The organism is Terrabacter sp. Soil810 (genome assembly GCF_001429645.1).
In the GTDB taxonomy this organism is placed as follows: Bacteria; Actinomycetota; Actinomycetes; order Actinomycetales; family Dermatophilaceae; genus Terrabacter.
The window spans coordinates 1-115,343 of the sequence record NZ_LMSW01000001.1; the positions used below are offsets into that span (position 1 = coordinate 1).

Below are 115,343 nucleotides of genomic sequence, written 5' to 3' on the forward strand. Positions count from 1 at the left end.
GGGCCGCGCGCATCGCGAAGTTCGTCGAGATGTGCCACAACCACGAGACCGTCCACTGACTGCCGGCCGGATTCGACGCTGCGGTCGCGGCCGTGGGACGCACCCTGACACCGGCGACTGAAGCGGATCTGGCGGCGCCGCGGGGCATCGATGCTTGGCAGAGGTGTCATGTGATCGTGTGGCACTATCGCCGGATGCTGCGACTCACCGACTTCATCATCGACTGCCCGGACACGATGGAGCTGGCAGCCTTCTACTCGGAGGTGACGGGTCGCCCGGTCAAGGAGGGCAGCCACGGCCACTGGGCCGGTATCCGGTTTGGTGAGATCGAACTGGCCTTCGTCCCGGTGAAGGACTACCGCCCGCCGCAGTGGCCCGACAACGAGCACCCCAAGCAGTTCCATCTCGACTTCGAGGTCGACGACATCGAGGCCGAACAGAGCCGCGTCCTGGCCCTGGGCGCGACCCTGCAGCAGGACTCCATCGGCCCCGACGGCTACGGCTGGCGCGTCTACACCGACCCCGTCGGCCACCCGTTCTGCCTCTGCCACAACAAGGGAGTCACCTGGACCGACCAGGGCCCCATCTGGCCTGAGGGCGAGTAGGGCGGGTCGGACGCAGGTCACAGCCATACGCTTGATTGCGGTGAAGAGACAGACCCGCCCGCGCCCCTCGAAGCGCTCTGGATCGACGTCGACCATGAAGCAAGCGTCCAACCCGCAGCCCAACGCCGCGGTGGCGCCCGAGTCGATCTCGTTACAGTCAAGTGTGCTGACCTTCGTTCTCATTCCGGGGGCCGGTGGCTCGGCGTGGGTCTGGAGTCGAGTCACCGGATTCCTGCGCGAGGCCGGACACGAAGTGATCGCGGTCGATCTGCCGGGTGACGACGAAACCGCCGGATTGCCCTGCTACACAGAGGTGGTGGTCGACGCGATCGGTTCACGCTCGACGGACGTGCTCGTGGCAGGGTCGCTCGGAGGCTTCACCGCGCCGCTCGTCTGCGAGCGGGTGCCCGTCCGGGAGCTGGTGCTGGTCAACGCGATGATCCCCGATCCTGGCGAGACCGCACGCGACTGGTGGTCCCACACCGGCGCCCTCGAGGCCCAGGAAGAGGCAGCCCGCGTCGGTGGCTACGGACCCTTCGACGTGGACCGCTATTTCCTGCACGATGTCGACGCCGAGATCGCGGCCGAGGGCGAGTCCTACCGGCGCGTCGAGGCCGACGTTGCTTTCCAGTCGCCGTGTGACTTCAAGGCGTGGCCAGCAGTCAAGACCCGTGTCCTGGCCGGCGCTGACGACCGCTTCTTCCCGATCGGCTTGCAGCGTCGGGTGGCTCGTGACCGGCTCGGCGTGGAGGTCGACGTGCTTCCGGGTGGGCACCTGCTGCCACTGGTGCAGCCACGGCTGGTGGCCGACTACCTGCTGCAGACGGCTGGCCCCGTCGAGGCCTGCTGAGGCCTCCCGCGCCTTGGTGGAATCTCTGCGCGTAGCGTGACGGGCATGAGCGAGTGGAACGACAAGGTCGTCGCCGAGTTCCGTGACAACGGCGGCAGGGTCGGCGGCCACTTCGAGGGTGCGCCCCTGCTTCTCCTGCACACCACCGGCGCCAAGTCGGGGGAGCCACGGACCAACCCGATGATGTACCAGGCGGTCGACGGCGGCTGGGCCGTCTTCGCGTCCTATGCCGGCCTCGACGTCAACCCGGCGTGGTTCCACAACCTCAAGGCCCACCCCGACGCGGCGATCGAGGTGGGCAGCGACGGTCATGTCGAGACGATCGACGTGCACGCCCGGGTCATGACACCCGAGGAGCGCGAGCCGGTCTGGCAGGAGCAGAAGCGCCGCTACCCCGGCTTCGCCGACTACGAGAAGAAGACCGACCGGGTCATCCCGGTCGTCCTCCTCGCGCGTCGCTGAGCCACAGCCCCGAGAGGGGTCGCCGGGATCAGGCCGCGACCGCTGCCAGCTCGGCGAGGTCCTCGTCGGCGAGCTCGAGGTCGGCGACCGCCATGTTCTCCTCGAGGTGTGCGACCGACGACGTGCCCGGGATGAGCAGTACGTTGTCGGCGCGGGCGAGCAGCCACGCCAGGCCGACCCGAGCGGCAGGCACCCCGCGACGAGAGGCAACGGCCTGCACGGCCGGCTGGTCGACGACCTTGGGCAGGTGCGGGAAGGCCGAGCCCAGCGGGAAGTAGGGCACGTACGCGATCCCAGCGGCCCCGCACGCCGACAGCACGTCAGCGTCAGTCTGGTCGACGAGGCTGAACGGGTTCTGCACGCACACGATCTCCGTGATCGCTTGCGCCGCAGTCAGATCCGAGGCAGACACCGTCGACAGCCCGACGCCCGCGATCTTGCCCTCGTCACGCAAGGCAGCGAGCTCGGCCACCTGGTCCTCGAGCGCCACGTCGCCGGCACCCGGTGCATCGGCATCCATCCGGCGCAGGTTCACCGCCGTCAGGTGGTCGACCCCGAGCGCACGGAGGTTCTCCTCGACGTCGGCCCGCAGCTCCGCAGGCTTCTGTGCCGGCAGCCACGCACCGTCGGCGTCACGACGCGCGCCCACCTTGGACACGATGGCCAGGTCGGCGGCATACGGGTGGAGGGCCTCGCGGATCAGCTCGTTGCTGACGTCGGGGCCGTAGTACTGAGCCGTGTCGATGTGGTTGACGCCGAGCTCGACGGCGCGGCGCAGCACGCGCAGCGCCTCGTCGCGGTCACGCGGCGGGCCCATGACGCCGGGGCCGGGGAGCTGCATGGCTCCGAAGCCCACGCGTCGGACGGTGCGGTCTGCCAGGGGGAAGGTGTCGGTCATCTGATCGACGCTAGGCGTTCGAGCGCACTCCAACGCAAGTCTGCCTCCCGGCCCCTCCCAACCTCGGACACCGATCTCCGGATCCAGGCAGCATCAGCCGACACTTCCGACGAAAACTCCCCCTACGACGACGGATTCCGTTGATTCTGAGCAGATTCGGCCGAAGTTCATCATTTGCCTGACGCGTCGTCCAGCCGACCCATAACGTGAGTTCCCGTACCGCCCGAACGCCGAACGCCGATCTCGGCCGACGCCGGACGACCCCTCACTCCAGGCCGCCCCTCGCCGACCCTCCCACGTCCGTTTCGAGGACGTACATCTCGCTCCGGCTCCTCCACGTGCCGCGCGCGCTCTCGGACCCACCCACCGATGGGTCCGTGTGAATCGGGAGAAGCACAGGGAGTTCCACCATGGCCTCACGCAGCCTGCCCATGCCCAGCGACCGTGACGAGCAGTCGGTCCAGCCCTCCCAGTCGGTCCGCCGCCCCAGGCGACGTGGCTTCTGGGCAGTGGTGCTCGCGGCCCTGTTGGCGATGACGACGGCGATCCCGATGGCGGTGGCCGGATCACCCGGCGGCGGCATCATCGCGTCGACGCTGCCCGGCATCGCGCCGACGACGCCGCAGGAGATCGGTAACGGCTCGACGGCCGACCTGCTCTACGCCAACGTCACCGAGGGCCTCTCGCAGGTCACTCCGCCGGAGGCCAACCCGAGCGGCACGGCTGAGCTGACCTACCCCCTCAGGCTGCCCAAGGGCCGCGGCATGACGCCGGACGTCACCCTCACGTACAGCTCCGAGGGCGGCCCGTCCTGGGCTGGGCTCGGCTGGGACCTGGCCGCTCCCGAGGTCGCGGTCGACACCTCCTTCGGCGCCCCGCGCTTCTGCGACGGCACGGCCAAGAGCCCGCCGTGCGGCAACGTCGAGAGCGAGTCCTACACGCTCGACGGTGACGCCCTCGTGCCCAACGCCGTCAAGGCCGTCCTCGACCCGCGCGTGGCCGAGCGACAGGACTTCACCCGCAAGGTCGAGACCTCCTTCGAGCAGGTCATCCGCCACGGCGACAAGCCGAGCAACTACTGGTGGGAGGTGCGCGACAAGCAGGGCAACATCCGCTACTACGGCGGCACCCCCGACAGCGGCGGCCCGCTCGGTGAGGCCGGCACGCAGGTCGGCATCGACGACCGGTCCCGTGACCCGAAGGGCATCCTCACCGACGCGAACGGCAACGGCGTCCGCTGGTTCATGACTGCCAAGCGCGACATCGGCGTCAACATGTTCCGCTACGAGTACGAGACCGTCACCTACAAGCAGGACGACACCAAGCCCACCGGCTGGGTCGCCCTCGCCGCGGGCGCGAGCTGCCCGGCCGGACAGGTCTGCCCGAAGCACGTCTACCTCAGCAAGATCCTCTACACGGCCGCCAGCACGGTGAGCGGCGAGCCCGAGGACCCCGCCTACGAGGTGCGCTTCATCCGCACTCCGGGCGGACGCACCGACGCCGTCCTCGACGGCCGCGGCGGCGTGCTCGACCTCGACCAGGACGTCCTGGACCACGTCGACGTCGTCTACCGCAAGACCGGTGAGCTCGTCACCCGTTACGACCTCGGCTACGACGCCGACCCGCACTTCGGCAAGACCCGCCTGCGGTCCGTCACCCAGATCGGCTGCAACGGCCTGCCCGCCTGTCCCACAACGGGACTCAAGCACACGTTCGCCTACTTCGACGACGTCGCCACCGCAGGCAGCGGCTTCGACACCGCCGCCAAGTGGGACACCGGCGCCAACCCGAGCAGCGGTGGCACGGCTGCCTACATCAACCAGAAGCTGAGCGGTCTGGGCTCGTCGATGACCGACGCCGGCGACGGCAAGATCTACGTCGGCTTCAACATCGCCGACCCGGAGAAGACCGGCTCGGTCGGTGGCTCGTTCGCGATGAACGGCACGACCAACCGCTCGGTCATCGAGTTCATGGACCTCAACGGCGACGCCCTGCCCGACAAGGTCTACCGCGAGGCGATCTCGGGCACCGGCCCGTCCGGCGAGATCCGCTACCAGCTCAACACGAGCCGGCCCACGACGTCGCGCACCGCCGACCTCACCTTCGGGCCCATGCACAAGCTCTCCGGCTTCTCCGACCTGCCCGTCCAGCGCACCATCGGCATCCAGGGCGGCATCGAGGCCTACTTCGGCGTCTACGGCGTCTTCAACGTCGGCGGCCAGTGGAGCTGGGTCGACAGCTACTTCACCGACGCGAACGGCGACGGCCTCGTCGACCTCGTGAGCGGCACCCAGGTCCTCTTCAACCACCTCGTCTGCGCGCCGGGCGCGACGGGCGTCGAGGCGTGCCAGCCCACCTTCGGCTCCTCCGACACCCAGACCCGCGTCCCGCTGACGCCGCAGACCGTGCCCGTCAGCGACCCCGCCTTCGAGGCCATGGTCGACCGCCTGCGCGAAGCCGTGCCGCCCATCGACACCGTCCGCCGGTGGATCGCGCCCTTCGAGGGCACCGTCACCGTGACCGCCAAGGCCACCCTCGGCACCCCGGTGCCTGACTCCGCCGGGGGCGCCGTCCGCGTCGCCATCCAGAAGGCCGGCGGCGAGCTCACCAATGCCACCATCACCGCCGGGTCGCCCACGTTCGCGGCGACACTCCCCGTGCACGTCGACAAGGGCCAGGCCCTCTACTTCCGCGCCGGGTCACGCCCCAAGGGCAACGGTGACGCCGTCACGTGGGAGGCCACGATCACGTATGCCGGTGGGTCGGTTCCCGATGCCAACGGCCTCAACCAGCGCAGCTACTCCCTCGCCGACGACTTCACCCTCGCTGGCCGACCGGGCCAGTTCACCTCCGTGAGCAACGGCGGCACGGCGCACTTCAGCGCCGCGCTGGACAAGACCGCCGTGACGACCGACAACCTGCGGCCCGAGGTCGCCGTCCGCAACGGCACGACCAAGGCCGTGACCACGACCCCTGTCACCGTCACGCCGATCACCTCGACCGGCGCGATCGACACCCCGCGCGTCAAGACCGTGAGCGGGTCCGGTTCCAACTGGTGCGTCGACGACGCGACACCCACGTCGTTCGGCTGCTTCACGACGCAGGCTGCCGCCAACGCACGCCTCGCGATCATCGGCCAGTCCGAGATCGGCCGCTTCCGCCTCACCGCGGACCCGACCGTCGACGCGCCCGTCACCGACGCGGACGGCGTCGTGACGGCATACGACGCCGTGCGCACCCGGATCGCCGTCGACAGCCCCATCGACCTGTCGACGATCACCTGGGTCGAGGCCGCGAACCTCTGCTTCCTCAGCGGCGGCACGTGCGACGCGGCGAAGACGAAGGTCTCGCCGCACATGGACATCGACACCTACCCGCTGACCACGCTGGCCGCCCCGGCGACCGCGTGGACCTCGACCCTCGGCCGCACCGTCACCCCGACGCTGACCGGCACGCGCGACGGCGACAACCCCGGCGGAGAGGTCATCGTCACGGCGAAGACGTCGGCCGGCCTCGTCTACAAGGAGGCCTTCACGGTGCCGTCCGGTGGTGGAGCCATCGACCGCGCGCTGCCTGACCTCGCCCTGACGAACGGCACTCCGTACTGGTTCGACGTCACCATGCGCAGCGCCGGCCTCTCGTCGCACGTCAGCGGCCTCAACCTCACGATGAAGTGGACCGAGAGCTCGGTCGCGAAGTCCGAGGACGTCCCGGACACCGTCAACTGGGCGGGCCCGCAGGGCTACTTCCCGATCGCTTACCGCGGGTGGGCCGCTGCCGGCTACACCGCCACGGCCGGTCGGGCCACGACGGCCATCACCGAGGACGACTTCAGGACGACGACCGCCTCCGGCGACCCGTTCGACAACAAGGACGACGCCTGCCAGTCGATGTTCGGCGGCTCGTGCCCGACCGACACCTCGGTCAACGACACCGGCTTCGGCAACTACCCGCCCGGCTCGGGCGCTCCGCCGGAGTTCGACTCGAGCAAGGCCACCGCGAACATCCCCAAGGCCTTCGCCTTCAGCGCGGCCGTCGACGCCGACACGCTCGCGCAGCGCTGGCAGGGCCCCAAGGCCAAGATCTACGCCGGCGAGGACGGCCTGACCGGCTCGGCCCGCTTCGGCGAGGACCTGCCGATCACCGGATCCGGCGCCGGTGCCGGCGGCGGAACGAGCGCCCCGAACCTGCTCGGCGAGACCGGACCGATCTTCATGCTCATGGCGGGCGTCGGACCGTTCGGCGGCAGCTTCGCTGCCGGCTGGAGCCGCAGCCTCGTCGACTTCCTCGACATGAACGGTGACGGCTACCCCGACACCGTGCGACCCGACGCGGTCACCTACACGAACCCCCGTGGCTCGCAGGAGTGCGGCCCGGCCGCAGCCCGCGTGGCCTGCACCGGCGGTGGCGTCGGTGTCGTCGACTCCTCGACGACGCTCGCCGTCTCCGGCGGCTTCGGCGGCGCCCCGATCGGCATCTCCGGCAACAACAAGGGCACGACGAACTCGACGAAGGGCAGCTCCTCGACCAAGGGCAGCAGCGCCTCCGACAGCTCCTACGGCGCCAACATCGGTGGTTCCATCGGTGCGGGTGCGAGCTTCACCAACCCGACGTCGCAGAACACCCACCAGGACGACAAGGCCCTCAAGAAGGTGCCGCGCGATGCGACGATCCCGGTGCAGGAGACCCTCGCCGACCTCAACGGCGACGGTCTGCCCGACCGGGTCACCGTCGACGACGACGAGATCCGGGTGCAGCTCAACCTGGGACACTCCTTCACGCCCCAGTTCCGTTGGACCGTCAGCTCGTTCAGCTCGACGAACTCCTACAGCGGCTCCGTCGGTGCGAGCTTCGGCTTCAACATCGACAACGGCGGCTTCGCCGGCGGCATCGCCGCGAACTCCAACGTCGACCTGCCCAACGTCTCGTGGGACGACGTCAACGGTGACGGCCTGCTCGACGCCGTCTACAGCGACAACGGGAACGTCAAGGTCGCCTTCAGCAACGGCACCGGCCTCGTCGACCAGGCCGTCTACGGCACGCACCAGAAGTCGGACTTCAACGTGCTGCCCGGGATCAACGTCGACGGCAAGCCGCAGATCCGGCAGGACAGCTCGGAGAGCCTCGGCGGCGGCGCCGACGTCACCATCGGCATCCCGCTCTGCCTCGTCGCCTGCTACCTCATCCTCAACCCCGGCGGGCACTACGAGAACAGCATGACCTCCACCGACGTCGACCTCACCGACGTCAACGGTGACGGCTACGCCGATTCCGTCTCGCGGGCCAAGGGCTCGTCGGACATCAAGGTCGCCCTCAACACCCAGGGCCGCACCAACCTGCTCAAGACCGTGACGACGCCGCTCGGCGGCACCATCGGCCTCGACTACCACCGCGACGGCAACACCACGAGCCACCCCGACAGCCAGTGGGTGCTCGACGACGTCGACGTGAAGTCGACCCGCGGCGCCGACGGCATCGCCGAGCGCGACAGCACGATCTCCTACGGCAACACCGCCCAGGACTTCGTCAACCGCACCGACCTCGGCTACGACTCGGTGACGGTCAGCGAGCACTACACGAGCTACAACCACAGCGGCGACGTCAACACCCCGACGACGACCGACAAGGTGCGCACGACCGAGCACAAGTACCGGAACGGCTCCGTCTTCGAGTCGGGGCTCGAGTACGAGACGACCGTCTTCGACGGCACGACGAGCGGGCCGATCATGCAGCGCACCCGGACCACGTGGGCGCTCGGTGATCTCGACCGCACGACAGCTGGCACCGGCGCGTACGCACCGCTCGACCTCGCCGGGACCACCGTCGAGCAGCTCCTCGCCCTCCGTGCCACACCAAAGGTGTCGAAGGTGGAGCAGGACTGGTACTCAGGCGGATCGCTCCAGCAGACGACGACGATGTCGTACGCCTACGACCGCCTCGGCAACCCCGTCCAGATCCTCGACGGCGGACTTCCCGGCACGACGAGCGACGACACGATCGTCAACATCGCCTACGGCAACTGCCTGACGAGCACGTCCGAGGACATGAACACGTTCTTCGGCTGCGGTCCGACGATCAAGTACACGCCGACAGCGAAGGCGCCGTTCTGGTCGGCGACCAACTGCCAGACGTGGGACAGCCAGCCCGTCGGTGTCACCGTGACGGCGCCCGACGGCACCGTCCTGCGGGCGCGCACCGGCAACCCCGCCTACTGCGACAACAACTCGGTCACCGTCCAGCGCGAGATCCTGACGCCGACCAGCGGCGCCACCCCCGCGACCTATGCCGAGACCCGGCTGACCTACGACCAGTGGGGCAGCTACAACCGGATCGTCATGCCGCCCGACGCCAAGGGCAAGCGGTATGCCGTCCGCTACGTCTACGACGCCGACGCGAACCACGCGAACGTCGGCACCGTCACCGACTTCGCCCTCTCGGGCTCCGGTGACCCCGCCGGCACGGACCCGGCCGACACGACGCGCCGCTTCATCGAGGACGACGAGGACCCGACCGGCGACGCCGTCGGCCTGGCCTCCACCGCCGACTTCGACGGGCCGTCCGGTCGGGTGAGATCCCGCACCGACGCGAACGGCAACGTCACGTCCTACACCTACGACGCCTACAGCAGGGTCAGGACCATCACCTCGCCCGACGGCGGCGTCGCGACCTTCGGCTACCACCCGGACAGCTCGGCCTACCCGTACGCGACGGTGACCCACACCGACGAGTTCAACCCGGGCACGACCATCGACACGGCGACGTACGCCGACGGCTCGGGACGCGTCACCGGGCGCAAGCGGGACGCCCAGGTCTACGACCCCGTCACCGGGGAGACCGGCACCGGCTTCGCCGCCGAGGGCGGCTCGGACGTCGACGGCCTCGGCCGCACCGTCCACCAGTGGAAGCCGTTCCTCCAGACCGGCGCCACGCTCGCCGACTACACGGTCGACACGAGCAACCCGACCTACGCCATGGCGACGATCACGGCGTACGACGCCCTCGACCGCCCCACGTCGGAACGGATCTCCAACGGCGCGACGACGCGGACGGCATACGCCCACGAGGTGCTCACCGACTTCGGCACCGTCGCGACGGTCGACGTCACCGACCCGCTGGGACGGCACACGAAGACGTGGATGGACGCGCACGCCAACGTCCTCCGCAACGAGGACCGCACGGCCGCAGGATCCTCGCTCTTCACGGGCTACACCTACGACCGGATGGGGCAGCTGCTCCGCATCGACTCACCCGGTGGGCTCGCGACGACCCACACCTACGACCTGCTCGGGCGCAGGACCTCGACGACGACACCCGACGGTGGGCTCGTCAAGTGGACCCACGACCTCGCCGGCAACAAGACCTCCGAACAGAGCCCGGTGCTCCGCGAGGAGGGCGACGTCAAGACCGTCTTCGGCTTCGACTTCGGCCTGCTGACCTCCATCACCTACCCCCATGAGAAGCCCGTGACGATGGACTACGGCGGCTACCTCGGTCACCCGACCACGGGCAACGCGGCCGGCAAGATGGTCCACGTCGACGACAAGGCGCGACTGCAGGACTTCGCCTACGACGTCAACGGGCGCCTCGCCCAGGACGTCACGAAGATGACCGGGCCGCACCCCAACACGGGACCGTTCACGACGAGCTACGACAACGACTGGCTCGGCCGCCTCGCGACCGTGTCGCTGCCCGACGGCGAGACCGTGCGCAACGACTACGACACCGGCGGACGGCTCAAGCGCGTCGTCGGCACGAACGACTGCACCGAGCTGGGACTGCTGACGACGTCGGTCGATGCCACCGCGACGACCATCACCGTCACCGAGTACCAGCACGGCGAACCGGCCTCGAGCTGGAACCCGACCCTGCCGTTCACGATCCGGCTCGAGGGTGAGCAGCTCAACGTCACCGCGCGCACGCCGGGCGTCGTCCCGGGCACGTTCGACTACACCGTCGAGCGCGGCGTCAACGGCACCGTCCTGCTCCCGACCGCGGCACCGCACACCTCGGGTGCCACCGTCCGCGTCGACGTCGCCGTTCCCTGCGTGCACACCTACCTGGGCAACCAGCGCTACGACGTCTACGGCACGACCTCGCAGCGCCAGACCGGCGACGGCGTCGTCGACACCACCTACCGCGACGTCGACACGAGGCGGCTCACCGGTCGTTCGGCGATGTCGCCGGACGGGACGCGGCTGCTCATGAACCTGCGTTACACGTACGACCTCGTGGGCAACGTGACGCAGTTCAAGAACGTCCTGCCGGCGGACGTGCCGTCGCTCTTCGGCGGCCCGACGACGCAGAACTACACCTACGACGGGCGGTACCGACTGCGGACGGCCACCGGCACGTGGGACTACGCGCCGAAGACGACGCGCAACTTCACGTGGGCCGCGACGCTCGACGACGCGACGAGCAAGGTGACGCGGATGACCCAGCGCGACTGGACCGTCGACACCGGGTGCACGAAGAAGTGCACCGAGGCCACCGTCATCGCCAACACGTTCGACAAGAGCGCGTACACCTACGACCCGACCAAGCCGAACCAGGCCACGAAGGTCGTCGACTCTCTCAACAAGCGCACCGAGACGTACGCGTACGACTCGGACGGCGAGCAGACGACCGTCACGAACCCGGACATGATCCGCAACGTCACGTGGGACTGGGCGGGCAAGCTGACCGAGATCGTCGACCACAACCCGAACAACTCCGGGCGCAAGCAGACCGACTACGTCTACGACTACGCCGGCCAGCTCGCCATCGAGATCAAGGAGCAGGGCGTCACGTACTACGTGAACCCGTGGGTGACGGTGCGCAACGGCACGATGCTCAAGAACATCTGGGCCGGCAACGACCGCCTCGCCGTCAACATGACGACGACCGGTGACACGTTCGCGCAGAAGGTCTACTTCATGCACAAGGACCTCCAGGGCAGCACGAACATCGTCACCGACCGCGTCGGGAAGGTCTTCCAGCACCAGGAGTACTTCCCGACGGGACAGGTCTGGATCAAGGAGGACAGCACGATCTTCCGCACCCCGTGGCAGTACGCCGGTGGCTACGTGGACGAGGACCACAACATCATCAACTTCGGTGACCGCTGGTACTCGACGACGCAGGCACGCTTCCTCACGGTCGACCCGGCCCTGACGGACGACGCCACGGCCCTGGTGGAGAACCCGACGCTGACGACCGCCTACACCTACGGGCAGTCCAACGCGATCGGCTACATCGACACCGACGGTCGGCTGCCCAAGGCCGCCAACCTCAGCGTCAGCGACATCACCAACACCATCGCCTCGCTCGAGCCCGGCGGAGAGCCGATCAAGAGCGCGCAGGTGGCCAAGCTGGCGGGCTTCTTCGCCAAGAACACCGACACGTTCCGCGGACGGGCGACGCTGAGCCTGCTCAAGGGCTTCAACACGGCCCAGGAGCGCAAGGCGAAGTACTTCAGCCGGCTCGACTCGCGGCCGGTGCTCGAGTTCGAGATCGAGGACGGCAAGCTCAAGGCGGTCAAGCTCGGCTTCGGCGTGGGCAAGCGGCTGAAGTTCGACGTGCCCGACAAGGGCGCCGGGGCGACACCGCAGCCGGCCACGTCCGTGGCGTCCAACCAGACCGGCGGCTCCGCGGTGGCGAGCGGCGGCGACGCCAACGGTCCCGGTGGCAGCGGCAAGTCGACGTCGGCCGCCACGACGGCCACGACGGCCACGGCGACCTCGGCTGCCGACACGGGTTCCGCGTCGGGCTCGACCCAGGCGGCGACCAAGCCGACGACGTCGGCCGGCGGACAGCCAGTGACCTCGGAGGGCGCCACCAAGTAGCCGTGGATCCCGGTTGAGGTATTCGGCGCGCAGGATCTGCGAGCCGAATACCTCAACCGACGGGGGCTGAGGCGCGCTCAGCGCAGGTTGTAGAACTCACGGTGGACGTCGGCCGTCCTGACGCCTTCGCGGACGAGGTCTCGCTGGAGGGCGGTCACCATCTGCTCCGGCCCGCAGAGGAAGACGGAGAGCTGGTGGGGCTCGGCGGCGACGGTCTCGAGCACGTGCTCGGCCGTCAGCCGTGGGTCGGTCGCGGTGTCGACGAGATGGAGGTGCAGCTCCTCGTGGTGCCCCGCGAGGTGGGCGACCTCGTCGGTGAGGGGAGCGGGGCCACGCGCCGTGTAGAAGAGGTCGACGCGGTGGGGCAGCTCACCGGGCCTCGCCGACCGGAGCCAGCTGAGCATCGGCGCGACGCCGATGCCCCCGGCCACCCACACCTGGTGCTCGGTGCCCCGCGTGTAGTCGAAGTGACCTTGGGGACTGCTGATGACGGCCGGCATGCCGGGCTCGACGAGGTCGCCGATGCTGGACGTGAAGTCGCCGAGAGCCCGCACGGTGATGCGGATCTCCTTCTCCTGCGGGCCGCTCGCGATGGTGAAGGGGTGGCGGTGCCAGCGGTCACGGGCCTCGAGGTTGACCAGGGCGAACTGGCCGGGCCGGAAGGCGAAGCGGTCCCCGAGCGGACGCAGCCAGATCTCGAAGGACGCGTCGTCGATGGGCTCGACGGACGACACCTCGTAGTCGTGGGTGCGCGCCAGGCGCCGGGCCAGCAGCTCGCGGTAGAGGTAGAAGGCCAGCCCGACAGTGCCGACCGTGACGTAGGACCAGCGCAGCAGCTGTGAGCCGAAGACCGTTGCGTCCATGAGTCCGTGGACGACCCCGAACCCGAGGAAGACGCCGGTGAGGCGGTGGAAGCCGCGCCAGAGCCCGTAGCGACCGATCCATCGTCCGGCGAAGCGCGCAGGTGGTGTCCCGGTGAACCGCTCCACCGGCCGGCGCAGCGGACGAGGGGTGATGGAGCGCCACCGCGGAGCGATGGCCCACACGGTGAGGGTCGCCAGGCCGACGACGCCGATCGTGCCGAGGGTCGGGCCGAGCTGGGTGGGGTTCGGGTTGCCCGTCGTCGCGATGTGGATGCCGATGAGGACCGTGCCCGCCATCGCGACACGCCGGTGCCACACCGCGGCCTTGTCGACGCCGTCGAAGAACTGCTCCACCCAGCGCAGCGTGCTGATGAGGACGAGGCCGACCGACAGGAGCAGGACACCCTCCGCACCGATGAGCTGACCGACGAGCTGGCCCACGTCCCCAGGCGGTCGGGCGAGCAGCCAGAGCAGGGCGAAGGCGAGGACGAGGGCGGCGATCGTCGCCGGCCCGACCAGGCGGGTGACGATGTGCGCGCCGCGGTAGGGCCGCCGGTGGCGCACCTGCGTCTCGAGGGCCATCGTGGGTCTCGCCTTTCGGTCGGGGCACTCGGCGCGGTGCGCGGGAACACGGGTGTCGGCCCTGGTCGTGCTCCCCGAGGGGCCATCCCCAGACACGTACCCCGTCGCTGGTGCCTCGGCACGTCCTCCGGCCTACCGAGGCGTTCGAGCTCAGTGGTGGCCGTGCCGCCGGTTTCCCGGCGGCAGGCTGCCGACAGCGCTAGCGTGATCTGGCGTACCGCCGAACACATCTGGCCGGATCCGACCCCCTCCCGGAGGCCGCCAGCCGAGCCACGCACGTCCCCCACCGAGGACGCGCCGTCGGCGTGCGGCTCGTCCGTGGGCCGTGCGCATCGCGGGTCCGTGACCTGAGGTCCCGCCCAATGTCTCGGGGACCAGCAAGGAGTGACGGCTGAGCCGCCCCACACGCGACCCCGCCGGCACCCGGACGAGGAGCTGTCGTGAGAGCACACCGTTCCAGCCGCCGACTCCGCACCGCCGTCGCGTGCCTCACCGGATCGGCCCTGCTGGCCGCCTCGGTGACCGCCGTCGCGGTCGCGGCCGAGGCCCCCTCCGTCGCACCACATCGGGAGGCGTCGAGGCCGATCTTCTCGGCGCCGGTGGCGCCGGACGTCTCCCCGCCGATGTCCGCCCTCACCGCCGCGGGCGGCCAGCGGACCGTCTCGACCGCTCGAATCCTCAACGAGCGCGGCGCGCCCGGCGCAGGCGGGGCGGCGACGTCGCCATCGGCCGACGCCGCGCTCCAGACGTCCGCCCCCGCGCTCGCCGTGGGTCCGACCATCGCCAACTTCGAGGGGGTCAGCAACCAGGACAACTTCACCCTCTTCGGTGGCCGCGTCAACCCGCCGGACCCGATCGGGGACGTGGGCCCGAACCACTACGTCGAGATGACGAACCTGGCGTACCAGGTCTTCGACAAGTCCGGCACGCCGCTGATCCCGGCGACACCGATCGGGGCCCTGTGGGCCGGCTTCGCCGTCAACGACTGCACCGAAGGCTCCGGCGACCCGGTCGTCCTCTACGACCAGCTCACCGGCCGGTGGCTCCTGTCGCAGTTCACGACGAGCGGGCTCGACGACCCCACCAAGCCGTTCTGGAACTGCGTCGCCATCTCGACGACCGGAGACCCGACCGGCACCTACTTCCGCTACGCGTTCAAGACCGAGAACTTCCAGTACTTCCCGGACTACCCGAAGTACGGCGTCTGGACCGACTCCTACGTGCTCACCACGCGTGAGTTCGGCCCGACCGTCGAGTACGGCATCGGCGTCTACGCGCTCGAGAAGAACAAGATGGTCAACGGCCAGCCCGCCCGGGTCGTCAGCTACTTCCTCGACGGCAACGCACCGGACATGCTGCCCCTCGTCGGCGACGGGTTGCTCCCGGCCGACATCGACGGCATGACCAAGCCCCGCGAGGACAGTGCGATCCCCATCGTCGGGACGCAGGACGACGGCGGTGGCTACGGCGCCACCTCGGACGCGCTCAACGTCTGGGACCTCCGGGTCAAGTGGCGCTCCACACCCACCTCGTCGTTGACGCTGGCGACCCAGCTGCCCGTCGCGGCCTTCGACTCGCAGTTCCCGTGCGCCCCGACGGCGCGAGACTGCCTGCCGCAGCCCGGCATCACGGACCCCAACCAGTACCTCGACGTGCTCAGCTACCGACAGCGCCCGACCTGGCGACTGGCGTACCGCAGCTTCAAGGGGGTCGAGTCGCTCGTCACCGCACAGTCGGTGGAGGCGTCGCCCGGCCAAGCCGGGATGCGCTGGTACGAGGTGCGTCGCGGATCCGCGGGGACGTATGCCGTCGCGCAGCAGAGCACGTACGCCCCCGCCGACGGCGTGCACCGCTGGATGGGCAGCATCGCCCAGGACAAGAAGGGCAACATGGCGCTCGGCTACAGCGTGGTCAACGGTGTGGACGTCTATCCCGGGATCCGCTACACGGGAAGGTCGGCGGCCGCGCCGCTGGGGACGATGAATCTCGCTGAGGGCACGATCATCAACGGCTCGGGCGTCCAGACGACGACGAACTCGCGCTGGGGCGACTACACCTCGATGAACGTCGACCCGTCGGACGACTGCACCTTCTGGTACGTCAACGAGTACTACACGGCGGCGGGGCAGGCGTCGAGCCCCGCGGGTTGGCAGACCCGGATCGCGAGCTTCCGGCTCCCCGGCTGCTGACGCCACGGGGGCATCGAGCCCCCCTCCCGCCAGCAAGGGAGAGCGCGTTCACCCGGCGTCGTCACGACGCCGGGTGAACACGTCCTGGCGGCGGGTGGGGCGGTTCGGTCCACGGCGTCGCCGGGAGGGGGGCGGTCATGGTGCCTTGCCCGGGGCGCACGCGCGTCGGTGGAGGTCAGCCCCCGCAGGGAGTCAGAGGGTGATGGCGAAACCGCCTCCCGTCACCCTCACCGTCGGGGAGTGCGCGGCGCCACGGCGTGCGCCGTCAGCGCTCCACGTCCAGCCACGGCCCGGGGCCACGGCCGGCGTCGTCGACGGCGTCGTGCCGGCGTCGACGTAGAGGACGGCCGGATGCCCGTCGCCCCTCGAGTAGCGCACCGTCGAGACCGCGGGCTGGATGAGGAGGCAGTCGAGCTGCAGGTCTCCGTCGGACTCGACGACGACGGCCACGGTCCCTGAGGGCAGTGGGCGGCTCAGCGGAAAGGGCCGCAGTAGCCCCTCGGCCTCCACGACGCCGGTCTCACGCAGCCCGCCGTTGTCCAGGGTGCCGAGCAGCGTGCGATGGCCGTGCTTCGAGACCGCGGTGTAGCGGCTGGTCCCCAGCCGGCCCGTCCGACGGTTGACGACGGGATGGACGAACGCGCCGTCGTCGCCCACGACGTCGAGCCGCACCGAGCCGCCGCGAGGCACCGACACGTACGCCCCGCCCGACCAGTTGGCTGCCCCCGTCCAGGTCGACGGCGGCGTCACGACGGCCGCGCCGCCCTGCAGGGCACCCGACTCGGCCTCGACGTGGTGCAGGCCCACCCAGTGGTAGCCGGTGACGGACGCCGCCAGCGCGGCTGCCTGCGGGTGCGCGTCCAGCGCGATCATCGCCAGCAGACCGTGGATCGTCGACTCCGCGCCGGAGTTGCGGTTGACCCGCCCGTCGAACTCCACTCCGTCGAAGGTCGCTCCCGTGGCGGGGTCATACGTCGGCGCACCGCTCGGGTTCGCACCGAAGAACCATCCGCCGGCCAGCCCGGCGAGCTGCAGGAAGCCCTCGGACCCGGTCAGGTCGGCTGCCGCCAGGAGCCCGGAGACGCGGCCCTCCGCCCCATAGGCGATCTGGGCCTCTCCGGGCAGGGGCGACCACGCGTTGTAGGGCCCGCCGGAGGCGAGGAGCGTCGGGGTGAACGACCCCGCATCCGCGAGGGCCGCCGAGCGCAGTGACGCGGCTCCCAGCGCTGCAGACGCGCGACACAGCGCTTGAGCGGCCTCCCCACCCCAGGCGTGCCACAGGCTCTGCGAGCCGACCCACGGCATGACGGCGCCGAACGGCCAGACCCCGGTCCCTCCGCTGCGCATCGCCGCGACGCCCTCGGCGTAGCGCGACAACGCCGTCCGCGCTCGCGTGTCGGTCCGAGCGACGCCGACGTATGCCGCGAGCCCGAGGCACGCCTCGGCCGTTGCGTCGGCGCCGCCCGTGATCAACCACCCGGGCACCCGGACGTCGTCCGCCACCAGCCAGGTGCCGTAGCGCCCCAGCGACGCCCGCTCGAGCGCGTCGACGGCCAGCTGGAGCCGCTCGCCCAGGAAGTCGGCGAACCGAGGGTCGACGGCGGCGAACGCGGCATACCCCTCGCCGAGTGCCCAGACGGTACGCGCCAGCCAGTAGGACTCGTCGCTGTCCGAAGGGTCGGGCAGCTCGCGCGGCTCGGCGCTCGGGTTGAGCGTGCCGTCCGCCTGCATCCACAGCACGACGTTGCCGGCATAGGGGCCCGTGGCGTCCTGGAGGAAGGTCAGCGTCCGGAGCAGCTCGGCCGCGTGGTCCCGGCTCGGCTCGCTTCCGGTGGACACCCAGTGCCGGGTGAAGACCACGGCCGCCCGGGCGATGTCGTCCGCGTTGTAGGCCCCTTGGGACCAGTACCCGGTGGTCGGGTCGAGGGAGCCGCCGCCGACGCGTCGCCAGCCGCCGGCGGCTTGGGCGTCCGCGTAGGTCCAGGGCGCCAGGGCCGTGGGTCGCGCCGCGATCTCGTAGGTCGTGTGGGTCGGGCTCGCCTGCAGGGGAACGGAGTCCAAGAGCCACTGCAGGTGCGCGAGGTTCGTCAGTGGGCCAGTCGGTGCCGGGTCCTGCGCCCCCGCGACTCCGGTGGCGCGTGCACCATTCGAGCCCACGACGAGCCCCGCCGCTGCGGTGGATCCGGAGATGAAGGTACGACGAGTGATCATGACTGCTCCTTCTCCCTGGTGATCATGACGGCGCCAACAGATCGGAGTGCCGCGCCCCGGGCACGAACGTCGCCACCCCGAGGGTCGAGTCGGACTGGCCGTAGTAGGCCAGCCAGCGGTCCCTGAGCCAGACCAGGCCCTCGACGAACGTCACGTTCGACACGAGGCCCTGGCGCTCCTCGCGGGTCACGGGCTCGAGCCACGGACGGGTCAGCTCGGCCAGGATCTCGTCGGGCCGGTCGGGGTGGATCAGCAGCTGCCCAGCCGTGTAGCGGACGGAGCCGTCGGCGTTCTTCACGGCAGCGTTGTGCAGCAGGAGGATCAGGCCGTCGTCCGTGATGAGCGGCTGCGGCCCGACCTCGACGAGGAAGTCGCTGAACGTCCCCGGCCGCGGCGCCATGACCGGCGGCTCGGTGTCCGAGACGGTCGGCGTCCACGTGAGCAGGTCGTCCGACGTCGCCGTCCAGATGGACCCCTCACCGAAGTACATGAGCCACCGGCCGTTGACCTTGGCCGGCACGATTCCGCCTGCCTTCGACCAGGGGCCCGTCTCGCCACGACCCTGCGGCTGGAAGGTGTCGAAGTCGGGGAAGAGCGGACCGTGCTTGGTCCAGGTGCGCAGGTCGGTCGAGGTGGCCAGGCAGAGCAGCGACTGCGTGCGGTCCCACCCGCTGTAGGTGAGGTAGTACGTCCCGTCGATCGCGATCACCCGGGGGTCCTCGCACCCGAACCGGTCGTAGTCCTCGCTGGGCGAGAGCACCGGCTCCGGCTCCCGCTCGAACCGGTAGCCGTCGTCGCTCCAGGCCAGGCCGACGTGCGAGACGATGTCGTCCGCGTGTGCCCGGTAGAGCAGGGCCACCCGGTCGTCCACGACGACCGCGGCCGGGTTGTAGACGCTCCCGGACTCCCAGGAGTCGCCTTGGGGAGCCAGGATCGGGTTGTCCTCGTGCGGGGTGAACGGACCGAGCGGGAAGTGGACGGGGCCGTGGGACATCACAGGGTTTCCTTCGCAGATAGGTGGTCGACGAGTGGCCTGGGCCGCGGCGCGGTGGGAACGGCGACGGCCCGCCGGAGGGCAGCTGCCCGCGTCGCGCAGTCGGCCACGACCACGGCCGCCTCGGCCGTTCGCGGCCCGGACAGAGGCTGCCGGCCGGGTTCGGTGCGGCAGCCGTGCAGGTCACGCAGGGCGGCGGCGACGCAGGCGGCATACACCGTCTGCTTGGCGGCTTCGCCCCCGAGGGAGAGGGTGACGGTGAGGCGGCGCGAGGCGCCGAAGTGCCTCCCGCGTCCCATCGCCTCGGCGTCACCGGCGACGTCGTCGGCCTGCACGCCGACGTGCCATCCGTCCAGGCCACGGCCGAGGCCGGCGAGCTCAGGGCTGGCCACGAGGGCGCGCACCGCGCTCTCGCCGGCGGGGTCGACGTGCAGGTCGAGCACGGCCTCGACGGGGATCCACCCAGCGATCCGCGCCTCCGCGCTGCCGTAGTCGATGCGCATCAGCTGGCGCTCGCAGCGATGGGCGTGGGTGAAGGAGTGCGTATGCGTGGCCAGGCAGTCGCCGTGCGTCACCGTCGCGGTGACGAGGTCGGGCGACGGCCAGCCCTGTCGCGAGGTGGACACGGCGGTCACCGAGGTGGCCGGTTCGGTCACGAACATGGTCGCGGCGTCGAAGAAGTGCACGCCGTGCTCGACGAAGATGCCACCCGAGCTCGCCTCGTCCCAGAACCAGTGGTCGCGGGGCAGGCTCTCGTCCGCGGCGTCGTTCTCGAAGAGGAAACGAACCGGCTCGAGGCCGAGGTGGTGCTGCACGGTCTGGATCGCGCGGAGCAGGGGGTTGTAGCGCATGACGTGGTCGACGACCACGACGCGGTCGAGCGACTCCGCGAGCGCGCGGGTCTGCGCGGCCTCGCCCGGCGTGGCGGCCAGGGGCTTCTCACAGAAGACGTCCTTGCCGGCGCGGAGGGCCGCCTGCGCCAGCTCCGCGTGCGTGTGGGGTGGGGTGGCGATGACCACCGCGTCGACGTCGGCGGCCACGAGCGCCTCCTCGACGGTGGTGGCGCGGCAGCCGGCGTCGGCGGCCAGGCGGGCGCCCTGCTCGCTGGCGATGTCGGCGACGACGACGGGTGCGACCTGAGGCACGTTCCTCGTGACGTCGAGGATGAACCGACCGAACCGGCCCGCCCCGACCAGGGCGAGTCGTGTCGGGGCTCCCGGCCGGTCACCTCTCCGGGGCGGGCCCGAACCTGGGGTCGACCTGTCGCTCATCGACGGGTCACCCCTTCACCGCGCCGCCGACGACGCTGGCGACGAGGTAGCGCTGCAGGAAGACGTAGGTCGCGACGAGCGGCGCGGCCACGATCATGGTCGCGGCCGACAGGAGGCTCCACTGGCTGACGTAGGTGCCCTTGAACGCGAACAGCCCCAGCGTCACCGGCGACTTCGACGCGTCGGGCAGCAGGATCGTGGCGAGGATGATGTCGTTCCAGACGCCGATGGCCTGGAGGATGAAGACCGTCGCGAGGACCGGCTTGATAAGGGTGGGCAGGAACCCGAAGACGTAGCGCACGTAGCCGACCCCGTCGAGAGCCGCGGCCTCGTCGATCTCCCTGGGTACCGACTTGAGGTAGCCGGTCACGAGCAGCGGGCCGACGCCCACACCCGACGCCATGATGAGGATGTAGCCCAGCCGGGTGTCGTAGAGGTTGAGGCGCAACGCGAGCTGGAAGACCGTGATCAGCGTGTTGGGCAGGAAGAGCATCGCCGCGAAGGTCGCGTTCCACAGTCGCGTGTGCTTGACGTAGCCACGAGCCACCGGGAACCCGACGAGCAGCGACACCACGGTGCCGAGGCTGGCCGCGACGAAGGTGTAGAGGACGCTGTTGAGCAGGTACGACGCGAAGTTGCCCTTGTCGACAGCCGTCGCGAAGTTCGAGAACTGGGGCGCGGTGACGAGGCCGGTGGGATCGGAGATGAACTCTGCGTCGGACTTCAGCGCCGTGTTGACGAGGAACAGCAACGGGTAGAGGTACATGACCACGACCAGGACCAGGAGCGCATAGAGGACGACCTTGCCCCGCTGGGGCGCCGACCCGCCGCGGATCGGCGGGTTGTCCTCGACGCTCACGACGCCGCCACCGACCGCCGTCGGCGCATTGATGGCGCTCACAGCGCGGTCTCCTTCCGGCGCAGGTACACCAAGGTGGCCAGCGAGACGATCATCACGATGACGAACTGGACCATCGAGATGGCTGCCGCGTAGCCCTGGGACTGGGCCGTGCCGCCCTGGGCCCCGCCGAAGCCCTGGGTGAAGATCGCCAGCGAGAGCACCTGGGTCGCGGGGTTGATGGGGCCGGTCAGCACGTAGATGAGCTGGTAGCTCTGCAGTGCGCCGATGAGTGACAGCAGCGTGTTGGCGGTGATCGAGGGCGCCAGCAGGGGTGTGGTCACGTAGCGAAGCCGCTGCCAGCTCGACGCGCCGTCGATCGAGGCGACCTCGTGCAGCTCCGGTGGGATGGCCTGAAGGCCCGCGAGGTAGATGACGACCGCCACCCCGAGCCCCGACCAGACCGAGACCGCGATGACCAGCGGCATGGCCAGAGACGGGTCACCGAAGAATGCGGAGGACGAGCCGAACCAGCCCCACACGCTCGCCGCAGGGCCACCCGAGGGGTTGAAGATCAGGCCGAAGACGAGTCCGATGATGGTCACGCCCAGGATCGTGGGCATGAAGACGACGGCTCGCGCGAAGTTCCTGCCGCGCAGCCGCATGTTGAGCAGCACGGCGATGAACAGGGCGAGGACGTTCTGCAGCAGGGTCACCGCGATCGCGAAGACGAGCGTGTTCTTCAGCGCGTTGAGGTTGTAGCCGAGCTGCGCCGAGGAGAAGAACGTCCTGTAGTTGTCGAGGCCGACGAAGCTCACCGGCAGGAAGGGCAGCGAGCGGATGTCCGTGAACGAGACCGCGAGGATGCCGACCGCCGGCACGAGGGAGAAGACGACGATGAGGCTCATGCCCAGCGCGAAGAGCAGCTGGGCGGTCGATCGTCGCCCGAAGATGATGGTGCCTGACGTGCTCACCGAGCTACCTCCTGGTGCGAGTCCGAACTGGTGGTCTGAGGCCGCCGGCGCCCACAGCGCAGGCGAGCGTGCGCCCGGGGCGCAGCGAGCGGGCGTCCGCCGCGCCCGACCCGGGTCGCGGACGGCCTCGAAGACCGTCCGTGACCCGAGGGCCGGTTACTTGTTGAGCCCCGCGTCCCAGTCCTTCTGTGCTGCCGCCGCGGCACCAGCCGCGTCCGTGGTGCCCATCGGCTTCACGCCGGCCCAGTTGAACGGCACGGAGGCGGCGGGGCCGGCCTTGGTGTTGGCGATCCAGATCGTGTCCCAGGCAGGCTGGAACGTGCTCGTGGCATCGGAGATGGTGTCGTAGAAGGCGTTGCCCTTGACGCCGGTGACGGCAGGGGCGAAGCCGGCCTGCTCGTTGAACAGCTGGTAGTTCTTGGCGAACGTGTCCAGCCAGGCGATCGCTGCTGAGGGGTTCTTCGCGTTGGCCGGGATCGCCAGCGACAGCTCGACCTTGCCGCCGAGGAACTTGTTGTCCGCCGCGTTGTCACTCGACGGCAGGGGGAAGTAGCCGAAGTCGAGCTTGGAGCCGCCGGCCTTCTGGATCGTGCTCGTGTTCCAGGTGCCGTCACCCATCATCGCGAACTTCCCGTTGACGAAGTCCGCCGTCATGGTCTGGTAGTTGATGCCGGCGAAGTTCGGCTGCGCGTAGCCGTAGAGGGTCTGCAGTCGCTGCAGGACCTCGAGCTGCTTGCCCTGGTCGAGCTTGACCGAACCCCCGTACAGTCCCTTGGCGAGGTCGTTCATGGCCGGGGCGCCGGGGAAGAGGCCCTGGACGATGCCGAGCGTGGTGACGCCCGCGGAGTCCTTGCCGGCGATGCCCACCGGCACGACGCCCTTGCCCTTGAGCTTGTCGCAGGCCGCCACCAGCTCCTGCCAGGTGGTCGGAACCGTGATGCCGTTGTCGGCGAAGATCTTCTTGTTGTAGAACATGCCGGTGTAGTAGCTCAGGCCGGTCGGGACCGTGTAGTTCTTGCCCTTGTACTTCGTCCCGTCGAGCACCGACTGGTTGAACGCCTTGAGGAAGGGCTGACCCGTGAGGTCGAGGAAGCCGCCGGAGTCCGCGAGTCGTGCGTCATCCCCCGCGTTCGCGGCGGGGACATAGCTCGGCACCTCACGAGGGAAGGCCACGACGAGATCGACGCTTCCGGCGGTCAGGCGTGACGAGCGGGTCTGGTTGTAGTTCTCGTTGGGAACCGCCGAGAAGTTCACCTTCACGTTCGGGTACTTCGTGTTGAACGCCTTCGTCACTGCCTGGAATCCGGCGTCAGACCCTGCTGAGCTGGAGACGAGGATGTTCAGGTCACCGCTGACCTCGCCGCCGACGGTCGGCGCGGCCCCTCCCGAGGTGCCGCCGCCGCCGCCGCACGCGCTCAGCGCGAGCCCGGCGGCGGCCACCGCGGCGATCGTCATGTGGCGCATCCCACGGAACTTCATTGTTGCCATGATGCCTCCGGATCAACCGAAACGTTTTGGTTGGCGCAACGTAACACTGCGGGACAAGCGAGTGGGGGTTAGCGACGAAGCGTTTCGGTAACGTGAGCGACGGCATGCGCCCGCGCGAGGCGAGGGCGACGACGGTCAGGCGCGCGGCACGTCCACGAGCGAGTCGCGACGCAAGAGCCTGGTCGCGGGCACCGTGACGTCGGAGGGAGTCTCGCCCTGGATGACGGCCAGCAACATCGAGGCTGCTGCGTCACCGAGCAGCCGCGGAGCGGTGGCCACGGACGTCAGGGCGGGTCTCACGAAGGCGCCGAGCGGGATGCCGTCGAACCCGGTCACGGACATCTCCAGTGGCACGTCGATGCCCAGGGCACTCACTCGCGCGATGAACCCGATCGCCATGAGGTCGTTCGCACACACGACGGCCGTGGGGGTGTCGCCGGCGGCCGCGCGCAGGTCGTCGGCGGCGCGGCTGCCGCTCTCCACCGTGAAGTCGCCGTAGACGAGCGGGCCTGGCTCCAGACCGGCCTTCTGCAACGCCGACCTCCAGACCTCGACGCGTTGACGCGTGTGGAGCAGGCCACGGCGGCCGGCCACGTGCGCGATCCGGCGGTGCCCCAACGCGATGACTTCGTCCATGAGCTCGACCAGGCCGGGCCGGTGGTCCTGGCGGACCGCGGCGACGGCGCATCTCTGGGCGGCGTTCACGGCAACGGCCGGTAGGCCCAGCTCGTTCACCAGCCGCACGCGCGCGTCGTGCTGCGACAGGTCGGTGAGCAAGACCCCGTCGACGCGGTGGTCGAGGGCGAGCTGCCGGTAGCGCTGGACGGCTGCCTCCCGGTTCGAGGCCACCTGGAGCACGAGCGCGAAACCCTGCCGCTCGAGGACCGACTCCACACCCGCGATGAACCCGGCGAAGAAGGGATCCGACTCGATGACCTCCGACGAGCGCTCCAGCACCAGCCCGACGGCATACGCCTTCTGGCCGGACAGGCTCCGGCCCCGGAGCGAGGGCACCCAGCCCAGCTGCTCGGCGACGTCGACGATGCGTCGTCGGGTGTCCTCGGACACGCCAGGGCGCCCGTTGAGGGCGGCCGAGACCGATGAGATGGACACGCCTGCCCGGGCAGCAACATCAAGGATGGTGACCCTCGGATTCACTGCACCTCCCCCGATGACAGGTCGTGGACCGAAACTATCGCACCCCGTGGCGACCGGTGGCCCTGTCCGGCAACCCCGGCCGCCGCGAGGGCTGGGCACCTCGTCGAGGTGCCCGATGACGACGCGACGCGGACGCCACCATCCGGTCAACCTGCGGCCGAACGCCCCGGTCGACGAGACTTCACCGACGCGTCGGCGCGATCTTCCACGCCGTTCACGGGATCCGAAGGGTTCTCCCAGACTTCGCGGAAAGTGTTGAGGCGTCTCAGTTCCTCATCCCCGGGCACTCACACCGGGCGCACGAGAGGCTTCTCCGTGAACACTCCCACCATCGTCAAGGCAGGGCTCGTCGGCACCCTCGCCGCGGCCGCCGCCTTCGCCCTCGGCGGCTCCTCGGCCGACGCGCACGGCGGCCTGCCCGTCGTCAACGTGCCGCACGCCAACCCCAGGTTCGGCGTCCAGAACGACGTCCTGACCCCGTCGGCGACCCAGACGTCCGTCGCGTGGGGCAACCTGCCGATGACCAACCCCGACACCGCCAACGGGGTCACGCACTACGGCTACAACACGCTCGACGGCGCGCCGTTGACGCAGACGAAGAACGAGGCCCACAAGACGGAGCCCGACAAGAACGTCTACCTCGTCCTCGGCGGCAAGCACTACCTCTACCAGGGCCACGAGATCGGCCCGCGCGGCTACGTCACGCGCATCAACCTCGACGAGACCGACCCCCTCAAGCGGGTGACGCTCATCTCCGACACCGACACCGTGGGCAACGCCTACCCCACCATCGACGGCATCACGTGGAACCCGTTCACGCAGCAGCTGCTCCTCACGGCCGAGTCGAGCTCGCCCAAGGGCGGCGTCTTCGGCGTCGGCCTCGACGCGAACGGTGACCCGGTCGACGGTGGCAGGGCCATGCGGCTCGACGCACTCGGTTCGGGCGGCTTCGAGGGCATCCAGAACGACGCCGACGGCAACGTCTGGATGCTCGAGGACATCGGCGGCACCGGCGCGAGCGGCGGCAAGGTGCCCAACAGCTTCGCCTACCGCTTCGTGCCGACCGACAGGACGGACCTCACGAAGGGCGGCACGCTCCAGGCCCTCCAGATCGAGCGCGCCGACGGGACGCCGGCGACGACGTCCCAGCTCCAGTCGAACCCGTCGGACCCGTTCATCTCGCAGCTGCACACGTACGGCTCGTCGTTCGCGACCCGGTGGGTCACGATCCACACCGGCACGACCGGCGCCTTCGACGCGACGGCCGCCGCCAAAGCCGCGAACGCGACGCCGCTCAAGCGCCCGGAGAACGGCGTCTTCCGCCCCGGCACCGGGTTCAGGGAGTTCTACTTCACCGAGACGGGCGACACGAGCACCTCGAGCACCCTGCCCGGTGCGTACGGCGGTGTCTTCCGCGTCTCGCAGACGAGCTCGAGCGCCGACAGCGGACGCATCTCCATCGCCGCGGTCGGCGACGAGGAGCACACCGGCTTCGACAACATCGCCTTCGCGACGGCTGACGACCTCCTCGTCGTCGAGGACGCCGGCGACGGCCTCCACACCCAGCGCAACGCGCTCGACTCGGGCTACGTCTTCCACCTCGCCGACCGGGCGTCCGGTGAGGAGTACGCCGCCGGGCGCGGTCGCGCACCCCAGCCGGTGCGCTTCCTCGCCGAGGGTCGCGACGCATCCGCGACGTTCGACTCGATGAGCGGCCCGTCCTACAACGACGGCGACAACGAGATCACCGGCATCCACGTGTCCGACGGTGACCCCACGGTGGATGGCGTCCTCGGCGCCAAGCTGCCGCAGCCCACGACGTCGCCCGCCTGGCGGACGTTCTGGACCCAGCAGCACGGCGACAACGCGACGTGGGAGATCAGCTGGAACGACTGAATGACACTCGGTTGAGGTATCCGCGCCGCAAAACGTGCGGCGCGGATACCTCAACCGGGTGCGGGCGGGAGCACCGTGACGCTCAGATGCCCTTCTCGGCCTCGATGAGGGTGTTGGCGGCGAAGCGCAGGCCCTCGAGCTGGTCGAGCTCCTGGTCCTCGTGCTCGATGTTGACCGGCATGTCGGGGTCGACCTTGTGCAGGGCGCGGAGGAACTCGGTCCAGTACGCCGTGTCGTGGCCGCGGCCCACGGCGACGAAGTCCCACGACGGGCTCTTGGGCCAGCCACTGAGCGTGGACCCACCACCGAGAGGCAGGTACCCGGGCTGGCCCTCGGCGACGCGGTAGAAGGAGTCGTCGATGACGCCGTTGACCTTGGCCGCCTCGTTGATCTGGGTGTCCTTGGCGGCGGCGATGAAGACGAGCTCACCGAGGTCGGCGACGGCGAGGACCGGGTCGATGCCCTGCCAGAAGAGGTGGCTCGGGTCCATCTCGGCGCCGACGTGCGTCGCGCCGGTCTCCTCGACGAGGCGGTGCAGGGTGCGCGGGTTGAAGACGATGTTGCCGGGGTGCATCTCGATGGCGACTCGGACGTCTGCGGCGGCGGCCCTGGCCTGGACGTCCTTCCAGTAGGGCACGGCGACGCTCCACTGGTGGTCCTGCACGTCGAGGAACGGGCTCCACCAGGGGAGCGGGTTCCACACGGGGACAGACGTACCCGCCTCGCCACCAGGTGCGCCGGACATCGTGATCACACGCGGGACGCCGAGGAGCGAGGCGAGCTCGATCGAGTCGAGAAGGTCCTGCGAGTGCGGGAAGCCGGCCGCCGGGTGCAGCGGGTTGCCGTTGCAGTTGAGGGCGGTCAGGGTGAGGCCGCGGGAGCTGAACTCGCCGAGGTAGTCCTGCCGGGCCTGCTCGCTCGCGCGCAGGTCGTCGACGGGCAGGTGGATGGGCGGCAGGAAGCCGCCCGAGTTGATCTCGACGCTCGTGAGCCCGAGGCTCTTGATCATGTCGAGGGCCTCACCGAGGGGCTTGTCGCCGAGGCAGGCGTTGTAGGCGCCGAGCTGCATGGTCGTACCTTCCGGAAGTGCTTGGGGTGGTGGGCGACTCGAGCGGTTCAGGCGAGGGAGACGGACGCGCCGTCGGCGGCTGCCGACCTCGTGACCGCGTCGATGATGGTGAGGTCGCGCAGGCCGTCCTCGAAGGTCGCGACGGGAGGAAGGCCGTCGATGCCGGCGACCTGCTCGAGGAAGGCCCGGCACTGGTAGCCGAAGAGGTCGCCGACGCCGTAGGACACCCCGGGGAAGTCCATCGGCAGGCCGCCCTTGACGTAGGGGTGGGCGGGACCGGCGAGCACCTGGTTGTAGCCGTCCAGGCCGTCGTCACGCAGCTTGCGGATGACGGAGAACTCGGCCGGCCGGTCCATGTCCCACTTCGCGGCGCCGTGCTCGGCCATGAGGTCGAAGGCGAGCGAGTTCGCGTGGCCCGGGGCGATGCGCGAGATCGAGAAGGTGCCGACGGCGCCGGACTCGAAGTGTGCGGTGAAGGTGGCGACGTCGTCGTTCTCGACCGGCTCGCGGACGTCGGACAGCTCGGCCTTCGCGTGGCCGTAGGTCGTGCCCAGCGGCACGGCGCGATCAGTCACCTTCGTCGTGAACGTCGCGCCGCTCACGGATGCCATCGGCCCGCAGAGGAACTCGGCGAGGTCGATGAGGTGGCTGCCGATGTCGGCGAGGGCTCCGGTGCCGGGGCCGCCCTTGTAGCGCCACGCCATCGGCGTCTCGGCGCTGCGGGCGTAGTCGCACCAGTAGCGCCCGTTGAAGTGGCTCACCTCGCCGAGCTCGTCGTGCAGCAGGTCGCGGATCGCGGCGACGGCGGGCTGGCGGCGGTAGACGAACGCCGTGCCGGTCGTGAGGTCCGGGTGCTTCTCGGCGGCGGCGATCATGGCGCGGGCGTCGTCGATGCTCGCCGCGAGCGGCTTCTCGCACAGCACGTGCTTGCCGGCGTCGAGGAGCGCCTCGACGATCTCGCGGTGCAGGTGGTTGGCGACGACGACGCTGACGACCTGGACGTCGTCGGCGGTCAGCAGCTCGCGCCAGTCGGTGCCGTGGCGCTCGTAGCCGTAGCGGCCGGCGGCGTCCTTGGCGACGCCCTCGTTCGCGTCGACGACGGCGGCGTACCGGATGGGCGGCAGCGGCGGGTCGAAGAGCGTGGGGGCGGTGCGGTAGCCGGCGCAGTGCGCCCGGCCCGCCATGCCGGCGCCGATGACGGCGACGCCGATGGGTGACTGCGTCATGGGATGTACCTCTCTGGACATTCCTGTTCGGTGGTGCGCAACCAGCGCTTAAAGCGCTTTAAGGCTACGATGGCTCCAGTGTGCGGAGCACCGTCCGCGCCTGTCAACCCTTTGTTCTGACAATCTGTCCCGAGCCCGTCCCGGCGCAGCCACCGAAGGAGTCGTATGCCGTCCCGCCCCTCGCGTCCCCGCCTCGAGGACGTCGCCTCCCGGGCCGGCGTCAGCACCGCCTCTGCATCGCTCGTCCTGCGGGGCCGGCCCGGACCCGGCGCCGCCACGAGGGAGGCCGTGCTCGATGCGGCCCGAGAGCTCGGCTACCGCGCCGACCGCACCGCGAGCCTCCTCGCGCGCCGCCGCACACAGCTGCTCGGCGTGACGATGGACGTCAGCAGCACCTTCCACGCCGAGCTGCTCGAGGACCTCCAGGCCGCGGCCGACGAGCGCGGCTACGACATCGTCGTCAGCCCCCTGACGCGCACGCGGGACGAGCGTCGAGCCGTGGAGACGCTGCTCGACTTCCGGTGCGAGGCGCTGCTGCTGCTCGGTCCACGGCTGCCCGACGCCGAGCTCGCCGCCCTCGCCGAGGAGCACCACGTCGTGGCCATCGGCCGGCGAGCGCAGGCCGCCGGCGTCGACGTCGTGCGCGCTGCCGACGACGTCGGTGTCGCCCTCGCCGTCGAGCACCTGGTCGGCCTGGGACACCACGACATCGCCTTCGTCGACGGTCCTCGGGGCCCGATCGCCACGCTGCGCCGGCAGGGCTACCGCCGCGCCATGAAACGCCTCGGTCTCGCCGACGCGAGCCTCGTCGTCGAGGGTGGAGGGGACGAGGAGGCTGGCGCTGCCGCCGCCCTCCACCTCCTCCACCACCCCCAACCGTCGAGAGGCCACGTCGCGCCGCCCGTCGGCGGTCGAGAGGCCACCTCTGGCCGATCCCGTATGCCGTCCGCCGTCGTCGCGTTCAACGACCGGGCCGCGCTCGGCCTCCTCGACCGCCTGCGGCGGGAGGGCGTCGACGTGCCGGGTGACGTCTCGGTCGTCGGCTACGACGACAGCCTCATCGCCCGCCTCGCCACCGTCGACCTCACGAGCGTCAGCCAGATCCCCGAGGCGATGGCGACGGCTGCGGTCGAGGCAGCGACGCAACGCCTCGACGACGGGCGCACCGAGCCCGTCGAGCTCGTCCTCGAGCCGAAGCTCGTGGTCCGCGGCACGACGGCGGCGCGCGGTGACACGACGACCCGACGGGACGGCATACGCGCGGACTGACAGGGCGCGCGCCGTCGGTGGATCGGGCTACGGTCGGATCATGGCCGACAAGCTCACGCGTCAGGCAGCGTCCGACGCCCTCCCCACGTGGCGGTTCCTGCTCCAGCGGATGCACCTCACGGTGCAGGCGCCCGACGTCGCGACGGCCTTCGACTTCGTCGCACGGGTCGGCGCCGTGGCCGCGCCCCTGGGCCGGCAACCCGACCTCGACGTCCGCGGCACCGTCGTGCACCTGGCCGTGTCGACCGAGCCGGCGGGTGGCGTCAGCGACGCCGACATCGCGGTCGGTCGGGCCGTTGACTCCGTCGTCGCCGAGATGGGGCTGACGTCGCAGCCCGGGACCCTCACGGTCGTCGAGATCGCCATCGACGCCATGGACATCGACGCCGTCCGGCCCTTCTGGGACGCCGTCCTCGGCTGGGACGTCATCGCCCGCGACGACGTGCAGGACCCGCTCCGCCTGGGCCCGGCCTTGTGGTTCCAGCAGATGGACGAGCCTCGGCCGCAACGCAACCGGATCCACCTCGACGTCACGGTCGCCCATGACGAGGCGCCCGGACGCATCGAGCGGGCCCTCGCCGCCGGCGGGCACCTCGTGTCCGACTCGAGGGCTCCGGCCTTCTGGATCCTCGCCGACCCCGAGGGCAACGAGGCCTGCGTGTGCACGTGGCAGGGGCGCGACCCCGTCCCGGGCTGACCGGGGCCCTCAGTCCTCCAGGGCGGCGGACACCAGGCGTGCGAAGCGCGCCGGGTCGTCGACCCAGGGGAAGTGGGCGGCACCCGGCTGCACGACACAGCGGCCGTCGTCGAAGATCGCGGCCAGCTCGGCTCCCAGGTCGGGTCCCGGCATGAGGTCGAGCTCGCCCACGACGACGCGCACCGGTGCCCTGAGCGACGTGAGCGCCGCCCGGGTGGCCGCCGCGTCGACCGGCGCGGCGCGGAACGCCCGGGTGCCCTCGCGGTTGCGCTGGGCGTCGTCCGTGGCGGCGTGCTGCTGCGCGGTCCCGGTCCACCGGCCGTAGAGGAAGGGTGACATCGCCTGCCTCGTGGCCGGTGAGTCGTCCTCGGAGTCGAGGGCACGCCTCGCCGACGCGAACCACGGCTCGTGGGAACGCAGCGCCACGCGCGCCTCCCACTCGTCGTCGCTGATGTCGAGGCCCACGGCCGACGTGCCCGGGGTGATGAGGACGAGGCGCCCGATCCGCCCGGGGTGGCGGGCGGCATACAGCAGGGCCACCGATGCTCCGGCGGAGTGGCAGAGGAGGTCGGGGCGCTCGAGCCCGAGATGGGCGCGGAGCGCCTCGAGGTCGTCGGCGAGCCCCGAGGGGCCGTATGCCGTGGGGTCGGCCGGGAGCGGCGAGGCGCCCGTGCCGCGCGGGTCGGGGATCACGAGCGAGCGTCCGGCGACCGTCGCGAGGCCTCCGAGGTCGCCGAGGTAGGCAGGGTCCCGCGCCGGGCCGCCGGGCCAGACGACGACCGGGTCACCCGTGCCCTCGATGCGGTAGGCGAGCTCGGTGCCGTCGTGGGACGTGTAGGTCGGCATGGGTCCAACCTGCCAGTCGGGATGGCCGCCGCGCCTGCTCATCGTCGTCGGGTCACCGTGACGCTCATGGCGGCGCCAGCATCACGAGGGCGTGTTGCGACGGGTGACCGGCGCCGTGCTGGCCCGCACGACGAGCTCGGGCTCGATGACGACGGGCGGGGGCGGTGTACCCGGCGGACTCTCGCCGTCGAGCCGCTCCGCGAGGGTGCGCACCGCCTCGGCCCCGAGGCGCTCGGCGTCCTGGCGCACGGTCGTCAGCGCCACGTGCGGGTAGGCCGCCTCCGTGATGTCGTCGAAGCCGACGACGGACACGTCGCCGGGGACCCGGAGGCCCGCCTGCCGCACGACGTCGACGAAGCCGATGGCGCACCGGTCGTTGAACGCCGCGACCGCGGTGGGGCGCCCGCGGGCGGTCTGGGCGAGGAACGCCCGGGCCGCCACGGCCCCCTCGAGCTCGCTGGGTCCGCCGGGCAGGATGCTCTCGACGAGCCCCGGTGCCCGGCGCACCGCCGCACGGTAGCCACGACGCCGTTCCGCCGCTCCCGCCGTGCGACCGCCGTCGAGCAGGGCGATCCGCGTGTGGCCGAGGGCGTGGAGGTGCTCGACCGCGAGGCGCAGCCCCGTGGCGTCGTCGGTGCGCACGACCCCGACCTCTCCGCCGGGCACCGGTCGCAGCACGCTGACGACCGGCAGGCGCCTCGCGAGGCGCGCCAGCTGAGCCGTCGACTGGCTGCTGCCGAGCAGGACGATGCCCTCGCAGCGCTCCGCGAGCAGGGTCTCGACCGCGGCCGCCTCGGAGCGGGAGGGTGTGACGCCACTCAGGACGAGCTCGTAGGCCGCCGCGTCGGCGTGCGTGTAGAGGCTCTCCATGAGGTCGCCGTGGAAGGTGTGCCCGACGCTGAAGGTCACGCCGAGCGTGCGGGTGCGGCTGCTGCCGAGGCGGCTGGCGCGCGTGTCGGGGCGGTAGTCGAGGTCGCGGGCCGCGGCGAGCACCCGTTCACGGGTTGCCTCGGATGCGCCGGCGACGCCGCGGAAGACGATCGACACGAGGGCGCGCGAGACGCCGGCACGTGCGGCGACGTGCTCCATCGTGACCCTCTCGCTGTCCACGTCCGCGACTCTAGAGCGCTCCATGGATCCGGGCCACCCCTTGACCGGTGTGGCGGTGGGACGCTTCAATGGGAGCCGCACTAGAGCGCTCTAGTTCACATCTGCGAAGGAGCAGCCATGACGCGCATCGACCCGGTCCGCTTCGGTCTCGTGGGAGCCGGCCGCATCGGCACCCACCACGCCACGACCCTGGCCCGTCGCCTCGGCGAGGCCGAGCTGGTCGCCGTCGCCGACCCGCGGGCCGCAGCCGCCGAACGGCTCGGAGCGCACCTCGGGGTCGAGTGGCTCACCGACGCCCAGGCACTCATCGACGACCCGCGGGTCGAGGCCGTCGCCATCACGTGCGCGAGCACGGCGCACGCCGACCTCGTCGTCGCCGCGGCCGAGGCCGGCAAGGCGGTCTTCGTCGAGAAGCCGATGGCCCTGACCCTCGCCGACGCCGACCGCGCCATCGCCGCGTCGCGAGCCGCCGGCATACCCCTGCAGGTGGGCTTCAACCGGCGCTTCGCCCGCGACTTCGGGGCCGCCCACGAGACCGTCGCCGCCGGCGGTATCGGGACGCCCCAGCTGCTGCGCTCGCTGACGCGCGACCCGGGGCTCGCCGACCCGGCCGGGGTGCCGCCGTGGACGATCTTCACGCAGACGCTCATCCACGACTTCGACGCCCTCAACTGGTTCAACGCGGGCGCGACGGCAGTCCAGGTCTCCGTCATGGCCGACGCCCTCGTCGCCCCCGAGTTCAGGGACGCCGGGCTGCTCGACACCGCCGTCGTCACCATCCGCTACGACAACGGCGCCATCGCCGTCGCCGAGGCGAGCTTCTCGGCTGCCTACGGCTACGACGTGCGCGGCGAGGTCTTCGGATCGGCCGGCATGGTCACCGCGGGCAGCCCTGCGCACCTCGGCACCGCCCACTGGGGCGCGGCTGGGGTCACGAGCCCGACGGCCCGCGCCGACACCGACCTCTTCACCGACGCGTATGCCGCCGAGCTCGCGGCCTTCTGCACCGCGGTCCGCGAGGGCGAGCCCACGCAGGTCGGCGGCGAGGACGCCCGAGCCGCGCTGCGGATCGCGCTCGCGTGCATCGAGGCCGTCGAGACCGGGGGCACGGTCACCGTGCGCGACTCCGACCGCGACCTCGCCGCCGCTCGGGCCGGTGCCTGATGGCGACCCCGTTCACGCTCGCGGTGAGCGCCGAGATGGTCTTCCTCGACCTGCCCTTCGCCGAGCGGGTGCGTCGCATCCACGGGCTCGGCTTCCAGGTCGAGATCTGGGACTGGACCCGTCATGACATCGACGAGCTCGTCGCCCTGCGTGACGAGGGCGTCGTCTACTCGTCGATGACCGGCTACGTCCGCGGTCGGCTCAGCGACGACGAGGGAGCCGACGAGCTGCTCGCGACAGCTGCCGAGTCGGTGCCGGTGGCCCAGCGGCTCGGCATCCCGCGCCTCAACCTCCACGGCACGGGCCTCGACGACCGCGGCCTGCCCGTACGGCCCGAGCCGGTCGCGACCGGCCCGATGTGGCTCACGGCGCAGCGCACGCTCGGGCGCATCGCCGAGCTGGGGGAGCGGGAGGGCGTGATGTTCGTGCTCGAGAACCTCAACACCGCCGTCGACCACCCCGGCGTGCCGTTCGCGACGGCCGCCGACTGCCTGGCCCTCGTCGAGGCCGTCGACAGCCCGCACCTGAAGCTGATGCTCGACCTCTACCACGCCCAGATCGGCGAGGGGAACCTCATCGAGCTCTGCCGGCGGGCGCTGCCGCACATCGGCGAGATCCAGGTGGCCGACGTGCCCGGCCGTCGCGAGCCCGGCACCGGCGAGATCGCCTACCCGGCCGTCGCCCGAGCCCTCGTCGAGATGGGCTACACCGGACCGGTGGGGCTCGAGGGATTCGCCTCGGGCGACGACGAGCTCGCGCTCAAGCGCTTCCGCGACGCCTTCACTCCCTGACCTTCCGCTCGGCCAGGCCCCCCGTTCGAGGCGATCCCGGCACCGACGCGGGTGCCGCCATCACCTCGAACCCGCGGCGGAAGGGCTGGTTCGAGGTGATCCCGGCACCGACGTGCGTCGCAGGATCACCTCGAACCGCCGCGGGGGCAGTCAGCCGCGGGAGCTGACCCAGTCGGGGAGGATGCCGCTGCCCAGGGCTGCGGCTCGCAGGGGCGCCGCCAGCTCGGCGACCCGTCGCGTGCCCTCGAGCCCGAGGTACGCCCAGCCCTCGAGGGCCATCCGGTCCGTCTCGCGCTCGAGGTCCTTGCGGAAGGCGAGCCCCTCCTCGGTGAGGGCGTCGCCGTCGACGAGGCCCCGCTCGGTGAGCCGCTCGACCGCAGCCGTCCACTCGTCGTCGGACCAGCCGCGGCTCGACCGCATGAAGCCGGTGTTGCCCGCGAAGAGGCCGCCGATGACGATCGACTCCACCGGGTCGAGCCCGGCGCGCAGCAGGGCCGCCACGTGACCGTCGCCGCGGTGCTCGCGGATCAGTGTCGCGGCGTGCCAGAGCGCGAGGCGCGGCTCGTCGGGCCACGCGAGCCCGGCGTGGGCGGCATACAACGGGCGGCCGGGGGCCGTGAGGCCGGCGCAGACGGTGCGGGCGAGGTCGAGCAGCTCGGTGACGTCGGTGTCGCCGACGACACGGTCGAGCACGACCGCCATGCCGTCGCGGCGGGCCTGCTGCACCTGCTCCGGGCTCGCGACCGACCATGACGCCGGCAGGGCCTTGGCGTGCAACCACGGAGCGAAGACGTAGAACGTCGCCGTCGGCACCTCGGGCCCGACGGCTCCGAAGGCGGCCGAGCGTCCGGCGAAGTAGCTGAGGCGCGGGTGCAGGCCGAGGGCGACGTACGCGTCGCGCACCTCGTCGGCGAAGTAGCCGAGCACGTGGAGCGTCTCGAGGCCTCCCCACGCCTGGCGGGAGGCTCGGACCAGGTCGACGTCGTCGGCGGTGCGGCTCATGACCAGCACCCTAGGCGCCGTGCCTCACCGGACGACGAGGGCCAGGGCCGAGACGACGGTCGCGGCGAGCACGGCCTGGTCGAAGCGGGTCTGGCTCAGTCGCCGCGCCGTGTGCAGGCCGATCCACGTGCCGACGAGGACGAGAGGAGCGAGCAGCACGGTGCGCCAGAGGGTCTCGACGCTGAAGAGGCCGAGCCCGACGCTGAAAGGCACCTTGCAGAGGTTGACGCCGAAGAAGAAGAGCGCGCCGGTGCCGAGGAAGCGGCGCTTCTCGACGCCCTGCGCGACGAGGTAGAGCGTCATGACGGGGCCGGCGGCGTTCGCCGTCATGGTCGCGAAACCCGCGGCCGCGCCGGTGCCGAGTGCGGCGGCCCGGGACGACCCGACGCGGGTGGTGTCGGGAGAGCGCCACGTGAGGACGAGCTGGAGCGCCGCGAGGACGAGGAGCAGGCCACCGATGGCGCGGCGGAGGGTCGTGTCGTCGACCCAGGAGAGGAAGAGGGCGCCGAGGACGAGGCCGGGCAGCACCGCGGGGAGGAGCCGCTTGAGCAGGCCGATGTCGGCGTCGCGGCGGTAGTGCCAGACCGCGACGACGTCGCCGATGAGCAGCAGCAGCAGGATCGCGGCCGTCGACTCCTTGGTGGGCAGGACGAACGCGAAGATCGCGATGGCGATGCTCGCGACCCCGCCGATGGCCGTCTTGGCGAAGCCGATGAGCAGCGCGGCGACGCCGAGCAGCACCAGCGACGTGACCGTCATGGAAGCGCAGCGTAGGCCGACGACGCCGCGAGCGCCGGGCCGTCCATCGCGTCGCCTCGCGTGCCCTGTGCGGTCAGACCCCGAGGGGTGCGCCGAGCTTGGCCAGCAGGCGGGCGAGCGTCGCTCGTTCGCTGGTCGTCAGGGGCTCGAGCAGGCGTGCCTCGTTGGCGAAGTGCTCGGGTGCTGCGCGGTCGATGAGCTCGCGCCCCGTGCCGGTGAGGACCACGATGCGGCTGCGCCGGTCGCCGTCGGAGACCCGCCGTTGGACGAGACCGGCACCCTCGAGCCGGTCGAGCCGCTTCGTCACGGCTCCGGAGGTCACCATCGTCTGGTCCATGAGCTCCGTGGGGGTCAGCTCGTAGGGCTCACCGGTGCGTCGCAGGGTCGCGAGCACGTCGAAGTCTCCCTCGCCGAGCCCGTGGGCGTTGTAGACCTTCACGAGCTCGGCCGTCAGGGCGAGCGCGAGCCGGTGCAGGCGGCCGATGACGAGCACCGGGCTCACGTCGAGCTCGGGACGCACGACCGCCCACTGGTCGACGACGTGCTGCGCGTGGTCCTGGTGCTGGTCCATGGCTGGAATATATCTTCTCCGGAAGGTAGTTTACCTTCCATGGAAGACAATCGAGCGAGCTGGGCGAACGTCGCGCTGACCGCGATCCCCGCCGCCGTCTGGGGATCCACGTATGCCGTCACGCAGCAGTGGCTGCCACCGGGCCGTCCGCTCTTCGCCGCCACGGTGCGGGCCCTGCCCGTCGGGCTCCTCATGCTCCTCTGGGTCCGGCGCCTGCCGAGGGGCGACTGGTGGTGGCGCTCGCTCGTCCTCGGCTCGCTCAACATCGGCCTCTTCTACGCACTCCTCTTCCTCGCCGCCTACCGCCTCCCGAGCGGGCTCGGTGCCACGCTCGTCGCGACCGCCCCGATGGTGACGATGGGCGTCACCTGGCTGCTCATGGGTCGACGGCCCGCTCGTGTGGCGGCGGCCGCCGGGCTGACCGGCCTCCTCGGAGTGGCGCTGCTCGTGCTCCAGAACGGCCTCGACAAGCCGCTCGACCCGCTGGGCCTCGGGGCGGGGCTGGTCGCCGTGGTGCTCTCGTCGGTGGGTTTCGTCCTCACGCGGAAGTGGTCGCCGACCGAGCACGTCGTCACCATGACGTCGTGGCAGCTCGTCGCCGGCGGGCTCGTCCTCCTGCCGATCGGTTTCGTCGTCGAAGGCGCACCGCCGGCGCTCGACCTGCCCGCCGTCGGAGCTCTCGTCTATCTCGGGCTGATCGGCAGCGGCGTCGCCTACGTCCTGTGGTTCCGCGGCCTGGCCGTCCTGGGTCCGACGTCAGCCTCGATCATCGGCCTCGTCAACCCCGTCGTCGGGGTGCTCCTCGGCGTGGTCCTGCTCGGCGAGCACTTCGGCCCGGTCCACCTTGTCGCCATGGTCCTCGTCGTCGGCAGCGTCGTCGTCGCCCAGGAGCCGGTGCGTGCCCGGCTCACCCGAGGTGCCGGTCGACCACGACGCCCGGCGCCTCTTCCCTCCGGGGCCGGCGCGGGTAAGGCTGTGGCATGGCCACCGACACCGACCACACCTTCGACGTCATCGTCATCGGGCTCGGGCCGGGAGGTGAGCACGTCGCCGGCACCCTCGCCGAGCGCGGCCTGCGCGTTCTCGGCGTCGACCACGGCCTCGTGGGCGGTGAGTGCCCCTACTGGGGCTGCATCCCCTCGAAGATGATGATCCGCGCCGCCGACGCGCTCGCCGAGGCCCGCCGCGTCGACGGGCTGGCCGGGTCGGTCGGCGGCGTCACACCCGACTGGTCGGTCGTCGCGAGGCGCATCCGCGAGGAGGCCACCGACAACTGGGACGACCGCGTCGCCGTCGAGCGGCTGACCGGGAAGGGGGCGACCTTCGTCCGGGGCTCCGGCCGCATCTCGGGACCGGGACGCGTCGACGTCGACGGCACCGCCTACACCGCGACGACGGGCATCGTCGTCAACACGGGCACGACGGCCGCGATCCCGCCGGTCGAGGGCCTCGCGGACACGCCCTACTGGACCAACCACGACGTCGTCGAAGCCGCCGAGCTGCCTGCCTCGATCGTCGTGCTCGGAGGTGGCGCGATCGGCTGCGAGCTGAGCCAGGTCATGGCGCGCTTCGGTGTCGAGGTGACGGTCGTCGAGGCCGCCGACCGGCTCCTGGCGCTCGAGGAGCCGGAGGCGTCCGCGGCTCTACAAGTGGCCCTCGAGGCCGACGGCATCACGGTGCGCCACGGTGTCGGCGCCGACACGGTCAGCCACGACGGGTCGGTCTTCACCGTGACGCTGGCCGACGGGTCGGTCCTGACGGCCGAGAAGCTCCTCGTCGCCACCGGGCGCCGCGCCGACCCCGCCGCCGTCGGGCTCGACACGGTCGGCGTCGCCAAGGACGCCCGCACCGCCCCGGTCGACGACCGCTGCCGCGTCGCCGACGGCGTGTGGGCGGTGGGCGACATCACCGGCAAGGGCGCCTTCACCCACGTGTCGATGTACCAGGCGGGTGTCGTGATCCGTGACGTCCTCGGCGACGACGGCCCACCGGCGGAGTATGCCGCCCTCCCGCGCGTCACGTTCACCGATCCCGAGGTCGGTGCCGTCGGGATGACGGAGCAGCAGGCCCGCGAGACGCTCTCGAACGTCCTGGTCGGCGTCACACCGCTCGGCGAGACGACCCGCGGCTGGATCGCCAAGGCAGACGGCCTCATCAAGGTCGTCGCCGACGCCGACCGCGGCGTCCTCGTCGGTGCCACGACGATGGGACCGGCGGGCGGAGAGGTGCTCGGGGCGCTCGCCGTCGCCGTGCACGGCAAGGTCCCGATCGAGCGGCTGCGCTCGATGATCTACGCCTACCCGACACTCCACCGCGGCATCGAGGACGCCGTCGGTCGCCTCGCCTGAGCCCGTTCCCCGCGACGTCCCGGGCGCCGACCCCCGCAACGAGAGACGTGCGTCCGGCTCCGCAGCGGCGACCCCGGCCCTACAGTGCGGACTGCAGGTGACGAGCTCGGCAGGAAGACAGGGGCAATGGACACGTCCGCGCGCGCAAAGGCAGGTCAGGCAACCGAGGGTTCGACCCGGCGGGGCCGACGGCGCCTAGTGGCCGCTCTCGCAGCAGCCCTCGTCTGTCTCGGGTCGGCGTCGGCCGCCGTGGCTGCCGACACGGCTGACCTCATCGAGGAACTTCACTTCAGCGTCGTGCTGGACGCCCAGGCCGCGTCCGTGGTCGTCCCGCAGCCCGACACGCCCGCGGGAACGACCTACTCCTACGTGTGGGCCGACGAGACGGGTGAGCTGGGGCGCACGACGACGACGGAGACGCTCGCCACGACGGCCGTCGGCCGGGCCAAGTTCGGTCGCACCTTCACGGCCACCGTCACGGCTGTGGCCCCGGACGGGCGCACCGAGACCGCCACCAGTGCGCCGCTCGTGGCCACGCGGTGGCAGGTGGGGGGCATCGCCTACGACGAGTCGAGCAGGCAGTTCCAGATGCAGCTGCCGCACCTGCCCGCCCAGTTCGAGGCCGAGCTCGGCACGGTCTCGGTGACCTACCTCTGGTCGCGGGCCGGCGCGGCGATCGCCCCCGACCCCGGCCTGCCCGGGTGGGTTCACGCCCGGACCGCCGCCGACGAAGGGCGCACCCTGTCGGTCTCGGTCCAGTCCGTGCAGGCAACCACCGGCGCGAGCAGCGTCTGGTCGTCCGGGAGCACCCCACCCGTCGGGGTCGTCATGGTGTCGCTCACGACCGAGGGCACCGTCGCATCGGGCCAATTCGTCCGCGCCGCCGTGAGGATCCTCTCCTGGTATCCCGGCAGCCAGTCCGTGGTCCCGGACCTGGCGTGCAACGGCCAGTGGTACCGCAACGGGGTGGCCCTCTACGGCAGGACGGGCCTCCAACACAGGATCCACACCATGGAGCGCTCGACGACGCTCCAGGCCAACGTGCGCTGCTCGAGCCCCGGCTACCTGCCGATCAACCTCTGGACTGCGAAGCTCGCCGTCCCCGGCGCGCCGGCTCTGGTCTCGTTGTGGAACGGCGATGCCCTGCGCGAGCTCTGCGAGTTCCACCCCTGGTACGACACTCTGATGATGCACGTCGGCCGACCTGGCACCTTCGACCTCGACAACGGTCTCAGCACGTCGGTGATGCCGACGCGGTCGGTGAACTCGATCGCGCTCGCCGGGGACCTCGACGACGACGGTCGGGAGAACCTCGTCGCCAGGGACTCTTCCGGCGCGCTGTGGAGCTACTCGTCCGGGCAGAACCGCGTCCGGATCGGGGCCGGCGGGTGGAACTCGATGAACCTCCTCGTCACCGGCGGCGACTTCACGGGTGACCGGATGGCCGACCTCTTCGCCAGACGCTCGACGGGGGAGCTCGTCTTCTACCCCGGCCGAGGCCTGCAGGGGCTCGGTGCGGGGAAGGTCGTGGCCGCGAGCACGTTCCGTGCCGCTAAGAAGATCGTCACGATCGGCGATGCCAACGGGGACGGCCTCGCCGACCTCCATGTCCAGTGGGGCAACGGCGACCTCTCGTTCTACGCCGGCAGGGGCGACGGCACGTTCGCGTCGCCGGTCCGCGTCGGTACCGGCTGGGGCTCGATGACCAGGCTGCTGGCCGGGCGCGACCTCGACCGCGACGGGAAGGCCGACCTGCTGGCCCTCGACACGGCGGGCCGGCTCTGGCTCTACCCCGGCAACGGCAGGGGCGGCTTCACCGCCCGAAGCCTCACCAACTCCGGGCACCCGTTGGGCACCGGCATCTACTGAGCCCTCACGCCTCGCCGGGCGGGCCGCCCAGCGACGACCATTGGTCGTCGTCGGCGCGCAGACGCGGCGTGTCATGCGGCGTGTCGAAGTGGGTTGACGAGCAACGGTCGTCCGTCGGCAGCCGGGCGCGCGTACGTCAGTGCTGCATGGGGTGCAGCACTGACGCAGCGACCTCCGGGTGACGGGCCGGTGACGGCTGCGCGACGCGCGGGGGACGAGTGTCCGGGCCTGCTTGGGCGGCTCGAGCCGGACGATACGGTGAGCGCATGGCACAGCGACTGCTCGCCCTCGACCTCGATGGCACGACCCTCAACCACATGGGCGAGCTCTCCGACGGCGTCCGCGACGCCGTCCAGGCGCTGCCCGAGGACATCGCGGTCGTCATCGCGACGGGCCGGTCGATCATCGCCACCACACCGATCCTCGACGCTCTCGGGCTGCGGCAGGGCTACGCGATCTGCTCCAACGGGGCACTGACCCTCCGGCTCGATCCGACTGCGGCAGAGGGCTACTCGATCATCGACATGGTCACCTTCGACCCGCAGTCGGTCCTCGAGAAGATGCGCGTCGCGCTCCCCGACGCCCTCATCGCCGTCGAGGAGCCCGGCGTCGGCTTCAAGGTGAGCAAGCACTTCCCCGACGGCGAGCTCATGGGCGAGTCGCGCGAGGTCGAGTGGGACGAGCTCATCGCGCACCCCGTCACCCGTGTCACCCTCCGTCAGCCCGAGGCCACCGCCGAGGAGTTCATGGAGATGGTCGAGCGCGCCGGTCTGCACGGGGTGTCGTATGCCGTCGGCTGGTCGGCGTGGCTCGACATCAACCCCGAGGGCGTGTCCAAGGCGAGCGCGCTCGAGCTCGTCCGCCGTCAGCTGCGCGTCGAGCCGATCCACACCGTCGCCTGCGGCGACCAGCGCAACGACCTCGAGATGCTGCACTGGGCCGCGTGGGGCGTCGCCATGGGCAACGCCCCCGACCAGGTCAAGGCCGTCGCCGACGAGGTCGCCGGTCACGTCGACGACGACGGCCTCGTCCCGGTCCTCGAGGCGGTGGCGCAGGCCGCCCGTGAGGGTGTCGCCTTCCGTGACGGGGTCGAGTCGGCCGCGACCGCCCGGCTCGAGCTCTAGGCCGGACGGCAGGACCCCCGTGCCGATCGTCTTCGTCCACGGCGTCGCGGTCCGCGACGAGGACCCGGGTCTGGCCCGGGCGACCCGGGCCTTCGGCGAGGTGCCGTGGCCGACGATCGAGGCGCACCTGCGCGAGCACGTCGCGCCCGCAGTCTCCGACGACCCGGGCGGGGTGCCGATCATGCGGGTCTACTGGGGTGACCTCGGAGCGCACTTCGCGTTCGGAGGCCGCTCCCTCGTGTCGCGGCCCCTCGACGTCCCGGCGGCCGCCGAGGAAGTCGCCGCCGCCGCAGCCGACGTCGCCTCCGGTGCAGCGGCCGCGGCACTTCCGGACCTGACGGGCGCGGACGCCGCGACCGCGTCACGGCGCGTCCGGCGACTGCGCGGCGCGGCGACCTCCCTGCGGCGGCCGCTCGAGGACTTCGTGCCGGTCTTCCTCGGTGACGTCATGACCTACATCTCGACGCGAGGCAGCGCCGAGTCGCCGGGGCCCATCATCGAGCGCGTCCTGGCCGGCCTGGACACCGCGGCCTTCGCCGCCGAGAGCCGCGGCGAGCCGCTGGTCGTGCTCACCCACAGCATGGGCGGGCAGATCGTCTACGACCTCGTCACCCACTTCCTGCCCCGGATGCCGGAGCACCGGGGCATCCGCATCGACTACTGGTGCGCCGCCGCGTCGCAGGTCGGCCTCTTCGAGGAGCTCGGGCTCTTCCTCGAGAGCGCGCCCGACCGCGGACCCGGCCCGGCGGCATACCCTCCCCGCGAGCACCTCGGCGGCTGGTGGAACGTCTGGGACCACGCCGACCTGCTCAGCTTCCGCGCCGAGGGCATCGTCGACGGCGTCGACGACTCGGCGTTCTTCGCCGCGGGGAGCCTCGCGACCGACCACTACCGCTACCTCGCCAACGCCGACTTCTACCGGGCTCTCGCCCGTCGTGTCGAGAACTCGCTGTCCCGTTCGACGTAGGGATGAGGCGGGGGCCTGACCCGCACCGACAGCACGAGGAGACCGTCATGCGCTTCATGATCATCGTCCCCGCCGGCCCCGACTCGGAGCAGGGCTCGACCGGCACGCAGGAGCAGTTCGCCGACATGCAGGCCTACAACGGGGAGATGCTCAGGGCGGGCGTCTTCGTCGACGGCCAGGGCCTGCACCCGTCGTCCAAGGGTGCGCGCGTCAGGTGGGAGGACGGTGACTGGGTCGTCACCGACGGGCCGTTCGCCGAGGCCAAGGAGCTCATCGCCGGCTTCACGATCATCGACGTCAGCTCGCGAGAGGAGGCGCTCGAGTGGCTCCGGAAGTGGCCCGTGTCGTGCGTGCCCGGCCCGGGGCAGGCGCTCGAGCTGCGCCAGGTCTTCGCGGCCGAGGACTTCGGCGACGAGTTCACCCCTGAGATGCGTGGGCGCGACGAGCAGATGCGCGCGGAGGCCGCCCGCAACGCCGCGCGCGGCTGACCGTCGGCCGGGCCGGCAGCTGCACGACACCGGTCCGTGCCAGAGTGTCGGGGTGTCATCCACCGCCGACCAGACCGACGAGGGCAGGGCCCGAGAGCCGCACCCGACATCGTCCGACGACGTCCAGCGCACCCTCGAGGCCGTCTGGCGCATGGAGGCCGCCAAGGTCACGGCGATCGTGGCCCGCGTCGTCGGTGACGTCGGCCTCGCGGAGGACCTCGCGCAGGACGCCTTCGTGCAGGCGCTCGAGCAGTGGCCCCGCGACGGCATTCCGACCAAGCCGGGTGCATGGCTCACGTCGACCGCCCGGCGGCGGGCCATCGACCGCATCCGGCGCGACGTCAACCTCGCGAGCAAGCTGCAGCAGGTGGGACACATGGAGGAGCTGAGGGTGGCCGAGCTGGCCGAGGGCGACTTCGACGCCGCGCTCGAGGACATCGACGACGACGTCCTCGGCCTCGTCTTCGCTGCCTGCCACCCGGCACTCACCGCCCAGGCGCGGATCTCGTTGACCCTGAGGATGATCGGTGGACTGACGACCCGAGAGATCGCCCGCGCCTTCCTCACGACCGAGCCGACGATCGCCCAGCGCATCTCCCGCGCGAAGAAGACGCTGAGCCAGGACGGCGTCACCATCGAGATCCCGTCGGGCGCCGACCTCGCCCCGCGGCTGGCGTCGGTCCTCGAGGTCGTCTACCTCATCTTCAACGAGGGGTATGCCGCCACGTCGGGTCGCGACTGGGTGCGCGGCGACCTCATGGAGGAGGCCATCCGGCTGGGCCGCGTCCTGTCGGCTCTCGCTCCCGGCGAGCCCGAGGTGCACGGCCTCCTCGCGCTCATGGAGATCCAGGCGTCGCGCACCCGTGCCCGCATCGGCCGCGACGGCGAGCCGGTGCTGCTCCTCGACCAGGACCGCACCACGTGGGACTGGGCCCTGATCCGTCACGCCCTCGCCGCCCTCGACCGGGCCGTGTCGCTCGTCGACGCGTCGCAGGGCGTCACCGGTCCCTACGTGCTGCAGGCCGCCATCGCTGCCTGCCACGCCCGCGCCCGCACCCCGGATGCCACCGACTGGGCGCGCATCGCCGGCCTCTACGCCCAGCTCGCCGCGATCCGCCCGTCGCCCGTCATCGACCTCAACCGTGCCGTCGCGCTGTCCTACGCCGAGGGTCCGGAGGCCGCGCTCGAGGTCGTCGACGGGCTCGTCGCCGCCGAAGCCCTCGCCGACTACCACCTGCTGCCGAGCGTCCGCGGCGACCTGCTCGCCCGGCTCGGCCGCGACGACGAGGCGCGCGCCGAGTTCGCCCGCGCAGCCGGCATGACCCAGAACGACGCCGAGAGGGCCCTCCTCCTGCGTCGCGCGGCCGGCGAGGACTGAGGCCGGCCCCGACCGGACCGACGGCCGATCCGCCGATCCGCCGACGGGCTGGATGTATCAGGACTACCGTCGAACCACCCTGCACTGACAACGGCTGTCGATCGGGTGGAGGTCTGCCATGGCCGTGGTGCACCAGAGCTGCGTCGGCTACGGCGCCGAGCCCTTCGCGTCGCTCGTCGCCGACTATCCCGGCGACGACGTCTACCCCGCGGCCGACTTCCGCACCGAGTGGGGCCCGGTCTTCCACCGTGGCCGCCTCGACGGCAGCGCCCGCGTGCTCGTCCTCGGCCAGGATCCTGCGACGCACGAGGCGATCTCGCGCCGCATCCTCGTCGGTGAGGCCGGCCAACGCGTCCAGGGGCTGCTGGCCAAGGTCGGCGTCCACACGGCATACGCGATGGTCAACGTCTACCTCTACAGCGTGTTCGGGCAGGCGGCCGGAAGCCGGCACGCCAAGGACGCGGCCATCGCCGCCTACCGGCACCGCTGGCTCGACGCCCTGCTCGTCGGCACCGACGTCACGGCCGTCGTCGCGCTCGGCGACCTCGCGTCGACGGCGTATGCCGCGTGGGCGCGGACCCAGCCCGACACCGACGCGGCGCTACACCTGGCAGCGATCCGGCACCCCACGTACGCAGAGGGATTCGCGCGCGCGTCAGGCAAGCCGCTCGCCGAGACGACCGCCGCGCAGCTCGCGAACTGGAACGACCACCTCGCCGACCTCGCCGCCCACGTGACCCCCGAGGGGCCGGGCGACCTGACGCCGTACGCCGCCACGTGGGGTCCCACCGACCTCGCCCCGATCCCCGAGGTCGACCTCCCACCCGGTGCTCCGGCGTGGTGGCGGGACGTCGACGCGTGGGCGGCCCGCACCGGCGAGGACAAGCAGACGAAGCGCGCGACGATCAGCGTCGTCGTCCCGAAGGGAGCCCGCACATGGCCAGCTCTGTGACCCGCCCGGCGCGGCCAGCCGCCGGCACGAAGTCCGCCCTCGAGCACTGGGGGCCGGGCGGATCGGGCCGCGGCCCGGGGCCGTTCGCCAAGGCCTACGCCCGCGGCATCACCGAGGAGCTGCCCGAGCCGCCGCGCCGGTCTCGCGCGCTGCCCCCGGCGCCCTTCGCGCTGCACGGCGCCGTCATCACCCCCGACGGGGCCTGGTCGAGCGGCTACGTCACCGTCGCGAACGGCCTCGTCGACCGCGTCTCCAAGCGCAAGCCGACCGACGTCGCCGTGCTCGAGACCGACGGCGTCATCCTGCCGGGCCTGCTCGACCTCCACGGCCACCCGGAGTTCAACGTCTTCGCGGCCTGGGAGCCGCCCAAGATCTACGACAACCGCTACGCGTGGCGCCGGTCCAAGCCCTACCAGGCGCTCGTCCGCGACCCGCAGAACATCCTCCTGACCCAGGTGCCGCCGAAGACGCAGACCCGCTACGCCGAGGTGCGCGCCCTCGTCGGCGGCGTCACCGGCATCCAGGGAGCGTCGGGTGCGAGCAGCGCGTCGTCCGAGCCGCTCGTGCGCAACATCGACCAGTGGGCCTTCGGCGCCCACCGTGCACGGTCGATGATCGACCTGCCCTCGGGGTCGTTCGGGCTGCCGAGCTTCGAGGCGGTCATGGCGCGCATCACCGCGGGTGACGTCAACGCCTTCTACCTGCACCTGTCCGAGGGCCGACGCGGGGATGCCGTGAGCGCCAAGGAGTTCCAGCACTTCCTCACCCTCGGCGGGGCGACCCCGGCCACGAACATCATCCACGGCAGCGCCCTGACCGCCGACGACCTGCGCACCGTTGCCGGGCTCGGCTGTCGGCTCGTCTGGTCGCCCCAGTCGAACCTCCGGCTCTACGGCGAGACGACCCTCGCCGGGGAGGCCATCGCGGCCGGCATGCCCGTCGCCCTCGGCGCCGACTGGCTGCCGTCGGGCTCGACGAGCCTGCTCGCCGAGATGAAGGTCGCCCGCCGAGAGCTCGCGCGACAGGGCCACCCGGTCGCCGCCGCCGACCTCGTCGCCATGGTGACCTCGGTCGCGGCCCGGCTCGCCGGACTCGACGACCACCTCGGGTCGCTCGCCGTGGGCCGCCCGGCCGACCTCGTCGTCCTCGAGCGGCACCTCCCGGACCCCTACGAGAACGTGTGCCTCGCCGACCCGTCCTGGGTCGACCTCGTGTGCATCGGCGGCGACGTCACCTACGGCCGCGCCGACTGGTTCGGGCAGCTCTCGGGTGCGGCGACCGGCACGACGATCGAGGACCTCACCGCGTGGGGCAAGCCGATGCGTCTCGACACCGGCTTCCAGGGCGGCACGGACGTGCCCTCGCTCTCGGCCGTCCGCACGGCGCTCACCGCCGCCTACCCCGCCGTGGGCCCGATCTTCGCCTGACGGCATACGCCCCCGCAGGCGCGGTTCCACATCTGAGGCACGCCTGGGGGACGGCCACCCATCGCGTCGTGTGTGTCCCTGACCCGACGTGTGCGGCTGCGGTCGGGTCAGGTGGCCGCTCCGGGACCGGGCAGCACGTCGACGTCATCGGCGTGCATGGGGTCGCCGCAGCGGCTGCAGCGCGGGTCGACGGACGCGATCTCGCCACACGCGTGGTGGCGGTAGAGCACGGGTGGACCCGCCGAGCCCGCGAGCCAGCGGTCGCCCCACCGCGCCATGACCATGAGCATCTCCACCAGCTCGGTCCCCTTCTCGGTGAGGTGGTACTCGAAGCGGGGGCGGGCGTCGTAGGGACGACGCTCGAAGACGCCCTGGTCGACGAGATGGTTGAGCCGCTCGGTGAGCACCTTTCGAGAGATGCCGAGGTCGGCTTGGATCTGCTCGAACCTCGTCAGGCCGACCCAGACGTCACGCAGGATCAGCGGCGACCACGGCTCGCCGATGACGTCGAGCGTGCGGGCGATCGAGCACGTCATGTCGCCGAACTGGGTGCGCTGCATGGGACCAACCTAGCATTCGGGGTTCCCTGAAGGAACTCATGCTGTTACGGTCAACAAGTCTCTTGAAGGAACCTCGGAGACTCTGCCCATCTGTGAAGGAGCACGACATGCTCGACGACGACGTCCGCACCGTCCTGGACGGCACCCCCATCGCCCACCTGGCCTCGACCCTTCCCGACGGCTCCCCACACTCGGTGCCGCTGTGGATCGGCACCGTCGGAGACCGCGTCGCCTTCCTCACCGGACCCGGCTCCCGCAAGGCCCGCAACCTCCGCCGTGACCCCCGGGTCGCCATCTCGCTCACCCCGCCCGACGCCCCGTTCACGCCCGTCGTGCTGCGGGGCCGCCTCGTCGAGTGGCTCGACGGCGACGCCGGCTGGGCGGCTGTCGACGACCTCTCGATGAAGTACGTCGGTGCCCCCTACGGCCGCGACGAGGAGCGGGTCGTGGCGCTCGTCGAGGTCGAGCACCAGAAGCTGGGGATGTGACGACGATGCGTGACGGCGACGGCCTGACCGGCCTGACCGGCCTGACCGGCCTGACCGGCCTGACCGTCGCGACCGACGAGCAGGTGCAGGAGCTGGCCGGGACCGCGCGGACCTTCAGCCTGCTCGTGCTGCGCTGGGCGCCCGGACGGCACCACCCTCCCCGGTCGGACCTGAGCGCCCGAACACGATCCGAACACGACCCGCACCGAGGCTTCACCTGCGTGCGCGAACGTAGGGGCATGAACAACGACACCCGCCGGACGACCGGCCTCCTGCGCTCATCGACGGCCCTCGGTGCGGCTGTCCTCGTCCTCGGCAGCCTCGCCCTCGGGGCCTGCTCCAAGACCGACGCGACCGGCACCGCTGCCAGCGCCATCGGCGCCGCGCCGCTCGAGCAGGATGTCGCCGCGACCGATGGCGACACCATCGACCTCGTCTCGGCAGCCGTCGAGACCCCGGCCACCGCCGACGCCGCCCAGGGTGCCGACGCCGCCCAGGGCGGCAAGGGCGACCGCAAGGGCCTGCGCGTCCGGATGATGCGCGCCCTGCACGGCACCTGGGTCACCGACAGCCCGACCGGCCCGGTGACCCACCAGGCGATCCGGGGCGACGTCACCGCCGTCTCCGCGACGTCGGTCACGGTCAAGGCCAAGGACGGCTTCTCGCAGACGTTCGCGGTCTCCGGCGACACGAGGGTCCGGGTCCGCGCCAACGGCAAGGGCGCCGACTCGACGATCGGCGCCGTCAAGGTGGGCGCGAAGGCGCTCGTCGCCGGGGTCGGCGCGACGAACCCGACGGCGCGAGTCGTCGTCTTCAAGGTCATGACGTCCCAGCCCGGCGGCTCACCCTCCCCGAGCGCGACGAGCTGAGGCGCGGCACCCCGCCGGAGACGGGCCGGACGGGGTGCGGCAGACGAGGGAGGCGCCCCGCACCCGGCGGGACGCCTCCCTCATGACGGTCGGGACGGCATACGACCGCGTACGCCGTGTGGCCGGCCGGACGGCATACGTCCCCTCAGGCGTGCGGCAGCGGCGACGGCTCGTCGTCGGGCTCGTCCGCCTGCTCGGCCTCGGTCCGCCGGTTGGCGAGCAGGCTCGTCACGGTGACGACGGCGAGGATGCCGATGATGACCGCGAGTGAGAGCAGCGTCGGGATCTCCGGGACGCCCGGCCACACCCCGTGCGCCCAGTGCAGGACGAGCTTGACGCCGATGAACGCGAGGATGAGCGACAGGCCGTGGCCGAGGTGGACGAGCTTGGCCAGGGCGCCCTCGAGGACGAAGTAGAGCGCGCGCAGGCCGAGCAGCGCGAACGCGTTGGTCGCGAAGACGAGGTAGGCGTCGCCGGTGATGCCGTAGACGGCCGGTACGGAGTCGATGGCGAAGACGATGTCGGTGCCGAGGATCGCGACGGCGACGAGCGCGAGCGGCGTCAGGGCGCGCCTGCCGCCGTGGCGGACCGTGAGGCGGGTGCCCTCGTAGGTGTCGGTGACCGGGTAGAAGCGGCGGATGAGCGTGACGCTGCGCAGCTGGTCGACGTCCATGCTGTGGTCGGTGTGCGAGAGCGCGTCACGACCGACCTTGACGGCCGTCGCGAGCAGGATCGCCCCGAAGAGCAGGAAGGTCCACGCGAAGCTCGCGATCATCTGCGCGCCGAGGGCGATGAAGACACCGCGCAGGACGAGCGCCCCGCCGACGCCGATGAGCAGCACACGCTGGCGCAGCTCGCGCGGCACCGCGAACGCCGAGAGCAGGATGATGAAGACGAAGAGGTTGTCGACCGACAGCGACTTCTCGACGATGTAGCCGGTGTAGTACTCGACGCCCTGCTGGGAGCCGTACTGCCACCAGAGCCAGCCGCCGAAGGCGACGGGGATCGCGATGTAGAAGGCCGACCAGCCGACCGCCTCGCGCATGCTCGGGTCGTGCGGGCGTCGGGTGATGAGGAAGTCGATGACGAAGAGGGCGGCGACGCCGGCGATGGTTGCGATCCACAGCGTCGGCGAACCGATCGACTCGGTGGGCGGCGCCGGGGTGGCGGCGGACAGGGCAGTGAGCATGGGTCTCCTCAGAACGTGATGTCTGAGGTCTCCTTCACCGACTGCCGTCGGCCGCGGACCGGGGTGGTCGTCGGACCACCGTACTGACCGGAGCGCGCGAGGAAGTACTCCCCTCGGGGCCTAGTCTAGGTGGGCCCGGTCCGGTCCCCAAATCCCTGTCGAGAGTTGGCCGCTCAGGCCTCGTGCGGGGCTCGGGTGGCCCGCATGGCCCGACCGGCGACCTCGTCGGAACCGGCCGGGCGTGCGCCGGCCGTCCAGTCCTTCTCGTCGGCGGCGTACTGGAGGCCGTATGCCGACTGGTCGGGCTGGGTGCGCCAGCCCTCGGCGAGCGGGCCGAGGTCGAGGGTGTCGTAGCCGATGGCGTCGAGGGCCCGGCGCACGGAGTCCTTGGCGGCGGCGTCGTCTCCGGCGATGGCGAGCGCGCTGCGGTCGTCGGAGCCCGACGGGCGGGCGAGGTCGCGCAGGTGCTGGAAGTAGATGTTGTTGAAGCCCTTGACGACGTGCGACTGCGGCAGGTGCGCCTGGAGCAGCTCGGAGCTCGTCGTCGAGCCGTCGTCGAGCACGTCGATCCGGCCGTCGCGTCCGGGGTAGTAGTTCATCGTGTCGATGACGACCTTGCCCGCGAGCCCGTCGACGGGGACGTGGCGGTAGGCCTTGAGCGGGATCGTCACGACGACGAGGTCACCGGCTGCGGCCGCTTCCTGCGCCGTCGCGGCCCGGGCGTGCGGCCCCAGCTCGGAGACGAGGTCCGCGAGGGTCTCGGGACCCCTGCTGTTGCTGAGCACGACGTCGTGTCCGGCCGCGATCGCGAGCCGGGCGACGGTGCTGCCGATGTTGCCGCTGCCGATGAAACCCCAGGTGGTCATGCCTGCTCAACCGTCGGGGTGGCCGCCCCATTCCGCCGGCCGGATGATCCGACGTCCGGTGTGGTGATCACCCCACCGGACGCCGAACCATCCGCGGCACCACGGCGCGTGACCGGGCCCGTGACGCTGGTCGACCGCGTATGCCGTCCGCTGCGCCTGCGCCTCAGGCGCGGTCAGGGAGTGCTGGCGGTGCGCGTGGTTGCGGTGGGCGTGGTTGCGGCGCGGGCGGTCGCGTCGGTCCCGGCGCGGGCCGCGGGGTGGTCCGGCAGGCGCAGCGTGAAGCGGGCACCCCCTTCGGCCGCGTGCCCGGCCTCGACCGTCCCGCCGAGGAGCTGGGCGAGCCGCCCGACGATGGCCAGACCGAGCCCGGTGCCGACGGGTCGGATGCCGCGGTAGCGCTCGTGCAGGACCGACGGCTCGAAGGCGACGGGCAGGTCGTCGTCGGTGAGGCCCGGTCCGCCGTCACGGACCTCGACGACGAAGTTGGACGGCGTGCCTGCCTCGCGGCGCACCTCGACGACGATCGGGCGGCCGGACGGCGTGACGCGCAGGGCGTTCTCGAGCAGCCCGTCGACGAGCTGGCGCACGCGGGCCGGGTCGGTGACGGCCCAGGCGTCGGCCACGGCCGGGACGAAGGTGAAGGCCACCCCGACGGCGGCGCACCGCCGCGACCACACGGACTCGACCTCCCGGCCGAGGGCGACGAGGTCGGTGCGCTCGGGACTGACGCTCGGGCTGTCGGCGCCGAGCCGGGCGAGGTCGAGCAGGTCGCCGACGAGGCGCTCGAGACGTTTCGCCTCGGTGAGCACCACCCCGCCGACCCGGGCGGTCTCCTCGGTCGGCACGACGCCGCTGGCGAGCGACTCCGCGTAGCCGCTGATGCCGGTCAGTGGCGTGCGCAGGTCGTGCGACACCGACAGCAGGAAGTCGCGCTGGCGCCCCTCGGACCGGGACAGCGAGCTCGACAGCGAGTTGAGCGCGCTCGCGACCTCGGCAACCTCGTCGGGCCCCTCGACGGGGACCTGCACGTCGCGGTGCCCGGCCGCGAGGGCATGCGCCGCGTCGGCCGTGCGACGCAGCGGCCGGGACAGGCGACGGGCCACGGCGACGCTGACGACGACGGCCACGACGGCCGCGATGGCGAGGGCGAGGAGCACCCGGCGCACGAGCCGGTCTGAGTCGGCCGTGGCGTCGGACCGGCGCTGGACGAGGATGATGCCCCCGGCGTCGGTGGGCCGCCCCTCGACGAGGACGAGCGTGCCGCCGAGGTCGTCGCGGGTCGAGATGGTGCGCCCGGCAAGGAGCGCCCGTTGACGCGCCGGGGTGAGGGCGTCGCGGGCCAGGGCGCTCGTCGACGTCACGGCGCCGCCGCGTCCGACGCTGGCCGACTCGACCCCGAGGGCACCCAGGGTGCGGACGGCCTTGGCCTGCGAGGCCCGGGCGACCACCCCGGAGTCGGCCCGTTCGGCGCTCGCGTCGGCGATCCTCGACAGCGTGCGCCGGGCCGACTCGTCGGCCGACGTGCGGGTCAGGCCGACGGCGAGCAGGCCGGCGAGCAGGGCCGTCAGCACGGCGATGCCGACGGCGAGCAGGACGATCCGGCGTGACAGCGACCCCCGCACGGTCGTCACGGGTCGAGCCGTCCGGTGCCGGTCCGGCCGATGGCGTCGGTGTCGGTGTCGGTGTCGGTGTCGGTGTCGACAGCGTCGGCGGTGTCGCCCCTCGCACCGGCGTCCCGGTCGGGTGGAAGGTCGGGTGGAAGGTCGGGTGGAAGGTCGGGTGGAAGGTCGGGGGCGCGGTCGGCGGCGTCGCGGGGGGCCCGCTCGGCGGCATACCCGACGGAGCGCACGGTCCGGATCGGGCTGGCGTCGCCGAGCTTGGCGCGGACCTGGGCGACGTGGACGTCGACGGTGCGCCCGCCGGCCGTCGCGGCATACCCCCAGACGTCGCTGAGCAGCTGCTCACGCGTGAAGACGACGCCGGGCCGCCGCATGAGGTGGCTCAGGAGGTCGAACTCCGTTGCGGTGAGGGCGATCTCGCGACCGGCGACCCGGACCTCGTGGCTCGTCAGGTCGATGCTCAGATCACCGACGCGGAGCATCTCGGGCGCCATCGCGTCCCCGCGGGTGCGTCGCAGCACGCCCCCGAGTCGTGCCACGAGCTCCCGCGGGGAGAAAGGCTTCGTGATGTAGTCGTCGGCGCCGAGCTCGAGGCCGACGATGCGGTCGACCTCGTCGTCGCGGGCCGTCACGAAGAGCACCGGCGTCCAGTCGCCCCGACCCCGGAGGCGGCGGCACACCTCGATGCCGTCGAGGACCGGCAGGCCGATGTCGAGCACGATGGCGCTCGGTCGCAGGTCGCGCGCGGCGTCGAGGGCACGGGCCCCGTCGCCGACCACCTCGACGCCGTAGCCGGCCGCCCGGAGGTTGAGCCGCAGCACGTCGGCGATGGCCGGCTCGTCCTCGACGACGAGCACGAGGCCGCGCGCCGGCTCCGGACGTCGGTCGGGGCTCGCGCCGGGATCGGTGGACACGTTCGCAGCGTAGTGAGCCCGGACGGCGCCCACGTCACGCTCGTGTTCGGGTCGTGTCAGGAGGCGTGGCGCTCACTCGAGTGGGACGGGGCGCTCACTCGGCTGGGTGCGGGTGCGGGTGTGGGTGCGGCGCCGGGTGGCGAGCCAAGCGGCGACGGCGACCACGACCAGCACGAGGACGGCGACGCCCCACCACGACCCGGCCTCGGCGGCGAGCCAGGCCTGCACCACGGCCAGACCCACCGTCGCGTAGAGCACCGCCCACACGGCCGACCCGGCGATGGCGGCCGGCAAGTAGTAGCGCAGCGGCATCCGCATGACGCCGGTGGTCAGGTGGATCGCGGTCTGGATGCCGACGGTGAGGTAGGAGAGCGTGACGGCGAAGGGACCGAACCGTCGGAGCATCGTCTCGGCGCGGCCGGTCACGTCGCCGTGCGTGCCACGGTGGCGACGCCAGCCGGCGATGGCACCACGACCGACCCAGTACGTGCCGTTGGACCGCACCATGGCGCTCGCGAAGAGCGCCAGGAACGCCTGCCAGAAGGGCAGGGCGGCCAACGTGTCGAGCATGGCTCCAGCCTAGGCGGGCTCGCGTCGAGGTCCCTCAGAGGTCGCGCCGCCCGGTCAGCGGGCGCGGAAGTCGACCTCGGCCGTGGGCGTCACGTCGCCCGTGCGTCCCGGAGCCTCGGACCACGACCAGTAGACGTTGGTGTGGGCGATGACCTGCTCGGGTGAGACCGGAACGCCCCACTGGCGGAGGTCCTCGGTCGTGTGGGCGTCCTCGACGAGGGTGGTGTCGTAACCGCGGACGAGCGCGCCGTGGAGGGTCGACCGGATGCACGCGTCGGTCTGCGCGCCGGTGACGACGACCCGCCCGACCTGTCGTTCGGCGAGGATCGCCTCGAGGTCGGTGTCCTCGAACGAGTCGCCGTAACGCTTGTGGACGAGCGGCTCGGACTCCTCGCGGGTCAGCTCCGGGACGTACTGCCAGCCGTCGGTGTCCATCGGCATGTTGTCGTCGGAGTGCTGCACCCAGATGACCGGCACGTGCTCGGTGCGGGCCTTGTCGACGAGGGTGTTGATGCGGCCGATGACGCCGTCGCGGTCCCAGGCGCCCGACACGACGTCGTTCTGGACGTCGATGACGAGCAGGGCGGTGTTGGGTCGTCCGTCGAGGGTGGTCATCGTGCCTCCTGGTCCCGCGACCCCGGCGCGCCGGTGCCCCGGGGTCTCCGTCGTCCCGACGCTACGCCGAGCCGCCGACAGGCAGGAGCGTCAGGGCGCGACGAGAAGGCAGAACGGGTGGCCGGCCGGGTCGGCGAGCACGACGAGCGGCTCGCTCTCGTCGTCGGTGCGGTCGAGCAGCACCTCGGCGCCCAGCGCGAGGGCCCGCTCCCGGTGGCGGTCCAGCTCGGCGACGCTCGGCACGGCGTAGTCGATGTGCAGCTGCATCGGCACCTCGTGGCTCGGCCACGTCGACCGGGGGAGTGCCACGTCGACCCGCTGGAACGCGAGGCGCCGCACCCCGTCGGCGTCGAGCAGCACGAGCCAGTCGGCGTCGTCGGGCCCGTCGGCCGGGGGCTCGTGGCCGGATCGGTAGTGCAGTCCGAGCAGGACTCGGTAGAACTCGGCCAGGCCCCGGGCGTCCGTCGTGTCGAGCGCGGTGTGCATGAGGCGCGGGAAGTCGGTCACGGGCCCTCCTCCGTCGTGGTCGACCTCCACCCTACGAGCCGAGACCGGGTTACCGTGCCCGAGTGGGAGCGCCGATCGACCGGACCGCGTCGTGGCGCCCGGACGTGGCCGGGATCGCCGAGGTCTTCCACGCGCAGTGGCACGACCACGCGTATCCGGGGCACACCCACGACACGTGGACCCTGCTCGTCGTCGACGACGGCGTCATCGGCTACGACCTCGACCGCCACGACCACACGGCCGTGCGCTCGGGCGTCACGCTGCTGCCACCGCACGTCGTCCACGACGGCCGCGCCCTGACGTCGACCGGCTTCCGCAAGCGTGTCGTCTACCTCGAGGAGGACGTCATCGCGCCCGACCTCGTCGGGTCGGCCGTCGACGCTCCCCTGCTGCCCGATGCCGCTCTGCCCGAGGCGGTTTCGCGGCTCGACCGCGCGCTCGTGGCGCGCGACGACCTCGAGGCCGAGTCGCGCCTCGCCCTCGTCGTCGAGCGGCTGAACGCCCATCTCGTACGCGGTCGCCGGGCTGCCGCGGTCCCCGCGCCGCCGGCACCCGGACCGGTCGCCCGACTCGCCCGTGAGGCCCTCGACGCCGACCCCGTCGGAACCCCCGGGATCGCCGCGGTGGCGGCCTCGCTCGGCGTCACGACACCGCACCTGGTGCGCTCCTTCGCCGCCGCGTACGGCCTCCCGCCCCACGCGTACGTCATCGGTCGGCGTCTCGACCTCGCCCGACGACGGCTACGCGACGGCGTCCCGGCAGCGCTCGTGGCGACGGAGGCCGGCTTCTACGACCAGGCGCACCTGACGCGGCACTTCCGCCGGTTCCTCGGCACGACACCCGCCCGCTACCAGCGCTCCTCCGCCCCCTGAACCTCCACACGGCAACACACCGAGCAGGTCACAACCCACCGGGTTCGGACTGCGGGGTGTTGTGACCTGCACGGTGTGTTGCGGGGGAGGGTCAACGACGTACAAGACGGTGGCCCGCGCGACCCCGCAGGCTGGGGGCCATGGACGACCTGCTCACCCCGCCCTTCGACACCAAGATCGCCGTCCTCGTGCGCGACGACCTCGAGCCCTGGCAGCGCCTCAACGTCACGGCGTTCCTCGTCAGCGGTGTGACGGCCGCGCACCCCGAGCTCGTCGGGCAGCCGTACGCCGACGCCGACGGGCACGCGTACCTCCCCCTTCTCGGGATGCCCGTCCTCGTCTTCGAGGGTGGCGCCCCGACGCTGACCGCGGCGCACGAGCGGGCGCTCCGACGGGGGACGGCGCTCGCCGTCTACACGCGCGCGATGTTCGCGACCGGGCACGACGCCGACAACCGCGCGGCCGTCGCGTCCGTGCCCGCCGCCGACCTCGACCTCGTCGGCCTCGCCCTGCACGCCCCGAAGAACGCCGTCGACCGCATCCTCAAGGGCGCCCGCCTCCACCCCTGACGTGCACGCGAATGGGATGCTGGGCCTGCCATGACGAACGCGACCCACTCCTCCCACGAGCCGACCATCACGTCCGCGTCCAACCCGCGCCTCAAGGGCCTGCTCGCCCTGCGCCGGCGGCGCACCCGCGAGGAGACCGGGCAGACGCTCGTCGAGGGCTACGAGGAGATCGGCCTCGCCCTCTCGGCCGGCGTGCGGCCCGGCACCGTCTACGTCTGCGAGGAGCTCTTCAGCCCCGCCGGCCGCGCCGGGAGCCAGGACATCGGCCACCAGACCGACCTGGTCGCGCGCCTGCGTGACGACCGCGTCGAGGTCGTGCACCTCAGCCGCAGCGCCTTCGAGAAGGTCAGCTACCGCGAGGGCCCCGACGGGCTCCTCGCCGTCGTCGACCGCATCGGCGTCGCCCTCGACGACCTGCGCGTCGACGGGGCCGACCACCTCACCCTGCTCAGCCAGGGCGTCGAGAAGCCCGGCAACCTCGGCGCCATGCTCCGCACCGCCGACGCTGCCGGGGTCGACGCCGTCGTGGCCGCAGACCCCGTCACCGACTGGGGCAACCCCAACGTCGTGCGCGCGAGCAAGGGGACCGTGTTCGCGGTGCCGGCCGCGAGCGCGACGACGGCCGAGGCGCTCGACTGGATCGCGACGAACGAGATCCGTCTCGTGGTCACGACCCCCGAGACCGACCTGCTGCACACCGACGTCGACTACACCGGCCGCGTCGCCATCGCGGTCGGCAGCGAGAAGCACGGCACCGACCGCACCCTGCTCGACGCCGCCACCCACCGCGTCCGGATTCCCATGCACGGCAAGGCGAACAGCCTCAACGTCGCCGCGTCGGCCGCGATCGTGCTCTACGAGGCGGTTCGTCAACGCGACGCGCGCTGACCGGGCGGCCCTCCGGGAGCCCGCGGGACGGCATACGAGGTGACGCCCAGGTTTCATTCATGTGACGCGTGTGACGAGCCCCGCAGGGGACAGGGAGGGGTGGTCAAGAGCACCCCTTGGCGTGTGTCACGATGTTCTGTATGCGAGTTGACCACGTCTCCTATGCAGCAGAGGCCGGTGGCCTCAAGGCCACGGCCGCCCGGCTGTCCGAGCTCATCGGCGTCGCCCCTGTCGACGGCGGGGTGCATCCCCGGTTCGGCACGCGCAACGTGATCTTCCCCCTGGCCAAGGACCACTACCTCGAGGTCGTCGAGGTGCTGGACCACCCGGCCTCCGACAAGGCGCCCTTCGGGCAGGCCGTCCGTGCCGCCTCCGAGGCCGGTGGCGGCTGGCTCGGCTGGGTCGTCGCCGTCGACGACATCGTCGTCGTCGAGCATCGCCTCGGTCGCGAGTCGGTCCCGGGCAACCGGCACCGCCCCGACGGCACCGAGCTCAAGTGGCGCCAGCTCGGCATCAAGGGCCTCATGGCGGACCCGCAGGTCCCCTACTTCATCGAGTGGGACGACATGACGGTGCACCCCTCCGCGGGCGCCGACACGTCGGTCTCGATCGACAACCTCCAGATCGCCGGTGACCCCAAGCGCGTGCGCGAGTGGCTCGGCCCGGAGGACACCTTCGACAAGGGCGGCATCGACTTCACGTTCGTCGCCCCGCACGGCACGCCGGGTCTGCTGTCGGTCACCTTCGACACCCCGGCCGGCAAGGTCACCATCTGACCGAGCCACCAGCTCGCACGCGAACGGCGGCCACCCTTCGGGGTGGCCGCCGTTCGTCGTCCCGATGTCGTATGCCGTGTCGCGCGGCGGCCGGTCGCGCCCGGGTTCGCCGGGTGGCCGGGTTAGGGTGCCTGGATGCCCCAGGAGCCGGTGCAGGAGCGCGACGGTCAGGTCCACAGGTGGGGGAGGCGCCGCCCGGTGCCGAGCCTCGACCTCGAGGCGCTGCCGCGCGACGTCCGCGCTGCCGTGGAGGCGATGGTCGCCGGGCAGGAGGTCACGCTCCGCCGCGACGGACGCGAGATCGGCGTGCTGGTGCACCATCCGAGCGTGCTGGTGGGCACCGTCCTGGGTGGGCCGGAGCCGGAGCGGGCCGGTCGCGGGGACGACGACGGTGGTGGTCCGGAGCGCGTGCCCGAGGGCGTCATGGTGGTGGCGACGGCGACGAAGCTGTCGAAGGCCGCTCGCCAGCGACTCTCCGACGAGCTGGGCGACGGCTACGTCGTGCTCGACCTGCTCAGGGCCCCGACGAGCGCCGACGTCGTGCTGACCCACCCGGTGAGCCCGCAGCTGCTCGGGTCACTGCGAGGGATGTTCCCCCAGGCCCGCATCATCGTGACCGAGATCGAGGACGACGAGCTCGGTGTCAGCGCACCGGGACCCGTGAGTCGGTTGCTCGACGCCGGGGCCTCGGCCTACCTGCCGCCGCGGCCCCTCCGCGAGGTGGCCGCCAACGTGCACGCCTACCTCACCGGCTCCGGTGCGCCGCAGCTGACTGCTGGCGGCTCGGACCCGGCACCGGTGGCGGCCCTGCCGTCGTCGGCCGAGGAGACCGCACCACCCGGTTGAGGTATTCCGCCTGCAGTATCGGCGGGCCGAATACCTCAAACCGCGGGGTCGTGAGGTGACCGGGGGCCCCGTCAGCGGTGCCAGCGCTTGAGACGCAGCGAGTTGCTGACGACGAGCACCGACGAGAGGGCCATCGTCGCGCCGGCGATCATCGGGTTGAGCAGGCCGAACGCGGCGAGCGGGATGGCGGCGGTGTTGTAGCCGAACGCCCAGGCGAGGTTCTGCTTGATGATGCGCAGCGTCGCGCGGGAGAGACCGATGGCGTCGCCGACGGCGTCGAGGTCGGTGCGCACGAGGACGATGTCGGCGGAGTCCATGGCGACGTCGGTGCCCGAACCCATCGCCAGGCCGAGGTCGGCCTGGGCGAGCGCGGCCGCGTCGTTGACGCCGTCGCCGACCATGGCGACGACCCGGCCGGACGTCTGCAGCTCGGTCACGACCGCGTGCTTCTCGGCGGGCAGCACGTCGGCGCGCACGTTGCGGGCGTCGATGCCGACCTGCTCGGCGACGCTGCGCGCGTTGGACGCGCTGTCGCCGGTCAGCAGGTAGGGCGTGAGGCCGAGCGCCCGCAGCCGGGCGATGGCGGCCGTGGACGACTCACGCACCGTGTCCTCGACGGTGAGGGCCGCCCGGGCGACGCCGTCCCAGCCGACGAAGACCGTCGTGCCGGCGTGGCTCCGCGCGTGCTCCAACAGCTCGGGGTCGACGCTCTCGAAGAGGACGGCCTTGCCGACGGTGACCTCGGTGTCCTTGATCCGGGCGGTCGCGCCCTCGCCCGGGTTGGCCTGGAAGTCGTGGATGCGCGGCAGGTCGAGCCTGGCCAGCCGCGCGCCGTCGACGACGGCCTGCGCGATGGGGTGCTCGCTGCCCTGCTCGACGGCGGCGGCCGCCGTGAGCGCTGCCTTCTTGGAGAGCTTGCCGCGCACGGCGATGCTCCGCAGCCGCAGCTGACCCGTGGTCACGGTGCCCGTCTTGTCGAGCACGACGGTGTCGACGCGGCGGGTGTCCTCGAGGACCTGCGGGCCCTTGATGAGGGTGCCGAGCTGGGCGCCGCGGCCGGTGCCGACGAGCAGGGCGGTCGGCGTGGCGAGACCGAGCGCGCAGGGGCAGGCGATGATGAGGACCGTCACGGCGACGGCGAGCGACGTGCCGAGGTCGTGGCCCGTCAGGAGCCACGCGACGAAGGTCACGACCGCGATGACGAGGACGACCGGGACGAAGATCGCAGAGACGCGGTCGGCGAGGCGCTGGACGTCGGCTTTGCCGGTCTGCGCGGTCTCGACGAGGCGCTGGATGCCGGCGAGCATCGTGTCGGCGCCGACCTTGCGGGCCTCGACGACGATGCGTCCGGTGGAGTTGATCGAGCCGCCGGTGACGTCGTCGCCGGGGGAGACGTCGACGGGCGTGGACTCGCCGGTGACGAGGCTCGCATCGACGGCGCTCGACCCGTCGCGCACGGTGCCGTCGGTCGCGACCTTCTCGCCCGGGCGCACGACGAACTGGTCGCCGACGACGAGCTGGTCGACGGGGATGCGCAGCTCGCTCGTGATCCGCGACTGCGGGTCGATGCGCAGGACGGACACGTCCTTGGCGCCGAGGTCGAGCAGCGAGCGCAGGGCGTCCTTGCCGGAGTCCTTGGCGCGGGCCTCGAGGAAGCGGCCGACGAGCAGGAACGTCGTGACGACCGAGGCGACCTCGAAGTAGAGGTGCATGCCGCCCTGGAGCAGCTCGACGACGGAGTAGCCCCAGGCGGCGAGCACGCCGATCGAGACGAGCGTGTCCATCGTCGACGCGAGGTGCCGGGCGTTGACGGCGGCGGCGCGGTGGAAGGGCCAGGCGCACCAGAAGACGACGGGCGTCGCGAGGACCAGCTCGAGCCATGGGCTCGCCGCGAACTCGGGCAGCACCATGGCGAGCAGCAGCACCGGGATCGTCAGGGCGATGGCGACGACGAGCCGGGGCTTGAGGACGTCCTGCGCGGGGGTGTGGTCGAGGTGGTTCTCGCCGGCACCGCCGTGGCCCGCGTGGTCCGCGTGGCCGGCGTGGCCGGCGTGGTCCGCGGGGGCGGCGTGGTCCGCGGGGGCGGCGTGGCCGGCGTGGCCGGCATCACCCGAGCCGTGGGTGTGCGGTGCGGGCCGGGCGTCGGACTTCACGGCTCCGGCCCCGGCTGTGGTCGCGGCCGTGGCGGCCGCGGATGCGGCGGACGCGTCACGGACCTTCTGCCGGGCCAGCTCCTGGGCGCGCAGCTTCTCGAGGAGGGCTCCGGCTGCAGGTTTTGCGGGCTCGTCGCCCGCGGTCGCGACGGGGGCACTCTCGGGCGACACGGCATACGCGGTCGGCGTGGTGGTGGCGGCGGGGCGGGCGGGGCGCGAGCCGTCGATGACGGTGGCGCCGTAGCCGGTCTTCTTCACCTCGGCGACGATCTGCTCGACCGTGACCGGGGCGGTGAACGAGACGAGGGCCTTCTCGGTGGCGAGGTTGACGGTCGCGGACTCGACGCCCGCGACCTTCGAGAGCTTGCGCTCGATGCGGGCCGAGCAGGAGGCGCAGGTCATGCCGGTGATGGCGAGCCGGACCTCGTCGGGGGTCCGCTCGGTGGTCACCGGTGCCCGGCCCATGCTCATCGGAGGCTGTAGCCCGCCTCGGCGACGGCGTCGGCGACGACGGCCGGGTCGAGGGGGGCCTCGCTGGTGATGGTGACGGGCGAGTCCTCGCCCGGGTGCAGGTCGACGGCGACCGCGACGACGCCGGGCAGTGCGGACAGCTCGCCGCTCACGGCGGAGCTGCAGTGGCCGCACGTCATGCCGGCGACGGTGATCTCGGTCTGGGTGGTCTCGGTCATCGTGGTCTCCTCGGACGGGATGGACGGTGGGGCGGAGGGCTCAGCTGCGGACAAGTCGTGCGATGGCCTCGGAGGCCTCGCGGACCTTCTCGGCGGCGGCCTCGTCGGACTCCCGGGCGGCGTCGACGACGCAGTGGGCCACGTGGTCCTCGAGCAGCCCCAGGCTGACCGCCTGCAGCGCCTTGGTGATCGCGCTGACCTGGGTCAGGATGTCGATGCAGTAGGTGTCGCTGTCGACCATCTTCTGCACCCCGCGGACCTGCCCCTCGATGCGGCGCAGCCGCTTCAGGTAGTCGTCCTTGCTGCCGGTGTATCCAGCCATGGCACCTCCTCGTCGTCAACAGGATACCCCTCTGGGGTATTCCGTCCGTCATGGACCGTCGAGCAGCTCCTTCGCCAGTCGCTTGGGCGCCTTGGTCAGCCAGGCGTCGGTCACGACCTCGCGGATCTCCTCCGCCGTCAGCCTCCCGAGGTCGCGCTCGAGCAGCAGCACCGCGTTGTAGCCGTTCCAGTGCGGCGTCGTGAACCACGGCGAGTCCGGGTCCGAGACCATCGACTCCTTGTCCTCGGCCGTGCACGTGAAGGCGAGGACGTCGTCGTACGGCTCACCCGTCTCGGGGTCGAACGCGTCCTTGCGCGGGCCTCGCGCGAACGCGAACGTCCTGCCGCGCACCGCGAACGACGGTCGCCCTCCCGACGGCGGGTCGCGCGTCACCTCGGGCAGCGCGGCGGCTGCCTCGTCGATGTCGCGGAGCCGGGCGGGGCGCGAGCGGGCCATGCCCTCGCACGTTAGCCCGCCAGACGGCATACCTGAAGGGGCCACGCGGGGCGGCCTGCAGCCGTCGGCGGATCCGGCCGAAGCGGTCACGAAACATGCGGTTCGGGCGTATTTTCTTGGGTGAGCAGCCCACCTCGATGTGTGGGGGTTAGCGTGGCCGTCTCGGGGCTCAGACTGAATCTTCTCGGTGCTCCGACGCTCGTCTCGGGAGACGATCCCGTGGCGCTGTCGCCGGGTGCCGCGGTGCTCGTCGCCTATCTCGCGCTCGCACCGCGCGAGGGGCGCCGGCGCGCGGTCGCGGCTGCCCAGCTCTTCTCCGACTGTCCGGAGGACTCCGCCCGCCGCCGGCTCAACACGGCCGTCTGGCGCCTGCAGTCCGAGGTGCGCGCGAGCACGGGCGTCGAGCTCGTCGGCCGCTCCGGTGGACGGTCGGTCGCGCTGAGCCCGGGCGTGCCGATGACGGTCGATGCCGTGCGCTTCGAGGACCTCCTCGCGCCTGTGCTGCGACGCAGCGTCGTCGACCTCATGGACGACGACGTCCGACGGCTCGAGGACGCCGTCGCGCTGCACCGCGGTCGCCTCGTCGAGGTCTGCGACGACGAGTGGGTGCTCGGCGCACGCCACCGCATCGAGACCCTCTACCTCACCGCCCTCGACTACCTCGTCCAGCACCACGGCACGCGCGGCGACGTCGCGGCGGTCGACCGCTACGGGGCGCTCGCGCTCGCCATCGAGCCGCTGCGCGAGGACGTCCACCGCCACCTCATGGGCGCCTACGCCGCGTCCGGTCGGCACGACCTCGTCGAGCGGCAGTTCGAGCAGTGCCGCCTGACGCTGCTCGCCGAGCTCGGCGCCGACCCGATGCCCGAGACGGTCGCGCTCTACGCGCGGATCACCCGTGGCGACGCCGGGCAGGCCGCCTCGGTCGCCGCGCTCGTCGCCGAGCTCGAGCGGGCCCGACGCGAGGTCGTGCGGCTCGCCGAGATCGTCGACCGCGCGCTCGACCGCCTCCACCGCATGCCCTGACGGGCACCGAGGGCGTATGCCGTGTCGCCGGGGTGGCGGCCAGACGTGGCCACTCGACGTGGCGGGGGCGGCCAGTCGTGGCCTCTCGACGGGTGCGCGTGGGCCACGAGCGGCCTCTCGACGGGTGGGGGTGGGCCACGAGTGGCCTGTCGACGGGTGCGGGGTGATCGGGTCGTGATCGGGGGCGGGGGTCGCGGTGATCGGTCGGTGATCGGCGACCGGGACGCTCGTGGCTGAGCAGAAGGGTCACGGCCTGGTGATGCGAGCGTGGAGGCGGCGATTCCTCATCGACGTGTGGGCCGAGCCCCGCGACGTCGACTCGCTCCCGGCCGTCATCAGGGCCCGGGTGCGCGACATGGCCACGGACGAGGAGACCTACGTGGGATCGTTCGCCGAGATCGAGCGGATCGTCGAGGCACGCCTCGACGACGACGGCGTGGACCCGCGGCGTTGGGAGCGACCGTGATCCGCGAGGTCAGCGAGGCGCTGCGCGACGTCGTCCACCGGGCGACGCCCGACCTCGGCTCGTGGGTCGTGCTCCACTCGCTGTCCCAGGGCGACAAGACCGCCCTGCCGGACACCAAGGGCGTCCTCGCGCTCATCGCGGTCGCCGAGCACCCGCACCTGCGCAACCGGCCCCTCGTCGACGGGCTCACCGGGCTCGTCCGCGCCCCGCTCTCGCTCCAGCTGACCTACCTCGTGACCTACATCGGCGAGCACGACGAGGCGCAGACCCGGCTCGGCCGCGTCGTCCAGGCCTTCCACACGACGCCGATCGTGCGACCGCCGGAGCTAGCGCCACCGCTGTCAGACGAGGTCGAGAGCCTCGGCATCCGCCTGCTCGCCCCGACCGCCGACGAGCGCAACCAGGTGTGGGGGTCGCTCGGGCGCCCGGGCCGGCTCGCGCTCTTCTACGAGGTCGACGTCGCGCCCGTGCCGGTCCTCGAGCGGGACGGCCGCGGCCGGGTCCGCGAGCACCGCATCGACTGGGTGGGGGCGACGTGAGCGTCCAGCCGGCGGCCCCGCACCTCGCGACCGTGACGACGACGCTGCGTCACACGGTGCGCCTCGTCCACGCCTCGACGGGCGCGCGGCTGCGCGGGCTCGAGGCGCACCTCGAGGGTGCCCCGGCCGGCTGGAGCCTGCGCGTGCTGCCCGACGTCCTCGTCGTCAGCGCCCGCGCCGACGCGCGCGAGCCCGCGACGCCGCCGACGGTCGTCGTGACCCTCACCGACGGGGCGCTCGCCGACGTCCTCGTGATGCCGCCGGTCGCGGGCCGGCCGCCGCGGACGCTCGTCATCGGCCTCGACGCCGACGAGGTCGAGCACGCCGTCCACCCGGTGCCGACGACCCTGACCGTCGTCCTCACGACACCGTCGACCGGAGCGCCGCGGACCGGTGCCACCGTCACCGCACGCGCCACGTCCGGACCGAACCCCAGGCCGAGCGTCACCCTCCCCGAGGTCGCGCCCGGCACCTACCGGTCGGCGCCCGTCGAGTGGACCGCCGCCTTCACCCCGCTCGACGTGCTCGTCGGGGGCCAGCCGCTGCGCACGCTCACCGTCGACGTCCGCACGACGGCCACCCGCGTCGACCTCGTCGACACGACCTGACCCCGGCACCCCCGGGCGACCGCACCACCTGCACCGAACCGCACCTCAACCGAACCGCATCGAACCGCACCCCCACCTGAACCACGAAGAGAGCACGAGCCGAGGAGGGCACCGTGACGACCTACCTTTCACCCGGCGTCTACGTCGAGGAGGTCCCCTCGGGGCCGCAGCCGATCGCAGCCGCCCCCACGAGCGTCGTCGCCGTGCTCGGCACGACGCGCCGGGGTCCCGTCAAGGAGCCGACGCGCGTCACCGGCTGGGCCGACTTCGTGCGGACCTTCGGGTCGGCGACGTCCCGTGGCTTCACGGGCGAGTCGGTCTTCGGCTTCTTCGAGAACGGCGGCCCGGCCGCCTGGATCGTGCGCGTCGACCCGTCGACCGGCGCCTCGTGGACGGCGTTCGACGTCTCCGGCACCGAGAGCTTCGACATCGAGGCGAGCTCGCCCGGGACGTGGGGCAACGACCTGACGGTCGCCGTGTCCGCCGACGAGTCCGCGGCGTCGGGGTCCTTCTACCGCGCGACGACGACGTCGGCCACGGGTGCCATCGCGAGTGGCGGCGGGGGCACGATCGCCGTCGCCTCGACGGCAGGACTCAAGCCCGGTGACACGGTCGCCCTCGTCGCCGCGCCGACGAGCGGCTCGGTCGCCGCCCCGCCCACCGCGCTCGTCACGGCTCTCACGACGACCTCGATCACGGTCGGGAGCGCCAGCGCCGGCGTCACCCTCCCGGCCGGCTCGGTCGTCGCCAGCGCGGCGCCCGCGGCCGCCACCTCGGTCTTCCTCCCGTCCGGCAAGGGCTTCAAGAAGGGTGACGTCGTCGTCGCCGTCGCGCCCAGCGGCACCCGGTCGAGTGCGGTCGTCACCGACGTCACGACCGCGGGCAGCGGCGTCACGCTGACCCTCGACGCGTCCCTCGGCGCGCTCCCGGGCGCCGCCTTCGTCCAGCGCCGCACCGACTACCGCGCGACGGCGATGATCGCGGGCACCCCCGCCGGGTCGCCGCCCTCGCTCAACGTCTCGGCCTCGGCCCTCGCCTTCGACCGTCCGCTCACGGCGCCCATCGCGTCCGAGCTGACAGCGAGCGGCGCCGAGCACGCGGCGGCCCGGCTCACCACCGGCGACGGCCGCACCGCGTCGTGGCAGACGAACCGCTTCGTCGTCGTCGGCGCCACGACTGCCCCGAGCGGCCCGGTCACCGTCAACGCCCCGGTCACCGCGGTGCTGCTCGCGGACTCGGGCCTCGGCATCACCGGGCTGTCCGCCGCTGACGTCGGCAACGCATACGGCTTCCTCCCCGCCGGGGCCAGGGTGACGTTCACCGGCGCCGGTCCCACCCCGGCCGTCGTCGCGACCCGGACGGCCGGCGGCTTCACGCTCGCGCCCGCCCCCGTCGCGACCGACACGTACACTGACGCGACGTTCACGCTCCAGGCCGACGCCGACGACGGCATCGCCGTCCGGTGCGCCGTGGCCCCGCGTGTCGGCGACGTGGTGGGGCTCGGCACGGCGTTCGCGCCCGTCACGGCGGTCGACGCCGCCGGGGGAGACACCTACGTGCTGCGCTTCGCAGCGAGCACCGCCGTCTCCAACGCGGCGCAGGTGCGCTTCCCGCTGTATGCCGTCGAGTCGGCCTCGGTGGTCGCCGCGCGGTTCACGCTCGCCGTGTCCGTCGCCGGCGCCCTCGCCGAGTCGTTCGGTGGCCTCTCGCTGAGCCCGAACCACCCGGCGTACTTCGCCAAGGACGACGTCGTCAACGGCGTGTCCGGTCTCGTCACCGTGTCCGCCCGGGCGGGCGGGGCACCGGCGGTGTCGCTCGCGGCCGCGCCCTTCTACACCGCCGTCGACCGGATCGGCGCCGACAAGGCCCCGACCAACGACGACTTCCGCGCCGGCCTGTCCCGGCTCGAGGAGGTCGCCGAGCCCGCCATGGTCATCTGCCCCGACGCGCTCACGCTCGACGACCCCCTCCTGCAGGCCGACCTCGTCGGCCAGGTCGTGACGCACTGCGAGAACTTCCGGCGCTTCGCCATCGTCGACGCCCCCGACCTCGACGACACCGACCTGCTGTCGTGGCGCAACACGACCCTCTCGAGCACGTATGCCGCGCTCTACGCCCCGCACCTGCAGATCGTCACGGTCGACCCCGACTCGATCGACCGCTTCACGACCGTGCCGCCGTCGGGCTTCGTCGCGGGGGTCTTCGCGCGCACCGACCGCCTCCGCGGGGTGCACAAGGCACCCGGCAACGAGACGGTGACCGGCATCGTCGGGCTCTCACAGGCCTACACCCAGCGTCGGCAGGACCTGCTCAACCCCGGCGGGGTCAACCTCATCCGGGCCTTCCCGGGCCGAGGCACCCGGCTGTGGGGCGCCCGCAACGCGACCGACGACACGACGTGGCGCTACGTCAACGTCCGACGCCTCTTCACCATGATCGAGACGTCCGTCGACCGGGCCACGCAATGGGTCGTCTTCGAGCCCAACACCGCCCAGACCTGGATCCGCGTCAAGGTCTCGGTCGAGAACTTCCTCGACCAGCAGTGGCGGGCCGGGGCGCTCGCGGGCACGAAGCCCGAGCAGGCCTACCGCGTGCGCGTCGGGCTCGGCGAGACGATGACCGAGACGGACATCGACCTCGGGCTCATCATCACCGAGGTCGCCATCGCGCCGGCCAAGCCCGCCGAGTTCGTCGTCTTCCGCTTCAGCCACAAGCGGCTGTCCGAGTGACCCGCCGTGACCAGCCGACGCGTACGCCGCCTGAATCCTCTTGTGAGCCAAGGAGCCTGACATGTATCCCATGACCACCCTGCACTTCACCGTCAGCTGGGGCGACCGCCAGCAGACCTCGAGCTTCTCGGAGGTGAGCGGGCTGACGATGGAGGCCGAGGTCGTCGAGTACCGCGGCGGCGCCGACCCGCAGTTCTCGACGCGCAAGCAGCCCGGACTGCGCAAGTTCTCCAACGTGACGCTCAAGCGCGGCATCGCCCCGACGGAGGCCGGCAACGGGCTCTTCGAGTGGTACAACTCCATCACCATCGGCGCGGTCGAGCGTCGTGACGTCACGGTCAGCCTCCTCAACGAGGAGCGCGAGCCGGTCATGACGTGGAAGATCAAGGAGGCCTGGCCGGTCAAGATCGAGGGCCCCGGGCTCAAGGCGACCGGCACCGACGTCGCCATCGAGTCGGTCGAGTTCGCCTGCGAAGGCATCGAGATCGAGGCGAAGTAGCCGATGCTCCCGCTCGCCTCACCCGCGCTCGTGCCGTTCACGACGGCGCACTTCGTGCTGGCCATCGACGGGCTCGCGTCCGTCAGCTTCAGCAAGTGCACCGGGCTCGCGGGTGAGGTCGCCGTCGAGGAGTACCAGGAGGGCGGGGAGAACCGCTTCGCCCACCGCTTCCCGACGCGCGCGTCCTTCCCCAACCTCGTCCTCAACCAGGGCGCGGGTCCGCTCCAGGAGCTGTGGGACTGGTTCTACGAGTTCCACGTCACGGGCGTCGTCACCCCGCGCGACGGGACCGTCGTGCTCATGAGCACCGTCGAGGGTGCCCTCGCGCCGGTCCGCGTGTGGGCCTTCACCCGGGGCTGGCCCGTCAAGCTCACCGGCCCCGACCTCGACGCCCAGAGCTCGGCCGTCGCCGTCGAGGCCGTCGAGATCGCCCACCACGGGCTCGTCCTCAAGAAGGTGGTCTGAGTGCCCGTCGTCATCAGCGAGATCGTCACCGAGGTCGTCGTCGCACCGAGGACGGATGCCGCCGGGCCGGCACCCGACGCACCGCTCGGTGACGCCGCGATGGAGGCCCTCGTCCGCCGCGCCGTGGAGCGGGTGCTCGAGGTCCTGAGGCGGGAGTGGGACCGGTGAACCTCACGGCCACCCAGCTGACCAAGCTGACCATCGACGCGTACGCCGACCTGAAGTTCGAGCAGCCCACCGGGCTGCGATGGCAGGCGCTGCTCAACCCGACCGAGCTGTCCTTCTCGCGCAAGAACCTCTACCAGGCGACCCAGTCGGCCGGGACGTCCGCGCCGCAGCAGTCCTTCAGCGGCGGCGAGCCCGACCAGGTGCAGGTCGACCTGCTCCTCGACGGCACCGGCGTCGTCGGCGAGCCCGGCGGCATCGGTGACCTGCTCGAGGCGCTGCTCGCCCTGACGAAGTTCCAGGGCGACACGCACCAGCCCTACTACGTGCACTGCTACTGGGGGCGGTTCAGCTTCCGCGGCATCCTCACCCAGGCCGACGTGACGTACAAGCTCTTCGACCGGGCGGGGGAGCCGCTGCGGGCGACGGTCAAGCTCTCCCTCAAGGAGGCGCTGTCGCCCCAAGAGGTCGCCGCCGAGGACCGGCCGGCCTCGCCGGACCTCTACCAGACCTGGCTCGTCACGGACGGCGACGCCCTCGACGCCATCGCGGCCCGCGTCTACGGCGACCCGGCCTACTGGCGCCCGCTCGCCGCCGCCAACCGGCTGACGAACCCGCGCGGACTCACCACCGGGCAGCTGCTCCTGCTCCCGCCGCTGGGGACCCGCCGATGACCACGCCGACGACCCAGCGCGACCGTCCGGCCTTCGAGGTGCGGGTCGGCGGGTCGGCCCTCGAGCCGCTCGTCGCAGCGGACGTCGTCGAGGTGGAGGTGCACGAGGAGGTCGGGCGGCACGGACGCCTCACCCTGCTCGTCCAGAACTGGGACGCCGACCAGCGCGCCGTGCGGCACAGCGACGACGGCCCGTTCACGCCCGGGGCGGGCATCGCGGTCTCCCTCGGCTACCACTCGGACCTCACGGAGGTCTTCGACGGTGTCATCGCCTCCCTGACGACGCACTTCCCGAGCGGCAGTCCTCCGGTGCTCCGGGTCGAGGGCCGCTCGCGCTCGGTGCTCATGGACCACCCCCCGCGGTCACGCCAGCTCGCCGACGTCACCGACGCCGACATCGCCTCGGCGCTCGCCGCCGACTACTCCCTCGAGACGGACGCGGCCGACGGCGTGAGCCATCCCTTCTGGGCGAGCGACCGGGTCAGCGACTGGGACGCGCTGACCCGCCGGGCGAGCGAGCTCGGCTGGGTCGTCTTCGTCCGCGGCACGAAGCTGGTGCTCCGTCCGCCGTCCGCCGCCGAGGACCCGCTCGAGCTCGACTGGACCCGGTCGATCGTCGAGCTCCACCTCACCCAGGACCTCACCCGCTCCATCGAGGGTGCCACCGGGGTCGGCTGGGACGTCGACGCCGCCGAGGCGACCGAGAGCGAGCAGAGCGCGAGCGCGGCCGGCATCGACGTCGGTGACCGGCCGACCCACTCGACCGCTGTCGCCGACGCCGGGTGGCCCCTGCGCGACGAGCGCGTCGAGTCGGACGCGGTCGCCGCCTCCGACGAGGCGGACGCGAGGGCCGTTGCTGCCCAACGTCGCTCGGCGCTCGGGCACATCCACGGCACCGGGGTCGTGCAGGGCGAGCCCGGCCTGCGCTGTGACGGCTGGCTCTCCCTCGCCGGCGTCGGACGGCGCATGGCCGGCCCGCACTACGTCTCGGCCGCCCGCCACCGGCTCTCGGCCCAGGGCTACGTCACCGAGTTCCAGGTGGGCTCGCCGCCGCGGCTCGTGCCGCGCGCAGGGGCCGACGACGGGTCGGCCCGCTCCGGCGACCGGGGCCCCTCGCTCGGGATCGGCCTCGTCGAGGCGCTCGACGACCCCGCGTCGCTCAACCGCGTCAAGGTGCGCCTGCCGTGGCGCACCGACGGCGGCGACGGCGTCTGGGCCCGACTCTCGAACGTCGACGCCGGCGACGGCTACGGGGCCGTCATCGTGCCGGCGGTGGGGCAGGAGGTGCTCGTGGGCTTCGTCGGCGGCGACCCGGCACACCCCGTCGTCCTCGGCTCCCTCTACAACGGCAGCCAGCAGCCACCCTTCACCGTCGACGCGGACACGAACGCCGTGCGCGCCCTCGTCTCGCCCGACCAGCACACCGTGCGCCTCGAGGACGGGGATGCGAGCGCGGTCACCGTCAAGACCGGCAAGGGGCACTCGATCGTGCTGTCCGACAAGAACTCCGAGGTCGTCATCACCCACCAGGACAGCGGCAACGCGATCCGCCTGTCCGCCGACGGCATCGAGCTGACGGCGGCGAAGGGCGACATCACCCTCTCGTCGTCCTCCGGGACCATCTCGCTCGACTCGCTCAAGCTCGCGGCCAAGGCATCGGGCCCGTCGAGCATCGAGAGCTCGGCGACCCTCGACGTCAAGGCCTCGGGGTCGCTGGGGCTCAAGGGATCTCTCGTCACCATCAACTAGCCGGACGCCATCCGGTCCAGACCACCAGACCAACGACAGAGCCAACGAGGAGGAGACATGCCGGGGGCAGCACGCGTCGGTGACACCACGGCGCACGGGGGCACGGTCGTCGGACCGGGCGTCGCGACCGTGCTCATCGCCGGTATGCCGGCCGCCGTCGTCGGCGACATGCACGCCTGCGTCATCCCGCCGCCCTCGCACGTCCCGGCCAGCCCGTTCGTCGCGGGCTCGGCGACCGTCCTCGTGCAGGGCCGGCCGGCTCTGCGGGCCGGCGACGCCTGCGGCTGCGGCGCGTCCGTCGTCGTGGGCAGCCCGACGGTGGTGATCGGATGACCACCGACGACTACCCGCAGGTCGGGCGAGGATGGGCGTTCCCGCCGCGCTGGGAGCGCACCGGCGTCGGCGGCACCGGCGGCACCGGGCCCGTCGACCTCGTGACGAACGACGGCGCCGAGCACGTGGGCGAGGCCCTCGTCCTGCTCCTGCGCACCATGATCGGCAGCCGCGTCATGCGACCCGACCTCGGCGCGGGCGTCGACCGCTACGTCTTCGAGCCGCGCACGTCGGAGGCCTGCCACCGGCTCGCCGACGACGTCCGCCGTGCGCTCGTGCTCGGCGAACCTCGCGTCATCGTCGACGCCGTCGAGGCGGTGCCCGCCGGCGAGGCGGACGACCGCGTCGACGTCACCATCGAGTTCCGCATCGACCGGCACCGGCGGCCGACGAGTCTCGTCGTGCCCTTCTACCTCGCGGGTGCGTCATGACCGCGGGTGGGCGCACCCCGGAGCAGGTCGTCGCCGCGATGGCGGCCGCCGCGCGGCTGGCGCCCTACGACGCCGACGACACCTGGGCCGACGTGCTGTTCGCGACCGCACCGGACGGCGCGACCGTGCCCTCACCCGCCGGGACGCCCGACCGGGAGCTCCTCGCCGCCGTGGCCGCGGAGTACGCCGCCCTCGACGCGCACCTCGCGACCCTGCCGGAGCGGACCCGCCGGGCCTGGCTCGAGGACGTCCTCGAGATCGGTCGCCTGCCCGCGCTGCCCGACCGCGTCGTCGCGCACGCGACGGTCGACCCCAAGGCGGCGCCCGCGGTGCTACCCCGGGGCACGCGCCTGCGCGGCGGCAAGGACGCCTTCGGCAACGAGCGCCGCTACGTCACCCTCGACGCGTTGACGGCGCACGGCGCGGTCCTGACCGGCGTGCGGTCCTTCGCCCCCGGCGACCCGGAGCTGGCCCACGGGGTCGCCGGGGCGGCGCCCGCCTTCCCGCTGCGTCCGTCGGTCGGGCCGGAGGCCACACACTCCCTGCGCGTCCACTCGCCCGCGCTCGTCTTCGACGGGGGTGACCTCACGGCCGAGCTCGCCTTCACCGGTGCGGACGGTGCGGACGGCCTGTCCACGATGGTCTGGCGCTGGTCGCGCGCCGACGGCACGACGAGCCAGACGACGGGCGGCACGGTCTCGGGCTCGACCGTCACGGTGACGCTGACCGGTGGCTGCGGGGCCCCCGAGGGGGAGGTGCCCTGGATCGAGGGTGTCGTCGCGGCGGGAAAGGCCGTGCCTGTGGCCTTCTCGTTCACCGGGGCCACGGTCCGCGTGACGAACCGGACGGCATACGTCCCCGAGGCCGCCTTCTACAACGACGGCGCGGTCGACGTCACCAAGGAGTTCCAGCCGTTCGGGGCCGTCGCGAAGCGTGGCGACGCGTTCTACGTGCGCTCGGACGAGGCGTTCGGCAAGGCGCTCGCCACCGTCGAGGTCGCGGTCCAGGTGATGCAGGAGGGCGGCGCGCCGCTCTCGTCGTCCGCCGGCGGCACGGGCATCCCCGTCTGGCTCGCCGACAGCCTGAAGACGCAGCTGCTCAGCATCAAGTCGATCCTCGGGACGCAGTATGCGTCGGTCGAGTCGCAGTGGACCTCGATCTACGGCGCCGTGTCGACGACCACCACACCGTCGGTCGTCTGGCAGCGCCGCGAGGACGGCGCCTGGAAGCCGGTCGGCTCCCCGTCCTCGAGCTTCGCCACCCTGTCGGCCCCCGTCAGCGGGTCGGCCGTCGCCTCGGAGACGTTCGCCGTCGCGGGACAGCCCGGCCACTACCTGCGCGCCTTTCTCGCCCAGGGCGACTTCGGCTGGACGGACTACCAGGCCAAGGTCGCCGACTTCGCGACCCGGGCCGTGGCGGGCACGGGTCCCAAGCCGACGATGCCGCCCGTGCCGGTGCCGCCCATCGCCTCCGCCGTGACGGTGCGCTACACGACGACCCCGGTCGAGGCCACGCTCGTCGAGTCGAGCAGCGGCTGGCGCCGGCAGCGCCGCGTCGGTGGCGCCGCCGGCCGTTTCACGCCCTTCCGGCTCGTCGTGTCCGACCTCGGCGCGACGGCCATGGTCGCCATCGGGCTCGAGCTGCCCGCAGCCGCCCTCGGGTCGAGCGTCTCCCTCTACCTCGACGTCGACTCCGCCGCGCCGTGCGGCAGCTCGGACACGGCCCCGGCCTCGTGGCAGTTCTGGGACGGCACGACGTGGTCGCCCCTCGCCGTCGCCGACGGCTCGCGCCAGCTCCGCGAGGCCGGCCTGCTCCGCTTCGTCGCCCCGCGCACGTGGGCCGTCGGCTGCGACGACCTCTCGGCCGACACCGGGCGCTGGGTGCGGATCGAGACCGTCGTGCCGGGACGGCTCGGCGTCCTGCTCGCCGTCGTCGTCGACGCCGTCGTCGCCGAGTTCGTCTCGGGGGCGGTCGATCCCGGCCTCGACCCCAGCTCCGCGGAGGCGCTCCCGGTCGGCACGATCAAGGGCACCCTCGCACCCGTCCCCGGCGTCAAGAAGGTCACCAACCTCGCCTCCGTGCGCGGTTGGGCACCGGAGACCGACGCGGCCTACCTCGCGCGGGCCTCGGCGCGGGTGCGCCACCGCGACCGGGCCCTGACCCCGTGGGACCTCGAGCAGCACGTCGCGCTCGCCCTCCCCGAGGTCGCGGCCGTGCTCTGCCTGCCGCACACCGGCAGCGACGGGCTGCGGGCCCCCGGACACGTCGGCATCGTCGTCGTGCCGGACCGGCCGCTCGACGTCGCGCCCCGCCCGTCCGTGAGCCTCGCGGGCCGGGTCATCGACCTCGTCCAGCCGCGCGCCCCCATCGGCGCGACGCTACACGTGCTCTGCCCGGACTACCGGCCCGTCACCGTCGTCGCCTCGATCCGGCTCCGCAGCGGCGTCGCGGCCCTCACCGGCAGCCAGGCCGTCACGGGCGCCCTCGAGCGGGTGCTGCACCCCACCGGCACCGTGCCCGTCCGCTGGGGCCGTGACCTCTACGCGTCGACGCTCATCGCCTTCCTCGAGCGCCAGCCCGACGTCGACGTCGTCCTCGACTTCGACCTCCACGACGGGTCGGGCGACTCCGTCGAGGTGGTCACCGTCGACCCGTGCCGCGGGCTGTACTGCTCGTCCGGCGACCACCACCTCTCGTGCGAGGAGCAGCTGTGAGTGCGCAACCGGCCACCGGGCCGTCCACCCCGCAGGTCACGCCGATCACGCGCTTCGTGCCGGTCGCACCCGACGCGGACTGGGAGACCGTGCGCGCCCGCATGGTCGACCACCTCACGGCGACCGCCACGCCCGCGTGGACCGACCACAACGCCGCCGACCCCGGCATCACCCTGCTCGAGGTCCTGGCCTACGGCCTCGCCGACCTGCACTACCGGACGGCCGAGCGCCACCTCGACGGCTGGCCGCTCGAGGTGCGTGCGTGGGACGCCGACGCCGGACGGCACTGGCACGCAACGCTTCCCGCCGGCCGGTGGGATCCCGAGGCCGACCCGTCCGACCCCGCGCTGACGCCCGCCGACCTCGCGCCGCTGTCGGCAGTCGCCGACGCCCTCGCGAGTCCCGCGACGTCCGCGACGGTGCTCGAGCCCCTCGTCCGCGCGAGCCGCTCGCGCGCCGACGCCGTCGCGCTGCTCTCGACCGAGCCCTGGGCGAGCGCGTTCCGTCCCGGGGACCGCCCGGCGGTCGTCGCCCTGATGCGCACCCGGCTCGTGCGGCAGGTGGCGCAGGAGCAGGCCGGGGTCGTCGCCACCGCCGTCGCGTCGGCGCACGCCGCCGCTGCCGCGGCCGCACCACGTCGCTCCGACCCGGACGCGCCCCTCGACGTCGGAGCCATCGACGTCGCGGCCGCCGCCGAGCTCGCCTGGTCCCTGCCGCTCTGGGACGAGGAGGTCGTCGCCCTCGTGCGCCGCGAGCGGCGACGGCTGTCGCGCGAGGTCCTCTCCGGCCACCTGGACGCCGTGCGCACGACGACCTCCGACACGCTCGCGGCGACCCGTGCCGCCCTCGCCCTGGCCGGGCTCGACACCGACGAGACGACGTATGCCGTCGCCGCAGCCCCACAGGCGGCCGGGCTGCTCCCCGAGGACCTCGAGGACGAGCAGGGCCGGTCCCTCGTGTGGCCGCCGCACCCGGTGCAGGCCCTGACGTGCGAGCCGGTGACGGCCGACGACTACGCCCGTCGCGCGCGGTCCCACCCGGACGTCGTGCGCGCGTGGACGGTCACGGGGCGGCTGCCCGGCATCGCGTGGAACGGGCTGCCGACCGACGCCATCCCGTCCGTCGCGGTCGACGAGCACGCCGTCGCCCTGACCCTCGTCGTCGAGAGCCGCACCGAGCTCACCACCGCGCCACGACGAGCCGCCTTCCTGCGCGACGTGCTGACGACAGCCGTCGGACCCGAGGCCGGCGCGCCGTTCCCCGACTGGCGCGACGACGTCGACGACCTCGAGCCGCGGCGCGTCATCTGCGACGAGGTCGGCGCGAGCCTCCTCGAGCGGGCGCCCGTCCTCGTCCAGGCCACCCTCGTCAGCGAGGTCGGCGCCGACCGCGAGGCCGTCATCGAGGACGCTCGGGCCCGGGTCGTCGCCTTCTTCGAGCGCGGTCGACCCGAGACGTTCGCTCCCACGCCGGCGCCGCTCGTCGACGGCCCCTGGCCCCGCCACGACCAGCCCACCCTCGGATGGGTGCCCGGCGCATCCGTGCGCTTCACCGAGGTCGTCGAGGCGATCGTCGGCAACCCCCTCGTGCGCGGCGTCGAGGACCTCGCGATGAAGGTCGACGGTGACCCCGACTTCATCCCTGCCAGCCACGGCTACCTCCCGATCCCGAGCAACGCGGTGCCCCGGCTCGCCGATGCCCGCTGCATCCGGGTGCGCTTCTCGCTGACGAGCCGGTGCGGCGATGCGTAGCGCCGGACCGGCCACCGCCCCCGCGCGCGGACCCGACCACACCCGTCTGGCGTCGCAGCTGCCTGCCGTCTACCAGGAGGACGAGGGCTCGTTCGCGCAGGTCGACGCCTACCTCGGCCTCGCCGACGAGCTCAGCCACGCCGTGGTCGAGCACCTCGAGGACCTGCTCACGGCGCTCGGCCCCGACGCGACGCTGCGCTGGCCGGCCGACCTGCCGCTCGACGCGGGTGCGGATGCCCTGCTCGCGCACCACCTCGCGACCTACGACGAGGTCGCCCGTTGGGCGAGCATCACCTTCCCGACGAGCTGGCCGGGCACCGAGAGGGGCCTCCAGCAGCGCCGCGAGCTCCTGGCCCGCTGCACCCGGCTGTGGCGACGCCGCGGCACGCCGCGCGGCTTCCTCAGCTGGTTCTGCCTGTGGTTCGACCTGCCCGCATCCGGCAGGCCCTACCTGCTCGAGCACTTCAAGGCGCCGGGCAACGGGCTCACGGCCGAGCCCTACACCGCGACCCTCTTCGTCCCGACGAGCGTCCCGGTGCCCAGCACCGGCGACCCGTCGACGGCGAAGGGCTTCGTCGACTGGGAGCGACGCGAGGAGGCCGTCGACTTCGTGCGCCGCTACGCCCCCGCCCACGTCGACCTGCGCGTCTGCTTCACCGACCCGGCCATCTTCACCGACCTCGCGGTGCTCGCCTCCCCGCCGACGCTCCCGGCCACGCCGACCGCGGACGAGGTGACGGCATACGCCATCGCCGTCCAGCAGCAGCAGGCCGACCTGAACGCACTCCTGTGCTCCGTCGTGTCGGTCGTGAGCCACGCGAGCGGCATCCACCTCTACGAGTGCATCGACGCCGGCCGAGGCGTCGACCGCCTCGGCGTCGGCCTCCTGCCGACCGATTCGACGACGTGAGTCCCGAAGGGAAACCAACGATGGCAGACAACCAGTACCCCGTCTTCGTGGACGGCCAGACCCTCACCGAGGCCGAGCTCAACGACCTCAGGGACTTCCTCCACCAGCGCGACCGCCTCGTCGGGCGCCTCGTCGGCTTCGGCGTCAACGCCGGACTGGGCGGCACCGTGTCGACGCCGACGACCCTGACGGTCGGGCCGGGTCTCGCGATCGACCAGCGGGGCGAGCCGCTGCTCCTCGGGGGGGAACAGACGCTGCCCCTGCCACCCGTCGCCGAGTCGGTGGCCTACGACTTCGTCGATGCGGCACCCGGCGGCTTCAGCGTCGTCCTCGAGGCGACCGACACCGTCGAACCGACTCCGGACTGCGGCGAGTCGGGCTGTGCCGGCCACGCCGAGCTGCACACCCGGGCCGTGGCGCTGCGGGTCGTCGCCGGTCGGGTCACCGGCACGCGGATGGACTTCGCGGCCGAGCCGCTGCTCACCGTCGAGCCGATCCGCCTCGCGCTCGACTCGACGCCCGTCAACTCCTACCCGACGCTGCGCAACGCCATCGCAGCCCGGCTCACGAACGGCACCCAGCCTCTCGTCGACCCCGCCCTCATCGCCAAGCTCCAGGCCACGTCGATCGCGAGCACCGACACGGCGGGCATCAGGGGCTACAAGTGCGGCTGGCTCAACATGGTGCTCTTCGCGACCCTCGACCTGTTGCGCGTCCGCGCCCTGCTGGCGCTCACCTGGGACCGGGCCACGACGCGCCCGGGGGTCGTGCTCGGGTGGGTCCACCAGGTGTCGAGCGCGTGGGTCTTCGACTGCGCGTACCGGCACGCGTGGGAGCCTCCGCGCGGCTTCACCGAGGCCTTCCTCGGCGGCTCGTGCTCCGACCCCGCCGGCGCGTTCCGCGACGAGCTCGAGGCCCTCCTCGCCGGCTTCGCGCCGCCCGACCCCGCGCCGGTCGGTGACCCCAAGCCACCCATCGCCTGCCCCGTCGGCTCGATCCGCGTCGGGGACCGGTGCATCAAGATCGTGTTCCCGCCGAGGGAGATCCCCGACAAGTGGCGGCAGAAGTGGACCTTCGACCCGCGCGAGCCGGTGTGGAACCCGCCGATCAAGACCTGGGAGCGCCCCGACGTCGTCTACGAGCGGCAGCCCGTCGACGTCCTGGGCGAGCAGGAGTTCGCCCTGACCGACTTCCTCGGCCACGACGCGACGGACGTCCAGACAGTGCTCGGCGGGTTCATCGCCGGGCAGGGCGCCATCGCCGACGTCCGGGTCATGTCGGCGAGCGAGGTCCTGACGCTCGACGGCTACGCACCCGCCGGCGGCTTCGCCGCCTCGGACTCCGTCGTGCTCGGTACCGACGCGAACGGTGTCGTCGTCTCGACCGGACGCGTCCCCACGGTCCAGAACGTCCGGACCGTCGGCTCTGCCCTGCCCGCCGCCGTGGGCGCCGCGACCGAGGCCATGGCCGCCGCGACCGAGCTGCGCGGCCTCTCGACAGGGTTCCAGACGCACTTCACCGCACTCGACCAGTCGGTGGCCGGTCTCGGTGGCACCATCTCGCTGCTCCAGACCGACCTCACGTCCTTCCGCGGCAGCTTCGACGCAGGGGCGATCACGAACCGCCTCGGTGAGCTCGAGTCGGGCTTCAAGCGCATCGACACGGTGCAGACCCGCATCGACGTCCTCGAGGGCAAGGTCGATGTCATCTCGAAGTTCGGCGACGGCACCAGGCTCGACCCCAAGGTCGGTGGCGGCGGTGTCATCGCCGTCGACCCGAACGTCGGAACGCACGTCGGCGGTGGCGTCGTCAGCGGTCCCGGCATCGGCGGCATCGGTGGGATCGGTGGGATCGGCGGCGTCGTCGTCAAGCCGTCCGGCCAGGTCGACCGCGAGCTCGCCCAGGGGGTGGCCGACTTCGCGCGCACGACGGTGGACGCGCTGCGGTCGCTGCCGAACCCACGCAACCGCAGCTTCAGCAGGTATGCCGCTGCGGCCGACCGCGCCCACGCCCAGCTCGCGCAGGCGGTGGCCCCGCCCGACACCCCCGAGGAGGCGGTGGAGGCAGCCGACCCTGCCGCCCTGACGGCGGCGACGCTCGAGGTGCTCGGCACCCTGCGCACACTCGTCAAGGCCGCAGGCGTCTCGAAGGACGTCGGTCGGCAGCTCGACGCGCAGCTGCGCGAGCTCGGGGGTCTCGTGCCGTGACCGACGTGGCCGTCGACGTGCTGCGCCTGCGCGGGCCGGGCGCCCAGCGTCTTGCGCGCGTCGCCGCCACGACGCTGCCTGCGGCCCTCGACCGGGCGCTCGCCGACGTCGGCGACGTGCGCCTCGACCACGTGCGGGTGACCCTCGACCTCTCGGTGGACGACTACGACGACGAGACGCTGGCGTGGTTGTGGGCCGACGCGATCCGTACGCAGGTGCTCGCAGGCGGACGGGGCGGTCTGGTGGTCGCGGAGGCGGGCGTCGACGCAGCGCCGTCACCGACGGCGCCCTCCGGGCGCTCGACGCTCGACGTCGTCGCCGCAGCCCGCCGGTGGGTCGCGGCTTCCGAGCCGGGCCCCGTCGACGTCCCGGCTGCGGTTCTGGCCCTCGCCGACCCACAGTCGGCGGCTGAGGCGCGAGCGCGCATGAGCGAGCCCGAGTGGCTCGCGGTGATCGCGGTACTCACGAGCGCCCTTGCATCTCAGACGGTTCCGGGTCGCGCGGCCGCTGCGCCGGAGATCTCGCCGGTGCTGTGGGCTCCGGGCACCGACGCCTCGGTGCCCGCCGCCGGTCCCGCGGAAAGCCTGCCCGGGCGCCGCGAGACGCCGCCACCGACCGGGTCGACCGGTCCTCACCACGAGGCCGAGGTGCTGGCCCGGCTCGCGGCCGTCGCGCAGGTCGCACCGGAGAGCGGGGCCCCCGTCGCGCTCGCCGACCTCACCAGGGCTGCCGGGCTGGTCCTGCTCTACCCGTGGCTGGCCGACCACTGCCGTCGCGCCGAGGCGCTGCACCCCGCTCTCGACCCGGTCGACGTGCGCGAGGCCGCCCTCGCCGCAGTCGCCGACCCCGACGACCCGACGCTCGCCGACGACCCGCTCGTCCGGATCCTCGCCGGACGCCCCCTCAGTCACGACGTCGGGCCCCGAGTCCGTATGCCGCTCAGCGGAGCCCGTGAGATCGCCGAGTCAGCGGGCGGCGTGCTCGCCGGCTTCGCAGCCCTGCTGCCGGGCTTCGAGCGGTCGAGCGAGGCCTTCGTCCGGGCGTCCTGGGTGGCGCGCGCGGGCCTGCTCGACACCGACCACGACCCGGTGCTGCTGACCGCGGCGACCCAACCGCTCGACGTGCTCCTGCCGCGCCTGCCCTACCCGGTCGGCCTGCTCAAGCTGCCCTGGTCGCCGCCGGTCGCCGTGAGGTTCCGATGAGAGCCGGGCCGGAGCCGCAGTCCGGGACCTCCTGCGCCGCGGGCGGTCCGCCGCAGGTCGCCGAACTGCGAGCGGCCTTCGAGGTGCTCGACGCGCTCGTGGCCGTGCGCATCGAGGAACGGCGAGGCGGGCCGGCGGGACGACCCCTCGGCATCGAGGGCGACGGTGAGGGACTGCCGTCGCTCGAGCGCTTCGCGGGGGTCGGCCCGCTCGCCGAGCTCGTGACGCTCGCCGGCCTGTCCGCGGCCGAGGCGGTCGTCCTCGTCGCGGCCGTGGCGCCCCTCGTCGACGAGCGTTTCGCGGTGCGGTACGGCGCCCTGACGGACCGCCCGTCGGTGCTCGGACTCACCGGCGAGGTCGCCCGCACCCTCGTCGCCCGGTCGTTCCGCGGCCGCCTCGACGCGACCGTCCTGCTGTCGTCGCAGGGTCGCCTCCGTGCCCAAGGCCTGCTGTCCCTCGACCCGCCGGGAGACCTCTCCGGCCTGCTGCGACCCGACCCGGCGCTCGTCGCCTGGCTGCTGGGGCTGCCCGAGGAGGTGCCGGTCGCGTCGGCGGACTTCCCGGCCCGCCCGCTCACGACCGTCCACACCCTGTCCGACGTCGTCCTGCCCGCGGCGGCCCGCACCCGCATCGACGACCTGGCCGCCCGGATCACCCAGCGCGACACCGTCGTCGACGACTGGGGCTTCGGCGCGCACCACGACAACGCGAGCGGTCTCATCGCCCTCTTCCACGGGCCTCCGGGGACCGGGAAGACGATGACGGCGGCCGCACTGGCAGCGTCGGCCGGCCTCCCGGCATACCTCGTCGACCTCTCGGCGCTCGTGTCGAAGTACATCGGGGAGACGGAGAAGGCACTCGCCAAGGTCTTCGAGCGGGCAGCGCGCGAGCGCTGCGTCCTCGTCTTCGACGAGGCGGACGCGGTCTTCGGGGCGCGCACCGAGGTCGGCGACGCGCACGACCGCTACGCCAACCAGGAGGTGTCCTACCTCCTCTCCCGGGTCGAGCAGCACCCCGGGATCGTCGTCCTCACCACGAACCTGCTCGCCAACATCGACACCGCCTTCCAGCGGCGCATACACGTCATGGTCGAGTTCCCCGAACCGGGGCCCGGCGAGCGCGAGCGGCTCTGGGCCGCAGTCGCGCCCGCGTCGCTGCCGATGGACGCTGCGATCGACCTGCACGACCTCGCGCGCCGCTACCCGCTCACCGGTGCGCAGATCCGTGACGCGACGCTCGACGCGGCCTACCTCGCCGCGTCGAACGGCCGGGTCGTCACGACCGCGTACCTGCTCGACGGCATCCGTCGTCAGTTCGAGAAGGCGGGGCGGACGGTGCCGCGGTGAGCACACCGGTCACGACCCGGGCGGGACCGGGGCCCGGCCCGGACGCCGAGCGGGCCGGGGCCGGCTCGACGCGGTCGCCGCGGGATGCCGTCGCGCCGCGGTCGCCCGTCGGCCCGGGACAGCCGGTGCTGGGGAGAGTGCCGCGCCCGCTGGGCGATGCCGCCGTGGTCGCGCTCGACCCCGCCACGACCGCCGGCGGGCTGTCGGCCGTGCAGGCCGAGTGGGGCGTCGACGGTGGTGCCGTGGTGCTCAGTGGACGGGCGCCCTTCACCGAGCTGACCGGGCGCGCCGGATTCCGGTCCGACGGGTCGCTCGACGGCAGCGTGGAGATGCGAGCCCGGGTCGGCCTGCTCGGCCTGCACCTCGGTGAGGCGACCTGGCGGGTCGAGGGCTGGGCGCCCGAGCAGCCCCTGGCGGGGCCGGCCGTGACACTCCGCGGGACGACGCTGGGGGTCGACCTGCGACCGCTCCCGGCGGAGGCCGGCTGGTCGGCGCCAGAGGGCGTCGACGCGCCGCGGAGCGGTGCGCAGGCGACGATCCACCTGCCCGGCGACGCCGTGCCGCCGGGACTTCCTCTCACGCCGCGGGTCGCCGAGGTCTACCGCGGGCTGCTCGGGGTCGACGTCAGTGGCATCCGGGTCCACCCGGACGCCCCGGTCGCCGGCGCACCGGCCTTCGTCACGGACGAGGACCTCTTCCTCGCGCCGGGGGTCTACGGCGTCGACAGCCCTGAGATGCTCGCCGTGCTCGACGCCGCGATCCGGGCCGCGCTGGGCGGCCTCTTCGGTGCGGTCACCGGGGATCCCGCACCGCTCGTGCCACCCGCCCCGCCCACGCCGGCGGCACCCCCGGCCGACACGACCGTGGTGCCGGCCACCGTCCCGGAGCCTGCCTCGCCGAGCACGGTCGCCGAAGGGGCGGCCGCGCGCACGGGTGAGGCGCCGGCGACCGGTGAGACCGCGGAGCAGGCCACGGCGGCCGTGGCCGGGGCGGGCGCGGTGGGAGCCGATGGAGGGACCGTGGCGGACGGCATACCCGGCGGTGACGCGGGCGGGCCGACGGCGGAGGGGGAGGCCGCGCCGCCGGTGGTCGAGCTGATCATGCCCGAGCCGCCCGCGACCCTGACCCCCGCGGCCGCAGCTCGCGGAGGGTCGGTCGCCGGGGGAGCGCGGAGCGCCGCGGGCGCGGCGCGCGACCTGCCGACCGCCGACGCCAACGTCGCCGACTCCCGCGGGGCCGTGACCGAGCCGGCGGCGGAGACGGCTGCGCGGGCGCGCGAGGAGCTCGCCGCCGAGCTCGGCGAACGGCCCGCGCCGAGCCCCGAGATCGTCGCGCTGTGCGAGCGCATCCGCACCGCGATCCGGGAGAACCGCCCCGAGGACGAGGACGCGCTCCTCGAGACCGACCCGACCCACGAGGCCCAGGCCGCCGGCGCCACGATCACCGGCTCGGTGCAGACGCAGACCGCGGAGGTGGGCAGCAGCTACGACGCGATGGCGGCACCGCCCGCCGGCACGCCCGCCCTGACACCGAGGCCGATCGCCGCGCCCTCGCCCACGTCGCCCGGGATGGGCGTGGATGCCGCTGGGGCCGCGCCGGACCCGATCCCGCCGGAGAACACGTCCCTCGACGCCGACGTCGCAGCGACCGACCAGCGCATCGCCGACTCCGGCATCGACACCCGGGTCACGCAGGAGATCCCCGACGGGCCGTTCGCCGAGGCGCGGGCCGCGCGCGGCGAGCTCGGCGAGGCGGCGCAGCGGACGCCCCAGCAGATCCAGGCCGAGCAGCAGCAGGCCATCGACACCGCCCAGGGCGACATGGCTGCTCTCCAGCAGCAGGCGGTCGCCGCCATGCGGGCCTCGCGGTCCGGCACCGTCGGAGCCGTCGGCGGCGCCCAGGGCGGCATGGTCTCGTCCGAGGAGCAGACCCGCGAGTCGGTCTCCGCCCGCGCCCAAGGCATCTACGACCAGGCGCAGACGCAGGTCAACGCCCTCCTCGAGCCGCTGAGCCGCACCGCGATCGCCCGCTGGGACGCCGGCCTCGCGCGGCTGTCGCAGGAGTTCCACGACACGCTCGACCGGGTCAAGCGCTGGATCGACGACCGGCACTCCGGGGTCGGCGGCGCGATCCTCGCCGTCGGCGACTACATCGGCGGGCTGCCCGACTGGGTGACGGACGAGTACAACCGCGCCGAGCGCGAGTTCGGCGACGGCGTCTGCACGCTGCTCACCGACATCTCGAGCGACGTCAACGGCGTCGTCGCCGCCGCGCAGGCCGTCATCAACCACGCGCGCGACGACATCGACACGGCGTTCCGGGCCATGGAGGAGGAGTTCCCCGAGTGGGCGGCGCAGGAGCGGGCGCGGTTCGCCGGCATGCTCGACGGGCTGAGCCAGCGGGTCACCGACGCCCAGACGAGCTTCGTGCGCGACGTCTCCCAGAGAGCCGTCCAGGCCGTCAACGAGGTGCACGCCGAGGCCCAGGCCCGCCGGGACGAGGCGGGCGGCCTCATCGGGAGGGTCGTCGCCGCCATCGAGGAGTTCATCGACGACCCGGTGCGGGCCATCATCAACGGGCTGCTCCGCCTCGTCGGGATCCCGCCGGCAGCCTTCTGGGCGTTGATCGCCCGCATCGAGCAGGTCATCTCCGACATCGCCGACGACCCCGAGAACTTCATCAACAACCTCGTCGCAGGGGTCAAGCAGGGCTTCGAGCAGTTCTTCGACCACTTCGGCACGCACGTGCTGCACGGCTTCTGGGACTGGCTCTTCTCCGGGCTGGAGACGCCGATCCCGATGCCCCGCGACTTCTCTGCGCGGTCGCTCTTCTCCTTCGCGCTCCAGCTCATGGGAGTCACGTGGCCGCGCGTCCGCGAGATCCTCGTGCGGCACATCGGGCCCACGGCGGTCGACGTCATCGAGGCCGCGTGGCAGCTCGTCTCGGTCCTCATCGAGCGCGGGCCCGAGGGGCTCGTCGAGCTCGTCAAGGAGCAGCTGACCCCCGAGAACATCGTGAACATGATCCTCGAGGCGGCCGTGCAGTACCTCGTGGAGACGCTCATCCAGCAGGTCGTCGTGCGCGTGATCGGGATGCTCAACCCCGTCGGTGCCATCGCCCAGGCCATCGACCTCATCTACCAGGTGTGCTCGTGGATCTTCCGCAACGCGGCGCGGATCTTCCGGTTCGTCGAGGCGATCGTCAACGGAATGGCCGACGTCATCGCCGGCAACATCGGCGGCCTCGCCGCCGCGGTCGAGAGATCCCTCGCCTCCCTCATCCCGCCCGTCATCGACTTCCTCGCCGGCTTGCTGCACCTCGGTGGGCTGCCCGGCGAGATCGCCGACGTCATCACCCGCATGCAGGCCGTCGTGTATGCCGCCATGGACCGCGTCATCGGCTTCCTCGCCGAGCGGGGACGGGCGCTGTTGGCGCGCATGGGAATCGGAGGCGACCCCGAGGACGCCGGCCACAACGACGACACCGAGCTCGGCACGACGGTGCGCTTCAGCGCCGCCCACGAGGCCCACCGCACCTGGATCGACCGCTCCGGCAACGACGCCACCCTCATGGTGGCCTCGACCCCGACCGCGATCCGTGACAAGGCCGCCGAGTGGCGGGGGCGGCTCTCCTCCATCGAGAACGTCGAGGACCGCTCGGCCGCCGATGCCAAGCTGACCGAGCTCGACGGGCTGCTCACGTCGATGGACGCCGATGCCGACGCCCTGGCCCAGGCCTTCGAGGCAGCGAACCGCGACCCGCGGGACGACCAGGAGCCGCCGTCCGACAACGCTCTCGAGTCCCGGCAGCGAGGGCTCGCCTCCGTCCTGCGCGAGTGCTTCGAGCTGTTCGAGGAGAAGGACCCGGACGAGTACCTCCGCGACATCGCCTCGCACCTCCAGGGTCACGGGACGGAGTACGCGGCGACCGTGGCCTCGCAGTGGGAGCCGACCATCGCGCGGCCCAAGCTCGCGCCGGACGGCACGACGCCGATCTGGGAGCCGAGCGTGGTCTCGACCGACGGAGCCCGCAGCTATCTGGGGCAGGCGTCGACGCACCGACAGCTGCTGCCGTGGTTCCTCGTCGGCAGCCAGCGCAACCCTCGCTCCGCCTCGTCCGGCACCTTCAAGAACCACGCCTTCGAGACCGACTCGCCCGACCCTGCCCACACGGTGCGCACCGACTTCCTGCGGGTGCTGGGCAGCGACACGGTGACGCGGATGATCCGGGTCGCGAACCGCTCGATCACGACCGAGGACAACTCGGCACTGCTGCGGCAGATCCAGACGATGACCTTCACGGCGTCCGGTGGGCGCTGGGGGTCGTTCGTCGGGCTCCCGGCCGACGTCGTTAACCCACTCATCAGGACGGCGATCAGCAGGGCCGGCGACGTCATCGCCTTCCTGCGCGCCATGGTGTCGCCCGGCAGCTCGAACGGAGTCACGTGGGCCCAGTTCATCGCCGTGTGGAACGCGAGCGCCGAGACGAAGAACTACGTCAAGCGGCTCTTCCGCAACGTCGAGCCCGCGAGCCACGAGTGGATCACGACGGGGTTCATCCCCCGGGTCATCGAGACCGCCGTCGAGACCGCCAACACCGGCAACATCCGCGACGGCCTGCGGTGGGTCGTCGCGCACAACACGCTGCGGTCGCCGACCCGCTACGTGCTGCACCCGCCCGTCGTCACGACCTCGCGCGCCCCACGAGGCATGCGCGCGGCCGACAGCACGGTGGCTACGGTGCGCATGTCGGGGCACGTCGGTGCGTTCCGAGATCCGGCCGACCCGACCTCGATGACCGGCACGATGGGCACGGAGGACTTCCATGACTGGCTTCGCAACGAGTTCAACGCGCAGAACGGCCTCGGGCCGCTGGCATACATCCAGCACCTGCAGTCCCAGCTGCCCGGGCGCGTCTGGGACGGCGGCGTCGGAATGATCCCCGAGAGCGCCCTGAGCCAGCCCGTCGGCATGCTCTTCCGGCTCGAGAGCGGTGAGGACGCAGCCCTCACGGTGGCGCAGCTCGCCTTCCGCCAGCGCCTCAACTGGCAACGGATCCAGGCCAACTTCGCGGCGTCGTCCGCTGCGGTCGCGGCGGAGACCGGCGCATGACGACCGACGTGGACCGGGCGCTCGCCGAGCTCGTCGAGGCCGGTGCGGTCGCTCCGGGGACCGCACCGGGCGAGGTCGTCGACCTCATCGTGTCGCACGCGCGCTCCCTCGACGGGCTCGAGCGCTTCACAGGTCTCGAGACCCTGTCGCTGATCGCCTGCGACGTCGGCGACTACTCGGTCCTGTCGTTCCTGAAAGGGCTCCACGTGCTCGCCGTCGAGAACAGTGACCTCTCCGACGTCTCCCCGGTTGCCGGCCTGCCCCTGCAGGTCGTGGCGTTGCGCCGCAACAGGATCCGCGACGCGTCAGCCGTCATCGCCCTGGACGGTCTGCAGGTGCTCGACCTGACGGGCAACCCCCTCGACCCGCCGAGTCGTTCGGCGGCAGGGACGCTCGGAGTGCTCGTGACCCTCGACGACCCGGCCCTCGCCGACGTGAACGTCGACCTGGCCGATGCCGGCGTGCCCCTCGTCGGCTACCGCGTCGGCGACGAGGTCTGGGGCTGCTCCACCGGCCTCGCCCTGACCGCCCATCCCGAGGCCGGCCACGTCGTCACCTCGCTGGAGGACCTCGCAGCCGTGGCCAGAGGCGAGCGCGACGCGGGCGACCTCCTCGGGGTGCGCACCGACGACGAGCAGGAAGAGACATGAGCACCGAACCCGACGAGACGGCATACGGCCCCGGGACACGGTGGGTCGCCCAGCGCACCGGGCGCACGCCCGAGGAGCTGACGGCGTCACCGGCCTCGATGGTGGCCGCGGTCGGCGACGCGGTGCGTCAGGTGGCGGCGCTCGCGGCTCGGCTCGATTCCGAGGACCCCGAGGTCAGGGCGGCGGCGCAGGCGGAGGCCGACGAGCTGGGCCGGCAGGTCGACAGCGAGCCGACCCCCGGCGAGCGGTTTGGCTCACGCGTCGCCCAGGTGCTCCGCGACGCCGCCGAGCGGCTCGACCGCCCCCGAGTCTGAGGCCGGGCCGCCGACGGACGACCGTTGGTCCGCCGCCGAAGCCCGGCCCCGGCGTGTCGTGCAGCGTGTCGCGAGGGCTCGGCGACCAATGGTCGTCGGTCGGCGCGTGACCCCCAGCCCCAGGGCGTATGCCGTCAGGCGAGGTAGTCGTCGACGAGGCGGCTCGCCAGCGCCGTGTACGTCTGCGGCGTCAACGCGACGAACCGCGCCTCGACGTCGGCCGGCAGTCCCAGACCGCGGACGAACTCGCGCAGGTCGTCGCCGTTGATCCGGCGCCCCCGGGTCAGCTCCTTGAGCCGCTCGTAGGGCTCCTCCATACCCGGAACCCCCTGTGCGCCAAGGGCCCTCATCGCCGACTGGATGGGCTCGCCGAGCACCTCCCAGTTGGCCTCGAGGTCGGCGGCCATGCGCTCAGGCACGGCGTCGAGACCGGCGAGACCGCGGGCGACGTTGTCGAGCGCGAGCATCGAGTGGCCGAAGGCCGTGCCGATGTTGCGCTGCATGGAGCTGTCCGTGAGGTCGCGCTGGAGACGGCTCTGGACGAGCGTCCCGCCGAGCACGTCGAGCAGGGCGTTGCTCACCTCGAGGTTGGCCTCGGCGTTCTCGAAGCGAATCGGGTTGACCTTGTGCGGCATCGTCGACGACCCCACGGTGCCCTGGCCGCGCACCTGAGCGAAGTAGCCCATCGAGATGTAGGTCCACACGTCGGTGCAGAGGTTGTGCAGGATGCGGTTGAAGCGCGCGACGTCGGCATAGAGCTCGGCCTGCCAGTCGTGGCTCTCGATCTGCGTCGTCAGCGGGTTCCACGTGAGGCCGAGGCCCTCGACGAAGGCGCGCGACACGGCGGGCCAGTCGACGTCGGGCAGCGCGAGGGCGTGGGCGCCGTAGGTGCCGGTGGCGCCGTTGAACTTGCCGAGGTACTCCTGCCGCTCGATGCGGCGCAGCTGCCGGCCGAGGCGGTGGGCGAGGACGGCGAGCTCCTTGCCCATCGTCGTCGGCGTCGCGGGCTGGCCGTGGGTGTGCGCGAGCAGCGGCACGTCCTTGAGGTCGCGCGCCATCCCGGACACCTGCGCGACGAGCGCCCGCGCCTTCGGCAGCCACACCTGCTCGACCGCGCCCTTGACCATGAGGGCGTAGGAGAGGTTGTTGACGTCCTCGCTCGTGCAGCCGAAGTGGATCAGCTCGGCGAGGCCCCGGTCCTCATCGGCGGGAGCGATCGCGGCGAGGCGCTTCTTGAGGAAGTACTCGACGGCCTTGACGTCGTGGACCGTGACCCGCTCGATCTCGCCGAGCTCGGCGACCTCGTCGGTGCCGAAGTCGTCGACGACCGCGCGGAGGGCGGCGATCTCGTCGTCGCTGAGCTTGCGGACCCCCGGCACGACGCCGTGGCTCGTCTGGTGCACCAGCCACTCGATCTCGACGTGCACGCGCTGCCGGTTGAGCGCCGCCTCCGAGAGGTGGTCGACGAGCGGTGCGACGGCGCCGCGGTAGCGACCGTCGAGCGCCCCGAGCGCGATGGGCGGGGTTGCGTCAGCAAGCGAAGCCATGCCCACATCCTCCCAGAGCGCGCGGGGTGGTCCGTATGCCGTCCGCCGCGGTCGGGTGGTCGCGCGCGGTCCCGGCCCGGCGGCATACGCCCTCGGTCAGTCGGTGGCGGCCTGCTCGGGCAGCTGCATGACGGAGAACGTCTCACCCCGGGTGCCGGCGACGAGCGCCATCCGGCCGTAGGGGGTGTCGAAGGGTGGCTGCATGACCGAGCCGCCGAGGGACGTGACCTGCTCGGCCGCCGCGTCGGCGTCGGGCACGGCGAAGTAGACCATCCAGTGCGACGGCACGTCGGCGGGCGCCGCTGCGGGGATGGCGCCGATGCCGCCCACGGGCTTCTCTCCGTCGAGCGTCGCGACGGAGTACTGGAAGCCGCCCTCGCCGATCTCCTCCAGGCGGTAGCCGAAGACGTCGGAGTAGAAGGCCTTGCTCGCCTCGTAGCTGCGGCTCATCGACTCGGCCCAGCAGAGCGCGCCGGGCTCGTCGACGAGGTCGGTGCCCGTGTGCTCCTTGGCCTGCCACAGTCCGTAGGCGGCGCCGGCCGGGTCGGCACCGACGGCGATGCGGCCGACCTGGAGCACGTCCATCGGCCCGAGGAAGAAGACGCCACCGGCCGCCCGGGCGCGCTCCGCCGCGGCGTCGACGTCGTCGGTCGCGAGGTAGACCGTCCACGCGTTGACCTGACCGGCGTCGTCCGGGTTCCTGGCCATCAGGCCGGCGACGACGTGACCGTCCTTGCGCGCCATGACGTAGCCGCCGGCCTCGGGCGGCAGGTCCTCGAAGGTCCAGCCGAAGAGGCTGCCGTAGAAGTCGCGTGCGTGGTCGAGGTCGTCGACCATGACGTCGGCCCAGCAGGGGGTGCCGGGCGCGAACGCCTCCTCGTGGACGGGCATGGGTCCTCCTGTGGTCGTGCCGGTCAAGGCGGCGTCAGGTCGGCGTGAGGGCGGCGTGAGGTCGGTCTCGGGTCAGTCGAGGTCGGGCACGAGGAGCGAGAACACCTCTCCTTCGAGCCCGCTCAGCACGGCGCCGACCCCGTAGGGGCCGTCGAAGGGCCCCTGCAGCAGCGTCGCGCCGAGGTCGAGCGCCCGCGCCAGGCTCGGGACGACGTTGCGGGTGGCGAAGGACGCGACCCAGTGCGGCGGGATCTCGGCCGGCCACTCGCTGTCGATCTCCGCCAGCCCGTAGGCTGGGTTGCCGTCGCCGGTGTGCGCCGTCGCCCAGCGCGGGCCGCCGGGCTCGGTCTCGTCGGTGAACTCGTGTCCGAAGACGCCGAACTGGAAGCCCTGCACCTTGTCGTAGTCGCGGGTCAGCAGCTCGTTCCACGTGAGCGATCCCGGCTCGTCGAGGATGCCGCTGCCCGGGAGGTCGCCCGGCTCCCAGATGCCGAAGTACGAGCCACCGGGGTCGACGGCGATGAGGGTCCGGGACAGGGCGCCGATGGAGACGGGCCGTCCCAGCGTGCGTCCGCCGTAGGCCTCGATGGCGCGTGCGGCGACGTCGATGTCACCGATACGGAGGTAGGTGGTCCACTGGCTGGGGATCGGCGCCGTCTCGGGCTTGCGGCTGATGCCGGCGACGGGGTGGCCGTCGAGGAGCGCCATCGTGTAGCCGCCGGTCGCGGGGTCGCCGGCGAGCCACCGCCAGCCGAAGAGCTCGCTGTAGAACGTCTGGGCGCGTGGGACGTCGCTGACGAGCAGGTCGACCCAGCACGGGGAACCATAGGGATAGTCGGGCACAGTCAGATTCAGGTCTCGCATCGGGTCAGGGGTGCTCCGTGTCGTGCTGGTCGTGCACGCCTGCGGTCAGCCGGCCGTCCAGCTGGTCCCTGACGTGGTGAAGGATGCCACGACACGCCGCCTCCACCTCCGCGAAACACCGGACGAAGTGCTCCTCTCCGCCGTACCACGGGTCGCCGGTCTCGAGGGTGCCCGCGGCGACGGCCTCCGGGTCGAACTCGCGCACGAGCCGGATCTTGCTGCGGTTGCGCGGCGTGCGGGCGAGGCGCTGCAGGGTGCGCACGTGGCCCTCGTCCGAGGCGAGGACGAGGTCGAGGTCGTCGAACTCGTCCGGGTCGAACTCCCGCGCGCGGTGCTGCGACCCGTCGTAGCCGTGCGCGGCGAGGACCTCGACGGTGCGGGGGTCGGCGTGCTCGCCGACGTGCCAGTCGCCGGTGCCGCTCGAGCTGACCCGGACGAGGTCCGAGATGCCGGCGTCGTCGACGAGGCGCTGGAGGATGACGTGACCCATGGGGGACCTGCAGATGTTGCCGCTGCACACGAAGGTGATGTGGAGTGGGCGAGACGACATGCTGCCCATTGAACACCGCGGACACGGCCGCGAGGCCCGAAGCGAGGTCACTCCTCGTCACGGCGTCGAAGTCCTGTCGACGGCGGGCCGACGGGTCGGCCCGAAGGCCCGCCGAACGGAACGGTACGGGGGTTGGCCCTGTGGTCGGTGGGGCTGTCGGTGGCTGGTGGGACGGTGTGACCCATGACGACGACAGCGCACCCGACCGCCGTGGGGGCCGATGCCCCCGAGGCCCTCGAGTCCCGGTTCGCCACCTGCGTCGCCGCGGGTGACCTCGACGGCATCGTGGGGTTGTATGCCGCCGACGCCGTCGTGAGCCTGCCGCGCGGTCGGGAGGCGGCGGGCGCCACCGCCATCCGCTCGGCGTTCGCTGCCGCGTTGGCAGCGGGTGCCCTCGGTGCGGTCGGCGCTCCCGCCGCCGGCGTGACCGCGCGTGCCGTCGTGACCGGTGGTCTTGCCATGACGACGTCGACGACGGGCGACGGCACGGTGCGCACCCAGGTCGCGCGGCGCACGGCCGACGACCGTTGGGTGTGGGTCCGCGACGGCTCACGGCTGCGCGACGTCGAGGCGTGCCTCCCCGCGCCGTCGGGCGAGCTGGCGGTGGCGTAGTTTCGCTCTGTGACCGACGTACCTCCAGGCCCTGAGGCGCCCGCCCCGGCCACGCGTCGATCGCACCTCATCGACCTGACGCCGCTGCGGGTCAGCCCGCCGTTCGCCCGGCTGTGGTTCGGCAACACGCTCGCCGGCATCGGCACGTTCGTCACCAACACGGCCGTCGGCCTGCACATCTACGACCTGACGCGCTCGACGTTCATGGTCTCCCTCGTCGCGTGGTTCTCGCTGCTGCCGATGATCGTCGCCGGCCTCTATGGCGGCGCCATCGCCGACCGCTTCGACCGGCGCGCGGTGGCCCTGTCCGCCTCGACGGTGGCGTGGGCCTCGACCGTGGTCCTAGCGACGATCGTCTGGCTGGGGGCCGAGCAGGTCTGGATGTTCTACGTCATCACCACGGTCAACGCCGTCGCGGCGACCATCGCCTCGGCCACGCGCCAGGCGATCACGCCGCGGCTGCTGCCCCGGGCGCAGCTGCCGAAGGCGGCGGCGCTGCTCGGCATCTCGGCGGGGGTCATGGTGACGGTGGGGCCGGGCATCGCGGGCGTGCTCGTCGCGCGGGCGGGCTACGCCTGGACCTACACCGTCGACGTCGTGCTCTTCTTCGCCGGGTTCTTCGGCCTCTGGACCCTGCCGCGCATCCGACCGGAGGGGGAGCGGCCGACCACCGGCGGGTTCCGCTCGGTCGCCGACGGGCTCGCCCACCTGCGGCGGGCCCCCAACGTTCGGATGAGCTTCATCGTCGACATCATCGCCATGACGTTCGGCCAGCCGATGGTGCTCTTCCCCGCCGTCGGCGCGATCGTCATCGGCGGCGGGCCGGTCACGGCCGGCATCCTGCTCGCGTCGTTCGCCGTCGGCGGGATCGTCTCGAGCCTCGCGTCGGGTCGCGTCACCGGGCTGCGCTGGCAGGGTCTCGCCATCCGCAACGCGATCGTCTCCTACGGCCTCGCCATCCTCGGCTTCGGGATCGTGCTGGCCGTCACCGAGCTCGGCGGCCACGCCGTGCAGTCGATGGACTTCGGCGATGCCAACCTCTGGGCCCTCGGGCTCGCGGCCCTGTGCCTCGCCGTGGCCGGTGGGTCCGACAACATCAGCGCGATCTTCCGGCAGTCGATCCTGCAGGCCGCGGTGCCCGACCACCTGCGCGGCCGCACCCAGGGCGTCTTCACGGTCGTCGTCACGGGCGGCCCGCGACTCGGTCAGATGTTCGCCGGGACGCTCGCGACGCTGACGGCCACGTGGGTGCCGCCCGTCGTGGGCGGCGTCCTCGTCGTCGTCCTCGTCATCGCCTCCGTCGCGCGGGTCACGTCCTTCCGCGACTACGACGCCCTCAACCCCCGCCCCTGACCCACCTCCCCGACCTCCACTCGACGATGACCAGGTGCTCACTCGAGTGGGGTGGTCGGACCGCCGGGTGGGTCGGCGGGTCGGCCGGGGTGGGTCGGCGGGTCGGCCGGGGTGGGTCGGGTGGCGGCGGGGTCAGGCGTCGGGGTAGCCGGTGGGGTTGGCGCTCTGCCACCGCCACTGGTCGACGCACATGTCCTCGATCGTGCGCTCGGCCCGCCAGCCGAGCTCGGCGTGCGCCAGAGACGGGTCGGCGAACGACTCGGGCAGGTCACCCGCGCGTCGACCGACGACCTCGTAGGGCAGCTCGCGACCCACGGCCTGCTCGAACGCGTGCAGCACCTCGAGGACGCTCGTGCCGTGCCCGGTGCCGAGGTTCCACGTCGAGATCGGCTCGTCGACCTGGCTCAGCTTGGCCAGCGCTGCGAGGTGGCCGGCGGCGAGGTCCTCGACGTGGATGTAGTCGCGCAGCGGCGTGCCGTCGGGCGTCGGGTAGTCGTCACCGAAGACGAGCAGCTTGTCGCGGCGGCCGACCGCCACCTGGGCGATGAACGGCATGAGGTTGTTGGGGATGCCCTGAGGGTCCTCGCCGATGGTGCCGCTCGCGTGCGCACCGACCGGGTTGAAGTAGCGCAGCAGCGCGATCCGCAGGTCGGGGTCGGCGGCCGCGACGTCGCGCAGGATCTGCTCGATCATCACCTTCGTCCAGCCGTACGGGTTGGTCGCCGCCGTCGCCATGTCCTCGGTGAGCGGCGGGCTGTTGTGGCCGTAGACCGTGGCCGAGCTGCTGAAGACGAGCTTCGTGACGCCGTGCCGGCGCATCGCGCGCACGAGCGAGAAGGTCGAGACGAGGTTGTTCTCGTAGTACTCGAGGGGCAGCTCGACGCTCTCGCCGACGGCCTTGAGACCGGCGAAGTGGATGACCGCATCGATCTTCTCGTTGGCGAAGAGGTGCTCGGTCTTGTCGTGGTCGCGCAGGTCGAACGAATGCACCTCGAGGTGCGTCCCGGTCAGCGCCTCTAGACGGTTGACCACCGTCGGCTTGCTGTTGCCGAAGTTGTCGACGATGAGCACCTCGTGCCCGGCCGCGACGAGCTGGACCACCGTGTGCGAGCCGATGTAGCCGGCTCCGCCGCTGACGAGTACGCGCATGTCGCCACCCTATCGAGGCGGCTTCCGCGTGACGGGAGGCGCTCAGACGAGGGTCAGCTCGGCGATCGCGCCGAGGTAGAGCGCGAGGGGCGTCACGACGAGGAGGGTCGACACGGCATACATCGTCGCGGCGACGGCGGGGATCGGGAGGCCCGCGATCCGCTCGGCGTCGAGCAGCCCGATGCGAGCGGTGGCGACGCGGGTGCTGTCGGCCATCGCCATGGCACCGGCGGGCTTCGGCCCACCGGCCATGGCGACGATGGCGCGACCGGTGCTGACGGCGCCGGCGTGCCGGACGGCGGCGCGGTCGGCGAGCACCTCGATGAGCAGGTGCACCTCGCGGAGCGCGTCGTCGCAGCGCAGGAAGCCGGGCATCGCCTCGTGCACGACCGTGAAGAACTCCATGACGAGGTCGTGGCGGGCGCCCAGGTGGGCGCGCTCGTGCGCCAGCACCGCGGACAGCTCGTCGGCACCGAGCCGGTCGAGGGTGCCCTGCGTCAGGACGACGCGGCGGCGTACGCCGGGGACGCAGTAGGCCGTCGGGGTCGTGTGCTCGAGGACGCGCATGTGCCGGTCGGCGCCCTCACCCGGGACGCCGAGCAGGTCGACGAGGTCGCGATGGCGGCGACGTGCGGCGCGCAGGTTGCGCCCGACCCGGTCGCCCGAGAGCAGCAGCCGCACGGCGACGACCGCGCTCAGGGCAGCGGCCACGGCCAGCGTGACCCAGTGCTCCGACAGTCGCACCTGCCGGCCGACGAGCAGCGGGATCGCCGCCGGCGCCGCGAGCAGGGCGGCGAGCACCGCGGCGACGGCGGTGGACTGCCACAGCACGAGGGCGGCCCGGGGTGCGCGCCGCAGTGAGGTCGCCCGGGCCAGGACGCGCGGCACCGGCCACGCGAGCAGGACCGCGAGGACGACGAGGGCCGCGACGACGAGCACGGGTCAGCTGGTGCGGGGGTCCGCGGCGGGGGTCATCGGCCGGTCAGCGCTTCGCGGCGTCGGGACGACGGGACTCGAGCTCGGCGAGCGCCGCCTTGAGCTCGTCGATCTCCTCGGGCGTGGACTCGTCGAGGAAGTGGAGCAGCGCGGTGCGTCGCTTGTCGCCGGCGAGCTCGCCGAGCGTGTGGTGCAGCGACTCCGACGTCAGCTCGGCGCGGGTCGACGCGGCGGTGTAGCGCCAGGCGCGGCCGTCGCGCTCGCGGTGGACGAGGTCCTTCTTCGCCATCCGGTCGAGCACCGTCATGAGGGTCGTGTAGGCGAGTCCGCGGTCGACGCCGATCGCGTCGTGGACCTCACGGACCGTGCGTCCCTCGGGGTGGGCGTCCGCGGTGGTCCAGAGCTCTTCCATGACGACGCGCTCGAGGTCGCCGAGACGGTTGCGGGGTGTGCTGGGCATGGCGTTCCAATCTAGCGGCGGCGCCGGTCGGCGCCGTTCGTGCGGTCGTGCGTGTGGTCGGTGCTGTCGTGCAGGTCGGTGCCGCCTGCGGTCGTGGCTGACATCGTCCCCGATGGCCGGCGCACCTCGAGGACCTGGTCGAACAGGTCGGCGCCGTCGTCGCGGTGGGTCACCATGATGATCGTCTGCGCGGGCGCGTTCGTGCCCGCCACCCCTGTCGTACCCGGTGCGCTGCCGAGCCGTGTCAGGTCCTCGACGACGGCGCGGGCCGTGGGCGGGTCGAGGTGGGCCACCGGCTCGTCCAGCAGCACGACGGGGCGCCCGCTGACGTGGGCCCGGGCGATGCCGAGCCGGGCCCGCTCGCCGCCGGAGAGCCCGCGACCGCTGGACCCGAGGGTCGTGTCGAGTCCGTCGGGCAGACCCTCGAGCAGGTCCGTGAGGCCGGCGGCCCGGAGCGCGCGCCCGACCTCGGCGTCGTCCGCGTCGGGACGGGCGAGCGTCAGGTTGTTGCGCAGCGTGGTGGCGAAGACGTGGGTCTCGTCGTCGACGACGGCGATGTGCCCGCGGGTCTCCTCCAGAGGTCGGTGGAGCACGTCGGTCCCCCCGAGCAGGTAGGTCCCGCCCGACGGGTCGAGGTGCCGGGCGAGCACGGCGAGCAGGGTCGACTTGCCGCTGCCGTTCGGCCCGGTGACGGCGACGCGGCTGCCGGCCGGGACGTCGAGGTCGGTCGGGGCGAGGTCGGTGCGGTCGTCGGTCCACGAGGCGGTGAGCGCGCGCGCCCGCACGTCACTGCTGGCGTATGCCGTCTGCTCGGGCCGGGTGCCCGCCGCGCGGTCGTCCGCGTGGCCGGGGTCGTCCCCGGGGGCAGGGGCATCGGCGACGGCCGCCTCGTCGTCGGCGCCGGCAGCCTCGTCGGCGACGGCCGGGGCGAGGTCGAGCAGGGCGTCGATGCGGTGCTCGCTGCCCCGGGCCCGGGCGAGGGCGCGCATGGCGTCGACGAGCGGCGTGACGGCCTCGGACACCGCGACCGGGGTCAGCACGAGCAGCGCCTTGACGGGGGTCGAGACGGCGAGGTCCTGGGCGATGACGGCCGTGGCGGCGACGGCCGCGCCGACGGCGACGAGGAAGAGCGAGGCTGCGACTGCGCGACCCGCGCTGATGCGACGGGTGACCCGGTCGAGCGAGGCGTGGGCTTCGTCGAGCCAGCCGAGCGCCGTGGCCCAGCCGCCGACGGCGCGCAGCTCGCCCGACTGGCTGGCCATGAGCTCGCTGACGCGCGTGACCTCGGCCCGGGCGGCGAGCAGCTCTGGCAGGGAACGGGACTCGAGGTGCGCCGCGAGCGTGCTGATGAGGCACACGGCGACGCCGAGCCCGAGCATGACGAGGCCGACGGGCAGCGACAGCAGCAGCGTGAGCACGATGGCGAGGCCCCCCGCCACGGCCGTCGAGATGACGGGCACCGCGACGCGGACCTGGGCGTCGACGACGTCGGTGAGGTCGTCGACGACCCCGGTGAGCACATCGGACCGGCGCCGGCGACCGAGCCGGGCGGGAGTGAGCGGGACGAGAGCCTCGTAGGCCGACGTGCGCCGCTCGGCGAGCATCGCGAGGGCTGCGTCGTGGCTCGTCAGGCGCTCCCAGTAGCGGAAGACGGGCCGCGCCATGCCGAAGGCGCGGACGGCGACGATGGCGGTGAGCAGGGTGAGGATGACGGGCTGCTCCGAGGCCCGGACGATGAGCCAGCCCGAGGTCGCCGTCAGCGCCATGCCGGACGCCGTGGCGATCCCGCCGAGCAGGCCGCCGCGCACCGTGCCCGCCGACGGCCACCAGACCCGCCCCCGCGCACTCGCGGTTCGAGGTGATGCCGGCACCGACGTGGGGTGCGCGATCACCTCGACACCGTGGTCGGGGATCGGGACGGTGCTCATCGGTCGCCCTCCTCTCCTGCGGGTCGAGGTGATCCCGGCAGCGACGTCGCCCCCGGGATCACCTCGACCGGGGAGGCGAGGACGAGGTGGTGGTCGGCGTGGGCGAGCAGCTCGTCGCGGTGCGTGACGGCGACGACCACGCGGCGCTCGGCGAGCTCGGCGACGACGGCGGCCACGTGCTCGGCACCCTCGGGGTCGAGGTGCGCGGTGGGCTCGTCGAGGAGCAGCAGCGTCTCGGGCGAGAGCCAGGCCCGGGCGAGGGCCAGCCGCTGGCGCTGGCCGGCGGACAGGCCGAAGCCGTCGTCACCGAGATCGGCGGACAGGCCACCGGGGAGGGCCGCGACGACGCCGTCGACCTCGACCGCGCGCAAGGCCTCCCACAGCTGGTCGTCGGTGGCCGGGTGCCCGATCGTCAGGGCCGATCGCACCGGCCCCGTCGCGAGGAACGGCCGCTGCGTCACGTAGTGCGAGGCTGGCGTCTCGACGGTCCCGGAGCCGGGGCTGCGGAGGCCGGCGAGCAGGTCGAGCAGCGTCGACTTGCCCACGCCCGAGGGGCCGGTGACGACCGTGAGGCCGGGCCCGGCCACGAGGTCGAGGTCACGGAGAACCGGAGCCGGCGACCCGGCATACGCGTAGGTGACGCCGGCGACCCGCACCTCGCCGACCCGCCCGCCCGCCGGTGCCACCCCACCGAACGCGGCGTTCGGTCGCGAACGCGTTGTTCTACCAGTGAGTTCGGCATCGAACGCCGCGTTCGGTGCGGGGGTCGAGGAGGACCGGGGTGCGTCGGGCGTGGGCTCGAGCTGGGCGAGGATCGCGTCGAGGGCCACGGCGCCGTCGGCGGCCGCGTGGTACTCGGCCCCGACCCGTCGCACCGGCCAGTAGGCCTCGGGTGCGAGCAGGATCGCGACGAGCCCCGCTCCGAGCGTCATCGAGCCGTGCGACAGACGCAGGCCCACGGTCACGGCGACGATCGCGACGGAGATCGTCGCGAGCAGCTCGAGCGCCGCGGACGACAGGAACGCGATGCGCAGCGTCTCCATCGTCGCGTGCCGGTGCCGGTCGCTGACCTCGCGGATCGTCGCGGCCTGACGGCGTGCCCGGCCGTAGGTGACGAGCGTCGGGAGGCCGCGGACGACGTCGAGGAAGTGCCCGGACAGCGAGGCGAGCGCAGCCCACCGACGCTCGGTCGAGTCGGCGGTCGACGTGCCGATGAGCGCGGCGAAGACGGGCAGGAGCGGCAGTGTCAGCACGACGACGAGGGCGCTCGGCCAGTCGACGACGACGAGCGTCGCGATGGCGAGCACCGGCACGACGGCCGCGGTGACGAGCGTCGGGAGGAAGCGGGCGGCATACGGCTCCACGGCCGCCGTGCCCGCGGTCGCGAGCGAGACGGCCGCTCCCGGCTCGAGGCGTGCGTCCGCGTCGACGGCGCCCCAGCGGCCGAGCAGCGCCGCGCGGAGCGCCGACGACACCGAGACTCCCGCCCACGCGGCGACCCGCTCGGTCGCCGCGGCGAGGACCGCTCGCACGGCGAAGAGTCCGAGCAGCCAGGCGAGCGGCGCCACGAGGTCGGTCCCCTCGACGACCGCGACGACGACCGCGGACAGCGCGAACGCCGTGGCGATCGTCGCCGCACCGCCCGCGACGCCGGTCGCGGCGAGGACGGCGACGGGCTTCCGGGCGGCAGGGACCGCCCGTAGGAGTCGTGGGTCGAAGGGCTTCACCGAAGGTGCACTCTCTCGGCTCGTCGGAGGCGTGGGATGGGTCGGATGGGTCGGGTCGGTCTGGACCGGCGCGTCAGCGGGAGACGGTCTCGCGCGGCGCGTCTTCGGGAATGTGCTTGACGGTCAGGCGCTTCCGGAAGACCCAGTAGGTCCAGCCCTGGTACATCAGGACGATCGGGGTGAAGATCAGCGCGACGATCGTCATGACCTTGAGCGTGTAGTCCGTGCTCGACGCGTTGGCGATGGTCAGGTTCCAGTCGGGGTTGGTCGAGCTGGGCATGACGTTGGGGAACAGCACGAGGAAGTACGTCGCGACCGCCATGGCGATGGTGACGGCCGTGCCGATGAAGGCCCATCCCTCACGACCGACCCGGTTGGCCGCCAGGGCGCCGAGGAGAGCGGCGGCGGCGACCACCGTGGTGACCCACGAGGCGAGCTTGCCATCCGTCAGCCCGAGCCAGAGGAGCAGGGCGACCGCGAGCACCGCGGCGACGACCCCGACGCGCTCGGCGACCTGGCGTGCCTCGTGACGGATCTTCCCGTCGGTCTTGAGGGCGACGAAGATCGCGCCGTGCGTGAGGAACAGCGTCACGAAGACGAGCCCGCCGAGGAGGCCGGCCGGGTTGAGCAGCGTGAAGAGGTTGCCGGTGTACTCCTTGTTCGCGTCGATCGGCACACCGCGCACGATGTTGGTCAGCGCGACGCCCCAGAGGAGTGCGGGCACGAGCGAGCCCCAGAAGATCGCGAGGTCCCAGCGGGCCTTCCACCGAGCCTCGGGCCGCTTGTGGCGGTACTCGAAGCCGAGGTTGCGCACGATGAGGGCGACGAGGATGAGCAGCAGCGGTAGGTAGAAGCCGCTGAACAGCGTGGCATACCAGTGCGGGAAGGCGGCGAAGGTGGCTCCACCGGCGGTGAGCACCCACACCTCGTTGCCGTCCCAGACCGGGCCGATGGTGTTGAGCAGGACGCGGCGGCGCTTCTCGGCGTCGGCGGCGTCGGCCGCGTAGCGCTTGCCGCCGAGGACGGGCATCAGCATGCCGACGCCGAAGTCGAAGCCCTCGAGGACGAGGTAGCCCGTCCAGAGCACGCCGAGGACGATGAACCAGAAGGTGGCGAGATCCATTGCAGCTCAGCCCTTCTCAGTAGGCGAAGACGAGGGGTGCGTCCTCGTCCCGGTCGGCGGGGTCCTGCGGCTCCTCGAAGGGCTCGGCCCCCTTGCGGACGTAGTGCAGGAAGAGCTTGATCTCGACGACGGCGAGCGCGCCGTAGAGGAGCGTGAAGACGACCATCGACGTGATCACCTCGCCCATCGAGACACTCGGCGAGACGCCGTTGGCTGTCGTCATGAGGCCGAAGACGAGCCAGGGCTGGCGGCCGACCTCAGTGAAGATCCAGCCGAAGCTGTTGGCGAACACGGGAAGGAGCGGAGCGGCCACGGCGGCATACGCGAGCCACCTGGCGGTCGGGGTGCGCCCCTTGCGCGTCAGCCAGAGCACGGCGATCGCGATGAGCGCCGTGACGATCCCGAGACCGATCATGAGACGGAACGTCCAGTAGGTGGTCGGGATGTTGGGGACGAAGGCGGTCGCGACGTCGGCCACCCGGGGGTTGCCGCTCGCACCGTACGTCTTGGCGTACTCGGTCTTGAGGTCGTTGATGCCCCGGACGGCGCCCTCGAAGTTGCCGGTCGCGAGGAAGCTCAGCAGGCCGGGGATCTCTATGATCGCGTTGGCGTGCGACCCGTCGAGCGAGCCGACGGTCAGCACCGAGAAGGGAGCGCCGTCACCCGCGGGAACGGACTCGTAGAGTCCCTCGGCTGCCGCCATCTTCATCGGCTGCACCTCGGTCATGATCTTGCCCTGCACGTCGCCGGTGATGGTGACGCCGACCGCGGCGACGAGCGTCAGGACGGCGCCGATGCGCGTGGCCGTGCGGTACATCGGGGCGTCGGTGCGGGCGACGTCCTGCGCGTCGTCGGCGGCCGCCTTGGCCTCGCGGCGCATGAGCCAGAGCGAGACGCCCATGACGACGCCGGCACCGGCCATGTAGGCGGCGAAGATGACGTGCGGGAAGGTGACGAGCTGGACCTTGTTGGTCAGCACCGCGAAGAAGTCGGTCAGCTCCGCGCGGCCGCTCGCGGCGTTGTAGGTGTAGCCGACCGGGTGCTGCATGAACGAGTTGGCGGCGAGGATGAAGTACGCCGACAGCACCGTGCCGATGTGCACGAGCCACATCGTCGTGGCGTGCAGCTTCTCGGGGAGCCGGCCCCAGCCGAAGATCCACAGCCCGAGGAAGGTCGACTCGAGGAAGAAGGCGAGCAGCGCCTCGATGGCCAGCGGCGCCCCGAAGATGTCACCGACGAAGCGCGAGTAGTCGCTCCAGTTCATCCCGAACTGGAACTCCTGCACGATGCCCGTGACGAGCCCGAGCGCGAAGTTGATGAGGAAGAGCTTGCCGAAGAACTTGGCCAGCCTCATCCACTGCGGGTTGTGCGTGCGCACCCAGGCAGTGTGGAAGACGGCGACGATGAGGGACATGCCGATCGTGATCGGCACGAAGAGGAAGTGGTACACGGTGGTGATGGCGAACTGCCACCGTGCCAGGTCCGTTGCATCCATGGGGGCTCCGCGAGGGTCGCACCAGAACTACATGACGTAGTAGATGCTAGCGGGTGGGTTTCTCGGGAGTGGACCCCCTGTCCGGGGATGCGCGTGACACCGGTCACGGGCGGGGGCGTGGACCGCGCCCGCCGGGGCGTCGACACGCGCCCGCGGGGGCGTTGACACGCGGCCGCGGCACTGCGTTACTCACCGGGTGACCGAACTCGACATCGTCGTCGACCCCGCCTCCCACGAGGCCGCCTTCGAGCAGGTGCGCGCGCAGGTGGAGGCGAGCATCCGCGGCGGCCGCCTCCTTCCGGGGGACCGTCTGCCCACCGTGCGGGCGCTCGCTGCCGACCTCGGCCTCGCGACCAACACGGTGGCGCGGGCGTACAAGGAGCTCGAGGCTGCGGGCCTCGTCGAGACGCGCAGCCGCGCCGGGACGGTCGTCGCGTCGGGCGAGCACGCGGTCGAAGCCGCGCTCGGCGTGCTCGCGGCGCGCTACGTCGCGGCAGCCCGGGCGTCCGGCGTCACCGACGCGTCAGCCGTGGAGATCGTCCGCCGCGCCCAGCGCGGCTAGGCCACGACCGAGGGCGTATGCCGGCTGGCCCGGTCAGGCGTGACGGGCAGGCTTGGCGCCGAGCGGGCTCGGGGCCTCCGCGCGGGCCGAACGGGTCGACGGCACGGGCTGGTGCAGGGGGTGCAGGATGCGGGCGACCGTGAGGCGGTGCGAGCGGTCGCGACGGGACGGGCGCGTGCGCGGCGTCGACTGCGTGGTCTGCTCGGGCCAGGCGCCGATGATGCGTGCGGCCTGCGGGGGGATGCCCATGACGTGCTCCTCGTGGCTCGTGTGCTGAGGGGTCGTGGCGGCCCCGACGGTCAGAGGTCAGTGGGGGGGTGGTGATACGTCGGCGCGCGCAGCGCCCTTACCGGTGGTAACTTCGCCGGAATCAGGAGACCCTCACTCCTCGGGGAGGCTTCGATGACGAAGCGCTGGTTCCGGACCATCCGTCGACCCCTGGTCGCCGTCGCGGCAGCTGCCGCGGTCGGGGCGGCAGGCCTGAGCACGGCTGTGGCAGTGGGTGATCCGTACGCGCCAGTCAACCCGCAGAGTCCCGACTCGCAGGTCGACGTCACCGGACCGCCGTTCAGCGGGACGCAGCCCGACGGCACGGTGCGCGGCTACGTCGACGCCCACACCCACCTCATGTCGAACGTCGGCTTCGGGGGCAACATCGTGTGCGGAGCGACCTTCAGCGCGAACGGGATCGCCGACGCGCTGAAGGACTGCGACAACCACTACCCCAACGGCCAGGCCGCGCTCATCGAGAACCTCACCAACAAGGAGGGCGGCAACCCGCTCGCCACGCACGACCCCGTCGGGTGGCCGACGTTCGCGGACTGGCCGAGGTGGAGCAGCCTGACCCACCAGCAGATGTACTACAGGTGGGTCGAGCGGGCCTGGCTCGGTGGCCAGCGGATCATGGTCGCTGACGCGGTCAACAACAACGTGCTCTGCAGCCTGCCGACCCAGGTCAACCGCTACTCGTGCGACGACATGGACACCGTGCGGCGCCAGATCGCCGAGACCAAGAAGCTCGAGGCGTTCGTCGACCAGCAGTACGGCGGCGCGGGCAAGGGCTGGTTCCGGATCGCCTACTCCGCCGACGAGGCCCGCGCCTACGTCGCCCAGGGCAAGCTCGCCGTCATCCTCGGTGTCGAGGTCAGCAACCCCTTCGGCTGCCGGCTCACGCTCGGCGTCCCCGGCTGCACCAAGGCGCAGATCGACGCCGGCCTGACCGAGCTGCACGGGCTCGGGGTGCGCTCGATGTTCCTCTGCCACAAGTTCGACAACGCGCTGTGCGGCGTGCGCTTCGACGAGGGCACGCAGGGTGTCATCGTCAACCTCGGCAACTTCCTCGACACCGGCCAGTGGTGGCAGGTGCAGACGTGCACGGGCGAGCTGCACGACCACACCGTCGCCAACGGCGTCATCCCCAAGGAGCTCGCGCCCTACCTCCCTCTGGGACTCGTCCTGCCGATCTACCCCGAGGGGCCCCACTGCAACCCGCGCGGGCTCTCGTCGCTGGGGGAGTACGCCCTCGCCGGCATGATGCAGCGCGGCATGGTCGTCGAGGTCGACCACATGAGCGTCAAGGCGGCCTCGCGCACCCTCGACCTGCTCGAGGCCGCGAACTACCCGGGCGTCGTCTCGTCGCACTCGTGGATGGACACCCACTTCACCGAGCGCCTCTACCGCCTGGGCGGGTTCGTCACGCAGTACGGCCACGACGCCGACGAGTTCGTCGACACGATGCACACGGACGAGGCGCTGCGGGCGAAGTACCACGTGGGCTACGGCTTCGGCATGGACATGAACGGCTTCGGAGGTACGCCGGCGCCGCGGTCGGGCTCGAACGTGACCTATCCCTTCACCACGCTGGGCGGAGCCCAGGCCGCCCGCCAGGTCACCGGCCAGCGCACGTGGGACTACAACGTCGACGGCGTCCCGCACTACGGGCTCATCCCCGACTGGGTCGAGGACATGCGCCGGATCGGCGGCCAGCAGGTCGTCGACGAGCTGGCCATGGGCGCGGAGTCCTACCTCCGGACGGCCCGCGCCGCCCAGACGTGGTCGCCGCCGACCGACCTCGCGACCGGACGTCCGGCGACGGCCAGCAGCTACCAGTGGGACCTCTTCACCGACCTCCGCGCGCCCCGCGCCGTCGACGGGCGGCGCGACACCCGCTGGGCCAGCGCGTGGAGCGACAACCAGTGGTGGCGGGTCGACCTCGGCTCGGCGCGACAGGTCGGTCGCATCGTCCTCGACTGGGAGTCGGCCTGTGCCCGCGACTACCGCGTCGAGGTCTCGACCGATGGGTCGACCTGGACGACGGTCGCGAGCCGCACCGGCGCCGACGGCGGCCTCGACGTGCTCGCCTTCACCCCGACGACGGCCCGCTACGTCCGTGTCGTCGGCACGAAACGCGCGACGTCGTACGGCTACTCGCTGTGGGAGGTCGGCGTCCAAGCGACCTGACCCGCGCCGGCGAGGGGCAGGCGGCAGGCGGCAGGCGCGACGCGTGGACTGTCAGTCGACGAGGTCGACCTGCCAGTGTTCGTCGTCGCGCAGCCCGGGTGCCGGCCACGCCGGGTCGGGTCGCCACTGCGTCCACTCGTCCCCGAAGGGCCAGTCACGGCGGTCGAAGGACGCGCGCCCGTGCTCGCCGTTGTGCCGGATCATGTCGGCCTGCTCGGCCGAGCACCGACGCTGCTCGACGGCGGCCTCGAGCTCGTCGGCGTCCTTGACGTTGACCGTGCCGTCGGCCTCGATCCAGAGGTCGAGCACGTGGTCACCGGTGAACGTCTCCGTGCCGCGACGCTGGTGGACGGTCTCGAGGTTGACGTACCAGCCTCGAACTCCCAGCGGTCGTAGGCCGCCGGGTCGGCCGGGTCCGTCGGCGCACCGTCGAGGTCGGGCACGTCCCAGAAGAGCCACACCGACCACGGCACCTCGACCGGGGCGATCCGCAGGATGCCGGCGCCGCGCCACCGCGACCGGGCCTGCACGCGCTGGGCGTCGCGGAGGAACCGCTCGCCCATCGGCACGTCACGCAGGTCCGAGCCGTCGGCATACCGCTTGGTCAGCTGCACGGTGCCCGGCGCGAGCCAGGCGACGAGGCCCCGCTCGTCGTCACGGACGACCCGCATCGGGGACGCGGTCTCGGGACGGCCCGGCTCCCACGCGTGGTCGCGGTAGCGCCACATGACGACGTCGCCGGGCACGAGGAAGGGCGCCACCCCCAGCGGGCGGGCACCCTCCGGCGCCGTGACGGCATACGGCTCGAGCACCGGTCCCGTGCCGGTCGTGCTCATGCCTTCGGCCGCTCGTCGACGATGCGGCGCGCCTTGCCGATGGAACGCTCGATCGAGCCGGGCTCGCGCACCTCGACACGGCACGTCGTGCCGATGCGCGCCTTGATCGTCGCCTGCAGCGTCCGCGCGATCTCCTCGGCGGCCCCGGGCTCGAGCCGCGAGAGCGGCTCGACGAGGACCGTCAGCTCGACCATCCGACCCGGCTGGGTCAGGACGCACTGGAAGTACGGCGACAGCCGTGGGTCGGCCAGCACGTGCTCCTCGATCTGGGTCGGGAAGACGTTGACCCCGCGGACGATCATCATGTCGTCGGTGCGCCCGGTGACCTTCTCCATCCGGCGCATCGACGGCACGGCCGTGCCCGGCAGCAGGCGGGTCAGGTCGCGCGTCCGGTAGCGGATCACCGGCATCGCCTGCTTGGTCAGCGACGTCAAGACGAGCTCGCCGACCTCGCCGTCGGGCAGGACCTCCTCGGTGATCGGGTCGATGATCTCCGGGTAGAAGTGGTCCTCCCAGATGTGCAGGCCGTCCTTCGTCGTCGCGGCCTCCTGGGCGACGCCGGGGCCCATGACCTCCGACAGGCCGTAGATGTCGACGGCGTCCATGCCCGTGCGGCGCTCGATCTCGCGGCGCATCGACTCGGTCCACGGCTCGGCGCCGAAGATCCCGACCTCCAGGCTCGTCGCTGCCGGGTCGATGCCCTCGCGCTCCATCTCGTCGAGCAGGCTGAGGAAGTAGCTCGGCGTCACCATGATGACGCGCGGCTGGAAGTCGCGGATCAGCTGCACCTGCCGCTCGGTCATGCCGCCGCTCACCGGGACGACGGTCGCGCCGAGCCGCTCGACGCCGTAGTGCGCGCCGAGGCCGCCGGTGAAGAGGCCGTAGCCGTAGGCGACGTGGATGACATCGCCGGGGTGGCCGCCGGCGAGGCGGATCGAGCGGGCCATGAGGTCGGCCCACGTGTCGATGTCGGCCTTCGTGTAGCCCACCACGGTGGGGCGTCCGGTGGTCCCCGAGCTCGCGTGCACGCGTACGACCTGCTCGCGCGGCACGGCGAACATCCCGAAGGGATAGTTGGCGCGCAGGTCCGCCTTGGTCGTGAACGGCATCCGCCTGACGTCGTCGAGCGACCGCAGGTCGTCGGGGTGGAACCCGTTGGCGTCGAAGGCGTCCCGGTAGTGCGGGACGTTGTCGTATGCCGCCCGCACCGTCCGCTGCAGACGCTCGAGCTGGGTGCCGCGCAGCTCGTCGACCCCCAGGGTCGGGATCTCGTGGTCCGGCAGTGCCGGGCGGCTCGCGGGTGACTCCGTCGTCATGACCCCATTCTGCCCACACCGCGGGCACCCGCCCGCCGGGCGCCTCCCCGCAACGTCGAGTGGGCACGTCCTCCAGGGGAGAACGTGCCCACTCGACGTGAGGAGCGGGAGGCTCAGGCGTCGGGAGCGTCCAGCTCGTCGGCGTCGGCGCGTGCCTCGTCGTGCTCGGTGCGCATCCGCTTGAGGAACGACTTCGTGCGCTCGTGCTGCGGGTTGCTGATGACGTCCTTCGGCTTGCCCTCCTCGACGACGACGCCGCCGTCCATGAAGACGACGTGGTCGGCGACGTCACGGGCGAAGCCCATCTCGTGCGTCACGACGATCATCGTCATGCCCTGGTCGGCGAGCTCGCGCATGACGCGGAGCACCTCACCGACGAGCTCCGGGTCGAGCGCGGACGTCGGCTCGTCGAAGAGCATGAGCTTCGGGTCCATCGCGAGCGCCCGGGCGATGGCGACGCGCTGCTGCTGGCCTCCGGAGAGCTGGGCGGGGTAGGCCCTCGGCTTGTCGCCGAGACCGACCTGCTCGAGCAGCTCGAGCGCCCGCACCTTCGCTGCCTTCTTGCCCGTCCCACGCACCTGGACGGGCGCCTCCATGACGTTCTGGAGGGCCGTCATGTGCGGGAAGAGGTTGAAGCGCTGGAAGACCATGCCGATCTCGCGGCGCTGAGTCGCGATCTGCTTGTCGGTGAGGTGGTGCAGCTGCCCGCCGTGGTCGCGGAAGCCCATGAGGTCGCCGTCGACCCAGATGCGGCCGCCGTCGATCTCCTCGAGCTGGTTGATGCAGCGCAGGAACGTCGTCTTGCCCGAGCCCGACGGCCCGAGCAGGCACACGACCTCGCCCCGGTGCACGTCGAGGTCGATGCCCTTGAGCACCTCGGTGCCGTGGAAGCTCTTCATGACGTTGAGGGCCCGCACGAGCGGCTGGTCCTCGCCGGTGCGTGAGCGCGCGTCGGGCCCGGAGGCCGTGGTGGTGTCTGACATCAGGCGCCTCCCGCCCCGGCCGGTCGCGCGAAGCGCTTGTTGGGTGCACCCGTGCCGAAGCCCCGGCCGAAGCGCTTCTCGAGGAAGTACTGCCCGACCATGAGGACCGAGCCGACGATGAGGTACCACGCGGTGACGGCGACGAAGGCCGGCATGATGAGCAGCGTGCGGTTGCCGATCGCGCTCGTCTGGTAGTAGAGCTCGGTGATGACGGGGATCGCCGAGAGCAGCGACGTGTCCTTGACCATGGCGATGGTCTCGTTGCCCGTCGGGGGCACGATGACGCGCATCGCCTGGGGCAGGACGATCCGGCGCATGGCCTGGCCGCGGTTCATGCCGAGGGCCGACGCGGCCTCGGCCTGGCCGCGGTCGACCGACAGGATGCCGGCCCGGGCGATCTCTGCCATGTAGGCCGCCTCGGAGACGCCGAGGCCGATGATGCCGGCGAGCAGCGTGCTCGAGAACTGGTTGACGTTGAGCGTGAAGAAGGTGAAGTCGCTCGACAGCCCCATGAACGAGGCGAGCTGCTGGCCGAAGGGCACACCGAAGTCGAGCCTGTTGTAGAGGAAGCCGACACCGCTGCCGATCATGGCGAGGAGCACGAGTCGCGGGATGCCGCGGAAGAACCACGTGTAGACGAACGAGACGCCGCGCAGGATGGGGTTGTCCGACAGTCGGAGCACGGCGATGATGATGCCGCCGACGATGCCGATGGCCATCGAGCCGACCGTCCCGATGATGGTGCCCTTCCAGAGCCCCTCGATCACCGGCGTCTGCTGCATGATCTCGAGCGCCTTGGTGAAGTTCCAGCGCGGGTTGGTCAGGAACGAGCTGACCAGCATGCCGACGAGCACGAGGATCACGGCGAGCGCGACCCATCGGCCGGGGTGGCGCACCGGCCGGGCGTCGATGACGCCCGGCCGGTCCGAGGTGGTGTCGGTCATCTGCGTGCTCAGGGGTTGACGGCGAAGGTGTCGATGGCGCCGGCCTCGACGGAGTACTGCTTGAGGGCCGCCTCGTAGCTGCCGTCGGCCTTGGTCGCCTTGAGGGCCTCGACGAGGAGGTTGGCGAAGTCGGTCTGGTCCTTCGGCACGACGTAGCCGTAGGGGGCCGAGTCGTAGATCTCGCCGAGCGCCTCGAGCGTGCCCGTCTGCTTCACGGCATACAGCCCGACGGGGGAGTCGGCCAGCATGGCGACCGTCTTGCCGCTCGCGACGTCGGCGGTGACCTGGTCCTGGCCGGTCTGGATGACCTGCGTGATGCCGGGCTTGCCGGCGTCCGTGCACTTCTTGCTCCGCGCGGCGAGGTCCTCGGCCTGCACGGTGTCCTTCTGCGCGCCGATGCTCTTGCCGCACGCGTCGTCGATGCTGACCTTCTCGGGGTTGCCCTTGGCGACGACCCACTGGGTGCCGGCGCTGTAGTAGCTCACCATGTTGACCTGCTTCTTGCGCTCAGGGTTGATGGTGAAGCTCGAGACGCCGACGTCGTACTTGCCGCTCGTGACGCCGAGGATGATCGTGCCGAAGCCGGCGGGGACGTACTCGGTCTTGAGGCCGAGCTTGGCGGCCACGGCGTTGAACACGGAGACGTCGAAGCCCTCGACGGTCTTGCCGTCGGAGCCGAGCATCTCGTTGGGGGCGTAGGTCGGGTCCGTGCCGACGACGATCTTGCCCGCGGACTTGATCGCGGCGGGGACCTTGGCCGCGAGGGCCTGGTCGACCCCGCCACCGGCAGCCGTCCCGGTGGGCGTGCTGCCCCCGCCCGGCGAGCTGGACAGCGAGTCCGAGCCGCAGGCGGAGAATGTGAGGCCGGCGGCGATGAAGCCGGTGACGGCGATGAGGGGCATGCGACGCATCAAGATGGTCCTTCCGGGGCGAACACGGTCATTCCTTGGCAGGCGCGACGGTGCGCCCGCTGATGCGGCCGATCCTGCCACCTTTCGGTGCGGGTGCCCACGGATGCTGCCGAACCGTTAGCGGGGACACAGGAACGCCCCGGGCGCGCTGGCCCGGGGCGTTCCGTGACGGCATACGTGCGTATGCCGTGTCGCCGGCTACCGCTTGAAGCGGATGACGCTGCCCGGCGCGTTGACCTCCGGTCCGGTGGGTCCGAAGCTGATGTCGGCGAACTGACCCACGTACAGGTAGCCGCCGTGGACCTCGACCGCGAGCGGCCGGTCGACGGTGACGGCGGTGGACCGCTTGCCGTTCGCGAACTTCGTGACCTTCCCGCCGAAGAGCTCGGTGGCGTAGAGGGTTCCATCGGAGGCGACGGCGACGTTCGCCTCGCCGAGCAGTCCGCTCGCGACCGTGGTGCGCGCCCCGGTCGAGGCATTGACCTTGAAGACCTTGCCGCGGGCGCCGAGGGCCGGGCTCTCGGGGCCGCCCGGCAGGATCGACACGTAGAGGGCGCCGTTCTGGTCGACCTCGACGTCGGTCGGCACGGGCTCGAAGGCGTACGTCACCCCGACGAGGCAGTCGAAGGCGTCGGCCGGTGCCCCGAACTCGGCAGCGAGGGCCCCCACCATCGGCTGGGTCAGCGTCACCGGCTGCGGCGGGAGCACCGCGACCGTCGACACGTGTCCTGTCCGGTCGACCTTGAGCACGGCGTTCATGCCGGCGTCGGCCACGTACCAGCCCGACGGGCTCCACGCGACGGAGTACGGGTGCGTGTCCGTGATGCCGGTGTAGGTGGCGGGGCCCCCGCTGAGCTCGCCGAGGATCGCCTCGGCGCACGGGTTGCCGTTGGCGACGATCCCGTAGGTGACGTCACCGTCCGGGTTGTGCACGGCCTCGTATTGGGCGAGGTCCGCCACTACATCCGGTCTGCCGTTCGAGGGAGTCGGCTCGGTTAACGTCTTCGGCGCCCGCTCCGGTAGTCTTTGTCCCAGTGGCCCGCCCAGTTCTGCCTCGGGCCGCTTCTTCTTGGCCTGGCGGAGTGTCGCCGGCCCCGTCGATTCGCTCTTGCGCCGCGACACCTCACAGCTGAGGCCCTTCGCGCCGGGCAGAACGACCGCATCCACTTTTTGGAGTACCCAACCTGTGTCCACTGACACGAACTTCGCCGCTCTCGGCGTGCCCGCCGACCTCGTCACCATCCTCGACGGCCTCGGCATCACCACCCCGACCCCCATCCAGGCCGCGACGCTGCCCGACTCCCTCGCCGGGCGCGACGTCCTGGGCCGTGGCCGCACCGGCTCGGGCAAGACGTACGCCTTCCTGCTGCCGCTCCTGACGCGCCTCTCGCAGTCGCGACGGAGCCGCCTGGCTCGCCGTCCGCGCGCCCTCATCCTCGCCCCGACCCGCGAGCTCGTCACGCAGATCGACACCGCGATGGCCCCGCTCGCCAAGGCGCTCGGGCTCAACTCGCAGACGATCTTCGGTGGCGTCGGCCAGAACCCGCAGGTCCAGGGCCTCCGGAACGGCGTCGACGTCATCGTCGCCTGCCCCGGCCGCCTCGAGGACCTCATGCAGCAGGGCCACGTCAACCTCGACAGCATCGAGGTCACGATCCTCGACGAGGCCGACCACATGGCCGACCTCGGCTTCCTGCCGGGCGTGCGCCGGATCATGGAGAAGACGCCCCGCAACGGCCAGCGACTGCTCTTCTCGGCAACGCTGGACGGCGCGATCAACGTGCTCGTCAACAAGTTCCTCCACCAGCCCGTGACGCACGAGGCCGACTCGGCGCAGTCGCCCGTCTCGACGATGAGCCACCACGTGCTCCACGTCGACAACGGCTCGCACCTGCCGGTCATCCTCGACCTCACCGCGGCCCCCGGCCGCAAGGTCGTCTTCACGCGCACCAAGCACCGGGCCAAGAAGCTCGCCAAGCAGCTCAACGCCTCGGGAGTTCCGGCCGTCGAGCTGCACGGCAACCTCAGCCAGGGTGCCCGCACGCGCAACATGGACGACTTCCACTCGGGCCGCGCGCAGACGCTCGTCGCGACCGACATCGCCGCCCGCGGCATCCACGTCGACGACGTCGCGCTCGTCATCCACGCCGACCCGCCGGTCGAGCACAAGGCGTACCTCCACCGCTCGGGCCGCACCGCCCGCGCGGGCAACGACGGCATCGTCGTCACGATGATGCTCGACGACCAGGTGCGCGACGTGCGTGACCTCACGCGCAAGGCCGGCATCAAGCCGACGACGACGCGCGTCCAGCTCGGACACCCGCTCCTGACCGAGCTCGCCCCCGGCGACCGGTCGTATGCCGGCGGGCTCGTCCGCGAGGACGCCCCGTCCCGCTCGGGCTCGAGCTCGAACTCCGCGTCCGGCGGCTCCGGCCGCGGTCGTGGCCGCAGCGCTGGCGCGTCCGGCGCTGGCCGGGGTGCCGGTGCCGGTCGTCCCACTGCCGAGCACGGTCGCGGACCGAGCGAGGGGGGTCGCGGTCGTGGCCGCGGTGACCAGGGTTCCGACGCGCAGGGCGGTGGCGCCCGCGGTGCCGGTCGCTCCGGTGGTCGTGGCGCTGGTGCGGGCCGCGGTCGTGGCGGCCAGGGCGGCGAGGGCCAGACCGGCGGTCGCCGTCAGGGTGGCGCCGGCAGCGCGGGCGGTTCCGGCCGCCGCGGTGGCTCCTCCACGGTCTACTCGACGAGCAGCGGTGGCAGCGCCGCGTCGTTCTCCGCCGGCACCCGTGCCGGCAACCGCCGCTCCCGCTGACCTCCCCCACTTTCAACCGTCGAGTGGCCACGTGTGGCCCACCGTCAACCGTCGAGTGGCCACGTGTGGCCCACCGT

At 72.1% G+C, this 115,343-nt stretch carries 97 protein-coding genes and 2 pseudogenes; 52 read left to right on the forward strand and 47 right to left on the reverse strand.

Annotated features, from left to right (window positions below; all coding sequences use genetic code 11):
- Positions 1-194: 194 nt before the first annotated feature.
- The 3 genes from ASG96_RS00005 to ASG96_RS00015 are packed head-to-tail and all read left to right on the forward strand — an operon-like array spanning position 195 to position 1,917.
- Complete coding sequence (locus tag ASG96_RS00005) at positions 195-605, forward strand: VOC family protein (protein ID WP_056756393.1); 411 nt, start codon at positions 195-197, stop codon at positions 603-605.
- Positions 606-645: 40 nt separating this feature from the next.
- Positions 646-1,455 carry an alpha/beta fold hydrolase gene (locus ASG96_RS00010; protein WP_235509003.1) on the forward strand — a complete coding sequence of 270 codons (810 nt, stop codon included), beginning with the start codon at positions 646-648 and terminating at the stop codon, positions 1,453-1,455.
- A 45-nt stretch (positions 1,456-1,500) separates the two neighbouring features.
- Positions 1,501-1,917, forward strand: a complete 417-nt coding sequence (locus tag ASG96_RS00015; protein WP_056755604.1) for a nitroreductase family deazaflavin-dependent oxidoreductase — start codon at positions 1,501-1,503, stop codon at positions 1,915-1,917.
- A 28-nt stretch (positions 1,918-1,945) separates the two neighbouring features.
- Here the strand turns inward: ASG96_RS00015 and ASG96_RS00020 are convergent, their stop codons facing one another.
- Positions 1,946-2,815, reverse strand: coding sequence for an oxidoreductase (locus ASG96_RS00020; protein ID WP_057585830.1), 870 nt, complete (start codon positions 2,813-2,815; stop codon positions 1,946-1,948).
- A gap of 410 nt (positions 2,816-3,225) precedes the next feature.
- On the opposite strand from ASG96_RS00020, the gene ASG96_RS00025 reads away from it, so the two are divergent.
- Complete coding sequence (locus tag ASG96_RS00025; RefSeq protein WP_082591534.1) at positions 3,226-12,636, forward strand: SpvB/TcaC N-terminal domain-containing protein; 9,411 nt, start codon at positions 3,226-3,228, stop codon at positions 12,634-12,636.
- A 77-nt stretch (positions 12,637-12,713) separates the two neighbouring features.
- On the opposite strand, the gene ASG96_RS00030 is transcribed toward ASG96_RS00025, so the two are convergent.
- Complete coding sequence (locus ASG96_RS00030) at positions 12,714-14,081, reverse strand: hypothetical protein (protein WP_057585834.1); 1,368 nt, start codon at positions 14,079-14,081, stop codon at positions 12,714-12,716.
- Between the two features lie 440 nt (positions 14,082-14,521).
- Here ASG96_RS00030 and ASG96_RS00035 point away from each other — a divergent pair, with 440 nt between their 5' ends.
- Positions 14,522-16,270, forward strand: coding sequence for a hypothetical protein (locus ASG96_RS00035; RefSeq protein ID WP_057585841.1), 1,749 nt, complete (start codon positions 14,522-14,524; stop codon positions 16,268-16,270).
- A 192-nt stretch (positions 16,271-16,462) separates the two neighbouring features.
- On the opposite strand, the gene ASG96_RS00040 is transcribed toward ASG96_RS00035, so the two are convergent.
- From ASG96_RS00040 to ASG96_RS00070, 7 genes are all read right to left on the reverse strand, one after another.
- Entirely contained in the window at positions 16,463-18,481 is a 2,019-nt protein-coding gene (locus tag ASG96_RS00040) for a hypothetical protein (protein ID WP_057585843.1), read from the reverse strand.
- Positions 18,482-18,503: 22 nt separating this feature from the next.
- Positions 18,504-19,475 (reverse strand): glycoside hydrolase family 130 protein, encoded by a 972-nt coding sequence (locus ASG96_RS00045; RefSeq protein ID WP_057586674.1) that lies wholly within the window; start codon positions 19,473-19,475, stop codon positions 18,504-18,506.
- Positions 19,475-20,746: a Gfo/Idh/MocA family protein gene (locus tag ASG96_RS00050; RefSeq protein ID WP_082588631.1), complete on the reverse strand. Its 1,272-nt coding sequence runs from the start codon at positions 20,744-20,746 to the stop codon at positions 19,475-19,477. The genes ASG96_RS00045 and ASG96_RS00050 overlap by 1 nt, the downstream gene beginning before the upstream one ends.
- 7 nt (positions 20,747-20,753) lie before the next feature.
- Positions 20,754-21,647, reverse strand: coding sequence for a carbohydrate ABC transporter permease (locus ASG96_RS00055; protein ID WP_056755626.1), 894 nt, complete (start codon positions 21,645-21,647; stop codon positions 20,754-20,756).
- Positions 21,644-22,558 (reverse strand): carbohydrate ABC transporter permease, encoded by a 915-nt coding sequence (locus ASG96_RS00060; RefSeq protein WP_235506552.1) that lies wholly within the window; start codon positions 22,556-22,558, stop codon positions 21,644-21,646. The genes ASG96_RS00055 and ASG96_RS00060 overlap by 4 nt, the downstream gene beginning before the upstream one ends.
- Before the next feature lie 156 nt (positions 22,559-22,714).
- On the reverse strand, positions 22,715-24,037 hold the full coding sequence (locus ASG96_RS00065; protein ID WP_057585845.1) for an ABC transporter substrate-binding protein: 1,323 nt from the start codon (positions 24,035-24,037) through the stop codon (positions 22,715-22,717).
- Between the two features lie 144 nt (positions 24,038-24,181).
- Entirely contained in the window at positions 24,182-25,204 is a 1,023-nt protein-coding gene (locus ASG96_RS00070) for a LacI family DNA-binding transcriptional regulator (protein WP_057585847.1), read from the reverse strand.
- Positions 25,205-25,519: 315 nt separating this feature from the next.
- Here ASG96_RS00070 and ASG96_RS00075 point away from each other — a divergent pair, with 315 nt between their 5' ends.
- On the forward strand, positions 25,520-27,100 hold the full coding sequence (locus ASG96_RS00075) for an alkaline phosphatase PhoX (protein ID WP_057585849.1): 1,581 nt from the start codon (positions 25,520-25,522) through the stop codon (positions 27,098-27,100).
- Positions 27,101-27,182: 82 nt separating this feature from the next.
- On the opposite strand, the gene ASG96_RS00080 is transcribed toward ASG96_RS00075, so the two are convergent.
- Both ASG96_RS00080 and ASG96_RS00085 read right to left on the reverse strand, forming a co-directional pair.
- Positions 27,183-28,169 (reverse strand): sugar phosphate isomerase/epimerase, encoded by a 987-nt coding sequence (locus tag ASG96_RS00080; RefSeq protein WP_057585851.1) that lies wholly within the window; start codon positions 28,167-28,169, stop codon positions 27,183-27,185.
- Between the two features lie 47 nt (positions 28,170-28,216).
- Positions 28,217-29,395: a Gfo/Idh/MocA family protein gene (locus ASG96_RS00085; RefSeq protein ID WP_057585853.1), complete on the reverse strand. Its 1,179-nt coding sequence runs from the start codon at positions 29,393-29,395 to the stop codon at positions 28,217-28,219.
- Between the two features lie 165 nt (positions 29,396-29,560).
- Between ASG96_RS00085 and ASG96_RS00090 the strand changes: the two genes are divergently transcribed.
- Both ASG96_RS00090 and ASG96_RS00095 read left to right on the forward strand, forming a co-directional pair.
- The gene (locus ASG96_RS00090; RefSeq protein ID WP_057585855.1) at positions 29,561-30,664 is read left to right on the forward strand and encodes a LacI family DNA-binding transcriptional regulator; all 1,104 of its coding nucleotides are present in this window, start codon (positions 29,561-29,563) and stop codon (positions 30,662-30,664) included.
- Between the two features lie 40 nt (positions 30,665-30,704).
- Positions 30,705-31,361, forward strand: coding sequence for a VOC family protein (locus tag ASG96_RS00095; protein WP_057585857.1), 657 nt, complete (start codon positions 30,705-30,707; stop codon positions 31,359-31,361).
- Positions 31,362-31,370: 9 nt separating this feature from the next.
- Here the strand turns inward: ASG96_RS00095 and ASG96_RS00100 are convergent, their stop codons facing one another.
- Together ASG96_RS00100 and ASG96_RS00105 are read right to left on the reverse strand one after the other, a co-directional pair.
- Positions 31,371-32,207 carry an alpha/beta fold hydrolase gene (locus tag ASG96_RS00100; RefSeq protein ID WP_057585859.1) on the reverse strand — a complete coding sequence of 279 codons (837 nt, stop codon included), beginning with the start codon at positions 32,205-32,207 and terminating at the stop codon, positions 31,371-31,373.
- 81 nt (positions 32,208-32,288) lie between these two features.
- Entirely contained in the window at positions 32,289-33,317 is a 1,029-nt protein-coding gene (locus ASG96_RS00105; RefSeq protein ID WP_082591536.1) for a LacI family DNA-binding transcriptional regulator, read from the reverse strand.
- Positions 33,318-33,434: 117 nt separating this feature from the next.
- Between ASG96_RS00105 and ASG96_RS00110 the strand changes: the two genes are divergently transcribed.
- Positions 33,435-34,481, forward strand: a complete 1,047-nt coding sequence (locus ASG96_RS00110; RefSeq protein WP_057585862.1) for a Gfo/Idh/MocA family oxidoreductase — start codon at positions 33,435-33,437, stop codon at positions 34,479-34,481.
- Entirely contained in the window at positions 34,481-35,272 is a 792-nt protein-coding gene (locus ASG96_RS00115) for a TIM barrel protein (protein WP_057585864.1), read from the forward strand. The genes ASG96_RS00110 and ASG96_RS00115 overlap by 1 nt, the downstream gene beginning before the upstream one ends.
- 150 nt (positions 35,273-35,422) lie before the next feature.
- Here the strand turns inward: ASG96_RS00115 and ASG96_RS00120 are convergent, their stop codons facing one another.
- From ASG96_RS00120 to ASG96_RS00130, 3 genes are all read right to left on the reverse strand, one after another.
- A complete protein-coding gene (locus tag ASG96_RS00120; RefSeq protein ID WP_200962632.1) occupies positions 35,423-36,274 on the reverse strand; it encodes a hypothetical protein in 852 nt (283 codons plus the stop codon).
- Positions 36,275-36,298: 24 nt separating this feature from the next.
- A complete protein-coding gene (locus tag ASG96_RS00125; RefSeq protein ID WP_056755665.1) occupies positions 36,299-37,033 on the reverse strand; it encodes a sulfite exporter TauE/SafE family protein in 735 nt (244 codons plus the stop codon).
- Positions 37,034-37,106: 73 nt separating this feature from the next.
- Positions 37,107-37,604 (reverse strand): MarR family winged helix-turn-helix transcriptional regulator, encoded by a 498-nt coding sequence (locus ASG96_RS00130; RefSeq protein ID WP_057585867.1) that lies wholly within the window; start codon positions 37,602-37,604, stop codon positions 37,107-37,109.
- Between the two features lie 39 nt (positions 37,605-37,643).
- Between ASG96_RS00130 and ASG96_RS00135 the strand changes: the two are divergent.
- From ASG96_RS00135 to ASG96_RS00175, 9 genes and pseudogenes are all read left to right on the forward strand, one after another.
- Positions 37,644-38,474, forward strand: a pseudogene (locus tag ASG96_RS00135) (EamA family transporter); the annotation flags it as partial.
- 110 nt (positions 38,475-38,584) lie between these two features.
- A complete protein-coding gene (locus ASG96_RS00140; RefSeq protein WP_057585869.1) occupies positions 38,585-39,952 on the forward strand; it encodes an NAD(P)/FAD-dependent oxidoreductase in 1,368 nt (455 codons plus the stop codon).
- Positions 39,953-40,150: 198 nt separating this feature from the next.
- Positions 40,151-41,821, forward strand: coding sequence for a VCBS repeat-containing protein (locus ASG96_RS00145; protein ID WP_057585871.1), 1,671 nt, complete (start codon positions 40,151-40,153; stop codon positions 41,819-41,821).
- 266 nt (positions 41,822-42,087) lie between these two features.
- Positions 42,088-42,945, forward strand: coding sequence for an HAD family hydrolase (locus ASG96_RS00150; protein WP_056755675.1), 858 nt, complete (start codon positions 42,088-42,090; stop codon positions 42,943-42,945).
- A gap of 19 nt (positions 42,946-42,964) precedes the next feature.
- Positions 42,965-43,912 carry a hypothetical protein gene (locus ASG96_RS23520; RefSeq protein ID WP_056755679.1) on the forward strand — a complete coding sequence of 316 codons (948 nt, stop codon included), beginning with the start codon at positions 42,965-42,967 and terminating at the stop codon, positions 43,910-43,912.
- Positions 43,913-43,959: 47 nt separating this feature from the next.
- Complete coding sequence (locus ASG96_RS00160; protein WP_056755681.1) at positions 43,960-44,400, forward strand: YciI family protein; 441 nt, start codon at positions 43,960-43,962, stop codon at positions 44,398-44,400.
- Positions 44,401-44,452: 52 nt separating this feature from the next.
- Positions 44,453-45,778 (forward strand): RNA polymerase sigma factor, encoded by a 1,326-nt coding sequence (locus ASG96_RS00165; protein WP_082588634.1) that lies wholly within the window; start codon positions 44,453-44,455, stop codon positions 45,776-45,778.
- 118 nt (positions 45,779-45,896) lie between these two features.
- Positions 45,897-46,730, forward strand: a complete 834-nt coding sequence (locus ASG96_RS00170; protein WP_056755685.1) for a uracil-DNA glycosylase family protein — start codon at positions 45,897-45,899, stop codon at positions 46,728-46,730.
- Positions 46,715-48,157, forward strand: a complete 1,443-nt coding sequence (locus ASG96_RS00175) for an amidohydrolase family protein (protein WP_235506556.1) — start codon at positions 46,715-46,717, stop codon at positions 48,155-48,157. The genes ASG96_RS00170 and ASG96_RS00175 overlap by 16 nt, the downstream gene beginning before the upstream one ends.
- Before the next feature lie 107 nt (positions 48,158-48,264).
- Here ASG96_RS00175 and ASG96_RS00180 read toward each other — a convergent pair whose 3' ends face one another.
- On the reverse strand, positions 48,265-48,717 hold the full coding sequence (locus tag ASG96_RS00180; protein WP_056755689.1) for a helix-turn-helix domain-containing protein: 453 nt from the start codon (positions 48,715-48,717) through the stop codon (positions 48,265-48,267).
- A 107-nt stretch (positions 48,718-48,824) separates the two neighbouring features.
- Between ASG96_RS00180 and ASG96_RS00185 the strand changes: the two genes are divergently transcribed.
- Both ASG96_RS00185 and ASG96_RS00190 read left to right on the forward strand, forming a co-directional pair.
- A complete protein-coding gene (locus tag ASG96_RS00185) occupies positions 48,825-49,205 on the forward strand; it encodes a TIGR03618 family F420-dependent PPOX class oxidoreductase (protein ID WP_056756409.1) in 381 nt (126 codons plus the stop codon).
- Positions 49,202-50,074: a hypothetical protein gene (locus ASG96_RS00190; RefSeq protein ID WP_056755692.1), complete on the forward strand. Its 873-nt coding sequence runs from the start codon at positions 49,202-49,204 to the stop codon at positions 50,072-50,074. The genes ASG96_RS00185 and ASG96_RS00190 overlap by 4 nt, the downstream gene beginning before the upstream one ends.
- Before the next feature lie 145 nt (positions 50,075-50,219).
- Here the strand turns inward: ASG96_RS00190 and ASG96_RS00195 are convergent, their stop codons facing one another.
- The 7 genes from ASG96_RS00195 to ASG96_RS00225 form a co-directional block, all read right to left on the reverse strand.
- Complete coding sequence (locus ASG96_RS00195) at positions 50,220-51,263, reverse strand: TerC family protein (protein WP_056755695.1); 1,044 nt, start codon at positions 51,261-51,263, stop codon at positions 50,220-50,222.
- Between the two features lie 173 nt (positions 51,264-51,436).
- The gene (locus ASG96_RS00200; RefSeq protein ID WP_056755697.1) at positions 51,437-52,129 is read right to left on the reverse strand and encodes an NADPH-dependent F420 reductase; all 693 of its coding nucleotides are present in this window, start codon (positions 52,127-52,129) and stop codon (positions 51,437-51,439) included.
- A 173-nt stretch (positions 52,130-52,302) separates the two neighbouring features.
- Positions 52,303-53,760: a HAMP domain-containing sensor histidine kinase gene (locus ASG96_RS00205; RefSeq protein WP_057585873.1), complete on the reverse strand. Its 1,458-nt coding sequence runs from the start codon at positions 53,758-53,760 to the stop codon at positions 52,303-52,305.
- Positions 53,757-54,662, reverse strand: a complete 906-nt coding sequence (locus ASG96_RS00210; RefSeq protein ID WP_369813555.1) for a response regulator transcription factor — start codon at positions 54,660-54,662, stop codon at positions 53,757-53,759. Before ASG96_RS00210 ends, ASG96_RS00205 begins: the two co-directional genes overlap by 4 nt.
- A 72-nt stretch (positions 54,663-54,734) precedes the next feature.
- Entirely contained in the window at positions 54,735-55,232 is a 498-nt protein-coding gene (locus ASG96_RS00215) for a DedA family protein (protein WP_056755706.1), read from the reverse strand.
- Between the two features lie 54 nt (positions 55,233-55,286).
- A complete protein-coding gene (locus ASG96_RS00220; RefSeq protein ID WP_056755709.1) occupies positions 55,287-55,847 on the reverse strand; it encodes a cysteine hydrolase family protein in 561 nt (186 codons plus the stop codon).
- Positions 55,848-55,937: 90 nt separating this feature from the next.
- The gene (locus ASG96_RS00225; RefSeq protein WP_056755712.1) at positions 55,938-56,354 is read right to left on the reverse strand and encodes a VOC family protein; all 417 of its coding nucleotides are present in this window, start codon (positions 56,352-56,354) and stop codon (positions 55,938-55,940) included.
- A 62-nt stretch (positions 56,355-56,416) separates the two neighbouring features.
- Between ASG96_RS00225 and ASG96_RS00230 the strand changes: the two genes are divergently transcribed.
- The 5 genes from ASG96_RS00230 (at position 56,417) to ASG96_RS00250 (ending at position 60,305) form a co-directional block, all read left to right on the forward strand.
- Positions 56,417-57,226, forward strand: coding sequence for an AraC family transcriptional regulator (locus ASG96_RS00230; protein ID WP_200958599.1), 810 nt, complete (start codon positions 56,417-56,419; stop codon positions 57,224-57,226).
- Positions 57,227-57,366: 140 nt separating this feature from the next.
- The gene (locus tag ASG96_RS00235) at positions 57,367-57,795 is read left to right on the forward strand and encodes a DUF2000 domain-containing protein (protein WP_056755714.1); all 429 of its coding nucleotides are present in this window, start codon (positions 57,367-57,369) and stop codon (positions 57,793-57,795) included.
- Between the two features lie 30 nt (positions 57,796-57,825).
- Positions 57,826-58,683, forward strand: a complete 858-nt coding sequence (locus ASG96_RS00240) for an RNA methyltransferase (RefSeq protein ID WP_056755717.1) — start codon at positions 57,826-57,828, stop codon at positions 58,681-58,683.
- 140 nt (positions 58,684-58,823) lie between these two features.
- Positions 58,824-59,459, forward strand: a complete 636-nt coding sequence (locus tag ASG96_RS00245; protein ID WP_056755720.1) for a VOC family protein — start codon at positions 58,824-58,826, stop codon at positions 59,457-59,459.
- A gap of 135 nt (positions 59,460-59,594) precedes the next feature.
- Positions 59,595-60,305 (forward strand): hypothetical protein, encoded by a 711-nt coding sequence (locus ASG96_RS00250; protein WP_157610577.1) that lies wholly within the window; start codon positions 59,595-59,597, stop codon positions 60,303-60,305.
- Positions 60,306-60,376: 71 nt separating this feature from the next.
- On the opposite strand, the gene ASG96_RS00255 is transcribed toward ASG96_RS00250, so the two are convergent.
- The 4 genes from ASG96_RS00255 to ASG96_RS00270 are packed head-to-tail and all read right to left on the reverse strand — an operon-like array spanning position 60,377 to position 63,925.
- Positions 60,377-62,923 carry a heavy metal translocating P-type ATPase gene (locus ASG96_RS00255; protein WP_369793592.1) on the reverse strand — a complete coding sequence of 849 codons (2,547 nt, stop codon included), beginning with the start codon at positions 62,921-62,923 and terminating at the stop codon, positions 60,377-60,379.
- A gap of 2 nt (positions 62,924-62,925) precedes the next feature.
- Positions 62,926-63,147 (reverse strand): heavy-metal-associated domain-containing protein, encoded by a 222-nt coding sequence (locus ASG96_RS00260; protein WP_056755730.1) that lies wholly within the window; start codon positions 63,145-63,147, stop codon positions 62,926-62,928.
- A 40-nt stretch (positions 63,148-63,187) separates the two neighbouring features.
- The gene (locus ASG96_RS00265; protein ID WP_056755733.1) at positions 63,188-63,469 is read right to left on the reverse strand and encodes a metal-sensitive transcriptional regulator; all 282 of its coding nucleotides are present in this window, start codon (positions 63,467-63,469) and stop codon (positions 63,188-63,190) included.
- Positions 63,470-63,517: 48 nt separating this feature from the next.
- Positions 63,518-63,925 (reverse strand): MmcQ/YjbR family DNA-binding protein, encoded by a 408-nt coding sequence (locus ASG96_RS00270; protein ID WP_056755738.1) that lies wholly within the window; start codon positions 63,923-63,925, stop codon positions 63,518-63,520.
- A gap of 219 nt (positions 63,926-64,144) precedes the next feature.
- Between ASG96_RS00270 and ASG96_RS00275 the strand changes: the two genes are divergently transcribed.
- The 21 genes from ASG96_RS00275 to ASG96_RS23025 all read left to right on the forward strand — a co-directional run bounded on the left by ASG96_RS00275 (position 64,145) and on the right by ASG96_RS23025 (position 89,813).
- Positions 64,145-64,951, forward strand: coding sequence for a bacterial transcriptional activator domain-containing protein (locus tag ASG96_RS00275; protein WP_056755741.1), 807 nt, complete (start codon positions 64,145-64,147; stop codon positions 64,949-64,951).
- 229 nt (positions 64,952-65,180) lie between these two features.
- A complete protein-coding gene (locus tag ASG96_RS23525) occupies positions 65,181-65,417 on the forward strand; it encodes a hypothetical protein (protein WP_056755745.1) in 237 nt (78 codons plus the stop codon).
- Positions 65,414-65,956, forward strand: coding sequence for a Pvc16 family protein (locus tag ASG96_RS00285; RefSeq protein WP_056755748.1), 543 nt, complete (start codon positions 65,414-65,416; stop codon positions 65,954-65,956). The genes ASG96_RS23525 and ASG96_RS00285 overlap by 4 nt, the downstream gene beginning before the upstream one ends.
- Entirely contained in the window at positions 65,953-66,564 is a 612-nt protein-coding gene (locus ASG96_RS00290; protein ID WP_057585875.1) for a hypothetical protein, read from the forward strand. The genes ASG96_RS00285 and ASG96_RS00290 overlap by 4 nt, the downstream gene beginning before the upstream one ends.
- Before the next feature lie 113 nt (positions 66,565-66,677).
- On the forward strand, positions 66,678-69,293 hold the full coding sequence (locus ASG96_RS00295; protein WP_057585877.1) for a phage tail sheath subtilisin-like domain-containing protein: 2,616 nt from the start codon (positions 66,678-66,680) through the stop codon (positions 69,291-69,293).
- Between the two features lie 61 nt (positions 69,294-69,354).
- The gene (locus tag ASG96_RS00300) at positions 69,355-69,792 is read left to right on the forward strand and encodes a phage tail protein (RefSeq protein WP_056755757.1); all 438 of its coding nucleotides are present in this window, start codon (positions 69,355-69,357) and stop codon (positions 69,790-69,792) included.
- 3 nt (positions 69,793-69,795) lie between these two features.
- Complete coding sequence (locus ASG96_RS00305; protein WP_056755764.1) at positions 69,796-70,257, forward strand: phage tail protein; 462 nt, start codon at positions 69,796-69,798, stop codon at positions 70,255-70,257.
- Entirely contained in the window at positions 70,258-70,425 is a 168-nt protein-coding gene (locus tag ASG96_RS23020) for a DUF5908 family protein (RefSeq protein WP_157610578.1), read from the forward strand. It abuts the gene before it with no gap.
- Positions 70,422-71,096 carry a hypothetical protein gene (locus ASG96_RS00310; RefSeq protein ID WP_057585879.1) on the forward strand — a complete coding sequence of 225 codons (675 nt, stop codon included), beginning with the start codon at positions 70,422-70,424 and terminating at the stop codon, positions 71,094-71,096. The genes ASG96_RS23020 and ASG96_RS00310 overlap by 4 nt, the downstream gene beginning before the upstream one ends.
- Positions 71,093-72,844: a phage baseplate assembly protein V gene (locus ASG96_RS00315; RefSeq protein WP_057585881.1), complete on the forward strand. Its 1,752-nt coding sequence runs from the start codon at positions 71,093-71,095 to the stop codon at positions 72,842-72,844. Before ASG96_RS00310 ends, ASG96_RS00315 begins: the two co-directional genes overlap by 4 nt.
- Positions 72,845-72,901: 57 nt before the next feature.
- Complete coding sequence (locus ASG96_RS00320; RefSeq protein ID WP_056755773.1) at positions 72,902-73,177, forward strand: PAAR domain-containing protein; 276 nt, start codon at positions 72,902-72,904, stop codon at positions 73,175-73,177.
- Positions 73,174-73,608 carry a GPW/gp25 family protein gene (locus ASG96_RS00325; protein WP_057585882.1) on the forward strand — a complete coding sequence of 145 codons (435 nt, stop codon included), beginning with the start codon at positions 73,174-73,176 and terminating at the stop codon, positions 73,606-73,608. The genes ASG96_RS00320 and ASG96_RS00325 overlap by 4 nt, the downstream gene beginning before the upstream one ends.
- The gene (locus tag ASG96_RS00330; RefSeq protein WP_057585884.1) at positions 73,605-76,322 is read left to right on the forward strand and encodes a baseplate J/gp47 family protein; all 2,718 of its coding nucleotides are present in this window, start codon (positions 73,605-73,607) and stop codon (positions 76,320-76,322) included. Before ASG96_RS00325 ends, ASG96_RS00330 begins: the two co-directional genes overlap by 4 nt.
- Positions 76,319-78,073, forward strand: a complete 1,755-nt coding sequence (locus tag ASG96_RS00335) for a hypothetical protein (protein WP_057585886.1) — start codon at positions 76,319-76,321, stop codon at positions 78,071-78,073. The genes ASG96_RS00330 and ASG96_RS00335 overlap by 4 nt, the downstream gene beginning before the upstream one ends.
- Positions 78,066-78,983 carry a hypothetical protein gene (locus tag ASG96_RS00340; protein WP_057585888.1) on the forward strand — a complete coding sequence of 306 codons (918 nt, stop codon included), beginning with the start codon at positions 78,066-78,068 and terminating at the stop codon, positions 78,981-78,983. The genes ASG96_RS00335 and ASG96_RS00340 overlap by 8 nt, the downstream gene beginning before the upstream one ends.
- Before the next feature lie 20 nt (positions 78,984-79,003).
- Entirely contained in the window at positions 79,004-81,190 is a 2,187-nt protein-coding gene (locus ASG96_RS00345; RefSeq protein WP_057585891.1) for a hypothetical protein, read from the forward strand.
- Positions 81,187-82,392, forward strand: a complete 1,206-nt coding sequence (locus ASG96_RS00350; RefSeq protein WP_057585893.1) for a contractile injection system tape measure protein — start codon at positions 81,187-81,189, stop codon at positions 82,390-82,392. Before ASG96_RS00345 ends, ASG96_RS00350 begins: the two co-directional genes overlap by 4 nt.
- Positions 82,389-83,738 (forward strand): ATP-binding protein, encoded by a 1,350-nt coding sequence (locus ASG96_RS00355; protein WP_057585895.1) that lies wholly within the window; start codon positions 82,389-82,391, stop codon positions 83,736-83,738. Before ASG96_RS00350 ends, ASG96_RS00355 begins: the two co-directional genes overlap by 4 nt.
- Positions 83,735-88,849 (forward strand): hypothetical protein, encoded by a 5,115-nt coding sequence (locus tag ASG96_RS00360; RefSeq protein WP_057585897.1) that lies wholly within the window; start codon positions 83,735-83,737, stop codon positions 88,847-88,849. Before ASG96_RS00355 ends, ASG96_RS00360 begins: the two co-directional genes overlap by 4 nt.
- Entirely contained in the window at positions 88,846-89,499 is a 654-nt protein-coding gene (locus ASG96_RS00365) for a leucine-rich repeat domain-containing protein (RefSeq protein WP_056755799.1), read from the forward strand. Before ASG96_RS00360 ends, ASG96_RS00365 begins: the two co-directional genes overlap by 4 nt.
- On the forward strand, positions 89,496-89,813 hold the full coding sequence (locus ASG96_RS23025; protein WP_056755800.1) for a hypothetical protein: 318 nt from the start codon (positions 89,496-89,498) through the stop codon (positions 89,811-89,813). The genes ASG96_RS00365 and ASG96_RS23025 overlap by 4 nt, the downstream gene beginning before the upstream one ends.
- A 134-nt stretch (positions 89,814-89,947) precedes the next feature.
- Here ASG96_RS23025 and purB read toward each other — a convergent pair whose 3' ends face one another.
- From purB to ASG96_RS00390, 4 genes are all read right to left on the reverse strand, one after another.
- The gene (purB, locus tag ASG96_RS00375) at positions 89,948-91,360 is read right to left on the reverse strand and encodes an adenylosuccinate lyase (RefSeq protein ID WP_057585898.1); all 1,413 of its coding nucleotides are present in this window, start codon (positions 91,358-91,360) and stop codon (positions 89,948-89,950) included.
- A gap of 96 nt (positions 91,361-91,456) precedes the next feature.
- Complete coding sequence (locus tag ASG96_RS00380; protein WP_056755806.1) at positions 91,457-92,251, reverse strand: VOC family protein; 795 nt, start codon at positions 92,249-92,251, stop codon at positions 91,457-91,459.
- 72 nt (positions 92,252-92,323) lie between these two features.
- Positions 92,324-93,094: a VOC family protein gene (locus tag ASG96_RS00385; RefSeq protein ID WP_082591537.1), complete on the reverse strand. Its 771-nt coding sequence runs from the start codon at positions 93,092-93,094 to the stop codon at positions 92,324-92,326.
- A 25-nt stretch (positions 93,095-93,119) separates the two neighbouring features.
- Complete coding sequence (locus tag ASG96_RS00390) at positions 93,120-93,665, reverse strand: low molecular weight protein-tyrosine-phosphatase (protein WP_056756414.1); 546 nt, start codon at positions 93,663-93,665, stop codon at positions 93,120-93,122.
- A 183-nt stretch (positions 93,666-93,848) separates the two neighbouring features.
- Between ASG96_RS00390 and ASG96_RS00395 the strand changes: the two genes are divergently transcribed.
- Both ASG96_RS00395 and ASG96_RS00400 read left to right on the forward strand, forming a co-directional pair.
- Complete coding sequence (locus tag ASG96_RS00395; RefSeq protein ID WP_057585903.1) at positions 93,849-94,277, forward strand: nuclear transport factor 2 family protein; 429 nt, start codon at positions 93,849-93,851, stop codon at positions 94,275-94,277.
- Between the two features lie 9 nt (positions 94,278-94,286).
- On the forward strand, positions 94,287-95,630 hold the full coding sequence (locus ASG96_RS00400) for an MFS transporter (RefSeq protein ID WP_200962633.1): 1,344 nt from the start codon (positions 94,287-94,289) through the stop codon (positions 95,628-95,630).
- Positions 95,631-95,762: 132 nt separating this feature from the next.
- Here ASG96_RS00400 and galE read toward each other — a convergent pair whose 3' ends face one another.
- The 7 genes from galE to ASG96_RS00435 form a co-directional block, all read right to left on the reverse strand.
- Positions 95,763-96,779 carry a UDP-glucose 4-epimerase GalE gene (gene galE, locus ASG96_RS00405; protein WP_056755814.1) on the reverse strand — a complete coding sequence of 339 codons (1,017 nt, stop codon included), beginning with the start codon at positions 96,777-96,779 and terminating at the stop codon, positions 95,763-95,765.
- A gap of 42 nt (positions 96,780-96,821) precedes the next feature.
- Positions 96,822-97,718, reverse strand: coding sequence for a M56 family metallopeptidase (locus tag ASG96_RS00410; protein ID WP_057585905.1), 897 nt, complete (start codon positions 97,716-97,718; stop codon positions 96,822-96,824).
- A 43-nt stretch (positions 97,719-97,761) separates the two neighbouring features.
- Complete coding sequence (locus ASG96_RS00415; protein ID WP_056755820.1) at positions 97,762-98,175, reverse strand: BlaI/MecI/CopY family transcriptional regulator; 414 nt, start codon at positions 98,173-98,175, stop codon at positions 97,762-97,764.
- Between the two features lie 11 nt (positions 98,176-98,186).
- Positions 98,187-100,103, reverse strand: coding sequence for a thiol reductant ABC exporter subunit CydC (gene cydC, locus ASG96_RS00420; protein ID WP_082591538.1), 1,917 nt, complete (start codon positions 100,101-100,103; stop codon positions 98,187-98,189).
- The gene (gene cydD / locus ASG96_RS00425; RefSeq protein WP_057585907.1) at positions 100,100-101,830 is read right to left on the reverse strand and encodes a thiol reductant ABC exporter subunit CydD; all 1,731 of its coding nucleotides are present in this window, start codon (positions 101,828-101,830) and stop codon (positions 100,100-100,102) included. The genes cydC and cydD overlap by 4 nt, the downstream gene beginning before the upstream one ends.
- Positions 101,831-101,903: 73 nt before the next feature.
- The gene (cydB, locus tag ASG96_RS00430; protein WP_056755826.1) at positions 101,904-102,953 is read right to left on the reverse strand and encodes a cytochrome d ubiquinol oxidase subunit II; all 1,050 of its coding nucleotides are present in this window, start codon (positions 102,951-102,953) and stop codon (positions 101,904-101,906) included.
- 16 nt (positions 102,954-102,969) lie between these two features.
- Positions 102,970-104,448: a cytochrome ubiquinol oxidase subunit I gene (locus ASG96_RS00435; protein WP_056755827.1), complete on the reverse strand. Its 1,479-nt coding sequence runs from the start codon at positions 104,446-104,448 to the stop codon at positions 102,970-102,972.
- 196 nt (positions 104,449-104,644) lie between these two features.
- On the opposite strand from ASG96_RS00435, the gene ASG96_RS00440 reads away from it, so the two are divergent.
- Positions 104,645-105,010: a GntR family transcriptional regulator gene (locus ASG96_RS00440; RefSeq protein WP_057585909.1), complete on the forward strand. Its 366-nt coding sequence runs from the start codon at positions 104,645-104,647 to the stop codon at positions 105,008-105,010.
- A 33-nt stretch (positions 105,011-105,043) separates the two neighbouring features.
- On the opposite strand, the gene ASG96_RS00445 is transcribed toward ASG96_RS00440, so the two are convergent.
- Positions 105,044-105,259: a hypothetical protein gene (locus ASG96_RS00445; protein WP_057585911.1), complete on the reverse strand. Its 216-nt coding sequence runs from the start codon at positions 105,257-105,259 to the stop codon at positions 105,044-105,046.
- Positions 105,260-105,412: 153 nt separating this feature from the next.
- Between ASG96_RS00445 and ASG96_RS00450 the strand changes: the two genes are divergently transcribed.
- Positions 105,413-107,470 carry a discoidin domain-containing protein gene (locus ASG96_RS00450; RefSeq protein WP_057585913.1) on the forward strand — a complete coding sequence of 686 codons (2,058 nt, stop codon included), beginning with the start codon at positions 105,413-105,415 and terminating at the stop codon, positions 107,468-107,470.
- Positions 107,471-107,521: 51 nt separating this feature from the next.
- Here ASG96_RS00450 and ASG96_RS23915 read toward each other — a convergent pair whose 3' ends face one another.
- The 7 genes and pseudogenes from ASG96_RS23915 to ASG96_RS00485 all read right to left on the reverse strand — a co-directional run bounded on the left by ASG96_RS23915 (position 107,522) and on the right by ASG96_RS00485 (position 113,738).
- Positions 107,522-107,674: a hypothetical protein gene (locus ASG96_RS23915; protein ID WP_235509005.1), complete on the reverse strand. Its 153-nt coding sequence runs from the start codon at positions 107,672-107,674 to the stop codon at positions 107,522-107,524.
- A 105-nt stretch (positions 107,675-107,779) separates the two neighbouring features.
- Positions 107,780-107,983, reverse strand: a pseudogene (locus ASG96_RS24570) (hypothetical protein); the annotation flags it as partial.
- Positions 107,984-108,302: 319 nt separating this feature from the next.
- A complete protein-coding gene (gene paaK, locus ASG96_RS00465) occupies positions 108,303-109,622 on the reverse strand; it encodes a phenylacetate--CoA ligase PaaK (RefSeq protein WP_057585919.1) in 1,320 nt (439 codons plus the stop codon).
- Positions 109,623-109,735: 113 nt separating this feature from the next.
- Positions 109,736-110,605: an amino acid ABC transporter ATP-binding protein gene (locus ASG96_RS00470; RefSeq protein WP_056755850.1), complete on the reverse strand. Its 870-nt coding sequence runs from the start codon at positions 110,603-110,605 to the stop codon at positions 109,736-109,738.
- Entirely contained in the window at positions 110,605-111,549 is a 945-nt protein-coding gene (locus ASG96_RS00475) for an amino acid ABC transporter permease (RefSeq protein WP_057585921.1), read from the reverse strand. Before ASG96_RS00475 ends, ASG96_RS00470 begins: the two co-directional genes overlap by 1 nt.
- An 8-nt stretch (positions 111,550-111,557) precedes the next feature.
- A complete protein-coding gene (locus tag ASG96_RS00480; RefSeq protein ID WP_057585923.1) occupies positions 111,558-112,460 on the reverse strand; it encodes an ABC transporter substrate-binding protein in 903 nt (300 codons plus the stop codon).
- 198 nt (positions 112,461-112,658) lie between these two features.
- The gene (locus ASG96_RS00485; protein WP_157610579.1) at positions 112,659-113,738 is read right to left on the reverse strand and encodes a ScyD/ScyE family protein; all 1,080 of its coding nucleotides are present in this window, start codon (positions 113,736-113,738) and stop codon (positions 112,659-112,661) included.
- Here ASG96_RS00485 and ASG96_RS00490 point away from each other — a divergent pair.
- Positions 113,647-115,266, forward strand: coding sequence for a DEAD/DEAH box helicase (locus tag ASG96_RS00490; protein WP_057585927.1), 1,620 nt, complete (start codon positions 113,647-113,649; stop codon positions 115,264-115,266). The genes ASG96_RS00485 and ASG96_RS00490 overlap by 92 nt on opposite strands.
- The last annotated feature ends 77 nt before the right edge of the window (positions 115,267-115,343 follow it).

Excerpts from the sequence above, each read along its gene's own strand:
- ASG96_RS00015 (WP_056755604.1), top strand. The coding sequence starts at position 1,501 with ATGAGCGAGTGGAACGACAAGGTCGTCGCCGAGTTCCGTGACAACGGC.
- ASG96_RS00065 (WP_057585845.1), bottom strand. The coding sequence starts at position 24,037 with ATGAAGTTCCGTGGGATGCGCCACATGACGATCGCCGCGGTGGCCGCC.
- ASG96_RS00175 (WP_235506556.1), top strand. The coding sequence starts at position 46,715 with ATGGCCAGCTCTGTGACCCGCCCGGCGCGGCCAGCCGCCGGCACGAAG.
- ASG96_RS00300 (WP_056755757.1), top strand. The coding sequence starts at position 69,355 with ATGTATCCCATGACCACCCTGCACTTCACCGTCAGCTGGGGCGACCGC.
- ASG96_RS00100 (WP_057585859.1), bottom strand. The coding sequence starts at position 32,207 with ATGCCGACCTACACGTCCCACGACGGCACCGAGCTCGCCTACCGCATC.
- purB (WP_057585898.1), bottom strand. The coding sequence starts at position 91,360 with ATGGCTTCGCTTGCTGACGCAACCCCGCCCATCGCGCTCGGGGCGCTC.
- ASG96_RS00180 (WP_056755689.1), bottom strand. The coding sequence starts at position 48,717 with ATGCAGCGCACCCAGTTCGGCGACATGACGTGCTCGATCGCCCGCACG.
- paaK (WP_057585919.1), bottom strand. The coding sequence starts at position 109,622 with ATGACGACGGAGTCACCCGCGAGCCGCCCGGCACTGCCGGACCACGAG.
- ASG96_RS00125 (WP_056755665.1), bottom strand. The coding sequence starts at position 37,033 with ATGACGGTCACGTCGCTGGTGCTGCTCGGCGTCGCCGCGCTGCTCATC.
- cydC (WP_082591538.1), bottom strand. The coding sequence starts at position 100,103 with ATGAGCACCGTCCCGATCCCCGACCACGGTGTCGAGGTGATCGCGCAC.
- ASG96_RS00475 (WP_057585921.1), bottom strand. The coding sequence starts at position 111,549 with ATGACCGACACCACCTCGGACCGGCCGGGCGTCATCGACGCCCGGCCG.
- ASG96_RS00480 (WP_057585923.1), bottom strand. The coding sequence starts at position 112,460 with ATGCGTCGCATGCCCCTCATCGCCGTCACCGGCTTCATCGCCGCCGGC.
- ASG96_RS23025 (WP_056755800.1), top strand. The coding sequence starts at position 89,496 with ATGAGCACCGAACCCGACGAGACGGCATACGGCCCCGGGACACGGTGG.
- ASG96_RS00090 (WP_057585855.1), top strand. The coding sequence starts at position 29,561 with ATGCCGTCCCGCCCCTCGCGTCCCCGCCTCGAGGACGTCGCCTCCCGG.
- ASG96_RS00380 (WP_056755806.1), bottom strand. The coding sequence starts at position 92,251 with ATGCCCGTCCACGAGGAGGCGTTCGCGCCCGGCACCCCCTGCTGGGCC.
- ASG96_RS00235 (WP_056755714.1), top strand. The coding sequence starts at position 57,367 with ATGGACGACCTGCTCACCCCGCCCTTCGACACCAAGATCGCCGTCCTC.
- ASG96_RS00355 (WP_057585895.1), top strand. The coding sequence starts at position 82,389 with ATGAGAGCCGGGCCGGAGCCGCAGTCCGGGACCTCCTGCGCCGCGGGC.
- ASG96_RS00265 (WP_056755733.1), bottom strand. The coding sequence starts at position 63,469 with ATGGCTGGATACACCGGCAGCAAGGACGACTACCTGAAGCGGCTGCGC.
- ASG96_RS00170 (WP_056755685.1), top strand. The coding sequence starts at position 45,897 with ATGGCCGTGGTGCACCAGAGCTGCGTCGGCTACGGCGCCGAGCCCTTC.
- ASG96_RS00150 (WP_056755675.1), top strand. The coding sequence starts at position 42,088 with ATGGCACAGCGACTGCTCGCCCTCGACCTCGATGGCACGACCCTCAAC.
- ASG96_RS00255 (WP_369793592.1), bottom strand. The coding sequence starts at position 62,923 with ATGGGCCGGGCACCGGTGACCACCGAGCGGACCCCCGACGAGGTCCGG.
- ASG96_RS00315 (WP_057585881.1), top strand. The coding sequence starts at position 71,093 with ATGACCACGCCGACGACCCAGCGCGACCGTCCGGCCTTCGAGGTGCGG.
- ASG96_RS00120 (WP_200962632.1), bottom strand. The coding sequence starts at position 36,274 with ATGAGCCGCACCGCCGACGACGTCGACCTGGTCCGAGCCTCCCGCCAG.
- ASG96_RS00415 (WP_056755820.1), bottom strand. The coding sequence starts at position 98,175 with ATGCCCAGCACACCCCGCAACCGTCTCGGCGACCTCGAGCGCGTCGTC.
- ASG96_RS00050 (WP_082588631.1), bottom strand. The coding sequence starts at position 20,746 with ATGAGCGACAGGTCGACCCCAGGTTCGGGCCCGCCCCGGAGAGGTGAC.
- ASG96_RS00390 (WP_056756414.1), bottom strand. The coding sequence starts at position 93,665 with ATGTCGTCTCGCCCACTCCACATCACCTTCGTGTGCAGCGGCAACATC.
- ASG96_RS00485 (WP_157610579.1), bottom strand. The coding sequence starts at position 113,738 with ATGGGGGTCGGGGTGGTGATGCCGAGGCCGTCGAGGATGGTGACGAGG.
- ASG96_RS00185 (WP_056756409.1), top strand. The coding sequence starts at position 48,825 with ATGCTCGACGACGACGTCCGCACCGTCCTGGACGGCACCCCCATCGCC.
- ASG96_RS00040 (WP_057585843.1), bottom strand. The coding sequence starts at position 18,481 with ATGATCACTCGTCGTACCTTCATCTCCGGATCCACCGCAGCGGCGGGG.
- ASG96_RS00220 (WP_056755709.1), bottom strand. The coding sequence starts at position 55,847 with ATGACCACCCTCGACGGACGACCCAACACCGCCCTGCTCGTCATCGAC.
- ASG96_RS00160 (WP_056755681.1), top strand. The coding sequence starts at position 43,960 with ATGCGCTTCATGATCATCGTCCCCGCCGGCCCCGACTCGGAGCAGGGC.
- ASG96_RS00270 (WP_056755738.1), bottom strand. The coding sequence starts at position 63,925 with ATGGCCCGCTCGCGCCCCGCCCGGCTCCGCGACATCGACGAGGCAGCC.
- ASG96_RS00045 (WP_057586674.1), bottom strand. The coding sequence starts at position 19,475 with ATGTCCCACGGCCCCGTCCACTTCCCGCTCGGTCCGTTCACCCCGCAC.
- ASG96_RS00215 (WP_056755706.1), bottom strand. The coding sequence starts at position 55,232 with ATGCTCGACACGTTGGCCGCCCTGCCCTTCTGGCAGGCGTTCCTGGCG.
- ASG96_RS00130 (WP_057585867.1), bottom strand. The coding sequence starts at position 37,604 with ATGGACCAGCACCAGGACCACGCGCAGCACGTCGTCGACCAGTGGGCG.
- ASG96_RS00330 (WP_057585884.1), top strand. The coding sequence starts at position 73,605 with ATGACCGCGGGTGGGCGCACCCCGGAGCAGGTCGTCGCCGCGATGGCG.
- ASG96_RS00085 (WP_057585853.1), bottom strand. The coding sequence starts at position 29,395 with ATGACGCAGTCACCCATCGGCGTCGCCGTCATCGGCGCCGGCATGGCG.
- ASG96_RS00115 (WP_057585864.1), top strand. The coding sequence starts at position 34,481 with ATGGCGACCCCGTTCACGCTCGCGGTGAGCGCCGAGATGGTCTTCCTC.
- ASG96_RS00025 (WP_082591534.1), top strand. The coding sequence starts at position 3,226 with ATGGCCTCACGCAGCCTGCCCATGCCCAGCGACCGTGACGAGCAGTCG.
- ASG96_RS00340 (WP_057585888.1), top strand. The coding sequence starts at position 78,066 with ATGCGTAGCGCCGGACCGGCCACCGCCCCCGCGCGCGGACCCGACCAC.
- ASG96_RS00365 (WP_056755799.1), top strand. The coding sequence starts at position 88,846 with ATGACGACCGACGTGGACCGGGCGCTCGCCGAGCTCGTCGAGGCCGGT.
- cydB (WP_056755826.1), bottom strand. The coding sequence starts at position 102,953 with ATGGATCTCGCCACCTTCTGGTTCATCGTCCTCGGCGTGCTCTGGACG.
- ASG96_RS00080 (WP_057585851.1), bottom strand. The coding sequence starts at position 28,169 with ATGCAGCTCGGCGCCTACAACGCCTGCCTCGGCGACAAGCCCCTCGGT.
- ASG96_RS00095 (WP_057585857.1), top strand. The coding sequence starts at position 30,705 with ATGGCCGACAAGCTCACGCGTCAGGCAGCGTCCGACGCCCTCCCCACG.
- ASG96_RS00250 (WP_157610577.1), top strand. The coding sequence starts at position 59,595 with ATGCCCCAGGAGCCGGTGCAGGAGCGCGACGGTCAGGTCCACAGGTGG.
- ASG96_RS00245 (WP_056755720.1), top strand. The coding sequence starts at position 58,824 with ATGCGAGTTGACCACGTCTCCTATGCAGCAGAGGCCGGTGGCCTCAAG.
- ASG96_RS00435 (WP_056755827.1), bottom strand. The coding sequence starts at position 104,448 with ATGGATGCAACGGACCTGGCACGGTGGCAGTTCGCCATCACCACCGTG.
- ASG96_RS00325 (WP_057585882.1), top strand. The coding sequence starts at position 73,174 with ATGACCACCGACGACTACCCGCAGGTCGGGCGAGGATGGGCGTTCCCG.
- ASG96_RS00030 (WP_057585834.1), bottom strand. The coding sequence starts at position 14,081 with ATGGCCCTCGAGACGCAGGTGCGCCACCGGCGGCCCTACCGCGGCGCG.
- ASG96_RS00005 (WP_056756393.1), top strand. The coding sequence starts at position 195 with ATGCTGCGACTCACCGACTTCATCATCGACTGCCCGGACACGATGGAG.
- ASG96_RS00140 (WP_057585869.1), top strand. The coding sequence starts at position 38,585 with ATGGCCACCGACACCGACCACACCTTCGACGTCATCGTCATCGGGCTC.
- ASG96_RS00345 (WP_057585891.1), top strand. The coding sequence starts at position 79,004 with ATGGCAGACAACCAGTACCCCGTCTTCGTGGACGGCCAGACCCTCACC.
- ASG96_RS00445 (WP_057585911.1), bottom strand. The coding sequence starts at position 105,259 with ATGGGCATCCCCCCGCAGGCCGCACGCATCATCGGCGCCTGGCCCGAG.
- galE (WP_056755814.1), bottom strand. The coding sequence starts at position 96,779 with ATGCGCGTACTCGTCAGCGGCGGAGCCGGCTACATCGGCTCGCACACG.
- ASG96_RS00450 (WP_057585913.1), top strand. The coding sequence starts at position 105,413 with ATGACGAAGCGCTGGTTCCGGACCATCCGTCGACCCCTGGTCGCCGTC.
- ASG96_RS00395 (WP_057585903.1), top strand. The coding sequence starts at position 93,849 with ATGACGACGACAGCGCACCCGACCGCCGTGGGGGCCGATGCCCCCGAG.
- ASG96_RS00200 (WP_056755697.1), bottom strand. The coding sequence starts at position 52,129 with ATGACCACCTGGGGTTTCATCGGCAGCGGCAACATCGGCAGCACCGTC.
- ASG96_RS00320 (WP_056755773.1), top strand. The coding sequence starts at position 72,902 with ATGCCGGGGGCAGCACGCGTCGGTGACACCACGGCGCACGGGGGCACG.
- ASG96_RS00305 (WP_056755764.1), top strand. The coding sequence starts at position 69,796 with ATGCTCCCGCTCGCCTCACCCGCGCTCGTGCCGTTCACGACGGCGCAC.
- ASG96_RS00240 (WP_056755717.1), top strand. The coding sequence starts at position 57,826 with ATGACGAACGCGACCCACTCCTCCCACGAGCCGACCATCACGTCCGCG.
- ASG96_RS23915 (WP_235509005.1), bottom strand. The coding sequence starts at position 107,674 with ATGATCCGGCACAACGGCGAGCACGGGCGCGCGTCCTTCGACCGCCGT.
- ASG96_RS00195 (WP_056755695.1), bottom strand. The coding sequence starts at position 51,263 with ATGCTCACTGCCCTGTCCGCCGCCACCCCGGCGCCGCCCACCGAGTCG.
- ASG96_RS00020 (WP_057585830.1), bottom strand. The coding sequence starts at position 2,815 with ATGACCGACACCTTCCCCCTGGCAGACCGCACCGTCCGACGCGTGGGC.
- ASG96_RS00470 (WP_056755850.1), bottom strand. The coding sequence starts at position 110,605 with ATGTCAGACACCACCACGGCCTCCGGGCCCGACGCGCGCTCACGCACC.
- ASG96_RS00260 (WP_056755730.1), bottom strand. The coding sequence starts at position 63,147 with ATGACCGAGACCACCCAGACCGAGATCACCGTCGCCGGCATGACGTGC.
- ASG96_RS00110 (WP_057585862.1), top strand. The coding sequence starts at position 33,435 with ATGACGCGCATCGACCCGGTCCGCTTCGGTCTCGTGGGAGCCGGCCGC.